We start from the raw sequence: 115,343 nt of genomic DNA, 5'->3' as shown, positions 1-115,343 counted from the left end.
CTCCCCTCCCACTTAAGCGTACATGCCTGCGGAATTTTAATCGCTGAAAAACCCATCCATTATTACTGTGGCACTTTTGTTCCACCTAAAAACTTTCCAACCACCCAATTCGATATGGAGGTAGCCGAAGACGTTGGGCTCCATAAATTCGACATACTTAGTCAGCGGGGATTAGGTAAAATATACGACGCGGTAAAGCTAGTTAAACAAAGGCATGGCGTTGAAATTGATGTACACAACACCCTCATGTTTCGGCAGGATAACAAAGTGAAAAAAATGCTCAAAACTGGGGAAACCATAGGTTGTTTCTATGTCGAGTCTCCGGCCATGAGAATGTTACTCACCAAACTAAAAGCCGATGACTACTTGCGCCTGGTAGCAGCTAGTTCCATTATTAGACCAGGAGTTGCTAAAAGTGGGATGATGCGGGAATATATCATCCGTTTTCGAGATAAAGCACGTCGGGAAAAAGCTAAAAAAGAACTTCCAGAACTCTATAACATCCTAGAGGAAACTTACGGAGTAATGGTTTACCAGGAGGATGTGATGAAAGTTGCAAGCCGCTTTGCCGAACTCAGCCTGGCCGAGGCAGATATATTAAGACGAGGAATGTCTTGGAACTTTAAAAAGCGAACCGAATTTGCCGAAGTAAGGGATAAGTTCTTCACCAATTGCCTCAAAAAAGGATATAGCAAAAAGGTGGTTTCAGAAATTTGGAGTCAGATTGAAACCTTTGCCAGTTTCGCTTTTGCCAAGGGACACTCGGCCAGCTATGCCGTCGAGAGTTTTCAGGCGCTCTACTTAAAAGCCCATTACCCCACTGAGTATATGGTGGCTTGCATTAACAATGGTGGTGGATTTTATTCTCGCTCCCTCTACCTCCACGAGGCCAAGAAATTTGGCGCTATAGTCGAAGCTCCATGCATTAATAGAAGCGATATTCTATGCAACATCCGGAGTTTAAACACCATTTTTATTGGTTTGGGAATGATACAGGGACTAGAGTTTAAAATAGTAGAGAAAATACTGTTAGAGAGAAATAGAAATGGTGCTTTTCTCGATTTCGATGACTTCTGCGACCGACTTTCAATAGGGATAGAACAAGTTACCCTGTTAATTCGGGTTGGAGCGTTTAGAGCATTTGAACCCGACAAGAAAAAACTTCTTTGGAGAGCTCACACCTTGTTGAGTACAGAAAGTTTAGCTGCTGAACCTACTGCCAAACTCTTTGCTCCTCCCACTAAAAACTATGCCTTACCCCAATTATGGCATCATCAACTACAAGATGCTTACGACGAAATAGAACTCCTCGGCTTCCCCTTACAATCGCCATGGGATTTATTAAAATTTCCCCCAAGCGAAAATTTAAAAGCTAGCGATTTACCCGACCTATTAAACAAAAATGTTACATTAGTTGCATATCTAGTTCACGTTAAACGAACCAAAACCAGTGATGGTAAAATCATGCATTTTGGAACTTGGCTAGATAGACAAGGACAATGGATAGATACCGTTCATTTTCCACCTGCCGCATCTGCATATCCCTTTCGAGGAAAAGGACACTATCGCATTTCAGGCAAAGTGGTTGAAGAATACGATTTCATAACCATTGAAGTTGCAAAACAAGAATTATTAGAAGTGCAAAACTTAGACGACCAAGCATAACCCTACCCTATGAAAACGATAGACCAAAATTTCCTCATCGAAGAACTCATTAAGCAAACACAAAACCACATTGCAGTGGCAGAAAGTCTACTCGAACTTCCAGAAGAAGCGCTGAATTACAGAAGTCGACCGGAAACCTGGAGTATTTTAGAGTGTATAGAACATTTAAATCTCTATGCAGAGTTCTACCACCCAGAATTCCACGCCTTAGTAGAGAAAAACGAAAACAAAAAAGGAAATGGTCTTTTTAAGCCTGGATATTGGGGGAATAAATTTGCCAAATCTATGCTGCCGGGAGAAAGCCGCCCCATGCGTTCCCCACGCGATAAAGACCCTATTTACTCCAAACTCTACCCCAAGATTATAAATGGGTTTATTGCCCATCAAAACCAACTTATTAAACTACTGGAACGCAGTAAAAATATCCCACTCGATAAAATTAAATGTCCGCTCAGCCTTAGCCAATTTGTAAAACTACGACTTGGCGATGTGTATCGTGTGGTAATCTTCCACAACACCCGACACTTAAGCCAAGCAAAAAATATTGCAGAAAATTTAGAGCTGGTCGCACAGCAGTAAACTTTTAAGAATCACACATTTACAGCTAAACTTTCTCTATTTATTTATCCAATCAGGAAGAAATAATTCTAGTTTAGCGAACCAAATCCTAGGCAATTGCGTAGAGATATTCGAGCTGATTAAAAAGTTACGTTATTACACCGAGCGAAAACATAAGCGAATCAACCGATAGGCAAAAGACCGCAGTTCTTTTGTTCTCTCGCCCAACCCATTTGGAGGCAGTTGCAAAACCCCTTTACGGAGACCAAAACGTAACCCTTAATAGGAAGATTTGGAGTGCGTTTAAAAATCACACCACCAAGGCTGTAGAACGCAGTGGATTAGACCTCATCCAATATACCTTACAAGAAGGTACCAGTTTCGGTGAAAAGATTGCCAACGCCGTACAAAGTACTTTTTCAGAAGGATACGAAAAGGTAATATTGTTAGGTGTTGACAATCCAAACTTACACCACAACACCATAAAATTTGTTGCCGACAAATTAGCGGACAACGATTGGGTTATCGAACCAAGTGAAGACGGTGGAGTTAATATTTTTGGTATCCACAAGGAACACTTCAACTTCGAAGAATTTCAATCGCTGCCGTGGCAAACAGAACAGCTGCTCAATGAATTTGTAGATACCTGTAGAGCTAAATTTCAAAACCTGTATTTACTCGCAGGTAGCCCCGATATCGATGCGAAAGAAACGCTTGAGGCTTGGCTGTTAAATCCTCAGAATAAACTTTTAGGCCTTGTAATTAAGGCGCTACTTTTCAAAGAAAAATTTGCTTCTCCAAATACTGGAGTTTCTAAAGCCTCAGAAAGTAAAACAGTAAATGAATTACTTAGGGCTCCACCTCAGTAGTTCCATTGATTCACTACCATCCATCCCACCCTTACATTAAAATTTAACTAAACCCAAAACCATCATGCAGAAGTGGTATCTTCTATGGTGTTTTGCATTGCTTACGTTTGGAGTAAATGCACAAGTCGCCATTTCCGGAATTGTAAAAGATTCCGAACTTAATTACAAAATTCCTGGTGTAACTATCGTTGAAAAAGGAATTTCTAATGGTACAACCACCAACGAAAACGGATCCTATACCTTAACCGTTGCAAAACTACCAACCACCTTAATATTCACCTATGTAGGTTACGAACCTCAAGCGGTGGAGATTACAGAGAAAAAGGCTTACGACATTTCCTTAGAGCCCGACCAGGTTAATTTGAATGAGGTAGTGGTAACTGCGCTTGGAACTAAACGATCTAAAAAATCACTGGGATATGCCGTTCAGGAATTAGAAAGCAAGGACATCACCGAAGTAAAAGCGCCTAATTTCTTAGATAACTTAAGTGGAAAGATAGCCGGTGTAACGGTTACTCAGGGAGCTACAGGTGTTGGATCAAGTTCCAAAATTAGCATACGAGGAGAGCAAAGTTTCACCAATAACAATCCGCTTTTTATTGTGGATGGAATCCCGGTGAACAACAACTCCATCATTAACTACACCAACGATGCCGCTGCTGGTTTTCAAGAAGTTGATTTTGGAAATGGTGCCATGGAAATTAACCCAGACGACATAGAGTCGGTTTCTGTATTAAAAGGACCAAGTGCCGCAGCGCTTTATGGAACCAGGGCTTCTAACGGGGTAATTGTTATCGAGACTAAAGATGGAAGCAAATCCGACGGTATCGGGGTTAGTTACTCCAATAGCACCTTCTTCGAAAGGCCATTTCAGCTTCCAAAGTTTCAAAATACATACGGACAAGGAAATTCAGGGCAGTTTGAATTTGTTGATGGTAGATTTGGTGTAAACGACAATATCAGCTACAGTTACGGTCCAAGGTTAGACCAAGGAACCCTTATCTCTCAGTACGACTCACCTGTTACCCTACCTGATGGTACCGTTGTTAGAGGTGGAGACGTTGCTGTACATAAAGGAGCTCCCATAACTCCAACCGAGTTCAAATCGCACCCAGATAATCTGAAAAACTTCTATGAAACTGGAGTAACAACTACCAACAACGTTGCTATTTCAACCAGCTCCAAAAACGGAAGTGCAAGATTGTCGTACACCGACTTGTACAGCAAAAGCATTATCCCAGGAGTAAATCTTAAGCGTAAAACCATCAGTGCCAACCTAAATTTTAATCCAACCGAACGCTTAAAAGTAGGTACTGCAATTAGCTACATCAATTCAAATAGCGACAATAGGCCTTCGAGTGGATATGGTTCTGAAAACGTTAATTATTCATTGGTAGCATGGGGACCAAGATCCCTAGATATTGCGCCCATGAAAGATTACTGGCAACCAGGATTGGAAAATATCCAACAGTATTCATTTAACTACACCTTCTTCGACAACCCTTATTTCATTCTTCTTGAAAACAGAAATGCCTTTAACAGAGACCGCGTTTTCGGGAATGTTAACGCGAGCTATAAAATTCTGGATAATCTAGAGCTCCAAGTGAGCAGTGGTATGGATTTATCTAACGAGCTGAGAACCTTTAGAAGGGCATTTAGTACCAATCGTTTTAAGAATGGTGGATATGCAGAACACGATGTTTTCTACCGCGAGGTGAATAGTAACATTGGTTTAAATTACAAGCGCATTTTTGGAGATTTCACGCTAGACGCTCTAGTTGGCGCCAACCGCATGGATCAGGAAGCGACCACTAATCAAATTCAATCTATTGAGTTAGCTCAACCTGGTATTTTCAATTTCTCCAATGCCGCCGTTCCTTTAGATGTTTTTGAGTTTGGAGCTAGAAAAAGAATTAATTCCATATACGGAATCGCGAAATTGGGTTACAAAGATTACTTGTTTGTAGACATTACCGGAAGAAACGATTGGTCTAGTTCCCTAGCAACCATAACGGGAACGGATAACGTATCTTTCTTCTACCCTTCTATTTCTTCATCTTTCATCCTTTCCAACGTAATTGAATTGCCAGAGCAAATAAGCTTTGCCCGATTACGTGCAAGTATTGCACAGGTTGGAAACGATACAGATCCATATCAAACTCAAGGTGTATTCCTTGCACAAACTCCATACAAAGGAGAAACTACTTTCTCGGATCAAAACATTATTCCAAACAGCAACCTACTTCCTGAAAAAACCAACAGCATTGAGTTGGGTGGTGAAGTGAGGTTTTACAACAACCTGTTCTATTTGGATTTCACCTACTTTAATGCAACTACCGAAAACCAAATTATTTCCTTGCCAGTTCCTGTTTCAAGCGGATACACACAGCAGGTTATAAACGGTGGTAGAGTAAACAGCACAGGATGGGAAATAATGGCAGGAGTTAATGCCATGAGAAAAGGTGATTTCCAATGGAGTAGCCAGATTAACTACAGCCGTTACAGAAATATTGTAGAGGAATTACCTAATGGTGTTGATCAACTTACCCTTGCTTACTCTAGAGTATACGATAACGTAAACCAATCTGTATTCTTTATTGTAGAAAAAGGTGGTCGCATTGGCGATATGTATGGTACAGGTTATTTAAAAAATGAAAATGGCGATTTCGTTATCGATGAAAACGGAAAATATATTGTAGATAACCGCCTTAAAAAACTAGGAAACGCAAACCCAGACTTTATAATTGGATTCAATAACCAATTTAAATACAAGCAGTTTTCTTTAAACCTATTAATGGACTGGAGACATGGTGGAGTTTTAGTATCTAGAACTCAAGCCCTAGCCGGTGTGGCGGGTCAATTAGAGGAAACTGAAAATCGCCCCGAAGGTGGTATAGTTGCAGAAGGTGTTCAGAATACCGGTACCGCAGAGAATCCAGTTTGGACGCCCAACTCAACTCCCGTTGATGCGGAGGATTACTACCGCCAATACTACGATAGAAACCACGAGGAGAACAATACCTACAATGCATCTTATCTTAAAATCAGAGAACTTTCTATTGGTTACACCTTTAGACCTGAAATTATAGATGGAACCTTCCTTCACAATTTTAAAAACATTAGAATTTCATTGGTAGGAAGAAACCTATTTGCATTTAGTGAGATTCCACACTTCGATCCTGAACAAATTGCGGTACAAGGAAACCAGTTCGTGAGTGGTGTAGAGGATATGTCCTACGCTTCTACCCGCAGTATTGGATTTAAAATTGGGTTTAACTTCTAAGCTATTATCATGAGAAAATTACTATACATAAATATCCTTTTTTCAGCGCTTGCATTTGTTGGCTGTACTAAGGATTTCGAGGATATAAATACCAACCAAAACGCTCCGGTTTCCGTTGAACCAGAATTCCTGTTAAGACAAGTATCATACGATTTTGCAGAGGAAATGAGTTACGAAGGATTCGTTGCAGGAAATCTACTAAGCCAACACTTTGCCATGGTAGATTTTAACCTTTTTGACCGACACAGTCTAAGTGAACCACAATTAGGAGGAAACCCCTGGCCATTTATATATACCAACTTAAGGGACAACGAGATTCTTTTAGCAAAATCTCAGGAAACCAGTGTTTACGATGTCTACGAGGGACCTGCATTGGTGCTTAAGGCCTACTTTGCTATGGCCCTTACCGATATTTATGGCGACGCTCCTTATTTCGAAGCTTTTAGAGCCAAAGAAGGAATAATTAACCCTAAATACAGTAGCCAGGAAAATATTTACATGGCAGAGGGTGGAATTTTAGATAACCTGAGAAAAGCATCCACCTTTTTTGAAAATTATACGGGTGGCAATAGCTTAGCTGGAGACATTATTTTTAATGGAGACCTAAGTCAGTGGGCCAAATTCGCTAACTCCCTTCGAATTAAAGCGCTAATGCGCATAAGTTCTAAAATGGATGTATCTACCGAATTAACTACTCTGGTAAACGCTGGAAATTACATTGCCGAAAATGCAGACAACGCCGTGGTAGATTTCACCGATGGAAAGCCTAATAATTTTAGAATGGCTAACCTAAGAGATGGAGATTTCAACCTTTACACCTTGTCGCTTACATCAGAAGAAATTCTTAATGACCTAGGCGACCCTAGAATTGCAACCTTTTACAGAACCGAAAACGACACATCGAGCCTGTACAGAGGAATTTTAAATGGAAGAAATGCATCTAACTCTATTTCTTTGGATTCCGTTTCCCTAACCGGTACCATTTTCAGAGAAAATGCTGGAGTTCTGGAAGCAAATTACCTAACGGCATGGGAAACCAACTTCCTTATTGCCGAAGCCATAGAAAGAGGATATGTTACCGGAAGCGCTAAATCTTTTTACGATAAAGCGGTGCAACAAGCATTTGATTATTGGAACACCACTATGCCTACAGATTACCTAACCACAGGAAATGCGGCCTATGGAGCAAATGGGGCAAACACCATAGAACAAATCATTACTCAAAAATGGATTGCTCAAATTATTAATGGTTACGAGGCATGGATAGAATGGCGTAGAACAGGATTTCCTGCTCTTAAAACCATTGAGGCAAGTTTAAATAACAACCTCATTCCTGTTCGTATGCCTTACCCTACGGATGAAGAGGCTCTCAATGCATTTAACTACCAACAAGCTGCAGCCAACACCGATGGAAATAGTGTTAATGCACCTGTTTGGTGGGATGAATAATTGATATTTGCCGTATGGACTTAATTTCCTGGCAATGGATCTTAATAATAGCATCAAGTTTGGTGCTATTTTTTATTTCACCTTGGTCTAAGACCACAGACCAATTCTTTAAAGCGAGGGGTATTAAAAATAATACCCCCTCCCTTTACACCCTAACGGCAAGTTTGGTTATCAGTTGGATATTTGCCAAAAGCATAACCAACGCAGCCGATTTGGGGAATAGTTACGGTTTTCCCGGAGGGTTCTTTTATGCTGCCTACTACCTTAGTTTTATCGTTTGTGGATGGATAATTTATCAACTTAGGAAACTTGGGTACAGCTCCATCCACCATTTTTTAAAAACGAAATTCGGACGTTCCGCCCTTGTATTTTTCTCCATTTTAATCTGTTTCCGCCTCTTTAATGAGGTTTGGAGCAACACCATGGTGATAGGATCTTACTTTGGAGATCAGGGAAGCACTGGCTATTATGCCTCTATTCTGGTTTTTACTGCCCTAACCCTAGCATACACCATCAAAGGAGGATTAAAAAGCTCCCTACTTACGGATGTTATTCAATTGGCACTATTTGCTGTTCTTTTGGCTATCATCCTCTTTAAGATATTTCCCGTTTACGAAAACCCCAGTAAGCTTTTCACCACGGGTACATGGCACTGGAGCAATGGACTAAACCTGTTAGGGGTCGTTTTTATTCAGATATTCTCCTACCCTTTTCACGATCCAGTTATGACGGATCGTGGTTTTGTTAGCGACGAAAAAGTAACCCTTAAGTCGTATTTCTTAGCCACTTTTATTGGAATCATTTGCATATCTCTATTTTCCCTGGTGGGCGTTCATGCAAAGCTCACCGGTTTAGAAAATCCTGCAGCCGTTAGTGTGGCAAAATACTTTGGACCCGGTCTTATGCTGGTGATGAATGTAATTATGGTAACCTCCGCAGCCAGTACTTTGGATTCTACCTTTTCCTCCTTTTCAAAATTGGCTATTCAGGATCTGAAACTCGGAAATTTCTCTGTAAAATCCGGACGCATTAGCATGCTAATACTAGGTATTGCGGGAACCGTTCCTATTCTATTTTCCCCAACCATCTTATCCGCAACCACCATAAGCGGAACCATGGTTCTAGGACTTGCTCCCGTGTTTTTACTAAAGAAAATGCATGCTCCCAAGTTGTCTTTTCATTTAAGTGTTGGAGCCGGAGTTTTGGTCGGAATGTTATTGGCTTTTGGAGTAATTAAAGGATCTTGGGCAGGATTAAATGGACCCTACGCAGACCTACTTTTCGCCAATATTTTAGGAACATTTTTAACTTTTTCTGGATACCTTTTGCCCGTTTTATGGAAAAAATCAAATCGATAAAAATTCCTGGAAATCGACTTCTTGTTTTTGGAGGTGTATACAGTAATTTAGAAGCTTTAAATGCCCTACAAGAATTTGCCGCTTTTAATGGTTTTAGCCCCAATGAAATAATTTGTACCGGTGACATTGTAGGCTATTGTGCCAACCCTAAAGAATCCTTGGAAACGGTTGCCAAATGGGGAATACACAGTATCGCTGGGAATGTGGAACTCCAATTAAAGAACAATGAGGACGACTGCGGCTGCGATTTTGATGAAAACTCCCGATGTGATGTATTCTCAAAACAATGGTACCCTTTTGCAAAGGAAAGAATTGGTGAAAACGAGTTAGAATTTATTGGGCAACTCCCCGAATTCCTGAAATTTGAGTTTGGTGGAATAAACTATGCAGTGGTGCACGGCTCCTACTTTAATACCTCAGAATTCATATTCAAATCTACCCCATGGACCGCGAAAGCACGAAACTTTGAGGCTTTAGAGGCGGATTGTATTTTATCGGGACATGGCGGTATTCCCTTTTATGATTTTAATGATAACAAAGCCTGGATTAACGCAGGAGTAATTGGTATGCCTGCAAATGATGGTACTACCAAAACCTGGTGCTGTGTTCTTGAAACAACCTACAAAGACCTAAGTGTTCAGTTTCACCAACTGAAATACGACAACGTCTTAGCCGCTGAAAAAATGCGCAAAGAAAAATTACCAGAAGCTTACGCAAAAACTCTGGAAACAGGAATTTGGGATAATTGTGATATTTTGCCTCCCGCAGAAACCGAACTGCAAGGAAAAAAGTTAGCATTCAATCCAGAAATTCATGAAAAGGTATAGCAGCCCCGAAGAATATATAGAAGCACACCCTCAGTGGAAGGATCAATTAGAACAGTTGAGAACTGTACTTAATTCTACTGGTATGGAGGAAAAAATGAAATGGGGAATTCCGGTGTACTGCGTGGATAACAAAAATGTTGTCGGATTGGGCGCATTTAAAGGCTTTTGCGGACTCTGGTTCTTCTATGGAGCTATTCTAGCCGATTCATTAAACATTTTGGAGCAAGCCCAAGAGGGCACCAAACATATGCGCCATTGGAAATTTTTTGAGGGAGATCAAGTGGAACCCGAAAAAATAAAGCCTTATTTAATAGAGGCTGCCGAAAAAGTAGACCTAGCCCCTAAACCAGAAAGAAGCAAGAAAACTGTGATTCCAGAACTGCTACAGGCCAAGCTGGATGAAAATGCGGAATTAAGCAAAAAGTTTAAGCAGCTAACGCCCTTTAAGCAAAGAGAATATTGCGAGCATATCGATTCGGCTAAACAGGAAAAAACCAAAATTTCGAGACTGGAAAAGGCCATACCCATGATTTTGGAAGGTAAGGGCTTGCATGATAAGTACAGGAGGTAATGGTTATTCCTTGGATAATAAAACCTCACCCAAGTAATTCCTTAGGTCTTCTTTATTATGCGGAAGGTTAGTATTTACAACATGACCATCTGGATCGATCAGAATATACCAAGGGTAACCAATAATTTTAAAATTCTGTTTAAACTTTTGATTACCATAATCTATTAACTGCAACCAATCTAATTCAGGGTTCTTATCCAAGAATTTCAAAGGATTTTCAGCATCCATTTCGACATTTACTCCTATTACTTCTAAATTTTCAAATTCATTGTGAAGTTCTATTAAATGAGGAAATGAATTAATGCAGGGCTTGCACCAAGTTGCCCAAAAGTCTAATAATCGAAACTTCCCAGAAGGTTTATTCAGATCAACGATTTCCAAAGAGCGTAGATTTTCCAGCGATGGTAACCTTTGATCTCCCTTAACCAAATTTCTCTCTTCAAAAGAATCTTGTAGAACCTTTATATACCTGGTAACAGATTTGTCATGCTCCTTTTGGATTATACTACCCAAAAGGTTATAATAATCCTCTTGCCTACCTGAAATAAGGTAATTTGATTCTGCGTATTCCAATAATGCCAATCTATCGTACGCTGATTTATGGTCGAGGTAAAAGGCAATTGTATCCCTGATACTTTGTGGATCCATTACTGCCAACTGTTCAACTAGTTTTAATCTAGCTTTCGCTAAATGAAAAAGAAATCTATAAATGGGTTGTAAGGAATCACTTGATACCATGGCACCTTTTTGAAGTAGACATAAATTTTTACGAAATAGAATATAGTCCAAGACATCCTGATTCCCTGAGTGCATGCTTATCAACTCCGAAAATATGCGATTGATTTTGCGATTGGAAGCCTTAAGTCTTACATCTTTAACAGATATAAGCTCTAGCTTAGTATTGGAAAACAAAACCGGTATGGCTAAACCATTTTCCTTTAGATGCTCCTCGATTTTCCATACAGCCGCCGCAATCCCATTTGAAAAGTTTGATTGCAATATGGCTGGAGAGTAAAATAATTTACCTGTGTTCAGAATCAGTTCATTTGGTTTTAAAGAATCCCTTTCGTTGTACCAATAATAGCCGTCCCGTTCCCACCTATTATCCTGTTTATAGGTAAACTTAATCAGCGCCAAACTACTTTGATCCCTTAAGAAATAGAAGTCTTCTTTGGAGTCAATTTTTATTGTAAATAAATCTTCACCCAAATCTGAGGACTGATATATAGCAATTGCCTCTACTACTGGATTTTTATCAGTATTAATAACAACAAACTCATACTGGCAAAACAGGGAGCTACAAAACAAAAAACTAACAGAAAATAGATAGAGATGCCTTATCATTAATTAAATTACAGGTGATCAAGGCAAATTAAAGGACAATTAGTTCTACACCTTGTTAAAAGTTTTAATTCCAAAAAAAAGGTATTCCAAGAGTTTAATATTTCACCTAAAAACAAGGAAGGGAGCCTAAGCTCCCTTCCTCTATCCTACCAGATGTCTGGCTCTCTATCGACCAGACTAAAAGTCTTTTAATACGACTGCTTGAACAGTTCTCGCGTCGTTTCATATCCTAATATAGCATTTGTAGAAATAAATACAAAGTGTCCTTCACTTTAATTAATCCCCGTGGTTAATTGTATTGATGAAACCTAATAATTTGTTCTGTTTTACCACATGTAAGAACCTTAGGCAAAGCGATAAAACAATCCTTATCTTTGCAGCCTCATGGGGCAACAGAACAGGGTAGCTTTTTACACATTGGGATGTAAACTGAATTTCGCGGAGACATCCACCATAGGCAGACAATTTACCGAAGCGGGTTACGCCAAAGTGAGTTTTTCTGAATCGGCTGATGTATATATAATTAATACCTGCTCGGTAACTGAAAATGCGGATAAAAAATGCCGCAATATTGTTAGAAAAGCCAATAAACTGAATCCCGATGCAACCGTTATTGTAATTGGTTGTTACGCCCAGCTTAAACCCAATGAAATAGCCAGCATTCCTGGAGTGGATGTTGTTTTAGGAGCCAACGAAAAGTTTAATGCTTTAGAATACGTTCACCGCAAAGAAGAACAGGCAATTATCGCCAGGGAAGCTATAAAAGAAACCAAAGAGTTTATTCCCGGATTCAGTGCGGGCGATAGAACCAGAACCTTTTTAAAAGTGCAAGATGGATGCGATTACTTCTGTTCCTTTTGCACCATTCCCCTAGCGCGAGGTAGAAGCAGATCGGCAGATATAGCCACTACCTTAAAATCGGCCAAAGAAGCAATAGACCAAGGTGCAAAGGAGATTGTACTTACAGGAGTTAACATTGGCGACTTTGGAGCGGGTACGCAAGAGTCTTTTTTAGAACTTATCATGCAGCTCGACGAGCTTCCCGGTATTGAACGCTACCGAATCTCAAGCATAGAACCCAACCTACTTTCAGACCAAATTATAGCCTTCGTAGCGCGCAGTAAAAAGTTTATGCCTCACTTTCATATCCCTCTACAATCGGGAAATGACGAGCTGTTGGCAGCCATGCGCAGAAGGTATGACACCTCACTTTATACGAATAGAATAAAGCGAATTAAGGAGTTAATGCCCCACGCTTGTATTGGTGTAGATGTTATAGTTGGTTTCCCTGGAGAAACCGAAGAGCATTTTAACGTAACGGTAAATTATCTTAAGGATTTAGACGTATCCTATCTTCACGTATTTACCTACTCCGAAAGAGCGAACACTACTGCATTGCGAAAGGATGGTATTGTACCTAAAAACATTCGATACGAGCGTACCAGACAGTTAAATATCCTATCGGACAAGCTTAAAAGAGCATTCTACGATACTCAGTTAGGTGCCACCCGTACCGTACTCTGGGAAAAGGATAACCACGATGGATTTATGCAGGGCTATACCGATAATTACGTAAGAGTAAGTGCGGCATATCAACCCGATAAAGCAAATAGCTGCGAATTTATCGCGCTAGAATCAATAGACAGCAATGGCAATGTAAATGCCATTCCCGTTGTAACCGAAAAAGCATAACTACATTGAAAATACAGGCTTTACACACCCTTTTAGGAAAGGTTGAATTTGTTGCCCAAAAAGCGGGAGAACTCATAGAGGACGCCGCAATAAACAGAGATTTTCTCATTGAAAGCAAGTCCTTCAACAACCTGGTAACGGAGGTGGATAAAAAAACCGAGGAGCGCTTGGTTTCACAATTAGGCAAACTTTTACCCGAAGCAGGGTTTATTGCCGAGGAAGAAAGTGTTGCGAAACAAAGTGCAGATTATCAATGGATTATAGACCCAATTGATGGCACTACCAACTTCGTTCACGGCCTGCCTTTGTATTGCATAAGCATAGCTTTAGCCTTTAAAAGTGAAATAATTTTAGGGGTGATCTACAACCCCATAAATAAAGAGTTATTTTCCGCTTATAAAGGCGGAGGCGCCTACCTTAACAATAGACCCATTCAGGTTTCCAAGGCGGAAAAAATGGAGCACTCCCTTTTTGCCACTGGTTTTCCTTATGACGATTTTGAGCGAGAAAAACAGTACATGGAAATCCTCAATAAACTGATGCACAATTCAAGAGGTTTGAGAAGATTGGGATCGGCGGCTATAGATCTTGCCTATGTTGCCTGTGGTAGATTTGATGCGTTTTATGAGTATGGCCTAAATCCCTGGGACGTTGCGGCTGGAATCATCATTGTTAAAGAAGCTGGTGGAAAAATTTCGGATTTTAAAGGCGGAAATGACTTTTTATTTGGAGAAGAAATCATAGCTTCGAACGGTACTATTCACAATGAACTTCAAAGCTTTATTCATAGCGGTTTTAAGTCTAAGTAGTATTCTCTGTATTTCCTGCAAAAAGGAACAAGAGGATATTACCGCTCCAATTATATCCTGGGAAAGGGAAAAGAGCTACTCCATAGTAGAAACGATCACGCAAATCCCCACCAATTGGCTCGCTAGTGATGCTGTGGACAGTGAACTCCCCTACCTACTTAAAATCACATATTACGACCCCACCAATGGGGCGGAAAACAAGGAGGTTTTTTCCTATGCCTTCAGTGATAAAGTAAATAATGAGATAAAACTAAGTAGAACAGCTTTAGAGGGAGCCCCTTTTGGATTTTATCTGCTTAAACTTTCGGTAGGTGATCTCTCGGGAAATGTAAGTTCCAAAGAACATCTGTTTTTATATAATCCCGAAGGGCTTTCACTTTCCGATTCCATTTTAGAACCCGTTGGTTACCAACACGCACAACCCAATTGGGAGTTAACCCTTAGAGATTCTATCATTCTAAAAAAGTATTACCTCATGGACCCCGACACCGTAAGCAGGTACAGCGTTTTACATCTTAGAAACAACTTCGACCAAGCTGCTCCAGTTTTCATGGGAACGTCAACCCCAGACAGCTTGGTAACACGTACCCGCCTCGATGCATTGGGGTATATTTTTACAAATAACACGGCTGGAGAGGGTGATATAGCCATTTGCCTCTTCAATACTAAGGGAATAAGTCGCATTTATTTGCACCCCGCCGTAATTAGATAATGTTTATTTTCGTCCGCAATATTTGAGAGAAACATGAAAAGAATTCTTGCCCTTACCCTATTAATAGCTACCCTAGTAGCATGCGAAAAGCACGATGGAATCCGCCCACGATTTGAATCTGCCACCGTAAACGGAACTGGTAACATCGCATATGTTAGATTGGGCGATGAATTTAGAGTGGATTTTAGCGCAGTAGATAATGGCGATTTAAACCGCGTTTTTGTAAGATCGGTAAAGGGATTGAAGAATGAGAAAAACATTACCAGAACCAATTTCGATTTGGCTTACGAAAACAATTTTTCACTAGAGGGATCTAATGGAACAGGTAGTGCAAGCGTTAATGCTGCAGGTGCAGCTAATGGTACCTACCGCTTTGTATTCGATGTATTCGATAAAAACGGTAACCAGGGAATTAGCCGCGTGGTGAATGTTATTTATCAAGACACCGCAAGAAACTCAAGACCTTTTTGGAATGTAAATAGTGTGAATCCTGATTTCCAACCTGGAACCATTACCATTAATGTTAACAGAGGAAATGAAATTGAGGTTGATGCAGTGGTTAATTCAAATACCGACCTGGAGCGTATTAAGATTGAGTTTATCGGAAGAGATCACAACATCTTCTCTTTCGAAAAAGAACTTCCAGGCAGCGCCGATTTTACTTTCTCAATTGTAGACGACTTATTGGACGAAAATGGAGAGCTAATTCCTCTACTTGTTCCTGTTACAGCAGCTGGAGGCGATACTCCTCTTTTATTCTCTGCGGTTGATGCCAATGGTAATACGGGTGTATTTTACATAAACGTTAACGTACTTTTCTAAGTAGATAACCGATAATTATTAGAAATTAGGCCTTGCGATTATTCGTAAGGCCTTTTTTTATGTTATCACTCCTACAAAACGAAATTCAACTGAGAATCTGTGAGGAATCCATCCCTAGGATTTTACACTGTTTGGATTTACTTTCTGATGAAGAAGTTTGGTTTAAACCCAACCAAAACTGTAATACCGTGGGAAATCTAATTCTCCACTTAAACGGAAATTGCCGACAATGGCTGCTATTCAACCTGCTGGAAATTAAATTTCAACGCAAACGACAGGACGAGTTCGAAAGCAGAACATATTCAAAAAAAGACTTGATAGAGATTTTGGAAGGATTGAGATCAGATATCTCAGCAAATTGCCACCGAGTTACCGAAAAAGATTTGGGATTGGAGTTCGAAATCCAAGGAATTAATACCACCGGGCTTGGAATAGTGGTACATGTAATTGAACATTTTTCCTACCACACGGGCCAGATTGCTCTACTTACCAAGTTAATAAAGAACCAAGATTTGGGCTTTTACGGGGACAATACGAAGTTAGACTGTCAATGAAAAATCTTGCTACACCATTTTCTTTGTACCTCCTCCTCTTTTTTAGCTCTTGCACCCAACCTAAAAAGATTAAAAATCAGGAAATATCAAACCTGAAAACATCTCATTTTGTAGATATAAGAGATGGGAAAAAATATAAAACTGTTTTAATTGGAAACCAGTGGTGGATGGCCGAAAACCTAGCTTTTAAAACTGAAGGCTCGGTCCAAGTTGATGGTCCCGATAATAGAAATTATGGTAGGCTTTACCATTGGAATGAAGCTCTTTTAGCATGCCCCAAGGGTTGGGCCCTTGCAAGCGATAGGGATTGGACAATTCTGGAAACTTTAATTTCAGACAACTTAAATGTATTTCCAGGATCAACCTGGCGAGGAAAACATGGCTACCTACTAAAATCTCTACATAATTGGAAATTGGACGGAAACGGAATAGATAAATATGGTTTCAATGTGCACCCGGCTGGTCACATTATAGATGATTCTCCACCAGAATTTGGATATACAGCGGGTTATTGGACAAGTTCCGGATCTGTAGAATCTGGAATAGCTTGGGTGCGTTTCTTTGCAGCTCCTAAAAATGGGGTCAATAGATTGGAAAGTGATATTAACACCACTTTGCTCTTCTGTAGATGCATCAAAGAATAATCACTTTTTTGATTCCCTATAGACTGAAATAGCTAAATTTAATTGAATTAGCAAAAAAAGATTACAGCCTTTGCTGCCACCTCATATCCAGCACCTTTAATGCAGCTATAAAAGAGAACAAAAAGGTAATTAGGGACAAACAAATTTGTATTGTTTTTTCACGGTCATATTTCATAGGTAGATTCTGAGAAAAAAAAAGAGCCAGGATTCTGGCTCTTTTTCTATTCTTATTTCGCTAGCGCTGGGTTTGCAGCTCTTTTTCTCTCATGCTCCTGAAGAAGAATTTTTCTGAGCCTTAATGAGCTTGGGGTTAATTCCACATACTCATCTGCCTGGATATATTCTAAAGCCTCTTCTAGTGAGAATTTAATTGCAGGTGCAATTCTGTTTTTCTCATCCGCTCCCGAAGAACGCATGTTATTTAACTGCTTACCCTTGGTAAGGTTAACTACCATATCTCCTGCTTTAGAGTTTTCTCCAACAACCTGCCCCATGTATATTTCCTCACCTGGATCGACAAAGAACTTACCTCTGTCTTGCAGTTTGTTTAGGGAGTATGGCAAAGCAGTTCCTGTTTCCATAGAAATTAAAGAACCATTTTGTCTACCTGGGATCTCTCCTTTGTATGGCTCAAATCCTTTAAAACGGTGTGCCATAATTACCTCACCGGCCGAAACAGTTAGTAGGTAATTTCTAAGTCCAATAATCCCTCTAGAAGGAATGGTGAACTCAAGCAGCATACGGTCTCCTTTTGGAGTCATAGAAGAAAGTTCTCCTTTTCTCAAGGTAACTGCTTCTACTGCTTTACCCGATACATTCTCAGGAATGTCAACAGTAAGCTCTTCTACTGGCTCACTTTTAACACCGTCTACCTCTTTAATAATTACCTGTGGCTGCCCAACTTGTAATTCGTAGCCTTCTCTACGCATGGTTTCAATTAAAACCGAAAGGTGAAGTACACCACGACCGAATACCATAAAAGAATCTGCCTTATCAGTTTCTTGAACTCTAAGTGCCAGGTTCTTTTCTAACTCCTTGGTTAAACGCTCTTTTACGTGTCTAGAGGTAACAAACTTTCCTTCTTTACCAAAAAACGGAGAATCGTTAATGGTAAAAAGCATGCTCATAGTTGGCTCGTCGATTGCCGTTGGTGGAAGTGGCTCTGGATTTTCAGCATCACAGATACTGTCTCCAATTTCAAATCCTTCTACACCTACAATGGCACAGATATCTCCTTTTTCAACCTCGCTAACCTTTGCTCTTTCCAATCCTTCGAAAACAAAAAGCTCTTTAATTCTAGATTTTACCTGCTTTCCATCTCTTTTAGAAAGGATAATAGGCTGCCCTTCCTTAAGTGTACCACGACGTAAACGTCCGATAGCAATTCTTCCTACGAAAGAACTATAATCCAAAGAGGTAATTAAAAGCTGTGTATTTCCTTCGTCTAGTTTTGGAGAAGGAATTTCCTCCACGATCATATCCAACAATGGGATAATAGAATCGGTTGGAGTGTTGTAATCAGGTCCCATCCAGCCATTTTTGGCTGAACCGTAGATTACTTTAAAATCTAACTGATCTTCAGTTGCTCCAAGGTGGAACATCAAATCAAATACCTTTTCGTATGCCAATTCTGGCTCACAGTTCGGCTTATCAACTTTATTTACAACTACAATTGGCTTAAGTCCAATTTCTAGTGCTTTCTGCAGTACAAAACGCGTTTGTGGCATAGGCCCTTCAAAGGCATCTACCAATAAAAGAACACCATCAGCCATGTTCAATACACGCTCTACCTCACCACCAAAGTCGGCGTGACCAGGGGTATCGATGATATTAATTTTTGTGTCTTTGTACCTTACCGAAACGTTCTTAGAAACGATGGTAATTCCTCTTTCGCGCTCCAATTCGTTGTTGTCGAGTAATAGGTCTTGACGATCTTGGTTATCACGAAAAATTTGACCTGCCTCGATTAAACGATCCACCAAGGTAGTTTTACCGTGGTCTACGTGGGCAATAATGGCAATGTTCTTTAACTTCAATTCTTTAACTTTAAGAGGCGGCAAAAGTACGTCTTTTGTGTGGATTTAATGCTTTAGAATTCCTTGACTTAACCAAAAATTCACATTTCACTTTTTAATAATTGATTTATTTGCAACATGTTGCAATTGTTTAACCACCAAATTCGCTTTGTACTCGCCGTTATTTTCGTGGTGTGTTTTGGTGGTTTTATATGGGGTTGGGTGGCTATTTCTACCTACATCCAAACAGGTTTTTTCGCAATTGCGATAGGCTTTTTATCGGGATTTGTAGCCTCGCTTTATTTTGAAAGACAGAATGCCTGGCTCTATTCTACCGTGGCAACCTCGTTCTCATTTATTGGTATTTTCATAGGGAAATACATCATATTCGCATACTACGAGCAGGATGTTCTTTTCGTTCAACCAGAATTTTCCAAGTTCAATTTGTCAATCAAAGCTTTAGCGGGAATTAATTTCACCAAATTGGCAGCCTATTTTCAATACACCATTAAGAATTACAATTTTCTAGATTTCTTTTGGTCTCTCCTTGCCATAGTTACTGCATTTGTAAATTCCAGAAGGGTTAGCAAGTATAAAAAGGCTTTATACCGTTTTAAACAAAGGCTTAGAGGTCGTTAGCCATGGCCTCAGCGGCAATAAAGGCTCCAGTCCAGGCATTCTGAAAATTGAATCCACCCGTTACTCCATCGATATTTAAAACTTCGCCGCAAGCATAAAAACCTGGAAGCTTTTTAAGTTCCATAGTTTTAAAATTTATCTCCCTTAAATGGATGCCACCCCCGGTTACAAACTCCTCTTTATAGGTGGTTTTACCATCCATACGGAGTTCACATTTACCCAACTCTTCGGCTAATTTTTTCAGATGTTTGGGTGCCAAAGACCCAAATATGGCCTCTTCATCCAAGCCTGCCTTAAAGACTAAATAACTCCATAAACGTTTTGGTAACACAGGAAAGCATCTAAGCTTGGCTAATTTCATTTTTGGATACTGCTTTTGGTCGTCTTCGAGCATCTCCAATATTTCTTCAACCAATAGCCCCACCCAATTGATGGTTATTTCTGTTTGATATCCAATTTCAGCCAATTTTTCGGCGCCAAATGCCGATAATTTTAATACCGCTGGACCTGAAATTCCCCAATGGGTAATCAAAAGCGGACCCGAAGCATTTAGCTTTAATCGAGGGATACCGACCTCGGCATTTGGCACTGCCAGACCCGACATCTTTTTCAATTTCGCATCGGCAATGTTCATGGAGAACAAGGATGGAAATCGGGGATCTAATTGTACACCCAGGTCAGCAAGTACCTTGTATGAACTTTCTGTCCCACCAGTAGCCCATAGCACATTTTTGGTGGACAACATTCCCGTTTTTGACTCCAAAATGTAGCCCTCTTCCCACGTTTTAATCGCTGTTATTTTACAACCAAGATTCAGGCGAATACCTTTATCCAAGGTATGTTTAATAAGACAATCGATAATGGTTTGGCTGGAATCGGAGATGGGAAACACCCTTCCATCTTCTTCTATTTTTAATTCCACTCCTCTATTGGAAAACCACTCCATGGTATCGCCGCAAGCAAAGCGATGAAAAGGTCCTAAAAGTTCTTTTTTGCCGCGGGGATAATTCAACACCAATTCTTTTGGCTCCCAACAAGCATGGGTTACATTACATCTTCCCCCTCCAGAAATCTTAACCTTACTGAGGATTTTTTGAGAAGACTCTACAATAAGAATTCTAGCATCGGGATGTTGTTCCAACAAATTTGCGGCACAAAAAAATCCTGCAGCTCCACCACCCACTACAACCAAATCCCATAAAAATCCAGAATCACGCTCCATTTGGCGACCAAATTACAAGCAAAACTTTATACTTTAGCCCGTTGTTGACAAGACACATCATGAGAAAACTGTTATTTATCCTTCCTGTTCTATTACTAAGTTCCTGTGGTATAAACTCTTACATACTTTTTAGAGATAGTGGAAAATTAGATATGGAGTTACCTGAGATAAATAACTCCGACAGTTATGTTTTATCTGCCAATGACGTTATTTCTATGCGGGTGTATAACCGCGAGGGGTTTGATATTATAGACCCTGAGAAGCAACAAGGGAATAACAACCAAATGATGTTGCAAAACAACAACAATGGAAGAGGTATCGGTTTCCCCTACAGAATAGAGCACGATGGGATGGTAAATATCCCTGCCCTGGGCCGTGTTAAACTAGCGGGACTTACCCTTAGAGAAGCTGAATTTAGATTGGAGGAGTTACTTAGTCAGTATTTGAAGGAACCATTTGTCCTGCTAAACATTACCAATAACCGTGTTATTGTATCTCCCGGGGCCGGTGGTAGTGCACAAGTAATCTACTTGCAAAACACCAACACCACCGTTCTGGAAGCGCTGGCTTTAGCTGGCGGTATTACGGAAAGAGGTAATGCAAAGAAGATTAAGCTTATCCGAAAGGTAGGTACAGAAAGGGAAGTGTATAGAATAGACTTATCAAGAATTAGCGGAATTAGCCATGCTGATATGATCGTACAGGCTAATGATATTATTTACGTTCAACCACGTAGAGATTTGGCTAGAGAGGTAGTGAAAGAACTGGCCCCTTATTTATCTATCCTATCGTCGTCGCTGGTGGTTTATTCTGTGTTTGTAAACGGGGTGAATTAACCCCAAACAACATCAACAATCCGTAATTGATCAGTCCATTTAGCAGCAGGAGCTCGTATCCTATTTGATAATTGGGTGCACTGGTTTCCAATCCTGCTTTTATAGCATAGGTTAAAAAGGGAGCCGCTATGGCCGCTACCCAAATCGCCCAAGGTTTATTTGCAAGATTTTTCTGAGACGTAAGGCAGAAAATAAACATCCCTAAAATTGGACCATAAGTGTATCCTGCCACCGTTAACAACTGATCAATCACACTGGAGTCCGCCAGTTTTTCGAAAATTACGATTACTAAAAATAGGGCGACAGAAATTCCTACATGGATAACCCGCCTTTTCTTTTTCGCTTGCACGGGAGTATCCTTTTTATCCTCTAAAAAATCTACATATAAGGATGTAGTTAAAGAAGTAAGGGCAGAATCTGCGGAAGAATAAGCCGCAGCAATTAGACCCAGAATAAAAAAGATGGCCACTGCCATTCCCAAATTACCAGAAAGCGCCAAGGCTGGAAAAATCTCATCGGACTTGCTCCATTGGTCGGCTCCAAAATTTCCCGCATCGATATACATAAACATCAAAGCTCCAAATCCAAGGAATAACAAGTTTACAAACACCAATACCCCAGCAAAACTGAGCATGTTCTTTTGGGCATCTCCAATGTTTTTACAGCTCAAATTCTTTTGCATCATATCTTGATCCATCCCTGTCATGGTAATAGTAATCAATGCTCCGCCTAAAAATTGTTTCCAGAAATTTTGTTTGGAATTGATATCATCAAAAACAAACGCATTGCTATAGTCGCTTTCAAAAATTGCCCCAACCGCTTCGAAAACACCAAAATTCATAGCACTACTCAACTGCCAAAATGCTAAGGCAATCGCCACTAACATAAACGCGGTTTGGAGGGTATCTGTCCAAATAATGGTTTTAATACCACCTTTATTGGTGTAGAGCCAGATTAGCGCGATGCTTATTAGCGCTATCACAGGAAATGGGATATTAAAATCTACCAATACAAAACTCTTAAGTACTAGGCATACTAGGTATAATCTAAATGCTGCCCCAAGAATCCTAGAAAATAGAAAAAACGACGCTCCAGCCTGATTTCCGGGCTTCCCCAAATTTTTTCCAAGAAAGGTGTAGATGGATGTTAAATTAAGTCGATAGTATAACGGCATTAGAATAAATGATATAAAAACATATCCCAATAAATACCCTAAAACCACCTGAAAATAGGTCATAGCACTACTTCCTACCCAACCGGGAACAGAAATAAAGGTTACCCCAGAAAGAGAAGCACCTATCATTCCAAAGGCAACTACATACCATTTAGAAGATTTATTCCCGATAAAAAAGGAAGCTTCGTCGGCATTTTTGGAGGTGATTTTAGCTATAAAAAGAAGCAGCAAAAAATAGGCTGCAATTAGAATAATAATAACGGTTGAGCTCATAATTCAGAAGGGCGAAAAGTAAGAATTATTTTATTGTTTTCTTTGCAGGCATGTCGGAGGACCACATACCATCTAAACACGTTTTAAAAGCAGTTGAGCAATTGTCTTCCCTCCCTTCGGTAGGAAGAAAATCTGCTTTGCGTCTCGTACTGCACATGTTAAAATGGGATGCGGATAGAATTGAGGCATTTGCCAACAGCATGAAAGATTTGGCAACTGAGGTTAAATACTGCGAACGCTGTTTCAATTTATCAGATAGTACTTTGTGTAATATCTGTGCTTCTCCCCACCGAAATCAGGAACTTATTTGCATTGTAGAAACCATAAAAGATGTAATGGCCATAGAGGCTACCAAACAATTTAATGGACTTTACCACGTTTTGGGTGGGGTAATTTCACCCTTAGAGGGTATTGGCCCTAGCGATGTTAACATAGACTCGCTTTTAAAACGGGTACAAGAAGAAGGAACAAAGGAGGTTATTTTAGCCTTAAATGCAACAATGGAAGGCGATACAACGGCATTTTACCTTCACAAAAAATTAAATCCGCTTTGCGCTGAGATCAGCACCTTAGCTAGAGGAATTAGTTTTGGGGATGAGTTGGAATATGCCGATGAAATCTCTTTGGGAAGATCCATCCAAAATAGAACCCCTTTTGATAAAGCCGATCGCTAAGCAATGGATTTAAGCGTAGTTGTAGTCAATTATAATGTAAAGCACTTCCTAGAACAGTGCCTTAAATCAGTTGAAATAGCTGCCAAAGGTCTCAACACCGAAGTTTTTGTTGTCGATAATAATTCCGTGGATGGCTCCCAAGCCATGGTTAAAAAGTTATTTCCTTGGGTTAAGCTTATTGAGTCTAAGGAAAATTTGGGCTTTAGTAGAGGTAACAATCTAGCTATACGGCAAGCCTCAGGAAAATATGTATTGCTTCTTAACCCAGACACGGTGGTACAAGAAGACACCTTTAAACTGTGCTTCGATCATTGCGAAGCAGACCCTAGTATTGGAGGGTTGGGGGTTAAAATGATTGATGGTTCAGGTAAGTATTTACCTGAATCTAAACGAGGACTTCCCGCGCCTTGGACCGCCTTCTATAAAATGGTGGGATTATGCTCTCTATTTCCCAAATCACAAAGATTTGCCCGCTATTACATGGGGCATTTATCTAAAGATGAAAACCACCCCATTGAAGTACTTTCTGGTGCCTACATGTGGATGCGCAAAGAATCTTTAGATAAAATCGGGCTGTTAGATGAATCCTTTTTTATGTATGGCGAAGACATCGACTTGTCTTTCCGTATTCTAAAAGGTGGATACAAGAACTTTTATCTGGCGAACACCAAAATCATTCACTACAAAGGAGAGAGTACCAAAAAGGGTAGCTTGAATTACGTAAGGGTGTTTTATCAGGCCATGATTTTATATGCTCAAAAGCATTTTAAAGGCCAGCATGCTAGGTTATTTATTGGTCTTATAAAGCTTGCCGTTTATTTCAAAGCCATATTCGCGCTTATTAAAAACGCTTTTTCGGCGCTTTGGAAACCGCTGATTGAATTTGCTTTATTGCTGATATTATTGAGTTTTTACCTCACTCAATATTCTGGATATTCCGAAAAGGTTTTCCCAGAACTTGTAAATCAATGGGCACCGTCGGTTATTGGTGCTTTGGTGGTATTTAACTTTCTAATTGTTGGATCCTACAAAAGGTCTGGCGGTTATGCTAAATTGGTAAAAGGAGTTGCCTTTAGTGTCTTAAGCCTCGGATTTATCTATAGTTTACTGCCAGAAACTATGCGTTTTTCGAGATTATTTGTGCTAAGCTCTCCTTTAGTAGGGTTCCTTCCAATTCTAATATTGAGATCGCTTACAGATCGTTTTGGAGTTACCCAATATTTTAAGCCCTGGAAAACCGTTACACTCGTTGTTGGTGATAAGGAAAACACCGAAAGTTTCATTCAAAAACTCCCAAAAGATTCACAATATGACAGATGCCTGTCATGGAACCCAAATTTGGAGGAAAAATCGCTAAAAACACTAGAGTTGGAACTAGCGGAATGGGTAAAAATCAATAGGATTGATGAGGTTATCTTTTTGAACAGTGATATCAAAAATGAAACCATTATTACCCTGATGTCGATGGAATTGCCGCGAACGGTGCATTTTAAAATTGTTCCTCGCGAAGCCGATTTTGTAATTGGTTCTGGATCTAAAGATCATCGAGGAGAATTACAATATATAGAACCTGAACCCCTGTTTAGCAGAAGCGCAAGATTAAAAAAGCGTTTGGTAGATTATGCTATCAGCTTAAATGTACTGGTATTGCTCCCCTACTTGGTTTTTAGAAACAACCCTTTAAAACTAGCAGTAAACCTGTTTTTAGTTATCAGAGGAAAGTACACTTGGATAGGATTGAACGAGGAATTTACTACGAACTTGATTCATCAAAAATCCTTTAAGGGTATCATCCCAGTGGCCAATCCGGCCCTCGAAAAGGAGCAAATTCTACTGTTAAATAGAAATTATTGCAAGAATTATCAATTAAATACAGATTTCAATCTATTTTGGCAAAACTTAGCGCAACTGGATAGCGCAATAGAAACTTAGCTTGTGAACACGGGCTAATCGTATAAATTTGCAGGCAATAGCGAATAACATGGGAAAGATAGAGATATTACTTCCGAAAATGGGAGAGAGTGTTGCAGAGGCAACCGTTACTGGAATTGTAGCAGAGGTTGGTGCTACTGTGGAGGCAGATGACCCAATAATTGAAATCGCTACAGATAAAGTAGATAGCGAGGTTCCTGCTCCAGAAGATGGGACAATAGTTGAAATTTTAGTTGCTGAAGGCGATGTTGTAGAGGTTGGAAAACCAATCGCCATTATGGAAGTTGAAGGTGCTGGCGATAGTGCTGGAGCTGCTCCAAGTGCACCAAAACAAGAGCCTGTTGCCGAAAAAGCTGCAGCGAAAATCGAAGAAGATATTCAGGCAGTTGAAGAAAATATAGGAAAAACAGGTCCTTCAGGTAAATTCTATAGCCCTCTTGTGCGCTCCATTGCGAAAGAGGAAAATATCAGCATGGCTGAGTTGGAACAAATAGAAGGTACTGGTGCTCAAGGAAGAGTTACCAAGGATGATATCTTAGCATATGTAGAAAACCGATCTAATGGTTCCGCTCCTGCTGCTGCACCAGCTCCAAGTAAACCAGCTGCATCGAGTGCACCAGCCAAGAAGGCTGCACCTAGCCCTGAAATAAAAGCTCCAGCTGTATCAGTTTCTGGTTCAGATGAAATTCAGGAAATGGGAAGAATGAGAAAGCTTATTGCAGACCACATGGTAATGTCTAAGCGAGTATCTCCTCACGTAACTTCATTCGTAGAGGCCGATGTTACTAACTTGGTGCAATGGAGAGATAGAGTTAAAAAAGATTTCCTTAAAAGAGAAGGAGAAAAAATCACCTTCACTCCTATTTTCATCGAGGCCATTGCAAATGCCATTAAGGAGTTTCCAGAAATCAATATTTCGGTTAAAGACGATAACAAAATCGTTTACCGCAAAAACATCAACGTTGGTATGGCCACAGCCCTTCCAAGTGGTGACTTAATCGTTCCGGTTATCAAAAATGCAGACCGCTATAACCTTGTTGGATTAACCAAAGAGGTAAACGATCTTGCCAACCGTGCTAGAATAAACAAATTGAAACCAGAAGAGATTCAAGATGGAACCTACACTGTAACCAATGTTGGGTCCTTTGGAAATGTTTTTGGCACTCCAATTATTAACCAGCCACAGGTTGCAATTATGGCGGTTGGAGCCATCAAGAAAAAACCTGCGGTTATCGAAACACCAAGTGGTGATATGATTGGTATTCGTCATTTTATGATGTTGTCACACTCATACGACCACAGGGTTGTGGACGGAGCCTTAGGAGGTAAATTTGTTAGAAGAGTTGCAGATTTACTGGAATCCTTCGACCCCAACAGAGAGATTTAAGACCCTAATCCCCGGATATGAATAAAGTTCTAGGCCTTGTAATTGCCTTTTGTATGTTTTCTTTCGCTGGGCACGCCCAGATTTTTTCCATCAATAAAGATGGAAAGAAAGATAAAAAGGACAGTAAGAAATCGAGTAAAACTGAGGAAAAGTCAGATGAAAACTCATCTTTGACCAATCCTAACATTGATGCAGCTGCAATAAGATTTCTTGACAGCCTAGGAGTTGAAATGTCTGGGGGTGACAAGTCGGATTCTTCCAAAAAGGGATTTACCCTATCTACTTTTAACCCCTTTAATTCTAAGGAACGAATTGAGGAAGGTGAATATACCTTTCCCGAACCTATTACTGTAGATGAAATTACGGCTGCAGAATATAGAGCTTACCTCATTAGAAAAAGTAAGGATATAAGGCAAGATAAACCGGGTATTCCTATTAAGGCCGCGGCGGATAGATACCAATTGCAAGCCATTAGAAATGCAAAAGGAAACGAGCTAATGTACCAAGGTTTTTACGACCATGCTTACTTCGTTTTCGATCAAATGTTATCGGTAAACCCTAATCTAAAAGGGGTTCAATTTAACGCTGGATATTGTGTACTAAATGGATACGGGGATCCAGCTCGTGCCCTTCCCTACCTTAAAAGTGCTGTATTAAATACAACCTATAAACCAACTGTCCCTTACTTTGAATACGCCCCAACTGAGGCCATTTATTGGTTAGGAGTGGCATATCATCGCTTGGGTGATTTAGAGGAAGCTGAAAGAAAGTATAAACTCTTTTTATCGGTAACTAAAAAAGGCGGAATTGGATACGACGATGCCGTTCTTTCCTTAGAACAACTCAATAGTGCCAAACAATACCTTGTAAATCCAGGTAACGGTAAGGTAATTAACGCCGAATCTATCAACACTCCATACGCCGAAATAGCTCCAAGGACCTATAATTTCAATGGAAACTTACTTTTTGCCTCTGCAAGAATTTCTCCTAATGAAATTAATGATACCACTTGGTTTAACAGCAAATTGGCTCGAGCAGATTTTGACATATACACGGCTGAACGAAACGTGTACTTAGAATGGGAAAATCCAAAGAAGAGCCGTATTTCTGGTCCTTACGATGATTATCCTGTTTTCGTAGATGAAAATGGCTCTAAAGTGGCATATTTCAATGGTAAGGACGCCAATAGTGACATTTTCCAAGCTAAAGGACAAAATAATGCCTGGAAAGAACCGGTAAGAGTTTTTACTAACCAACAATCTCAAGCTTGGTCACCTTTTGCTAGCATTTCTCCAGATGGAAAAATGGCAATCTTTTCCATGCGCGCTGAAGATGGTTATGGTGGACTAGACCTTTACTTCACTCGTAAAGACGATTACGGCCAGTGGTCGGATCCAGTTAACCTTGGTGAAAATATTAATTCGCCATACGACGAAACTACTCCTTCTTTTCATCCAAACGGAAAAGCATTCTTTTTCTCAAGTAATAGACCTGAGTCTATGGGTGGATACGATATCTTTAAGTCGACCATAAACGAGATGGGAATTTTCTCTTCTCCTACCAATATGAAGCCACCGGTTAATTCCTTCTTCGACGATCTTTACTTTTCGTTTAGTGCGGATGGAACTTATGGCTTTTTATCTAGAAATGGAGGGAAACAACACAAAGGAGATTTCGATATCTACGAGGTAAATTTCAAAGCCATTAACTTCTCTTTAAATCAATCTGAAGATAGATACAGAGGACTAGAAGATGCAAAAAGCAACTCGGTTGGAAACACCTATGTTCGGGTAAATAACTTATTAACTAAAACTGCAGAACGCATAAGCAAATCGGAGCGCACAGGTAAATATTACATCATTCTACAACCCTGTACAGGCTACCGATTGGAGTTTGTTGAAAACAACAAAGTTACTAAGCAGGAAACCTTTAGTACATCATGTAACCTTGGGTTAGACGATAGAAAATTAGAATTATCTCAAACCGATTTCGGAAATATCGAACTTACACTGAAGCAAAGAAGCTTGAGAAAGGATTTGGAATCTGAATATTCTAGAAGCGGCAGGAAATTAAAGTGGCAAGTATTTGTAGATAATGTCCCCTATGGCAAACCCAACATGGAAGTAAACCTTTTGGATAGGAATGGGAACATCATAAAGTCTTTCAGCACAGACCCCTATGGAAGGTTCGATTTTAACCTTATCCCAGAATCCACTGATTACATTTTTGAGGTACAGGTAGAAGACAACTCCATTTGCCACAGGCTAAAAGTGGTACTTAAAAGAGAAGATGTGATGTTACAGGATTATACTTATCCTGTGCATCAGTGCTTTAAATAATATGCAATTACAATTAGACCGTCCTTTGGCGGTATTCGATTTAGAAACTACGGGAATTAATCAAGCAGCCGATCGCATTGTAGAGATCGGAATTATAAAGCTACACCCCGATGGGAAACGGGAGCAGTTTTATAGTCTTGTAAACCCCGAAATGATTATTCCGGATCACGCCGCTAAAATCCACGGTATTACCAATAAAAAAGTAGCATTGGAACCAACTTTTGAAGCTTTGGCACCTAAAATTGCCGAGTTTTTAGAGGGATGTGATTTGGGTGGATTTAACTCCAATAAATTCGATATCCCCGTGCTTCACGAGGAGTTTAGTCGTGTTGGATTTCCCTTTACACTTGAGGGAAGAAGATTAATTGACGCTCAAGTAATCTTTCATCGTATGGAGGAAAGAACTTTGAGTGCGGCCTATAAGTTTTACTGCGATAAGGACCTCGAGAACGCGCATAGCGCCCTGGCAGACTCCGAAGCAACTTTGGATGTGCTATTAGCCCAGGTAGAACGCTACCAAGAATTGCCTAAATCCAGTGCCGAATTACACGAATTCTCAAGAGGAAAATCTAAAAAGCTAGATATGGCTGGCAGATTTGCTTTAAATGATGAAGACGTTCCGGTTTTTAATTTTGGCAAACATAGAGGTAAGCCAGTAGAGGACGTTCTTAAAGATGAACCAGGTTATTATGGGTGGATGTTAAATGCCGAATTCCCCCAAAATACCAAAGACGTTTTGAAAAAAATTAAGGAGCAAATAGACCAGAAAAACAGCACAAAATAATGAAGATCATCTGTGTTGGAAGAAACTATGCTGCACACGCCGCAGAGTTAAAAAATGAAGTTCCTACCGAACCTGTTTTATTTTGCAAACCCGATACGGCCTTACTACCAAAGAGCCACCCTTTCGTTTATCCAGATTTCACTAAAAACCTGCATTTTGAGGGAGAATTAGTGGTTAAAATCAATCGTTTAGGGAAAAACATAGACGAAAAATTCGCCCATCGCTACTATAGTGAGATAGGTTTGGGTATAGATTTTACAGCTCGCGATGTACAGCAGAAGTGCAAGGAAAAAGGTTTGCCTTGGGAAAAAGCCAAAGCCTTTGATTACTCCGCTCCGGTAAGTCAAAAATTTCTTCCTGTTGGAGATATAGAGAATACTCGATTTAAGATTTACAAGAATGGTGAGTTGGTTCAGGATGGAAACTCATCGCTAATGTTATTCGGCGTAAATAAGCTTATTTCCTACATTTCTCAATTCTTTACTCTAAAAATTGGAGATCTAATTTTTACTGGAACGCCAGCTGGTGTGGGTCCTGTTGAAATTGGAGATGAATTGGTCGGAGAATTAGAAGGTGAAAAAATTCTTCAGGTAAAGGTGTATTAGTTAAGATTCTACTTGAATTAATCTGCTAACGATATTCCCGTTTAAATCCGATAATATAACCACATAAAGTCCAGCTTCCACGTAGGCGGGAATTTCAATTTTAGCACCATCAGAAAGCTTGGAATCAAAGAGCAACCTTCCCCTGCTATCCAATATTTTCACCCCTTTAAATCCCGTAGTTGTTAAGGATAAATAACCGCCCGGTTTAACGGGATTTGGGTACAGTTGAATTTTCCCAAGCTCCTGTTTTTCAAGCAGTTGCTTAGCTTTATCAAAATTAGGAACTCCGTAACCATATTTTTCCAATGCATTGGGGTAATGCTGGGCTGACCTTAACATGGCCGACCAAATTTCTACCTTACTACTTTTTGGAAAAAAATTCAAAAGCTGTGCCGCAAAACCGGTTATTACTGGCGCGGAGAATGAGGTACCACTGGATGTTCCAAAGCCCCTTTCTGCATGGTAACAAAAACTGTGTTGCCCTACGGCCACAATCTCTGGCTTTACTCTTCCATCTACCGTGCTTCCGTAACTACTAAATTGAGTAATTACACCAGAGCTATCTATGGCTCCCACGGTTAAAATGGAGTCAGCATCTGCAGGAAACCCAATGTGGTTCCATGGATCGTTGGCGTAATTTCCAGATGAAGAAATCAAAAGAATGTCCTTGTTTAAAGCCCGTCTTGCAACCTTACTAATCAAGGCCGTTTTACCATCTAATTCCTCGTGGGTGTAATTTTGGGTAGAATCATCGAACTCGGTGTAGCTTAATGAGCTGTTGATAATGTCCACCCCAAGTGAGTCTGCCATTTCGAAAGCTTGTGCCCAGTAAGACTCTTCCTTTCTACTTTCTGTGAAAACATCTTCGGTCACAAACAGGTAATAATTTGCGCCGGGCGATGCGCCATAAAATAGACTATCATCACCCTCAATAATGGACAATACCTTTAGCCCATGATCCGAGTAGTTATAAACGCCTTCCTTCGGATTCACCAAATTATAGGTTCCTTTTAACCGGCCTTCACTTACAATTTTTTGAAACCAAGGAAAGCCTTCTGCCCCCTTAAAACCGGCATCAAAAATGGCAATATCTATACCAGACACCCTATTGGCGACAGGTATTTTAGTGAATTTTAAATTGTGAGGGCTTTGCCCAAATGTAGATATAACAAGCCCAAGACTACTTGCTAACCAAAGTGTCCATTTTATATTCTTCCACTTTTTTAAGGCTGCCATCTTCAAAGAAGTATTCGCATTTGCCATGCTTTTTACCATAAACGTAATTGCAACGCATTTTCAGGGTATGCCCTACCATTTTTCGGTATTTGTCTACGCTACCTGTTCTTGGATCTTGTTGATCTACATACTCCCAACGACCATTGTCGTAATAAAGTTCGTAGGTTCCATGTAGTTTACCGTCCTTGTAATTAGCGATCTCTCGAGGCATTTCACTGGCATAGTTTTCAGTAAATTCCCCATTCATAGGAATAATTAATTCAATCCCTCCCAAGGTGTCCTTATCTACCTTATTGCGAAGAATTCCTTGATCGTAGATTTCCCAAACGCCAATTTCTTTCCCGTTATCGTAAGTACCAACCAAAACGGGATTCCCTTTGATGTCGTACACCTTATAATTCCCATGGAATATCCCTTTTTTAAGATCGGTTTCGCTTTTTAACTTACCATTCTCGAAATAGGTTTTTTGGGTTCCTATCGCCACCCCATTTTCATATTTCTGTTGAAGTGAAGGATTGCCATTTTCAAAATAGTTTTCGGTTAAACCATTTTTCTCACCTAATCGATAAGTTTCGCGGCTCATTATCCTGCCCCGCTTATCGTAATATGTCCATACGCTGTCTTTCTTAGTTTCAACGTATATCCCCTCACTTTGCTTTACCCCATTTTCATACAGGTGAATAGCGTAAGCCACGCCTGGCTTCCTATAATTTAAAACGCTCTTTACTCGTTCCCCTGGATAGTAATAAATAAACTCCCCTACTGGCTTATCATCCTTAAATTGTCCGATGTATTTGGTGCTTCCATCCTGGTATTTCTTTTCCCAAATTCCTTGCTTTCTACCTTGATTATCGATGGTGTTTTTTTGTGAAAACCCTGCAATTGCAATTACAGAACAGACCAAAAACAGTAGGGCTCTTTTCATTTTTAACAATCCTTTTAGCTTGCAACGCAAGTAAATCAATTTTATTAAGCCAAACACCAACTGCTTATCCCTAAATTTGCACAATGAAACGTGTAGTAGTCGGATTATCTGGTGGAGTTGATTCTAGTGTTTGTGCCTACCTTCTAAAAGAGCAAGGTTATGAGGTAATTGGAATCTTTATGCGAAACTGGAATGATGATAGTGTTATTCTAGATGACGAGTGCCCTTGGGTAGAAGATAGTAACGATGCTTTACTGGTTGCAGAAAAGTTAGGTATTCCTTTTCAAGTAATAGATCTAAGCGAAATCTACAAAGAGCGTATAGTCGACTACATGTTTGCAGAATACGAAGCTGGAAGAACTCCAAACCCAGATGTATTGTGCAATAGAGAAATTAAGTTTGATGTATTTTTAGATACGGCCTTAAAACTAGGTGCCGACTTTGTAGCCACCGGACATTACTGCCAAAAAACCACCACGTTAGCGGGGAATAAAGAAATTCATCATCTAATTGCAGGAGCAGATAACAATAAAGACCAAAGTTATTTCCTATGCCAATTAAGTCAGGAACAACTTTCTAAAGCCTTATTTCCCATTGGACATTTGCAGAAATCTGAAGTTAGAAAAATTGCAACGGAACAAGGGCTGGTAACAGCCAATAAAAAAGATAGTCAAGGTCTTTGTTTTATTGGTAAGGTTAAGCTGCCTGATTTTTTACAGCAACAGCTAAAACCTAAAAAAGGTAAGGTTTTTGCCATTGATGCCAATAAATATGAGGAAAAGAAAGCGCAGCAAAATGGCATAAATCCAACCTTTGAAGCCATCCCGCTAAATGCAGAAATGGGTAAGGAAATAGGCGAACACCAAGGAGCTCATTACTATACCATTGGGCAAAGAAAAGGATTGGGAATAGGTGGATTTAAAGAACCCTTATTTGTAATAGGAACCAATACTAAAACCAATGAAATTTACACTGGCGAAGGTGAAGAGCATCCAGGGCTATATAGAGATGGGCTTATAGTACCCGAAAAAGACGTGCATTGGATTAATCCTACCTACCAAATACAAGAAGGGCAATCACTTAATTGTAAAGCAAGAATTAGATATCGTCAACCACTACAAGACGTGGTTATTGAGAATAAATCGGGTGACTTATACTACAAGTTTAGAGAGGCCCAGCGAGGAATCACCCCAGGCCAATTTGTTGCTTGTTATTTAAACGAAGAGCTTATCGGCTCAGGAGTTATTCAATAGTTTCACCTGAATACCAGTAAACTAGGCTACCAATTCATCAAGGTTTCTCCTCAGCTCTGATCGTTTCTCTGTATAGATAAACGTTCCTATCAGGCGCATTGCGTGAAACCAATTCACCTAAGAAACCAGCTAAGAAAAATTGTACCCCGATAATAGCAAGGGTTAGAGCAACGTAAAAAATGGGTTGGTCTGTAATTAGCCTAGCACTTTCTTTAACATAAAAAACGTAGTATAACTTCTGTATCCCCATCCACACGGTAACTAGGGAACCTAGAAGAAACATAAGGCTACCTATTAAACCAAAAAAGTGCATGGGTCGCTTTCCAAACTTGGATACAAAGGTTATTGTAAGCAAGTCTAAGAAACCATTCAAAAAACGCTCGAAACCAAATTTGGAGGTTCCATATTTACGCGCTTGATGCTGTACAACCTTCTCTCCTATCTTGGTGAAACCAGCCCTTTTCGATAATACTGGGATATAGCGATGCATTTCACCGTAAACCTCAATAGATTTAACTACATCGTTCTTATAGGCTTTTAATCCACAGTTAAAGTCGTGAAGGTAGATGCCGCTCATTTTACGAGTAGCGGCATTAAAAAGTTTGGTTGGAATGGTTTTAGAAAGTGGATCGTAGCGCTTTTTCTTCCATCCACTTACCAAATCATAACCATCCTCTACAATCATTTTAATCAGGTCGGGAATTTCCTCTGGACTATCCTGAAGATCAGCATCCATAGTAATAACCACATCACCTTCGGCAATGGCAAAGCCCTCGTTAAGGGCTGCCGATTTACCGTAATTTCTTCTAAATCTAATCCCTCTTACTTCTGTATGTTCTTCAGCGAGAGAAGAAACCACCTCCCAGCTTTTATCCTTAGAACCATCATCCACAAATATAACTTCGAAGCTGATTGATTCTCTGGTACATACTTTTTTTATCCAACTAAATAATTCTGGAAGCGACTCTTCCTCATTAAAAAGCGGTATAACTAGGGATAATTGTAGATTATTCTGCAAAATCTGGTTCCTTTTTCTTAAGAATAGCGGCCAAAATTAAGGAAAAGATTGTCCAAAGGATAAAACTTCCTAATAGTTGTTTCAAAGTATTACCCAAAGAGGTGTCAAAACCATCTTCCATTCGCTTAATTGTATCTTCGAATGACGCTTCCGGCATTTGATCTTTGTACTGATACATATTTTCTAATGCCATCTCTTTGGCCTGCTCCATCCATTCTGGGTCTATTACACCGTATAATAAATATCCAAACAAACTTCCGACCACTAACATTACCGCTACCATAACCAGAAGGTTAATAAACATCTTTTTAAAAGTAATAAGTCCACCTTCATCCTTTCTAATCCTAGCTCCAAGTATGCTAAGTACAATTATGGTGACAATTAGATTGATCCCCATAAAAATTATTCCTCCAAACATACCAGAACCTAAACTAGATGGACCTAACATGTACAGAATAATGGCAATAACAATGTTTACGAGAGCGGCAATAAAGCCGTACTTAAGGGTGTTTTGTGATATCATGGATTTTAGGTTTTTTCAAATATATATTAAAAGGAAAATCTTCGTGATTTTTCTATTGAATATTGAAAGGAAACCCCTACTTTTGCACGGGCAAGTCTCTTACGACCAGCTCCTGCTGAACTCCCCCAGGTGCGGAAGCAAGCAAGGGTAGGCGGTTGTAGCGGTGCGATAAGGGTCGCTTGCCCCTTTTTATTTCTTTTGCTTCATGCAACAAACAGCCCTCATTACAGGAGCCTCCTCCGGCTTAGGAGCTGAAACAGCAAGACAATTTCATTCACTAGGGTTTCAAATATTTGGAACCAGTAGAAAAGCTGAAACTGGAGCATTTAAAGAAAGTATTCATTGGATTCAACTCGATTTAACGTGCAATGAAAGCATTGCTACCTGCACAGATTATATTCAACAAAACATTTCTGGCCCCCTAACCATCGTACACAACGCTGGTATAGGAGCCCTGGGGGCAGCATTGGATTTTAATCGTGAACAATTCCAAAATATACTGGAAGCCAACTTATTAGGTGTTGTTCACTTCAATTCACTTCTAAAAAATTACATTGTTAAAAATCGGGTAAAACTTCTTTTTGTAAGCTCTTTAGCAGGGACTTACGGGTTGAATTATCGTGCACCTTATGCGGCCTCTAAACACGCTTTAGAAGGATATGTAAAATCCATGCGCATGGAGCTTATTCCATTCCATATTTATCCGAGTGTAATAGCTCCTGGTGATATATTAACCAACATTGCGGAATCTAGAACTGAAGTACAGCCGGATGAGAATGCCTTGTGGCAATCGAATTACAAAAGCACAGTGGACATTATAAATTCGGAGGTAAACCACGGAGTTGCTGCCGAAAAAGTGGCGAAAAAGATTATTTCCGTTGCCAACTTAGCTAAACCAAAAGCCAAATACATTGTGGGAAAACCTCTGCAAAGAATTTCCTACTTACTACATAAATTCCTTCCCTACTCGGTTTTCGAGAAACTATTGTTAAATCACTACAGCAAATAAATAAACACCATGAAGTTCTTTATCGACACAGCGAATCTAGAGCAAATTAAAGAGGCTAACGACCTTGGGATTTTAGACGGAGTAACTACCAACCCGTCGTTAATGGCTAAAGAGGGAATCAAGGGCGAGGAAGCCGTTAAAAATCACTACAAAGCGATATGCGAAGTAGTAGATGGAGACATTTCTGCCGAGGTTATTTCTACAGACTACGAAGGAATTATCAAAGAAGGAGAAGAATTAGCTGCATTACACCCTAACATTGTTGTAAAAGTTCCAATGATTAAAGACGGAGTAAAAGCGATAAAATACTTCTCTGATAAAGGAATTCGCACCAACTGTACTTTAATTTTCTCTGCTGGTCAAGCACTTTTAGCAGCTAAAGCTGGAGCTAGCTACGTTTCTCCTTTTATTGGAAGATTGGATGACATCTCAACAGATGGACTTCAACTGATAGAGCAAATTCGTGTGATTTTTGATAACTACGGATTCCAGACTGAGATTTTAGCCGCTTCTGTTCGTCACCCAATGCACATTATCGACTGTGCTCAAATTGGTGCCGATGTAATGACAGGTCCTCTTTCTGCAATTGTTGCGCTACTTAAGCACCCATTAACAGACATAGGATTAGAGAAGTTTTTAGAGGATCACAAGAAAAATAATGCTTAATTTTTAAGCATGTTTTTAAGCATTCACCCTGAAAATCCTGAGCCAAGAAAAATTGCTCAGGCCGTAGAGATTTTAAAGCAAGGTGGGGTTATTATTTATCCCACCGATGCGGTTTATGTTATTGGATGTAGCCTTTTCGATCACAAGGCCGTGCAAAAAGTTGCGCAATTAAAAGGTATCAAGCCCGAAAAGGCCAACTTCACTCTAATGTGTGAGGATTTAAGCCACATTTCGGAATACACCAAACCCATTTCTACCGCTACTTTTAGGGTGATGAAAGATAAACTTCCTGGGCCTTTTACTTTTATTCTTGAAGCTAACAACGAGGTTCCTCGAATCTTTAGAAGCAAGAAAAAAACGGTTGGGATAAGAGTTCCAGACAACAAGATTACTCAAACCCTAATCAGAGAATTAGGTAATCCTCTTATTTCTACTTCCGTTCATAACGAAGATGAAATCTTAGAGTACATAAGTGACCCAAGCTTAATAGCAGATGATTGGGAAGACCGGGTTGATTTGATTATTGATGGAGGAATGAGTGGTCTAGAAGCAACCACTATTATAGATTGTAGCGGAGCAGAACCCGAAGTAATTCGAGAGGGAAAGGGAAGTATCGACTAGAGTAAATCATACATTGAATAAAAGAAAAGCCCCGTTTCGGAAATCCGAAACGGGGCTTTTTAACATGTTATTCTAAATAATTCTTAGAAGTGGAACATCATAACAACTCTACCACCGCTTAGGTTAGTGTTTAAACCAAAAGAAGTAGACTTAGTTCCGATATCTCTTGTATCGTTGTTAGTAGCAGTACCACCAGCAACATCAAAAGACTCAGCTTCTCCAAATCCTTGAGTGGAAAGAGCAGCAGTTAAACCGTACTCAAGTCCTAAGCTCATTTTTGGAGCGAAGAAGTACTCAACACCCATAAAACCTCTTGCAGCAAGAGTAAACTCAGTACCTTGTCTTACATCAGTGTCGTAAGTACCATCAGTTAATCCATCTCTATCAGCGTAATCAGCTTCAGATCTAGAAGTTCCGATTCCAGCTAAACCTTCAACTCCCCAGTAACCTTGAACACGAGTATTTCCTCTTCTAAACTCGTGACCAAATCCTACCATTAGGTCGAAGTTTCTGTTTGTAAACTCATCTGGATTTTCCGTGCTGCTTCTGTAATCTTCAGTTTTAGACGTATTTGCAGACAACATTACTGTAAAACGACAAGCCGAGTTTTCTGAATCGAAACGCTTTCCGAAGAAAGTAAATTGAGAAACTGGAGATGCCGCTCCGATTGTAGCAGAAGCGTCGTTGAACTTTAAAGAATTAAATAAAGGTACAGCGTCAAATCCAACAGCATAATCTAGAGATTGTGGAAGGATAGGCTCTCCCTTTTTTGAAACAAGACTTTGTCCCATTACAGCAACTGAAGTTAGAGCAATCGCTGCACTTAGTAATACTTTTTTCATTTTTATTCTAGTTTAGAATTTTGGTTGCCGACAAATTTACCTTTACAGATCAATTGTGCAAGCTTATCGGACATAAGCTATTAACAATCGATTTTTAACCCATAGCTCGATTTGGCAACATTGGCACAAATCTGAATTTCCCAAATCGCTCCTCTTTGTACTGATTATCAGCGATTTTGGTGATTCTAGTCATTTCCTGCACCCCCTCTTCCTTATCAATTGGGATTACCATTTTACCGTTAATCTCTAACTGATTTAAAAGGCTTTTTGGTACTTCTGGGGCACCACAGGTAACAATAATCCCTTTGTAAGGGCCATATCCCGAGATCCCCTTATACCCATCTCCATAAGTTAAGTAGGCGTCGTACTTTAATTTAGAAAGTAGTTTCTTGGTTTTTAAGAAAAGACTACGCTGGCGCTCAACTGAATATACCTTAATCCCCATTGCACAGAGAATAGCCGTTTGGTATCCAGAACCCGTTCCAACTTCCAATACCTTATCCCCCCTTTCCACCTCTAACAAAGTACTCTGAACCGCCACGGTATATGGATGAGAAATCGTTTGGCCCGCTCCAATGGGAAAGGCTTTGTTGGTGTAGGCAAACTTTAAAAAAGCCGTATCCAAAAAGAAATGGCGAGGAACATCGCCTACCGCATTTAATACGGTTTCGTTGTTAATTCCCATCTCCATTAATTCTTCAACCAGTCTTTTTCGCAATCCTTTGGTACGGTAGCTATCTTCCATTAAAAACTCATTAAAATAAGGATGTGGAAAATAAATAAAAAGATTGCCGCGCTTTGCCACATATCGCTGTAACTTTATCCACAAATTTATTAGCCATGCGGATTGGAGTCTTGGGTTGTGGACATTTGGGTAAAATTCATATTCAACAAATACTAGAGTTAAAACAGTGGGAATTGGTTGGTTTTTACGACCCCAACCCAGAAGTAGCCAAAATAGTATCAGATAAATTCGGAGTTAAAAATTTCTCCAACATCGATGAGCTTGTAGATGCTTGCGATGCCATTGATATTGTAACTCCTACCCTTTCGCATTACGACTGTGCCAAAAAAGCCATTCGTAAATCCAAGCACGTATTTATTGAAAAACCTATTACAAACACAGTTTCCGAAGCAAAAGAGCTAATTGAACTCGCCAAGGAAGCTGGAGTTAAAGTACAAGTGGGTCATGTGGAAAGGTTTAACCCCGCGTTTAGAGCTGTGGTGGATAAAATTACCGCTCCCAAATTTATAGAAACACATCGCCTAGCCGAGTTTAACCCCCGCGGTACAGATGTTAGTGTAGTGCTCGATTTAATGATTCACGACCTGGACATTATATTAAGCGTAGTGAAATCTACCGTACGTAGGGTTTCTGCAAGTGGTGTAGCTGTATTAAGCGACTCTCCAGATATTGCAAATGCGAGAATAGAATTCAATAATGGCTGCGTAGCCAATGTTACCGCCTCAAGAATTTCCTTGAAAAACATGCGCAAATCAAGATTCTTTCAACAAGATGCCTACATATCGGTGGATTTCCTGGAAAAGAAAGCTGAATCGGTTTCTATGAAGGATATTGATGAAAACACTTCGGAGTTCTCTATCACCCTGGATCCAGGTGGAAACAAAAAACCTAAAGAAATTCTTTTCGATCAACCAGATGTGGAACCAAGAAACGCTATCAGAGATGAATTAGATAGCTTTTTCGAAGCTATTGCATCCAACAAGCGTCCTGTTGTTTCCATAGAAGATGGCACCAATGCTTTAGAATTAGCTCATACCATTTTAGAAAAGATGGATGCTAACGCAAAGATTATAGCCAACCAAGAATAATATTTCCAACCCCAAATCGTTTACCACAGGTAAACGAGATTAGGAGCTATCCTAATTCTTAATAAATTTGCCCCCGTTTTAACAATGAGGCCCATATATTATATACTTCTAATTATACTGAGCAGCACCGCTTTGGTATCCTGTAAGCTTGATAAGGAAGAACCTATTCCTGGCTTTATTAGAATAGACACCCTACAAAACGACCTAAACTATAGCAGCCAAGGAACTAACCGGCACAATTTCACCGAAGCTTGGGTATACATAGATGGAGGGTTATTAGGGGTCTACGATTTACCTGCTCTGTTCCCTGTATTAGAAACAGGTACCCGGGATGTAATGATAAGACCCGGAATTAAAAGAGATGGTATTTCGGCATCTAGAGTAAATCATCCTCATTTCGAAAATTGGGAGGTTGTAAACACCGAAATCAGAATTGGAGATACCCTAGAATTAGTTCCTCAATTGCAGTTGAGATCGGGAATTAATGTTTGGTTTGAAGACTTTGAAGAAGCGGGAATGAAATTTGAAAACGCAGGAACCGCAGATACTTCACTTACGCCTACCACCGATTCCTCAATGGTTTATGAAGGTAATGGATCTGGCTACGCTTTCTTGGATGGGGATAACGACCGCTTTGCAATTTTCACCAAGGAGAACTTTAATTTTAGATACGGAACACCCGTATTCTTAGAGTTCGACTACAAAATTGAAGGCTTCCTTCAAATTTCAATTTTAGTTCATACACCTGGGCAGCCGGATGTGGGAAAACTAGCCCTTTTTGTAGGGCCAAAATACAACGATAAAAACCAATTGGTTTGGAATAAGATATACGTTAACCTTTCGGATGAAATATCGAGCGAGCCCAATGCCTCCTCCTTTGATATTAGAATTGAAGGCTTTCCAAACTTCGATCAAACCAACACTAGCTACCTAATAGATAACGTTAAAGTGCTCTATCCAAACTAGCATGAATAGAAGCTTACAAATTACCAAGTACGTTGTAGCCGATATTCTAGCTGCTGGTCTTGCGTGGACCCTTTTTTTCCTATACAGAAAAACTAAAATTGAAGGGGTTTCCATTGACCATATTTCTAGCCTCACCGTAGATAAAAACTTCTTATTGGCCCTGGGCATTATCCCTGTTTTTTGGGTAGGATTGTACGCTGTAGCGGGGATGTACAATAAAATCTATCGAAGGCACCGTTTAAAAGAACTTTCACAGGTATTATGGTACAGTTTAATTGGGGTAACGATTTTGTTCTTCGTTTTTATTCTCGATGACCAAATTCCCAATTATAAATCCTACTACAAGTCCTACTTTTTCCTCCTTACCGCCCATTTTATTTGTAGTTTTTTACTTCGTTTTATCCTTACCAACCGAACGGTTAAGAAAATATTCAGCCGACAAATTGGATTTAACACCCTGGTAATTGGTGGTGGAAAAATTGCGTGGGAAACGATACAGGAAATAGAATCTATTAAAAACTACCCTGGATATATCTTTAAAGGATACATTTCGGTTAATGGTAAAGACAGAGCGCTTACAGAAAAGGGCATGCAGCACTTGGGCGAACTCGATGCCCTAAGAAGCACAATCGATGCCCTAAACATCGAAGAAGTTTTAATTGCCATTGAATCCTCCGAACACAAGAATATTGGTAAGATTCTTACAAAACTTGAGGATATAGATATCAACATTAAAATCATTCCCGACATGTACGATATTATGGCGGGATCGGTTAAAATGACTAGCATTTTCGGGACGCCCCTTATTGAGGTAAACCCCGAAATAATGTCGAGTTGGGAGTTTGCAGTAAAGCGTACTTTTGATATTGTGGTATCTGCCATTGCACTTATCCTGCTTTCTCCACTTTATCTAGCCCTGGCCGTACTTATAAAACTATCCTCTAAAGGCCCAATATTTTTTACTCAGGAGCGCATTGGAATACATAAAAAGCCTTTTCGCATTATTAAATACCGCACCATGTATACCGATGCGGAGAAAAAAGGCCCGCAGTTATCCAGTAAATACGACCCGAGAATTACCCCCATTGGTCGCTTATTAAGAAGGACACGCTTGGATGAAATACCTCAATTTTGGAACGTTTTAAAAGGTGAAATGTCCATAGTGGGCCCGAGACCAGAGCGCCAGTTTTACATAGACAAAATAACAGAAAGAGCGCCCCACTTTATGCACCTCTTAAAGGTGAAACCAGGCATTACCTCTTGGGGACAGGTAAAATATGGCTACGCAGAAAACGTAGACCAAATGATACAACGTCTTAAATACGATTTGCTATACATAGAAAACATGTCCTTAGCTTTGGACATTAAGATCTTATTTTATACAGTATTAATCATCCTAAAAGGAGCAGGTAAATAAATCAGATAATTATGAAGAATATCTCAGTAATTGGAGCAGGAACCATGGGAAATGGAATTGCTCACGTTTTTGCACAATTTGGGTTTGATGTTACCCTTGTAGACATTTCTGCTGAAGCTTTAGATAGAGCTATTCAGCGAATTGAAAAGAACATGGATCGCCAGGTAAGCAAAGGAATTCTTAGCGAAGAGGACAAGGCTCAAGCTATAGGACGAATTGCAAAATCTCAGAGCATTGCCGAAGGGGTTTCTAATGCCGATTTAGTAGTTGAGGCAGCTACAGAGAATTTAGATCTTAAACTTAAGATCTTTAAGGATATCGATTTAAATGCTCCCGACCATGCTATTCTTGCATCCAATACCTCATCTATCTCTATTACAAAAATTGCCTCGGTAACTACCCGCCCAGAGCAGGTAATTGGAATGCACTTTATGAATCCAGTACCCGTAATGAAGCTGGTTGAAGTAATACGTGGATACGCCACTACAGATGCTGTTACTGAAACCATCTTTAAATTATCTAAAGATCTTAAGAAAGTACCGGTTGAAGTAAATGACTACCCAGGATTTGTAGCCAACCGTATTTTAATGCCAATGATCAACGAAGCTATTTACTCTCTTTACGAAGGAGTTGCTGGTGTTGAGGAAATAGATACGGTAATGAAACTTGGTATGGCTCACCCTATGGGTCCACTACAACTTGCCGATTTTATTGGTTTAGATGTTTGCAAAAGTATCCTTGAAGTTCTTCACGATGGATTCGGAAACCCGAAATACGCCCCTTGTCCGCTACTTGTGAATATGGTTACAGCCGGAAAATTAGGAGCAAAATCTGGAGAAGGATTCTACAAATATACACCTGGATCGAAAGAACTAGTAGTAGCGCCTAAGTTTTCAAAACAAATTTCGGTAAATAGTTAAAATCGAAATATTTTATTTGTTGAGGGGATATATTTAAGGACAACCGAGGATATATCCCCTCGTCTTTTTATTAAGTTTATAGCATGAAAAGACACCACCTCCTTTTTTACTTTACCACCTTGCTACTGCTTGTTTTTGCGTGTGGAAAAAGCAAGGACAACGTAATTAAGAATAATACCATCCCGGCTTATTCAGAAGTTCCTACCATAGCCATAGAAAATTACGTAAATCGTCTTTTTATAGATTTAGTTGGAAGGGAGCCCGCCGATACAGAATTAACCAAATACGTTAATTACTTAAAATCAAACGATTTAAACGGGGCCTCAAGAGACTCACTAATTCATTTTATACAAGTTGATAGTACTCCACGTGCACTAGGAAAATACAACGAGGCCTATTGCATATGGCTGTATGAAAAAGCTAAAAACCGTTTTTTCTTAGAATTGGGTAATGATGCAGACTTCAGGGCTGCAATCAATACAATAGTAAGCGAAGACGGTGCACAAGACACTCTTGACTCTGCTCTTTCTGGCTTTGCCCGTATTGAGATTCGAAAATTAGCACGAGTTCTAAACTCCAAAGATCGTTTCTGCAAAGGAGAAATTGGCATTAACCACATGATGGGTTACATGATAAACAATGCCAACTACGATGAAATCAACATGCAGAATGTAAATTTTGTACGCGCTTGCTTTAACGATTTGTTTTACCGGATTATTAACGATGACGTTTTAAATAACTACGCTCAAGCTCTTAATAAAAATGAAGTAGCCTATGTTTTTAGTAAACCATTTTCCAACAAGGATGAATTTGTAAATAATCTTATTCATAGTTGGGAATTTTACGATGGCCTAGCTACTTGGCTTTACCTCACCTATCTGCAGCGAAAGCCCAGCTCCGAAGAGAGTTTCCAGGTTATTGAAATGCTCAACGGCAACAGCAAGAAGAAAAATTTCCAAAAAATTCAACGTAAACTCATGATTACCGATGAGTATGCGCAATTTAAATACCTAGGTCAATGAGAAACGCGGTTCTGATATCCTTTTTTGTCGCTTCTTTAATTGCAATTTCCTGTAATAAAGACCGCGATTTATATGAAATTAATCCCGTAACTGCCCTCCCTAGTGGTGTTTACGAGGAGGATGGCTCCATTTTCGGTGGAAAGAAAAAATTGAAAACCTCAGATCAATATATAGGGGTTTTATACTCTAATGTTTTCAAAAGAGGGATAACTGTTCCCGAGCTTATTGAAGCACGCGACGCCATTTACTCTGTAGGCGATCAGCAACTGGCCTATGAAATTCTTGTAGCCAACTATTTGCAAAGACCAGACACGGAGCTGCCTACTGACGAATTCGTCCAAAATTATCCGGATAGCTTTCTCACGGAAGTGTACAACACCTATTTCGTTCGAGAGATTTCGGAAGTAGAACGTACATTTTTGGTGAATTACATCAAACAAAATAAGCCTGAGGTGGGCGCGAAAGAAGTTATTGCTGCTGTAGCCCTATCTAACGAATTTAAAATCTACTAAGATGAAGAGAAGATCCTTTATAAAGAAAACGGGACTTGCAGCGGGTGGAGCCATTGCCGTTCCCTATATCCTTCCTTCGGGTAGATTATTCGCTCAATCGGGAAGTAGAATGGCCGACCACGTAATTCTTGCCATGTATGGTGGTGGAATACGACAACAAGAATCGATTCTTCAGCGATATTTAGATGATTCTCAAGGACTTGCTATCCCAGGGAACATAATGATTAACCTTTTTAACGGAGAACAGCCCGAGGATAAAATTGTATATGGCGACGATGGATTTCTTCCTGGTGACACCCCTAAACCCATGGTTCTTAACGATACCGTGCAAAATATGGGAACTACCTTCAGAGAAATGCGCGCTACCGCCGCAGGGCATTACAATGGTTTTATAACCATGTTGCTTGGAAATACCAATTTCTCTCAAGCCTTAAGAGAACGTCCCCTATCTCCAACCATTTTTGAATACCTAAGAAGACATGCTGGTGAAAAAGCCTCTAAAGTTTGGTTTGTAGGGGAATCTATTAGAAACTCCATTCCACTTATGAATGCCTCGTCGCATCGCGATTATGGTATAAGATATGGAGCCAATTTCTTTGCACCGCCTACCACATTCGGTACACCAGGGAAAAACACCTTTTCTCAAGAAAAGATTTTCCATCCAGAAGAAGAGATGTCGCACATCTATAAAATGAAATACTTTTTAGATGATTACTACAGAAACTTGGGAGGATTTATCCATGAATTGGGTAATGATGAGGATGAGAAATACCACATCAAGCAATTTATGCAGGAGCAATACGACCAAGAAAAAAGTCGTGACGTTATAAGTGCTACAAAAGCCATTCTGAGTGAATTTAAACCCACTTTACTGGCCTTTAATTTATCCTCAGGAGTAGACGCCTGTCATGGAAACTTTACACAATATTTAAGAGGAATTCACTCTGGAGATAATAAAGTTGCTCAAGTTTGGCAGCATGTTCAATCCATTCCAGAAATGGCTGGAAATACCATTATGATTATTTGTCCGGAGCACGGTAGAGATTTAAATCCCAACCCCGTATTCGACCAAAACGACTGGTATGGTTTCGATCACTCGGATGCCAACACCCGGAGGATTTTTGGCCAGATGATAGGGAAAGGAATTCCAGCTGGCTTGGAGGTTGGAGATGAAGCCAACCCCATTGGATTATCTGCGGATTGCTGCTTAACTATTGCAGACATTCTTGGAATTAAAAACGAGGTAAGAAACGTAGGACATGTAAGAGGAGACTCTCAGTCCTTATTAGACCGCATCTAATGAGAAAATTACTTTTTGCCGCCATACCGCTGTTTGCATTTTTAGCCTGTAAAAAGGATAAAAACCCTTTTGACGAAGCCCCTTCGGAACCTAGTAGAGTTACTAATCCTGTTCCAGATGCAGATCCAAACAGCTTTATTGCCATACATACCAATATCTTAAAGCCAACTTGTGCCAATTCGGGGTGCCACGATGGTACTAATGTAAACGATCCAGCCTTCCCCCCTTTGGACTTCACCACTCTGGAAAGCTCCTACAGTTCCCTAATTAAAGGACCGGTAAGGAAGAATAATGAATTCAATACGTTTACCTACATCGTAGACCCAGGTCGACCAGCTAATTCTGCCCTATTGGGACGCATTCTAGATGACAATCTTAATCCGGGTTCTCCCATGCCTTTAGAGGTAGACCCTGACTCGGATTGGCCGGTTAAAAGAGACCAATACATTCAAAACATTACCAACTGGATTGAAGCTGGTGCTCCAAATGTATTCGGCGTTCCTTATTCCGAGGGAAACGTTAAACCAAGCTTTGCAGGACTTTACGGGAGTACTCCAAGCGTACAAAAACTAGGAAGAGCTGGTGCCCAAACCGAAATACAAATTCCCTTTTCTGCAGATGAGGTTACTTTTTATTTTGCCTTTAAAGATGCCGAAACGGATCCTAAAAATTTCACCTACAATAAGGTTAAAATCTCTCTAGAAGTGGATGATTTTTCTGATGCAGAGGAATTTGATCTTCAAAAATTGGGGACTCCGATAATGGGAGAAGGAAGGACTCCTGGGTCAACCGTTGAGTATACTCATTCCTTTACCATTACGGATATCAAAACAAAATTCCAGGTAAACGAAATTTGGTATGTAAGAGCATATGTTCAAGATGAATTCGAAACTCCTACAGAAATTCCCAACAATGGGAACTCTCCTCAACTAATGGTTTACTACTCATTCGCTAGATTTAATGGATAAAAAGCTTCACTACATATTATCATTTGGCCTTTTTTTAAGCCTTGCAATTAGCTCTTGTAAAAAAGAGGATGAGGCTGGAAGCGCCCCTGAAATCGCGCTTCAGGGCATGACCAAAACAACCGTAGAGGAATTCAAAGACTCCGTTTTTGCAGTCATCGAATATTATGATGAACAGGGAGACATTGGCGATGAAAACCCGGATGTAAATAGCCTAGAAATGTGGGATGAACGCTATGAAAACCCAGAGCAATACAGGCTACCACCAGTAACCCCCAACGGAGAAAAACTACGTGTTCGCGGCACCATTAGAGTATATATCCCAACCCTTATTAGAAGAAGTACCGAGGAAGACCAAGAACAGACCTATTTACATTTTAGATTAAAAGATAGAGCCGGAAACTGGAGCAATACAGTGAGGTCTCCATTAATGACTATTACCCCGCGACAGAATTAATGAAGTTCGTTAAAAGCCTATTAAGTTGTCTTTTCTTATTTACCGCCGTGTTATTGTATGGTCAGCCTACATACAACATGGGGAACTTCACGGTTTCTGATTGTGAGGGAATTTTGCTGGATAGTGAAGTTGGAAATGCCGATAACCCAACTGGGTACGACCATAACGAAAATTACACCTTTACGATTTGTGTTCCAGGTGCCAGTAGTGTTACCATTACTTTTGAGCTTTTTGAGCTAGAAAAAGCATCCTCCGGTAATGTAAAACTCGATATTCTTAGTATTTATCAAGGTCCTGATAGAACGGGGCCACTTATTGGAGAATATACGGGTGACCAAAATCCAGGAACCATTACCATTACTGGAGAATGTGTAACCATCCATTTTGTTTCTGATGCCAGTGTAAATGCCGAAGGTTGGCGAATGCGTTGGGTTTTCGACCCGCCAGATCCGGTACCTCCTACCTTAGCACCGATTCCAAATGTCACCTGTGAAAGTACCTCGGTTACCCTACAATTCGATCGAGGAATCGTTTGTAACCAAATCAATACCCAAAACTTTAATTTATCTGGTCCCACGGGAAGCATAGCAAGCGTAACAGGCGTGGGTTGTTCCGCACCCGATGATACAACCAGTACAGTAATTGTGAATTTTGACCGACCCCTGGACGAATCGGGAAGATATACCGTAACCTGCGATGTCGTTTACTTCGATATGTGTGGTAGGCCCTTTCAATTTACCCTTTCGCAAACTTTCGATATTGTAGACTGTCCTCTAGATGTAGAAATTCTGGGAGACACCATTTTTTGCGAAGGTGATTGCGTAGATCTTTTCGCCGATGTTACTGGAGGAGACTTTAATAACTATCAATATACCTGGCAGCCCGCAGGCCCAAATAATGCTGTTAACCGCGTTTGCCCTACCGATAGCATAACTACATACATAGTAACGGTTACCGATGGAAACTCCATTCCAAGCTCGGACACTATTGTTATTACTCGTATACCTAGACCAACTATGCCCGCAAATTTTTCCATTTGCAGATTTGATGCCGATACATTTTTATCTGCCACCCCTACAGGCGGATTTTGGTCGGGACCAGGAATGAACGCCCAGGGAAGGTTTAGACCCCCAGCCGCTGGGGCTGGAACAAGAACGGTGGCCTACACAGCACCCAATGGTTGTCCAAATACCATGGACATTACCGTACACCCTATTCAAACGCCCTGGTTAGTTGCGGTATGTGTAAATACAGATTCTGTACTTATTAACGGTACTCCCGCAGGAGGAACATGGACAGGGGATCCTCAAATTACAAGCACAGGCTATTTTAGCTCAACAGCCGGTACTGGAGATTTTGTGGTTACCTACACCGAACCCAATTTTGGTTGTCAAAAAACAACAACGGTACGCGTTGTAGATAGTATTACTGTCCCAACACGAGACTCAATAATTGTGTGTGTAAACCAGGCTCCTTTCGATTTACAATTTGCTCCTGCTGGTGGTTATTGGCAAGGACCAGGAGTAAACTGGGGAGGAAGATTTAATCCCGGAAATGCAGGCCCTGGAAAACATGTTCTTTGGTATACGATTAATGGCTGTGTCGACACAACAACGGTTGAAGTTTTCGATATCAATGCCGGGGTCGACACCGTAATTTGCCCGTCGACCAACGCTTTTGCATTAACAGGAGGTAATCCAGCTAATGGAATTTGGTCTGGAACCGGTGTCACCGCAAACATAGATTCTTCGGTATTCACCTTTAACACCCCTCAGTTTGCAGGTAAAGACACCAATATCTTCATCTATTACACCCTTGGTGGATGTACCGATGCTCGCATTTTCTACCTACGAGAAACAAGAGTTGACAACAGTATAATATCGGTTTGTGATTACGACAGTATCGCCGTTATTCCTACAGCAAGTTTAAACCCCAGCCCAGCAAATGGAGTTTGGTTTGGAACGGATTTTTCAAATGACACCCTTGATATAAGAAACAAACCTACTGGAAGCTATTATGTGTATTACGAATTTCAGAATAACGGATGTTTAGATTCTGTGGAGGTGCAAATACGCCCTAAGCCTTCGGCCTCCACCCCTGCTGTTTACGACACCATTTGCCCAAGGGAAGTGGATTTTGACCTCACCGGAACACCCGCAGGAGGTGTTTGGAGAGGTATTGGTATTAAAGATCCTTCAGCGGGCACCTTTAGTCCTACCCAAATTGGGTTTAGCGGAGTTTTTGAATCCATTTACTCCCTGGGGGGCTGTGAGGACACAACACGGGTTGTAGTTAGGGTACCTGTCCTTAATATTTCTGGATTAGCCCCGGTTTATTGTTTTGAACAAGGGCGGGTGGTTAATTTAATTGGAACGCCCTCTCCAGGAACTTTCTACGGACCTGGGGTTAATCCAAGCAACAACACCTTTGAACCCGGTGTAGCCGGAAGTGGAGACCATTACATTAAATATGTATATGGATCGGGAGCTTGTGAGTATGTAGATTCTACTCTGGTTACTGTAGAGCCCCCTATCCAAATAGATTCTTTGGTTTATGCCGATAGTATTTGTTTCGGTGCTTCTACGTCAATTGAGGCCTTTGTTTCTGGAGGAAGAGGCCTTCAATCTACCTACAAACTAGACTGGGAGCCAACTGATTTTGGGGGAAGTTCTAGATTTAACATCAGAGTAACGCTCGAAGAAACTACTACCTACCGACTAATTGTAAGAGACAAAGCGTTAAACTACTGTTCTTACGCTGATACGGCTTACGCTACGATTACAGTAAATCCAAAAATAACATACGACGCCTACCCTGGCCCGACTGTTTGCTTTGGAGACACTAACACCATGGATTTATACGGAACCTCTGTTAATCCACTTTCGTTTACCTGGGCAAGAAGAAATCAAGATAGCGTTGCAACCGCCAATTTTAGAGGTCCAGCAGGCACATATGCCGTGCGGGTAAGAGACCTTGCTACAGGTTGCTATGTTGATTCGGTGCTATACCTACCTCAATACCCGTATTTAGAAGCTAATATCATCAAAGTTCCAAGTCAGGAATGTATTTCCATACTAGACCCTACCATCCACATTGTTAATGCAACGGTAGGGGCAACAGGAGGAAGTTGGGATATGGGAGACACATCGGGAGTTAAACCCTTTTTTGCTGGAGAAAACTTTTCGCATACCTATACCGATACGGGGGTTTATCAAATTAAACTCTATGTCTATAATGGTGGAGGATTATGTGTCGATTCTGCATCGGTTACTCAGTGCATTGAGAAAATTTCGAAAATCTTTCTCTCTAACACCTTTACTCCAAATGGAGATACCGATAATGATACATGGCCAACCGGAGGATATAATGAACATGGAAATTGGGTTCCCCTTGGCTACGACATTGTAGATTTTGAATACATGATTTTTGATCGTTGGGGAAGATTAGTCTTTAACTCAGAAGATACCCCTGGACCCTGGAATGGAAACTATCTAAACCGAACGGTAGACCCCGTAAAACCAGGTGTATACACCTACGTTGCTACGGTGCATTTTGATAAGTTCAACATTCAACAGATTACGGGAACGGTAACTCTGTTACGTTAAGCTAAATATCTAACTTGGAAATATCCAATTTAGTTTTTCTTTCGCGGGGGGCGACATAAATCTCTCCCCGTTCTATTCTTCTTACGATGTATTCCAACATTACATCGTCTCTATCTTTCTGAAATTCATCTTTCAGATTACTACCGAAAAGCTTGGCAACTCCTTGCCAAAGAAAGGCGCTAAACCCGCCTTTTAGGTTTTTGATAAGGTCGTAAGAGGTAACTCCTGTTTCGCGGTTTATCAGTTTGATCAAAATCCTACCTTGAGTAACGGTTAAATTCTTTAACTCATCCTCAAATTCGTCCTTTAAATCCTTCTCTACCTGCTTTAAAAACCTTTTGCGATCTCTTTTTCTATCAAAATGGTCGTAAATGGAATCGTATTCATTGATAATTTCCGAGGTTATCTTAGCGTAGGGATACACCTTTTTAACGTTGTATATCATTCTACCTAAATCGGTGTAAAACTCCTTTCGCTGCTGATCGCTTGGAATTTCCACCTCTCGTAAATCAACAGCCAAAATGGTATCACCCTGTTGAGACACTACTTTCTTTACCGCACGATTTTTACTGGGGGGGATATAATCTTTCTGCCCTTGAACACCAAGGACAGAAAGAATGAATATTGCGAACAACAGATTGCGTAACATATCCTAAAAACGTATGAATTTAGAATGGATTACACAATAAGCATTCCAAAATTTTAACGCTTTAATTTCCAAGTACTTACTCCCTCTCCTTTTGCAAGGTGGGCTCCTTCTTTTACTTTGGTTTTTTGATCCTCGAAAATGATTGGTGCCAACATGGACGCAACGGCCATTTCATCTTCGTTGTTTGCTTTAAGCACGTCTGGTGTAAAATGATGCTTTACAAAGTTGGTATCGAAATTTCCACTCCTAAATGCTTCGTGCTTTAAGGTGAAAGAGCAGAAAGGTAAAGTAGTTTCAATACCGGTAATTCTGTAGGCTTCAATAGCTCTTAACATTCTCGCAATGGCTTCGTCTCTTGTGTTTGCATGCACAATTAACTTGGCTATCATTGGATCGTAGTGAATAGGAATTTCCATTCCTTCCTCAAAACCATCATCTACACGAATTCCAGGTCCTTTCGGTATTCTGTAGGTTTCTAACTTACCTATATCTGGAAGGAAATTATTGGCTGGATCTTCGGCATAAACACGAACCTCGATCGAATGACCTTGAATACTTAGGTCTTCCTGAGAAAAAGACAATTTCTCGCCTCTTGCCACCTTAATTTGCTCTTGAACCAAGTCTACCCCAGTAATCATCTCTGTAACTGGGTGCTCAACCTGCAGACGGGTGTTCATTTCTAGGAAATAGAAATTCAGTTTTTCATCTACCAAGAACTCTACCGTTCCCGCTCCAATATAGTCACAAGCTTTAGCCACTTTTACTGCAGCCTCACCCATTTGCTTTCTTAATTCTGGGGTCAACACTGCACTGGGTGCTTCTTCTATAACTTTTTGGTGTCTTCTTTGAACCGAACATTCGCGCTCAAATAAGTACACACAATTTCCGTGCGTGTCGGCCAGCACCTGAATTTCGATGTGGCGTGGACTACCCACGAATTTCTCAATAAAGACTGCTCCGTCACCAAAGGCAGACTCAGCCTCACTAATTGCGCGTTCCATTCCGCTCTTCACCTCATCAACGGACTCAACAATACGCATTCCTTTTCCCCCCCCACCGGCAGAGGCTTTAACTAAAATGGGAAATCCAATTTCCTTGGCAATTTCTATTGCCTTATCCACGTCAGAAATGGCACCGTCCGAACCGGGAACTAATGGGATATTGTAATTCTTTACGGCATCTTTTGCAGCTAATTTACTTCCCATTACTTCCATAGACTTGGATTTAGGTCCAATGAAAGTAATTCCAGCTTCGGCTACTTTATCAGCGAAAACAGCATTCTCAGAAAGGAAACCATAGCCTGGGTGAATTCCGTCAACACCAGCTTTTTGAGCTACCTCTATAATCTTATCTATGTTTAAGTACGAATGTTTCGAGGGACTAGGACCAATATGGTAGGCCTCATCGGCAAAACGCACAAAAGGGGCATTTCTATCTGCATCAGAAAATACAGCTACCGTTTTAATATCCATATCCTTTGCACTACGCATAACTCTTAGTGCTATTTCTCCTCTATTTGCAACAAGTATTTTTTTCATGATCGTGTTTCTCGGAGGGCTAAAATAATAATTGTAATGAAGCCTTGAAGTTAAAGCTTACAAAGGCGGTTTAATTGGCTATATTTGCCCACTTAAATCTACAGGAACAGTTATGATTAAGGTTACCCTACCAGATGGTTCGGTTAGAGAATACGAAAGTGGCGTTACTGGATTAGACGTTGCTAAATCTATCAGTGAAGGACTGGCACGCAATGTATTAGCTGCTGAAATTAACGGTGAAGTTTGGGATGCAACCCGCCCAATAACCGAAGATGTAGACTTAAAACTACTCACTTGGAAGGATGATGGAGGGAAATATGCGTTTTGGCATTCCTCAGCCCACCTTATGGCCGAGGCTATTCAATTTTACTTTCCAGACGTGAAATTTGCTATCGGACCTCCTATTGAAAATGGATTTTATTACGATATAGACCTTGGTGAATACAAACTTTCTGAAAAAGATCTGGAGAAAATAGAACAGAAAATGTTGGAATTGGCTAAACAAGCCAATGCATTCATCAGAAAGGAAGTTCCAAAAGCTGAGGCCATTGAATACTTTAAAAAAGAAGGGGATCCGTATAAGTTAGAGTTAATCGAAGACCTCGAAGACGGAACCATTACCTTCTACGAACAAGGAAACTTTACTGACCTTTGTCGTGGACCTCATATTCCTGGAACACAACATATTAAAGCAGTAAAACTTCTTAATATCGCCGGCGCATACTGGCGTGGAGACGAAAAAAATAAGCAGCTAACTCGTGTATACGGAGTTACCTTCCCTAAAAAGAGTGAATTAAAAGAACATTTACACTTACTAGAAGAGGCTAAAAAGCGCGACCACAGAAAATTAGGGAAAGAATTAGACCTATTTACCTTTTCTGAAAAGGTTGGACAGGGTTTACCACTTTGGTTACCAAAAGGAGCTGAGCTAAGAGATCGATTAACTGATTTCATGAAAAATGCCCAGCGCAAAACGGGTTACCAGGGTGTTATTACCCCGCATATTGGTCATAAGGACCTTTACGTTTGTTCGGGACACTACGAAAAGTATGGTGCAGATTCTTTCCAACCTATCAACACTCCAAACGAAGGGGAAGAGTTCTTGTTAAAACCAATGAACTGCCCTCACCACTGCGAAATATTTGCCAGCAGACCGAGGTCGTACAAAGATTTGCCATTAAGACTTGCCGAGTTTGGAACGGTTTATCGTTACGAACAAAGTGGAGAGCTCCACGGATTAACCCGAGTTAGAGGATTTACCCAAGACGATGCCCATATTTTCTGTACACAAGATCAGGTAAAAGACGAGTTTAAGAAGGTGATTGACCTTGTAATGCACGTATTTAAAAGCCTTGGTTTCGAAGACTATACGGCTCAAATATCCTTAAGACACCAAACCGACAGAGAAAAGTACATTGGATCTGAAGAGAATTGGGAAAAAGCAGAGCAGGCAATTATAGAATCGGCTCAGGAAAAAGGATTAAACACCGTTGTAGAATACGATGAGGCGGCTTTCTACGGACCTAAACTAGACTTTATGGTTAAGGATGCGTTAGGAAGAAAGTGGCAATTGGGAACTATTCAGGTGGATTATAGCTTACCAGAGCGATTTGAATTGGAGTATGTTGGAAGCGACAACCAAAAGCACCGCCCGGTAATGATTCACCGTGCACCTTTTGGATCCTTAGAAAGATTTGTTGCGATTTTAATTGAGCATACGGAGGGGAAATTCCCATTATGGTTGGCTCCAGAACAGGCAATTATCCTTCCAATTAGCGAAAAAGTGAACGCTTACGCCGAGGAAGTTTCATTATTGTTAAATAATTCCGAAATTCGCGCCCAAATAGATTTACGCAACGAGAAGATTGGTAAGAAAATTAGGGATGCAGAAATCAGTCGTATTCCTTTTATGATTATCGTTGGGGAAAAAGAAGCAGAAAACCGTGTAATTTCGGTGCGCCAAAAAGGCGAAGGCGACTTAGGAACCATGAAAGTTGAAGACTTTGTTGCAAAAATTGAAGCAGAAGTAAAAGAAATAACGAGTTATAAAGCATAGAACATTAACCCAAAAAACACAATTTGAGGCCAAGAAGAAAACCATTTACTCCCCAGAAAAAGAGTAATCCACACAGAATTAACGAAGACATTCGCGTACCTAAAGTTAGACTTGTAGGAGATAACGTAGAAGTAGGTGTATACTCAGCTGAGGAGGCCAGAAAAATTGCTGAAGGACTAGAACTAGACCTTGTAGAGATCTCTCCTAATGCCGATCCGCCGGTATGTAAAGCGATAGATTACAAGAAGTTCTTGTACGAACAAAAGCGTAAGCAAAAAGAGCTTAAGCAAAAGCAAACTAAAGTTACTGTTAAGGAAATTAGATTCGGACCTAACACCGATGACCACGATTTTAACTTTAAGCTTAATCACGCTAGAAAGTTCTTGGAGGAAGGTTCTAAAGTAAAAGCATACGTATTCTTTAAAGGTAGAACCATTGTTTTTAAGGAACGTGGAGAAATTTTGCTTTTAAAGTTTGCCCAAGCATTAGAAGAAGTAGCAACGGTAGAAAGTATGCCGAAGCTTGAAGGTAAGCGGATGATAATGATGTTTACCCCAAAGACTAAGAAATAATTAACCGACTTATAGTAGCGAAGCATAAAATTGTGAATTATGCCAAAAATGAAAACCAACTCTAGTGCCAAGAAGCGTTTTAGCTTCACAGGTTCTGGAAAACTAAAAAGAAAGCACGCTTTCAAAAGCCACATCCTAACCAAAAAAGAAACTAAGCAAAAACGTCACTTAACTGCGACTGGTTTAGTTCATAAGGCGGATGAAACTAACGTTAAATTAATGCTTAGAGTTAAGTAAGCATTACAAGGTAAAAGTTAACAACCCGAGCTGATGTATTAAGCGCGAAAGCCGCGTTAGCTCAAAACAATTAAAGAAATGCCAAGATCAGTAAATCACGTAGCGTCGAAGGCGCGCAGAAAAAAAATCTTAAAGCAGGCTAAAGGATTCTTCGGAAGAAGAAAAAACGTTTGGACTGTATCTAAGAACGCCGTTGAAAAGAGTATGTTATATGCATACACTGGGCGTAAACAAAAGAAAAGAAACTTCAGAAGCTTATGGATTCAGCGTATTAACGCTGGAGCTCGTGAGCACGGATTATCTTATTCACAATTTATGGGGCTTTGCAAAAAGCAGGGTATCGATTTAAACCGTAAAGTTCTTGCTGATCTAGCAATGAACCACCCAGAAGCTTTTAAAGCAATTGTTGAAAAAGCAAAAGCCTAATTATTAATCGCAACGCTACTATTTGAGAGCCCCACCGTTAAGGTGGGGCTTTTTTGTTTTCATGCATTTGAAAGGTGATACCCCCCCTTTATTTCAAATCAAACAAGTTTACCCTTTAACTAGTATACCAGTTCACCGATAAACCCAAATCTAAAATCGGGAAACGCTATTCAGTAATCCACAACCACTAACCATTGACCACTGACTATCTACCATTGCCCCTTAACCCTTAACCCTTAACTCCTAACTCCCTATTCTACAAGCAATTTCGAAGTAGCTCTAGCTCCATTTTTGGTTTGTAATTGAAGGATATAGCTTCCCGGTGACAATCCAGAGACATTTATTTTCTGAACGCTAGACTGCACATCAAACCTTCCTTGCTGACTCACCTTTCCATCCACAGATATAATTTGATACGATAGAAGTCTCTTTTCTGCCTTTATGTTCACCATATCTGAAACCGGATTAGGATAAATAGCCAACATAAAATCTTTTTGATTTTCTAGGACTTTCGTGGGGCTTAATTGGTACCGGTAAACACCGTTTCCTTCTGTACCCACATAAAGCGTATTGCCATGTTTTTTTAACAGGGTAACCTTTGCTCCAATTGGTAGATTTTGAAAGTCATAGGTGTACCAATTTTCCAAATCAAAACTAAAGAAGTCTTCATCATTTTCATGATAAAACCATAAACCATTGCTATACTCCAATTCTTTCGGGTCGAAGTCTTTAGGAATGGACTTGTAAAACTCAAAAGCTCCCGCTTGGAAATTAAATTTCTCCACGATGGTTGCAACTGGGGTTGATGGATCTTTTCGGTAATAAATTAAAAGCACATCCCCCTCATCGGTTTGCACAAACTCACGGAAATAATCCCAGTCTGACCCCAGATTATTACGGGAATACTCAAGATCTGTCCAAGTATCTAAAGCAGACTTATATCTAATTGACCAATAAGTCTTATTTACAAAGGGATTCGCAGAAGAATAATCGATATCATAAACCAGCAAAAATTCGTAACCGTTTACCCGAGCTACAAGATCTACCATTCTGGTGGTATCCTCTCCCCAAGGTTCTGTTGAGAAAGAATTAGTATTGAAATCATAAACCCAATATTCAAAGGGATTAAAATATCCATAATCCCTGTAGTTCAATGCTCCATCTCCCGCACCTAAAAAATTGAAATATTTAGAATAATTTATCTCTGGATTTTGCCTCCTTCTCCATACCCCCTCTGGCATTTTAGAAAAAATGTTGACGAAATAATCCCTTAAAAACCATGAATGGAATTCCCTGTCAATACGATACGCCCAAATGTCATCTCCAGAATTTTTCAAATTGGATACCCTTTCATTCTCATCCAGTGTTGGAGTGGGTATGCTATCTCCATTATTGAGATTTCTACCCATGATTTTACCATTGTGAAGAATATAAAAATCATTATTCTGGATTGCCATCCCGTCAACATCACCGTTAAAAATGTTGGCCCCTTTTCTTTGTGTTGGACCAACAAGAACTGAATTTCCACTCATTAATTGATCCTTTGCACAATACAGGAATTCGCCGTTATTCAACCCTAAAATCTTATAATATTTAGGAGGAACAACCTGTTCATGTGGACCGGTTTCTACCCAAGTTTGCTGACCAAGGATATTATGTTGTTTATAAAGTTTAGCCGTTTTTACCCAGCCATTTAAACCATCTTTTCCATGGACAAATATGTCGCCCTGGAAACGAAATAGTTCCGTACCTGCAAATTCCTCTCCGCCTGGCCGTATGGTATCTACCTCACCATATTTATAGTGGAAAAAATTCTGGGTATAATCATCACTTAAAAAATAAAAGTCCAGCGTATTTCTACCGGCAACATCTTGAATATCATCCAATGTTGATAATCTAAATAACAACTCAAGAGAATCATTTTTATAACTAAATACGCTATACTCATCTATTAATATCAACCCGTCTGGAAATGGGTGAAAAATGTCAGTTCCTGCATTGAAATGGGCTGTATATTCAAAAGCATTATATAAGGTGTTATAGCTAAAATCTGGCCTAAATATCTCTGCCCTATAAAATCTCTGATTAGAACTATTGATTTCGGCTGCTGCTATGTACAATTGTCCGTTCCATTCCACAAAGTCAAACACTTCGTAATTTTGAAAATATGGACTCCAATAATCTTTATTACGTTTAAACAATACCCCGGAATCAGTAAGCAAGAAAAGCCCATGGGAAGTGTGCCAAATGTCCTTTATTGAATTGGTGGTTCTGTAATCATCAGTCCCTAATAATTGAAGTCCGTCGTTAATCAATTCCCAAGAATCTCCATTATTATCACTGAAGTACACTCCGCCCCCAGTCGCAGCCCAGAGGTCTCCAGAATCATCTTTTACAACCTCTCTTACATCCAGGAACTGCAATTCATTTACGCGCTGCAATTCAAAAGGCTGACCGTATACATTGTTGATGGAAAATAATATCGTAAGAATGAAAAATAATCGATTCATAATATAAAAGTATGCGCAGCAAGATACATATTTCAAAAAAATCCAGACTAATTAGTAAGCTTCGCTAACAGGCTAATTTATCAATGTAAAAGTGAACCAATGTAACAATGTGCTCGGCCCAGCTACAATCCCTAAGCCATTCACTATTGACTATTAACCATTGACCATTAACTATTGATCATTAACCACTGACCATTAACCACTGACTATTAACCATTGACTATTAACCACTGACCATTAACCACTGACCATTAACCATTGACCATTAACCACTGACCATTAACCACTGACCATTAACCATTGCCCCTTAACTCCTAACTCCTCCCCCTTCCTCCTCGCTAAATGAACAAAATTTGATTCCTTTGCATTTTTAAATCAATAGCTGATTTTTGCAGCCCTTTACGCGGTTTCACTATACAAAAAAGACCATCGATGAATATGCATACCAAACTCCTGGATTTTCTCAAGAAAGTAATTGCTAACTGTCCAAAAGACTGGGTAAATCTTACTACCCACAGACTGGATATCTACAACGAAAGTCTAGCTAAGACTGAATTTATCTTGGAGTTTGAAAAATTGTTTGAATCTGGCCAGGTGAGCAAGGAAATCCTAGCCGAATTACCCACAGCATACGATTATATCCGTTTGGGACATCCTCTCTCCTCCGTTCTAGAGTGGACCATCGCCAAACTCAACAACATAGCACCCGATCAGGTAATTACCTTCTCATCCAGAACTACCCCTCTATTGGCTGTGCTAAGAAAAAATCAAAGAGATAAAAAGGCCACAAGAGTTATTTATACTGGAGATTTACCAAGTGACTTCGACGCCGAGCTATTAAAGTCGGTTTACGGATACAATTTTTCTCTGCATTCATCTCAGGAAGAGCTGTCTAAAGCTTTTGATGGAAGCACCGTAATCTATACCAAAAAGGAGGATATTAACGCCTTTGATCTCGCTGAGAACATCGATTTCATCATCAACATTCATCAAGAACTTGGAAGCATTTTGGTAGTCAACAACCAGAATACAGAATATATTCCTGCGATTCAGCATGTGCGTAGACGCGAAACCATCGCAATGACTCCAATTAATTGTTTCTACGCATTGGAGCACCTGCTTGGAAAGGAGATTCCACTTGCCGATAAAAACCAAGTTGCGGAAAGCAAAACCAAGGTTCTTTCCACCATTGCCAAAATTACCGGATCAAAAACAGATGCCATTCTAGGATCTAGCGGCTTGTCAATACAGTACGCCATAATGATGGGGCTTATAGACAATGCCCAGCGCATGCACCCGAATAAGAAGGTGAAAATTGTCGTACCACCGAACTGTTACGGCGGAACCAACGACCAGGCAAGGCGTGTTGCCGCCTGCTTAAATCATGTAGACATCATGGATTTACCCGTTGATGGAGATAACAATATGGTGGATAGTACTAACCAGGTACTTGATCAAGTAGCTAAGGAGGATGCCGTTGCGCTTATTATCGCCGAAATACCAACCAATCCACGTGTAGAGGTCCCCAACCTAGATGATTTAAAGGCTGTACTTTCCAAACAAAGATCTACCCCGAGTGGTGAAATGGCCGTAGAACCCGTATTTATCTTGGACCAGACCTTTTGTCCTAACGTAAGGTTTGTGAGTGAGGACGGGATTTTATCTGCCGTAAAAACCATTTCATATGTGAGTGGATCTAAATTTCCTAGCGGTGGGAAATGTACGGCAGGATATTGTGTGGCAAACGACAAAGCAGCCGAATTAATGCCCGATATAGCCAAGCACATTAAGCTATGTGATAACGAGGCCACAGACCTCCAAATGCAAATACTGGCAGAACAAATGCCGAGTATGGTGCAGCGCATTGCCGATGCCTACAATAACACCAGAACCTTTGTAAATTTTATTGAAGAAACACTACCTCAGGCTAAAATTAATTTTGTCTCAGAAGAACTTGCAGCACAGGGCTTCACCCCTTCTGTCTTTTCTTTGGATTTACCAACCAAGGGAAATACCCCAGAAGAAAGAGAAATGTACAAGCGCGACCTAAACAATAAACTCATCACCCTGATGATTACGCAAATTCCAAACGAAAGTAAGTACTGCGTAAGCTACGGTCAGCTAAAAGGTTGTTATTGGACCATCCCAGCAACCAGTACCCAGGGAACTACCAAGGAGTCGGATAAAGACTACATCGCTCGCGTTTCGGTATCCCCAAATCTGGATTTAGATAAACACAAAGCAGTATTTAAAGAGTTTGTAGAGCAACACATTGGGTAATTAAATGGAACAATTTATCAATGTGAAAATGAAGCAATGAATTGGTAACCCAATTCAGAGAACCACTTCATCCATTTATCCTTTAATCCATTCATCTATTCACCATTGACCATTGACCATTGACCACTGACAATTCCACCCTTAACCCTTTAACTCATCAACCCTATAACCCTTCAACCCAGTTATCCTAAAATGCTTAACCTAAAGGACTACCACTTTACGCTGCCAGATAGTCGAATTGCGAAGCATCCACCAAAAGAGCGTGGAAATTCTAAATTACTGAGCTATAACAAGGGCATAATAGAACACTTAGCGTTTAGAGATTTAGTTGGGCAAATATCTTCTGACGCCACATTATTTTTTAACGATACCAAGGTAATTCCGGCACGCATTTTCTTAAGAAAACCCACAGGTGCCCTAATCGAAATATTTCTTCTGGAGCCATTAAAACCCTCCAAGGCACACGAGGAAGTAATGAGTACTACCAACACCTGTACTTGGAAATGTTTAATTGGAAATGCAAAAAAATGGGCCTTAAACACCAGTTTAAAGCACGAAAGCATAAATTTTACCAGCACGCGAACAGGAGATAACGAAGTTACATTTACTTGGGAAGGCTGTACGTTTAGTGAAATCCTAACCGAAATTGGAAAAATACCCCTCCCTCCTTATATCCAAAGAGAGGTAGAGGAAAACGACAAAAATCGATACCAGACCGTTTACTCCAAAATAGATGGCGCCGTTGCGGCTCCCACCGCTGGGCTTCATTTTACCGAAGAAATTCTAGAGGAATTAAAAGGGAAAGGCGTTAAAATAGAATACCTAACGCTGCACGTTTCGGCGGGAACTTTCCAACCCATAAAAACGGATGACATATCGGAGCATCCTATGCATAACGAGCAGGTTCTGATTTCTAAAAGCAGCATAGAAAATTTGCTGAATTCGAAGCAAATAATTGCTGTTGGAACCACTTCTATGCGTACCCTAGAAAGTTTGTACTGGTTTGGGGTAAAACTCCATAATGGGGAAAATGATTTTTTCATTAAAAAGGACGATCCATATCGTTTAAAACCCATATATAAAGAAGAGGCAATCAACAAGGTGTTAGCCTACATGGAAGAAAAGCAAATTGAGAAATTGACTGGGCAGACCGAAATCTTTCTATATCCAGGTTACAACTTTCACATTTGCGATGGATTGGTCACCAATTTCCACATGCCAGGCTCCACCCTCATTTTATTAGTAGCAGCCTTCATTGGAGAAGATTGGCGCAAGGTTTATCAAGAAGCCCTAGACCACGATTACCGTATGTTAAGCTATGGGGATAGCTCGCTTTTATTGCCTGGGTAGGGTTGTTTTTTGGTTAGTGGTTAGTAGTTAGTGGTTAATAGTCAGTAGTTGAGTGGTTTGGATTTCTCTAATCGGTTCTGTTCACTAAAGTGTGTCATTGGGTTTATTTTAGACCTAATCTCTCCCCATCCCTCTTCAACCCTTTAACCTTTAACCCTTATCCCCAACCACTTACAACTCAACCATTGACTATTAACCATTGTCTATTGACCATTGACCATTGACTATTGACCATTGACTATTCAACACTTCATCCATTCATCCATTCATCAAATCATCTAAATTCCGTAACTAACTTCCAGCTGCGACCTAACTCCTAGGTGCTAAAATATTTTACATACATTTGCCCTGTCCAAACGTGGACAACTATAATTTGAAATAATTGCTTATCAAGAAAGGTGGAGGGAACGGCCCTATGAAACCTTAGCAACCATCCTACGGGAAAAGGTGCTAATTCCTACTCTAAACCACGGTTTAGGGAAAGATAAGTCAGAAGATATCCGAGACCTCTTTTGACTGCAAGTTGAAAGAGGTTTTTTTATCTCCATCTCTTGATAAGCCCAAAAACGAACAAGAATGGAGATTAACATCGTAAAATCTACGGAGGGTGAATTTACCTTCCACGCTCAAAACGAAAACAGTACAATTACCCTTTGCGCCGGAGAAGAATTGTCTCCCGGAGTAGCAGCTTTTCGCCCCATGCAACTGGTTCTTGTTTCCCTGGGTTCATGCATGCTTATCGATGTACTTAACATCCTGCAAAAGCAAAAAATAATTCCCGAAGATTACGACGTACAAGTAACCGGTACCCGAGCACATGCTGTACCAAAAGTTTTTAAAAACATTACTATTCACTACAAGCTAAAAGGCAATATCCCTCCTAGAAAGGTAGAGCGTGCTATAGGGCTTAGTAGAGATAAATACTGTTCCGTATACAAAATGCTGTACCCAACCGTAGAAATCTTCACAAAATTCTCTATCAATGAGTAAATTCGAAACCCTAGCCATACGGGAACAATTAGCGCAAACCCAGCATAAAGAGCACAGTGCTCCCATCTTCCTTACCTCCTCCTTTACTTTCGATTCGGCTGAGGAAGGCGCTGGACTTTTTGAAGGCTCCCTTCCCGGGAATCTCTACTCAAGATTTTCTAACCCCAATACCGATGAGCTTGTCAGAAAATTGTGCCTTTTGGAGCAAACGGAAGCAGGATTGACTACCGCATCTGGAATGGCTGCCGTGTATACCAGCATGGCGGCACTATTACAACAAGGAGATCACATTCTCTCCGCCTCGGCAATTTTTGGAAACTCCCACCATATTATTTCCAATATTTTACCCAAAGCGGGAATTACGCACACCTACTGTGTAATTAACGACAATAGTTCGTGGGAGAAGGCTTTACAGCCCAATACCAAGATGCTTTTCCTGGAAACTCCGTCTAACCCAACGCTGAAACTGGCAGACCTTGAATTTTTGGGTAAACTCTGTAAAAAACACGGACTGTTATTCGTGGTAGACAATTGTTTTGCTACCCCTTACCTTCAGCAACCATCAAAATTTGGAGCCGATCTTATTTTGCATTCAGCTACCAAGTACCTGGATGGTCAAGGACGCGTTTTAGGAGGCGCCATAGTGGGAAAAGCAGATCCTGTAAAAACATGCTACGATTTTATTCGCAGGACGGGTGCCTCGCTCTCCCCTTTTAATGCATGGGTTATATCCAAAAGTATAGAAACACTAGCATTAAGGATGGATAGACATTGCGATAATGCTTTAGCAATTGGAGAATATCTACAGTCGCATCCAAAAATTGCTAAGGTGATCTATCCTCACCTACCCAATTTTGAGCAATACGATTTAGCCAAAAAACAAATGAAAAAAGGAGGCGGTTTGGTTGGATGCGAAATTATCGGTGGACAAAAGGCTGGAGCAAAATTTTTAAATGCGCTTAACATGCATAGTCTCACCGCCAATTTGGGCGATAGCCGAAGCATAGCCACCCATCCAGCTTCTACCACCCACTCTAAATTATCGGCAGAGGAATTGAAGTCCGAAGGAATTAACGAAGGTTACATCCGCTTTTCTGTTGGATTGGAACATGTTGATGACATTATTGCTGACATAGACCAGGCCTTAAAAAGCATTTAAAATGAATATTTACAAATACCACAGTCCGTTTAAGTTGGAAAACGGACAACAACTAGACGAATTAAAATTGGCTTACCACACCTATGGAAAGCTGAATAAGGATAAAAGCAATGTTGTATGGGCTTTCCACGCTTTAACGGCAAACAGTGATGTGCTAGATTGGTGGAAAGGATTGTTTGGTGAAGACTACCTGTTTAACCCTCAAGATTACTTTATTATTTGCGTTAATAGCATTGGCTCACCATACGGTAGCTCCAGCCCAAAAGACCTTAGTTTTCCGCAGTTTACAGTAAGAGATTTAGCGAATGCTTATCAATTACTGGCCAAGCAGTTGGAAATTAATCATATTAACTGCCTAATAGGAGGTTCTTTTGGAGGATATCAGGCCCTTGAATTCGCCTACAGTTTTACTGGGAAGGTTGACAATCTAATTCTTGTTGCAACCTCGGCTCGCGAATCGGCTTGGGGAATTGCCATCCACGAAGCCCAACGGTTGGCCTTAATGGCAGATGGGAGTTTTGGTAAGGAATCAGGAGGATGGTCTGGAATGCGTGCTGCTAGATCTGCTGCTTTGCTTAGCTACCGCACCATAGATAAGTTTATAGAGACCCAAACCGACGAAGAGGAAAAAATCGACGCATTTAAGGCGGCCTCGTACGTTCAATACCAAGGAGACAAATTTGTAAAGCGCTTTAAGCCGCTCTCCTACTATTATCTTTCCAAGTGTTTGGATAGTCACAATATTGGAAGAGGACGCGGAGGTGAAATTCATGCTTTGTCAAAAATTGATATCCCCACATTGGTTATTGGCATTTCCTCGGATGGATTAATTCCTACTCGTTTGCAAAAAGCATTGGCAAAAAACCTTCCAAATGCAACCTATCACGAAATAGAATCGGATTATGGCCACGATGGGTTCCTAACCGAAACTAAAAAGCTTTCACTAGCAATATCCAATTTCATCGCTATTGATAAAACCCCAAATCACAGCGAGTGGAAGGTGCTAAAATTTGGAGGGAAATCGCTAGCCAATGGACAACCCATCCAAGAGGTTATTCAAATCTTAAAGGACGAGACCAAAAGCTCAAAGGATAGCATTGCAGTAGTTGTATCTGCTCGTGGAAGCAGCACAAATAATCTATTAGATCTGATAGAAAAAGCCAAAGCTGGGATTTCATTTAAGGAGGATTTAGATGCCTTTTTTGACTACCAAACGGCACCTGTAAAAATTGAACTCGCTAAGGAGAAAAAAGAGCTAAAACAATTGCTAGAGGCTATAGCTATCCTTGGTACCGCAGATGATTTCACTACCGACTTAGTACTTTCTTACGGAGAACTAATTGCAGCAAAAACCATTGCAACTCTTCTTAATTCCAGTGGTGTAAAAAGTACTCCTCTAGATGCCCGAGAACTAATATTTACCCATAAACTATACGATGATTTTGAGGTAAACCTAAGCAAAAGTAAAGCGGCAACCCTGGCAGTTTTTGAAAACATTAAACCCAATCACATTCCGGTAGTAACAGGCTTTATAGGAAGTAGCGAAACGGGAAAAACTATTACCCTTGGTCGTAACGGAAGCAACTATTCCGCTACGCTCATTGCCAGTTTCTTAAATGCCAAAGAAATTGTGAATTGGACCGATGTGGATGGTGTTTATAGTGCGAGTCCAAAATTTGTAGATACGGCAGTTAGAATTTCGCATATGAGTTATAGGCAAGCGAATGAGCTTGCAAACTTTGGGGCCAACGTACTCCATCCAAAAACCATCTTGCCGCTAATGCAAGCCAATATTCCCCTTAGAATTAAGAGTACGTTTAATCCTAAATCTGAGGGTACCCTAATTACGAAAAAGGGAAGTGAGAAAGGAATTAAGGCTGTTTCGAGCCTGGATGATGTTGCTTTAATTGCCATTGAGGGTGATGGTTTACTTGGAAATGTAGGTATAGACGGACGGATTTTTTCCGTTTTAACCCAAGCTAAAATCAGTGTACGCCTTATTTCACAAGCTTCCTCAGAACGCGGAATTGGGTTTGTGGTAAATCAAGATGCCGCTAACCTGGCAGAATCTCTTTTGAGGAAGGAGTTTAAACAGGAAATTGAACTGGGAAGTATTGCCAGCATTCGAACCAATAAGGATGTAGCCATTGTTGCCATTGTGGGTAGGCATAATTATTCGCTAGAAAAAGCCATCCATGGACTGCGCAGAAATAAGATCTGGATGCATTTGATAAGCAATAGTATTTCTGGGGAGCATATTTCCCTAGTAATAGATAGGGTGAATCTTGCTAAGGCCGTAAATGTGGTTCATAACCAGGTTTTTGGAGCGAGCAAAACGCTTAATGTTTTTGCGTTTGGAAAGGGAAATGTTGGAGGAAAATTAATCGATCAAATTATTGAAACCGATTCTGCCACCGAGAAAAAACGAAACTTAAAAATTAAGGTAATAGGCGTTGCAGATAGTAATAATTACATCTTTAATAAAGGTGGGATTTCCAAAAACTGGAGAGAACTATTAGGCATAAGTAAATTGGCAAATAGTGTAGACGACATTCTTCGCGACATAAAGGAATCGGGATTAGAGAATGTAGTTATTGCTGATAATACCTCGGCCCAGGAAATTTCAAGCCAGTACCCCAGATTTATCCGGGAAGGATATGATTTAGTGGCTTCCAATAAAAAATTCAACTCTGGTCCTATTCAAGATTATTTGGAACTGCGTAAGGATTTGCGGAGAGGTGGTCGTGCATTTTTATACGAAACCAATGTTGGTGCAGGTTTACCTATTATCGACACTTTACGGCAAATGCATAATTCTGCGGACCGCATTACGCGAATTCGAGGGGTATTCAGTGGTAGTTTAAGTTACATCTTCAATACCTTCTCTTCTCAAGAATTGCCATTCTACGATGTTCTTCTGGAAGCTAAGAATAAAGGTTTAACCGAACCTGATCCTCGAGAAGACTTATGTGGCCTGGATGTGGCTCGAAAATTAATCATCCTAGCCCGCGAAGTAGGACTAGAAGTTGAACTCGGTGAAGTGGAAGTCAAATCCCTAATTCCTCCTAAATTAAATAACCTTGAGAGTGCAGAGGCCTTTTTGGATGCGAAGGAGGAGTTAAATAATTATTTCGGCAACTTAAAATCTAACCTTAAAACGGGTGAGGTACTCCGTTACGTTGGAGATTTGGATGTTGAACGAAAGACATTGAAGGTAGATTTGGTAAAAGCGGCACCAGACTCGGCATTAGCGCAAGTAAAAAATGCTGATTCCCTTTTTGAAATCTACTCCGAAAGTTATGGAGCTTATCCTATTGTTGTACAAGGTGCTGGTGCTGGTGCAGCAGTAACTGCGAGAGGAGTTTATTCCGATATAATCCGAATAGGTGCTAAAATCTAAAAAGAACTACGCGGTGGATCCACTGGATTCACCGCGCTTTTTACTTATTTTCAGAATATCTGAATCGAAGGGTTAATTAAAGAGCAATTTACTTTGTCATCTTTATCCAACGCCCATAAGTAATAGATCTCCATATCCATTCAACAGGTCCGTAACGGAAATATTTAAGCCAGATGCTGGTAAACACTATTTGAAAAGCAAAAACTACAATTACAAATAGATAGTTCTCCCATAGTTGGTACTGTCCCATTTTACCTAATCCAGCACCGTAAAAATAAAAGACACTGATAACGCTCTGAAAAAAATAATTGCTTAAAGCAGCCTTTCCGATAGGTTTAAAAATATTAAGGAATTGATTATTAGGATTCCACCAAAGAGCTATCAAAGCCGCAATTCCACAAGCAAGCGGAATTACCGCAAATGCATAAGCCAAAGCATACCATACATCTGCAGGGCCTGGAATATTTAAACTTCCCAAATTTATTTGGATTAGGGTAAAAAGTATGCCAATAATACCTCCCCAAATTCCAATGCGCGTCAACAAAGATCTATTGCTAAGCAGATCGGCATCCAGTATTTTTCTTCCCGCCCAGATTCCTATTAAAAAGCAGGCTAATATTTTAAATAACCGCCCCTCCAATAAAATAGAACCCCATCTATAAAGAGGATTCACCACATTAATACCTAATAATTCCCTAGTATCTGCATTTTTCAAGACCTCAAGCATATTAATGATCTCAACGGGGTCGGTCATACCGGGAACCACAATTTCTAGGGTTGGATAATTTTTACCAATTAAAATAGCATCGGCGGGTTTAAAAAATTCATAGGGGTAATAAGCATTCAAAATGTTCATAGCAATGTAATGCAACACCGGTAAAAAAGTGAGAACCACTGCCCAGCGTAATAAATTGCTATTGCCAATTCTTTTGAAAGGAATTAGAAAAAATCCCATTATGGCGTATAGGTGTACAATATCCCCGTACCACAAGTACAGATGTAACAAGCCTAAAAACAGTAAACCCAACATCCTCTTACTGAAAAACCAGTTAAAATTAACCCCAACTTTTTCAGCGTTACGTTGCTGAATAACAAAGCCTATTCCGAATAAAATGGAGAAAATAGAATAGAATTTTCCATCTACAAAAATGGAGGTAAAAGTCTGTAAAACTGAATTCAATTGGGGATGAGAAAACGCTTGAACCTCCTCTGGACTAATAAAAAATAACCCTGAAAAGCTAACGATGTTGGCAATAAAAATGAAGAAAATTGCTATTCCCCTGAGTACATCGAGATAATGAATTCTACCTTGTTCAGGTATAGGTGAAATTGTAGTACTCATAACGACGGGGTGTATTTTAAACCATCAATGTACATAATCACCAAATAAGTTATACTATATACAGGTTTTTACTTTAGAGAGATCTAGTAAGAAGACAAATATTTTCGCATATCGATTAGGTCAATAGTTGAGTGGTCAGTTGTCAGTGGTTAGTAGTTAGTAGTCAGTGGTTAGTGGTTAGTGGTTGGGATTTTTCTGAGTACCTATGCTACCAGTAAACCAGTTCTCTAGTACACTAGTATACCAGTAAAACAAAAAACGATCAACGCTATTCAGGGTTGTACACTCCCAAACTATTGACCACTGACCATTGACCACTGACCACTCACCCCCAAAAAAAAAGCCATGATAACAATCTGCTACCATGGCTTTCCGGATTCGGGTTTTGCTGCGAAAGCGTCTTTGGGTTTTTATTCCACTATCTTAAATGTTGTCCTTCTGTTTTCTTCGTGTTGCTCGTCTGTACAATCTACTCCGTTTACACACTCGTTAAGTATTTGAGTTTCACCGTAACCTTGATAAGACAAGCGATTTTTGTTAACTCCTTTTAAAATTAAGAAATTCATTACAGATTTCGCTCTTCTTTGGGATAAAATCATGTTGTACTCATCTGATCCACGAGCATCACAGTGAGAACCAATTTCAACCTTAAACCCTTTATTCGCAAGTAAAAGGTTAGCCAGCTGAATTAACTCAACCTCTGCACTCTTTCTTATTTTAGCTGAATTAAAATCAAAATAGATATTGTTGATGGTATACTCAGTACCTACAGCTATTTTTCTCAGGTTGAACGGTAGTGTAGCCTCATAGCCATATTGCTTGGGAAGATCTTTTTTAATTAGCATGGTATCCGAAACCTGCAGGTGATCGTAACTTAAATCTTGAGCCTCTTGAAAATATCCTGGCACATTAGCTTTTACTTCATAGTTCTCACCCTGTTCTACGATGTAATAACTGTTGCCATATACATCTACATATTGCTGAGCTATATCAGCTGGATTACCCTTTTTAAATATGGTAAACTGGGCATTTGTAGTTCCTGTAATTGGCTCTCCATTATTATATCCCTTAACATTAACCAGGAAGACTGGAGGAAGAGGGTCTATATAATTAAAGCTATAGATGTCGTCTTTTCCTCTGCCCTCAATACGGTTCGATGAAATGAATCCCTTTTTCCCTTCGGATCCAGGAGTTTGGAAGAAAGCAAAATCATCCTGTGGGCTATTAAAGGGTACCTGTAGGTTTTCTGGAGCAGACCATTCCCCCGCAATTTTTAGAGACTTATAAATATCCAAGCCTCCCATTCCCATCAATCCAGCAGATGAGAAATACAGGTAACCATTGCTAAATACCGGGTAAAATTCATCCTCTCTGGTATTAATTTTCATTCCCAGATTCTCTGGCCTCTGCCACAATCCGTCCTTTTTTTGACTCACATAAATATCAAAACCTCCCATTCCTCCTGGGATGTCACTTATAAAGTATAAGCTTTTCCCATCTTTGGTTAAAAATGGATGCCCAGTACTAAATGCCTCATTATTAAATGGAAATGGAATTGGGTTAGACCACTGGTTATCTACCTTAACGCTATAATAAATCTCAAGCTGGTTTAGTTTTTCCTTGCTTAATCTCTCCTTAGAAATAGGTGTTCTGGTGTAGAATACCGTATCGTAGTTGGCAGAGAAACTTGGAGTAGCAACGTGGTAAGGAAAGTTTTCTCCTACCCTATACTGGTACATCTGATCTGCCTTATTGATATCGTTTAAGCGCACCGCCAACATTTCAAAATAGGGATCCTTATTCTCATTAGCTAGTAAGAAATCTTCTGTTACCCTACCTGGTCGGTTAGTACTTAAAAGATAAATAGTTTCTCCATTTTCTTTTGCCTGCTGCATACCAAACTCGGAATATGGCGAATTGATATCGTCTCTATTCGCCAGTTCATAGTCTAATGGTTCCTCCATCCATTTCGCAGCCATGTTACATCCTTTAATTTGGAGATTGGCATACAAAGAATCTGTCGGCTGTACCTTTTTATAGGCATTAAAAAAGCTTATGGCCTCGTCGTACTTACCATTTGCTTTCAACATCATTGCATATTGATAAACCACCTCTGGATTTCTATTATCCATACTGTAGGCTTTTCCATACCACACCTCTGCCAATGGATAATCTCTAAGAATGCGGTAACATTCTGCCAATCCTTTCACCGCCTCTTTAGAAGGGTTATTTTCCACTGCTTTTTTGTAAAAAGTAATGGCGTCGGCATACTTATAGTCCTTTTGATAGTCTTGGGCAATGTATAGGTTTTGCTTGCTACACGAACCTATAACGAAGGCTGTCAGTAATAAACAAAGGGATATTCTTGAGGAAAATTTCATAGTTCTTTGCTTAATTATATAAGTATCTTGGGTTTTCAGTAAGTCGCTTATTCTGAATAATTCTATAAGCCACCATTATTTCATGCGAACCAGACGAATTGGTTCTCAAATCACTCGTCGCATAGTTAAAGGCATATCCAAATCTTAGGAATTCAGTTGGAAAGAACTCTGCCAATAATATCACATCGCTATTAGAGCTGTACGATAACCCTAGCCCTATCCTATTTTGGTACATCGCCCTTAAGTTGAAATCCACCTGCTCGTTTTGAGACTTTTCTGAGTATTTATACATCACCGATGGAATTAAATCAACATCGGAATTCACACGAAAGATTCTACCTGCTAGGAAATAATAGTGGCGCGACAATTCAGATACAACATTTCTCTGATTTCCAGTATAGTTTAGAACCGGTTCTAACACATTAAATACAGAAACACCTCCAAAATTTCTTTTGTCCTTGTAGTATACCCCGGCTCTCATATCAAAAACTCGTACTTGCTCATCCTGAGTAGGAATAGCAATTTCATTATCGTCTTCGAACTTAAGTTCCGTACCCCTTAGGGAGTTAACAAAGTAACCACCACTAATACCAAAAGAAAGGTAGCTTTCACTTGCCAAACGAACTCTTGCAGCCGCAGTTCCAACCGCACCGGTACTTTCATAAGCTCCGAGCTTTTCGTTTATCACCTGAAGGCCTAAACCAATTCTCTTTTGTAAAACCGATCCGTCAACAGATAGGAAGGAGCTTCTAGGGCTGCCTTCAAATCCTGCCCAATCTTTTCGGTATCCCGCCATAATTTCAATGTAATCATTGCTTCCGGCAGCACCAGGATTGAGAATTAGTTTATTGAATAGGTAATTACTGTGTCTTAACGACTGTTGAGCTTTAGATTCTGAATATCCACCCAGAATCAAAACGGCTAAAATTGAATATGCTAAATACTTTTTCATAATTCGAGGGTTAGCGGATAATCATTACATATCCTGTTTTCTTAATATTCTCAGATGGAATGGTAACGATGTAGAAATAAGCACCATCTTCTAACTGTTTTCCATTCTTACCAATTCCAGTAAAGACATTCTTGTCGTTGTCATATCCTGTAGTTTCAAAAATTTCTTGACCCCATCTATTGAATACAACAACTTTGTTGTCTTTAAAGTCTTCAATACCATCTTGGATATACCAGAAATCATTAACTCCATCTCCGTTTGGAGAGAATGCATTGTTTGGGTTTTCATCCTTAACAAACTTGCCAAAGAAACAAGCCATTTGGACCGATCTTGGTCCGAATTCTTCGGAACAAGGGGTTGGAGTTTGTCTCGCTCTAACAATTATGCTTGCAGATGTTTGTTCCTCGTTTGATCTTTGAATGGTATGAGAAAGCCCATCGCTCCCATTAGCAGCAACCCACGAAACACCATTATTAGTGCTTACTTGGTACGATTCCGCATTTGCAACCACGTTCCAAGTAAATGTAACCGAAGTAGGATTACCTGCACCTAAACAATTAACAACAGGTGCAGACAGGGTTTTAATCTCCAATACAGGAACGGCCACTCTTTGTCTAATAGATGGACAATCGCCATCAAAAGAACTTAAATAGAATACCGTATCACTGAAAAGTGGAGTAGTTGTGAGCGTAGTTCCTTCAAAAAATGGAACGATATCCGTTTGATTTTTGTACCACTTAAACGTGGTAAACCCTTTGTCGCTAATACCAGTAATTACTGCAGCATTTCCTTCACAAACAGGGGTGCTTTCTAATGCTCCAATTACGTCATCTCCATTAGTAGAAGTTGTAACAATTACCTCCTCAAGCTTAGAGAAACAGCCATTTGTATCTTCCACCTGAACAAAATAGTTCTCTTGAACCAGAGAGCCGTCGAAATTATAGCTTACTGGTGTGGTGTAATCCTGGCCGACAAAAATTGGGTTTTGGTCGGTTGCATTATCATACCAGTAATAGGTACCCTCCGGACCAAAATCAGAATCTGCAGATAAGGTAACATCGGATTCAGAGCAAATGGTTGGATCATCTGGTGTAACTGTTGGTGCATCACCAGCCCCTTGAACCGTAATGGTAAAGGCTGTTTTTGCACTAGTACATCCAGCTGAATCCACAGATTGGATATAATAGGTACGTACATCTGGATTACTACTATTATTTATCAAGTTGGTTAAAACAAGGGTATCACCTGTAAATATTGGGGTTTGAGAACTTGCATCATCAAACCAATTAAAGGTTTCTGTACTTGGATTAACACTTGAACCACCTACCACAGCATCTCCACCCGAACAAACAACCTGGTTGGCTGGATTAGCTGTTGGGGCATCTAAGAAAGGTTGAACAAATACTGTAGCCTGGCTTCTTTCACTCACACAACCGCTGCTATCTCTAAATTCCGCAAAGAAATTGTACGAAGCAGTTGCATTACCATTATTACTCAATTCTTCAGTAACCAGAGTATCACCGAATGCAATAACTGAATCTGAAGTTTGACTTTCGTACCAAAGAACAACACCAGTTACTCCATCTGGTCCGTTAGCTACAAAAGTTGCAGACTGACCATTACATATAGAAACCACTGGATTTTCGATAATAGGTGAATTTGGTGAACGAGTAATAATTACCGTTGCAGGAGTCCTTTGACTTTTACAGCCTAGGCCACTGGTATCTCTTTGCTCAACGTAATAGGTTCTTGACGCATCTGAATTGGTATTGTTAAACAGAACCTCAGTAACAAAGGTATCCCCTTGGAAAACAGGAGTGGTTTCATTAATTCCTGTGTACCAGAAGAAATCTGCATCTGTGCTTAAAGCTGAAGTAGCAACTATGGTGGCTCTGTTTCCACTACAAATTCTTTGTACAGCTGGATCCACAACCGGACCTACTAATCCTGGAGTAATAATTGCTTGTGCCACCGCACGAATAGATCTACAACCAGTTGTATCCTCTAATTCTACATAAAATCGTCGAGCAACATCAGCCGTTGAGCTGTTGTTAACAACCGTTCTAAAGGTATCCCCTACAAAAATTGGAGTACCTCCTATGGAGTCGGTATACCAAAAGTAATTGCTTGCCCCTGGTAAAAGTGAACTTGCTGCAAAAACAACTTCTCCACCAGAACAGATGGTATCCACAATTGGGTTTACCACTGGAGCATTTAATGCCGGTCTTATAATTACGGTTCCAAATGTCCTAATTGGGCTAACGCAGCCTAAGCTATCTACTGCCTCAACATAGAATAAGGTATCTAAATTGGTAGGATTGGTATTAAAGATTGGATCACTATTAAAAGTATCTCCTTGGAAGATTAAGTTTCCACCAATAAGCGAGTCATACCATCTATACTCCGCATCGAAAAGTGAGCTTGCTACCAGTTGAACCGACTCCCCTTGACAAATAATCGATAACGGGGGATTTACTACTGGAACGTCTATTGCAGGTCGAATAATTACTGTAACTGGGACACGAAGAGACCTACAACCAAGGGTATCCTCAAGCTCTACGAAATAACTTCTTGTTAAATCAGTAGTTCCTGCATTATTAATTGCCCCCGTATTAAAGGTGTCCCCCTCAAATATTTCGATCCCGCCAATTAAAGCATCGAACCAGTGAAAGGAACTTGCACTTCCTAATAAAGATGAAGCCACAAACTCCGCACTATCCCCATTACAAACTATCTGCAAGAGAGGGTCTACCAATGGCAAATCCAATGCAGGACGAATAGTAAGCGTAACTGGGAAACGAATTGATTTACATCCATTGGTATCTACAGCTTCCACAAAATAATTTTGAATGAAATCTGTCCCCGTGTTGTTTATAAATGGCGGAGTAACAAAAGTGTCCCCCTCAAATACCTCATTCCCTCCTATCAGGGCATCGTACCATTTAAATACAACAGGCTGACCGATTAGGTTACCCACCGAAGTGGCAACAAATGTTGCACGTTCACCATTACAAACAATTTGTGCAGGAGGTAATACCGCTGGAATATCCAAATTTGGTCTAATCACCGCTGTAACTGGTATACGAATACTTGTACAACCATTACTATCTACAGCTTCTACGAAGTAATTTCTAGCAATGTCTACACCTGAGGGGTTAGTTAAAGGCCCGGTTGAAAAAGTATCGCCTTGGAACAAAAGATTTCCCCCAAGCAAGGCATCATACCAATTGAAATTCGTAGCACCTAACAAACTGGACGCCACAAAAATTGCTTCCTCCCCGTCACAAACCACTTGCACAGGGTTATCAACCAGGGGCACATCAACGGCAGGTACAACCACAACAGTTGCAGGAGATCTAAGTGATCTACAACCCGCAGTATCTTCTAATTCTAAAAAGAAGGTTGCCGAAGCAGTTGCATTTCCTCCATTGCTTATTGGGCCTGTGGAGAAGGTATCCCCTTCGAATATTTCTGTTCCTCCTACTAACTGATTGTACCATCTGTAGGTAGCATTGGTACCTAGCAAACTAGTTCCTGTAAATACGGCTGAATCTCCAGAACATATCGTAGCAACTGGAGGGTTAGCAACCGGAACATCTAGGGCTGGTCTTACTACCACCGTTCCGCTAGAACGAAGAGATCTACATCCATTGGCATCCTCTAACTCAACCCAAAAGGTTTGAGCCACATTGGCACCAGAAGTGTTAGTGATAGGGCCGGTTTTAAAATCAGCTCCCATTCCTAATTGTGTTCCACCAAATTGTGAATCGAACCAATAAAAAGCTACCCCAGAACCTAAAAGGCTACTAGCAGAAAAAGAGGCACTATCTCCACTACAAACTATTGTTGTAATTGGGTCTACAATGGGCAAATCCAATGCTGGCCTTATGGTAACCGTAAAAGGTACCCTGGCGGTTCTACATCCGTTTTCATCCTCCCCTTCTAAAAAGAAAGTTTCAAATACATCTAGACTTGATGGATTTGTTAAAGGCCCCGTATTAAAGGTTTTGCCAGTAGCAATAGGAGTATCTGAATCTACGATATCGTACCAATAATAATTAGGTAATTCTGGAATACTAGAAGCGGTAAATTCAACTGAATCACCATTACAAATAACGGCGGCGGCTGGAGTAACCAAAGGAAGTGCTAAAGCAGGTAATATGATTGCAGTCGCTACATTTCTTGGAGAAACACAACCATTAGCATCTTCCACCTCAACAAAGAAATTCTGCGCAACATTACTTGGACCATTATTGGTTAGCGGTCCCGTGTTGAATTCAGCACCGGTGTGCAATAAATTACCACCGCTAGCTGCATCGTACCATCTAAAGGTTGTTCCACCCAAAAGGCTACTCGCAGTAAAAGTCGCCGAATCTCCATGACAAATGGTTTCTAAAGCAGGAGTAATTAAAGGAACGTCCACTGCAGGCGTAATAATTACGGTTGCAACCGCTCTTATGCTTTCGCATCCATTACCATCTTCTACAGAAACATAATAATTACGAGTTAGGTCGGCAGCTCCAGCATTATTAATGGTACCGGTATTAAAAGTTGCACCGGTATGAAGGAGGTTACCACCCGTGAATGCATCGTACCATTTAAATGTTACTCCTCCTAATAAGGAACTTGCAGTGAAAGTTGCCGACTCACCAGTACAAATAGTTTGGATTGGATCATCCACCAACGGAAGATCAACTGCAGGAAGTACCGTTACTATTACAGGAGTTCTCAAAGAAAGACAACCATCCGTATCCTCAAATTCAGCATAATAAGTAACCGGCAAATTAACATTACCTGTATTTACACTATCCAATAAAAAAGTGTCCCCAGTAAATACTGGAGAACCTCCTACCAAATTTTCGTACCAATTTACCTGATCATCTGGAGCTTTATTGGTTGTATATAATTTTGTGGTATCTCCGGAGCATATTATCAGAGGGTCTGCAGTAGCTATCGGTAAGCTAAGAGCAGGCAAAACAACAGGAGGCACAGCCAGGTAACGTGGACTTTCACATCCGTTGTTATCAATTCCACTGACGTATAAGGTTGGAGCGACTGTTAGGGCCCCGGGATTGTATGGGTTACCCTCAAACAACAAATTCCCACCTGTTGCAGCATCATACCACCTAAAGACCGTAGAACCCAAAGTTGGAACCGCCGTAAAATCCGTTGATGCTCCATTACACACCACAGCATCTGTTGGGGTTGCGGTAATTACGTCAGCATTGGAGTTCAATAAATCAACCGTAATAGTAAAATCGGTTTTGGCACTGGTTACCACATTCACAGTGTCCAAGGTTTCAACAGCGTAATCGCCACTAATAGCCAATGGACCAAAAACTATTGTATCCTGGGTTGCTAATAAGGTATAATTTCCGAGGATATCCTTGGAGTACCAGTTGAATGTAGTTCCAGGTGTATTGGTTGGATCATTAGCAGTTAACTGCGTCGATCCACCAACACAAACCGTAAGGTCTCCTACCACCGACGGCGGAGATGCGATTTGTGCGAAGACCGAAAGTGACCCAAACACCGTTAATAAACTAAGGGTGAACTTGAGGATGTTCTTTTTCATATGTATACGTATACTTTGAGGGTTCCTGCCAAAAGTATTATTCATGCCGTGAATGTGACTTTTTACTCTGTAAACCAACAGAAAACTTCGGTGAATGGAAAAATGTTCAGTTCACTGAGAAGAATATTACTTTTAAACAGCCAAATTCGCTTATTAAATTTAAAAATAGAAGACAATTTTAATGACAATTGTCAAAATTGCCTTAAAATGATTAGAAAAATTCGCCTTGTACATGCAATAACAATTTTATTCGCATTTATTTTTCTACAAAATATATGTTCGGCACAGGAAGGCGATTACTATAAATTGGGATTTACCTTAGATTTTATTGATGATTTTGAAACCGAAGATTCAACATATAAATATTGGATGAATAGGTTTCCATGGGGTAGACATGTTTCGGGACAACACTACTACAAAGATTCGGGAAATATCGAATTTGAGAATGGTATTTTAAACTTGATCGCCAAAAAGGAAAAATACAGCGGAGAAGTATTTGCCTGGGATTCAGCTGGAAATTTCACCCCCTATCATAAGGATTTTGAATATACCTCTGGAATGCTTTATCACAAGCATCCATACGACCATGGATACTTTGAATGCAAGTTTAAAGTCCCAGCCGTTCAAGGTACCAATGCTGCTTTTTGGCTTTACGGTGACGATGAGGCAGAAATAGATGTTTTCGAAATAGTTGGCAGCGAACCTGAAAAAGCCAAAATGACTTTGCATTGGAAAGGCAAAGACCCCATTACAAACGCAAGTCAATCGGGAACCGATGCATATATTGACACCCCGCTTTTTCATCAAGATTTCCATGTTATGTCAGTTGAATGGGATAGCACCGATGTTACCTGGTTTTTAGACGGTGAAAAACAGGTTGAAAATTTGTTCGTTGAATGGCAGCGAGACCGTCATATTCCTACTGTTCCCATGAACATAATACTAACCCTTGAATTGGGCACTTTGGATGGGGAGGTTAAAGACTCAAGCCTTTTCCCTTGTGCTTTTCAAATTGACTACGTGGCATCTTACCAAAAAAAATCAACCCCCTTCCCTCCCCTGGTTTTGAGTTCCCTTGCAGATACCGTATTTGGTGGCGATAGCAGTCAGGTTGATATGCAAAAATTAGATGTATTTTCCTATAAAGGTTACTACCCAATGGGGCATAAAATTTCACTCTTGCCTGGTGAGCATTACACGCTAATTGATTCTGGCTTTATCGCAAACCCCGATGCACCGCAAGAAATTTTCGTAAACCTAATAGTAGATAACGGAATCGATTCAAGTGCTGTTTTCCAACACAGCGTGGTGGTGAAGAAATCATCGGTAATAGCAAACCATTTCCCAGCGAAAAATCTATTTTACCCCAATCCTAGCAATGGCTCCATTCGATTTAACACTACTGTAAATGAATTTAAAATAATGGACTTAAGCGGGCGAGAAATATCCAGTTTCCGCAATGGTATTAAAAAGGGTGATTTAGTAATTTTAAAAGGAATAAATCCCGGCTTATACTTGCTTGTTATGCAAACAAAAAAGGGAGCCTTTAGCTCCCCTTTACAAGTTCATTAGGATAAATTCCTAGATCCAGACCTTAAATATCAAATACAACAACCCAACAGTAAATATTACTATTGATATCTTGTTGATTCCATGCATGGCTTTAATCTCCAGGGTAGATTTATCTTTCTTCGCTTTCGGATTAAACAGATTAATTAGGTACTGGAAAAAGGGCTTCATTATTTCACAATTTCTAATAGTTCTACCTCAAAAATTAGCGTAGAATATGGAGGGATTTGACCAGCAGCTCTACCACCATAGGCTAAATCTTGGGGGATGTATAGCATCCATTTATCTCCTACTTCCATCAGTTGAAGTGCCTCTACCCATCCTTTAATTACTGCGTTTACTGGGAAAGTAGCTGGTCTTCCACGTTCTACTGATGAATCAAACACAGTCCCATCAATTAATGTTCCGTGGTAGTGAACTTTAACGCGATCTGAAGCAACAGGTTTCTCACCAGAGTTGCTCTTTTTTAGGATTTTATATTGCAGCCCAGATGGAAGAGTGGTTACTCCTTCCTTCGTTTTATTTTCCTCCAAGAACTTTACCCCTGCAACTTTTGCCAATTCTGCTTTTTCCTCTTGTTTTTCTCTGATATAGTTAGAGTAATAAAGACGGGCATCATTGGTATTCATCAATTGTTTATCACCCTTTAAGCTTGATTTAATTGCTTTTAAAAAGGCCTCAACAGAAATACTATCAACATTTTGAGATTTCACTTCATCTGCAACCGATATTCCTAAAGCATAAGAAAGAGAATCGACGTCGTTATTAAGTTTAAAAACCTTTTTCTGATCTTCCTCCTTATCCTTTTTGAAGAATTGCGCGTTGGCAGAAAATCCTATTGAAAGAATACATACAATTGATAATACTAACTTCATAATTTTTAATTGTCGCGGGTAAATACCCACTTATTTTTGGAACTAAATTCGGGGTTAAATATATAGCCTTCAGATTTAAATGCCTTTAAATGCTCAGAATTTGTGATGTTGTTTTCAGCAATAAACCTCAACATCATTCCTCTTGCTTTCTTAGCATTAAAACCAATTGTTTTGTAGGAACCATCTGGCCTTTTATCCTGAAAATCGCATTCGATAACTGGAAAACTAAAGTTTTTAAGGTTAGCCGCCTTGGCGTATTCATTCGATGCTAGATTTACCAACACCTTTTCACCGGTAGAATTTTCTAATAAGGCCTCTAGTGCCTCGCAAATTTTATTGTCCCAATATTTATAAAGATTAGTCTTTTTGGGAGTTACCTTAAAAGACAATCCCATCTCCATGCGATAAGGCTGCATTAAATCTAAGGGTCTAAGGACACCATATAACCCACTTAGGATTGCCGCGTGCTTATTTAAAAAATTAATTTGTTCCTTATCCAGACTGTAAGCGTCTAATCCTTGATATACATCCCCTTTGAATGCATAAATTGCGGGCCGGGAATTATCTTGGTTAAAATCGGGTTCAAAAGTTTGAAAGCGATCGAAATTTAATTGTGCAATTTCTTCGCTAACATTCATTAATTTGGCGATCCGTTTAGCGCTGTATCCTGAGATTTTTTTTACCAGGTACAAAGCCTCTTCCTTAAATTGTGGTTCTACAGCAGAATTTACTTCGAATGGAGTGGTATAATCTAATGTCTTAGCTGGAGAAACTATGGCGAGCATAAGCTAATTTTCGGGCAAAAGTAGTTTTAATTATTTCTTAGCGAACAAGAATACATGGAGTTATCAAATTTTAAGGACCTAAAGGTAGTAGATGAGATTGTAGATGCATTAGGTTACATGGGGATTACAAAACCCACCAACATACAACAAGCGGCTATTCCCATTATCCTTGATAACAAAGATTTAATTGCCTGCTCTCAGACGGGAACGGGTAAAACAGCTTCTTTTCTAATCCCCATTATTCAAAACTGCATTAAAAAGGGAGAAAATGAGAACTACGCACTTGTAGTATGCCCTACTAGAGAACTTGCGTTGCAGATAGATCAGCAGTGTGATGGAATTTCCTATTTCACTGGAATCTCTTCTATTACACTTTATGGAGGAACTGGAGGCGATAAATTTGATAGCAATCGCAAAGCCCTACAGGAAGGTGTTAACTTAATAATTGGTACCCCCGGTAAAATTCTATCTCACCTCAATCTCCACCCTGAAATTGGAAAGCGCATAGAAGTTTTTGTATTAGATGAAGCCGATAGAATGTTAGATATGGGTTTTGTTGAAGACATTACACGTATTACCAAACTGTTGCCGAATAGAAAACAAAATCTTCTGTTCTCGGCCACCATGCCTCCGAGTATTAAGGATCTTGCCAGAGATATTCTAACCGACCCAGAGGAAATTTCCTTTCAGATCTCTAAACCAGCGGCAAAAATCAAACAAAGGGCCATCAGCTTAACCGAAGGCGACAAGGTTAATTATTTGGTGGACTGGGTAGAGAAAAATCAGGATCTAAAAAGCATCATAATTTTCTGCGGTACCAAAGCCGCTGCAAAATTTGTAAGCTTTAGTTTACAGTCTAGAAATTACTCAGCAAAAAGTCTTCATAGCGATAAAGAACAAAGTGCTAGGGAGGAAATAATGCGGGAGTTTAAATCGAAAAACTTAAAAATTTTAATTGCAACCGATATTGCATCCAGGGGTATAGATGTGGAGGATATTGATGTGGTTATAAACTACAATGTCCCAAATGATGCAGCTGATTATGTGCATAGAGTTGGAAGAACTGCTAGGGCGGAGAAATCTGGCGAAGCCATCACCTTTATTTCTCCAAATGATCAAAAGCGATTTATTAAAATCGAGCAACTTATTGAACGGGAATTGGAAATAGAAAACCCCGAGGGGTACAAATCGCCAATTTTTAATAGAGAGGAAGCGCTTAAGCGTAAATCTTATCCAAAGAGAAACAAAAAAGGCGGTCCTAGAAATAAGAACCACCAATATAAAAGACCAGCAAAAAAATAACGCTAGATCTTACCAATTTCTGATTTAAGCTTATTCAACTCCTCATCGAATCTAAATTTTAGATCCTCGAAATACTTGGAAACAGCAGCTTTATTCTTTTTTGGATAAGCACTTATGTCGTTGGTAAATTCATCTAAGACATCAGCCGTTTTATCCAGAAGCTCGTCTGCTTTTTTTCTAAGGTTTTTATCACCAGACATTAGTGGGCCATATAGATGGTCTGCTAATTGGTTAGACTGGTCACGAAAATATTTCTTTAAATCTCTTTTACTTGCCATGGGATTATTTATTTAATCATCATCTCTGTAGAGCAATAATATAGCAGAATGAGGTATTATGATAAATTTCTCACCATTAAATTCAATATCATAAGCACTTTTCTGCAAATAGACTGCCAAATCGCCCTTTTTAGGTTGCAAAGGAACATACTTTACCTCCTCTGCACTTTCTTTCCATGGCTGATCGACTTCTTGCAATGCAGGTATTGGGTATCCTGGGCCAACGTTTATCACGTATCCCCGTGCGATTTTATCCTTTTGCTGCACTCCTGGAGGTAAAAACAACCCACTATCCGTTTTTTCTACCGGTTTTAATGGTTTAATTAGCACCCTATCTCCAACAATTATTAGTTTATTCAACTGTGTTGCATCCATGACATCAATTTCTCCCATCTCAATACACGATTTTAACGACGCAAAACAAAGAATTTCTCCTTTTGTATCGGAAACTCCGCTAATAGAAATTGAAGCCCTTAACACCTATTTTAATGCTAACATTTTTCTTAAATGCGAACAGTTTCACCCCATTCGAGCCTTTAAAATGCGAGGTGCGTTCAATTTTTTGCTAAAAAACAAACAGACCCTAGCAGAGTCGGGAGTGATTACCCATTCATCTGGTAATCATGGTCAAGCATTGGCTTACGCTAGTTTCCAGTTGGGGATTAAATGCACCGTTGTAGTTCCTCAAGGAGCCCCACAGGTGAAAATTGAGGGGATGAAAAGATGGAATTGCAACATTGTGCGCTGCGAAAACAACATTGATGCACGTGAATCAATGTGCAGTGAAATCCAAGAAAGAGAAGGACAAACATTAGTTCCACCATACGATCATCTGGACATCATAGAAGGTCAAGGCACGGCGGCAATGGAAATTATAAAATTACAGCCCGGAATAGAGGAAATCTATTGCCCATTAGGAGGTGGAGGACTACTAGCTGGTAGCCTTCTTGCAGCTAGTCATTTTTCACCAGAGGTTTCAATATATGGATGTGAACCCGAAATGGCGCGGGACGGATTCCTTGGTTTTTCTTCGGGACAAAGAAACACATCATTCAAAGCAGACACTTGCGCCGATGGTCTAAGAACTACAGTAGGTGAAATTAATTTCCCCATCATTAAAAGCTATGCTCGCGACATTCTATTATGCAGCGAAGATTCCATAATGCACTGGGGAAGTAAAATGTTGAAAGAATACAATTTGCTTATTGAACCATCTTCTGCGGTTCCTTTAGCAATATTGGATACACGACGGAGTGAAATTGCTGGAAAGAACATCGCCGTGCTCATTTCAGGGGGTAACGTTAATCCTGAATATTACTCCTCCAATTAATTCCTTTTAAAACCTCATTTATTTGAGGTAATAAGGCTTTTGTACCGTCATTTAAGATTTCAAAATCACAATAGCCACGTCTTTCCTGGTCGCCCATTTGGTTTGCGATTCTTTCCTCCACATCCTTTCTTTGGGATTGGTCTCTATTTATTACTCTAGATATTCTCACCTCCGTATCGGCAGATATCATTAGAATTTTGTCGCAAGACTTGTAGGCTCCACTTTCAATGAGGATTGCAGCCTCCTTAATTATCCATGGAGAATTTCCATGATCGTTTATCCAATTTTCAAAATCTTGGGCAACGCGTGGATGTATAATTTCATTGAGCTGTTTAAGCTTGCTTGCATCGGTAAAAACAATAGATGCTAATTTAGCTCTGTCCACATCTCCATTTTCATGGAAGACTTCGGATCCAAAAAAAGACTTTAACTCTGATTTTACCTCGGAATGCTCTGCTAATATTTGTTTAGCCCTAAGATCAGAATTATAAACGGGGATACCCAAGTGATTGAATATCCCCGCTACAAAACTTTTACCAGCTCCAATGCCGCCAGTAATTCCTAGAATTTGGCTTTTAGCCATGATTATCCTTTTTGTGGCTCCATTTTCCCGCTTGGAGAAAGTGCAGACTTCTCTACGCGAAGTTTACCATTTTCAATCTCCAAAACCACGGTATCGGTATCTATATCCTTAATTTTACCGTGAATCCCGCTCATGGTTACCACCTTATCTCCTTGCTTTAAGCTTTCTCTAAATTTCTTAAGCTCCTTGTTTCTCTTCATTTGAGGACGAATCATAAAGAAATAGAAAACGATTATGATTCCAACCCATGGAATTAAGGATATAATTGGATTCTGCCCCTCTGCTGGAGGTGCCATTAGAAATACACTTAATAAATTCATTATTTACCTTTTGGTTTTACAACGTTTCCTGCCATTACCGCAATACTACTTGAGGGTATGGTATTAGCCGCTACTGTTATTCTTATATTCTGTTGTCCTTCTTTACCTTCACTATTAAACTGCGCTAGAAAAGAGCCTTTTTCGCCTGGTTGAATAGGGTCTTTAGTCCAGTTATCTACTACGGTACATCCACAAGAACCTTCAATGGCATTTATCACTAAAGGTGCAGTACCGGTATTGGTAAATTCAAAGGTATGTTCTATTCGTTCTCCCTGAGAAATTGTTCCAAACTCGAATCTTTGCTCGGTGAAGGTAAGCGCTGGAACCTCGGTTTCTTTCTCCGATGAACCTGATACTGGATTCTTGATGATATCTGGAGTTATTTTTCTATCCTCTCCCCCACATCCAAAAAGGAAAATTGGAAGGGCTATTGCTAAAACTATCTTTCTCATGTGTCTAGTAATCCTCTTCCCGTTTTATTGATTTTATCCTCTTCTCTTAGCTGTACGATTGCCTTGTCTAATATTCCGTTAACAAAGTTCTTACTCTTATTGGTACTATATTCCTTCGCAAGTTCTATGTACTCGTTAAGTGTAACCTTTACTGGAATTTCAGAAAAAGATGTAAGCTCAGCCATTGCCATGGACATAATAATACGATCCATAAGAGCAATACGATCTACATCCCAGTTTTTGGCAAGTTTCTCTATTCTCTCTTCCGATTCATCCCAATCCGACAAGGTGGCGTGGAATAACTTTTTCATAAATGAATTGTCATCCTCGAAGTCCTTGTACAAGGGAATTAACTGGAACTGATCTTCTTTTAAAGCCCTATCCAGCGTTTTTAAAACGTTCACCGCAACAATATCCAAGTCGTCATTCCAAAAAATACTTTTTTCTTCAAGCGTTTTTTGCAAAGCCTCGTTGTTTACCACATACTGCTTAAAAATTTTAACTACAACCTTACAATCGCGCTTTGGATCTCCGGCTCCCTCCTGGATGTAGTTTTTATAGTCTTCACTTCTTGCGAAGGTTCTAAAAACCTTATCCACTATCTCAGGGTCGTTTCTAAACCAGTTTATTTTTAAGGCGTGTACTTTGGCTTGAAGCTCAGAGGAAGAAACCAGTTTTCTCAGGATTACGTTTTCCGCAAAAATTTCTTCCGGAAGTTTCGCATCACCAAGGGTCTTTTTCTCAGCTTTTACCTCTGCTGCACGCTCTTCGGCTAGCTTCTTTAAATCGGCCAACAACTGAAGTAACATAATGTACATTTCGTACACCTTTTCGCAGCTAGCTTTCAAGTTCTTTACACCAACCGTAGGTCCGTTGTCATTTTGCAAATGTGCATACAACGCATGTAGGGATTTTAATCTTAAATGTCGCCTGTGGAGAATCCCCATTGTTTAGAAACTTCTTTTAACTTTTGCTATTGCGTCTATTCTGGCTTCGGCCATTTTGTTAGCAGCCAGGTATGTTGGAATATTTTCAAGCTCCGACTTGGTGAAAATATCTAAAGTAGTATTGTAAATATTTTCAGTTTGCTCCATGGCCATTTTCTCGTTATATCCAATAACCTCGGAATAACAATTAATAATACCACCAGCGTTAATTAGAAAATCTGGAGCGTAAAGCATTCCTTTTTCTATTAAGGCTTTACCGTGCTTCGCCTCATCAGCAAGTTGGTTATTCGCTGCACCTGCTACAATCTGACATTTTAGAACTTTAAGAGTCTCGTCGTTTATTGTTGCGCCCAAAGCACAAGGAGCATAAATATCCATTTCGGTATTGTACACCTCATTAACCGGAACAACAGTAACTCCACTGTGCTTGTCGGTTACCATTTTAATTGAATCCTCGTGGATATCAGAGATCTTAATAACTGCATTCTCCTTTGCAATGTAGTCGATAAGGTAGCGACCAACATTACCACATCCTTGCACTAGAACCGTTTTACCAGTAAGAGAATCAGTTCCGTAAGCCTTTTTTGCTGCGGCTTTCATTCCCATATATACACCATAAGCAGTAACAGGAGAAGGATCTCCACCTCCACCAAGGTGAGCTGGTTTACCAGAAACAAAATCTGTTTCCATGGCGATATACTCGATATCTCTGGTATTAATTCCTACATCCTCTGCGGTAATGTATTTTCCACCTAAATCGTTTACAAAACGCCCAAACCTGCGGAACATAGCCTCAGATTTATCTTTTCTAGAATCACCAATGATTACGGCCTTTCCACCACCTAGATTTAATCCAGAAATCGCCGATTTATATGTCATACCACGAGAAAGACGCAACACGTCGGTAATAGCCTCCATCTCGTTGTTGTATTTCCACATTCTGGTACCTCCTAATGCAGGACCTAACACGGTATTATGAACAGCAATAATGGCTTTTAAACCAGTTGCTTTGTCATTGCAAAAAAGTAACTCCTCGTGATTTAAAGCCGATAATTGGCTTAAAACCGGGTTATCTTGGAGTGAATTTTGGTTAATTTCTTCTACTTCAAACATAATTCGGGAAATAATCGTTGTGACTTTGTTTACCTTAGCCAGAGCTTTGTAAAGCCGTGCAAAAATAGACAAAAATCAATACCCATTTTGGGGAGCAATTGAATGAAAGAACTAGCCTATCTTAATAAGTATTTTTGGAAGTATAGAGTAAAATTTTTCCTTGGAATTCTCTTCATTGTATTCACCAATCTATTTGCCGTGTATTCGCCTCGCATAGTGCGATTTGCGTTTGATTTAGTGAAGGAAGCTACTCAACTTTACAAGGCTGGATCCTTTCCTTTTTACCCTAATATTTTGGCGGATTTTGAAAAAAATTGGGGATTAACCCTGAAAGAATCTTTAGACTTTTCGAGTAGTGAAGCCGCTCTAAAAACAGTTGGATTTTTGGCTGTTATCCTCGGCGCATCCTACTTTGTAGTGTATTTGGTAAAAGGTGTTTTCTTGTTCTTTACCCGACAGACCATTATCATCATGTCGAGAAACATAGAATACGATCTAAAGAATGAAATCTTCGACCAATACCAAAAATTAAGCCCCGCATTTTATAAAAGAAACAACACTGGAGACCTCATGAACAGAATTTCGGAGGATGTTTCACAAGTGAGAATGTATTTAGGACCTGGGGTAATGTACACCATCAACCTTATTTTTCTCTTCTTATTTACCATAACATTTATGCTTCAGGTAAATGTAGAATTGACCTTGTATGTGTTAGCCCCATTACCTATTATGTCGGTGCTTATTTACTATGTATCCACTATAATAAACCGTAAAACTAAGTACAAACAAGAACAACAAAGCTACCTCTCTACCTTAGTACAAGAGGCCTTTTCGGGAATAAGGGTTCTTAAGGCATATACTAGAGAACAAGTTTTTGCAGAAAACTTTAAGGGAGAATGTGAGGAATACAAGCGTAGATCCTTGGACTTGGTGAAGGTAGATGCCCTGTTTTTTCCCATTATCCTATTACTGATTGGATTAAGCACCATTATTACCGTTTACATAGGTGGAATGAAATCTTTCGCTGGTGAGGTAACGCTGGGGAACATTGCAGAATTCGTGATATACGTAAACATGCTAACTTGGCCTTTCGCCGCTGTGGGATGGGTTACAAGTCTTATTCAAAGAGCCTCGGCTAGCATGAGGAGAATTAAGGAATTCCTAAACACGGAACCAGAAATTGTAAATACGGTTGAAGAAGAACAGGAAATTGAAGGCAACATAAGCTTTAAAAATGTAAGCTTTACCTACCCAGAATCTGGAATAAACGCTCTTAAAAACGTATCGTTTGAAATTAATAGTGGTGAAGTACTAGCAGTTGTGGGCCGAACGGGAAGTGGGAAATCTACCCTAGCCAATTTAATAGGCCGACTTTTTGAACCTCAGGAAGGAAGCATAGAAATTGATGGATTGGATATTCGAAGTCATCATCTGTTCAATTTGCGCTCCCAGATTGGATACGTTCCCCAAGATGTGTTTCTCTTTAGTGATACCATTGCAAACAACATTTCCTTTGGGTTAAAGTATAAGGCCGAGAAAGAAGAGATCGAACAAGCCGCTAAAGACGCTCATATCCTAGAAAATATCCAAGGTTTCAAAAAAGGCTTTGACACTATATTAGGAGAAAGAGGAATCACCTTGTCCGGAGGACAAAAACAGAGGGTTTCCATTGCCAGAGCGATTATAAAAAAACCCAAGATTTTAATATTTGACGACAGTTTATCTGCAGTAGACACTGAAACAGAAGAGACTATATTATCCAATTTAAAACGGATAATGAAAGGACGCACATCTGTTTTAATCTCCCATAGAATAAGTACGGTAAAGCATGCAGATAAAATTATTGTTTTGGAAAATGGATCCATTGCAGAAATTGGAAACCACCAAAGCCTACTGAATAAGAATGGAATATATGCTGAAATGCATCAGCAACAGCTTTTAGAGGGAGTTAAGGAAGCTTCATAAGCAAGTACTACGGTAAAAAGTAGTACTTTTGTAATAAGGTTTCAGAATTTTAATAGAGTATCGGTACATGGCAGAAGGAAAGGAAAACCGTCAGGATATTTACTCCAAGTCGGTTAGAGCAGGGAAAAGGACCTACTTTTTTGATATTAAATCCACAAAAAGCAACGACTTATATCTTACCATAACAGAAAGCAAAAAGCGCTTTCAGGAAGATGGTAAGTTTTACTTTGAAAAGCATAAGCTTTTCCTTTACAAAGAGGATTTCGAAAAATTTGTGGGTGGATTAGAAGAAGCAATTGATAAAATTAAGTCGCTTCAGGAAAATCCAGATAATGAGTTTATGGCGGCAGATGAGCACGCATCTAGTGAAAAAACTACTGAAAACAATAAAGAAGAAGATGATCTTACGAAAAGCTCAAAAGCTATTTCAGATATCAACTTCGACGATTTAGGTTAGTATTTAACCACTTAAATTAAAAAAGGCTCCATTTGAATTTTCAAATGGAGCCTTTTTGTTTTTAATACGCTCTTTTATCTATTGACCCGTTAATCGGTTCAGTGCTTTAATTGCAATGGTATAATCTGGATTTATTCCAACTGCTGTTTCCATATCAGCAATGGCCTGCTTCTTATTTCCCATTTTTAAATGGGCCAATCCTCTATTATACCAAGCCGCGTAGTATTGGTCGTCTTGGATTAATACCTGATTGAAATAATATACTGCAGAATCAAATTTCAAGTTTTGCGTTAAATGGATAAAACCAGTGTTGTACCAAGGTCGCAAATCGGTTGCATCTATGGCCCTCATTCTGTTGTACGCTTGAGTAGCTTTAGCTGACTCCTCATTATTCTGGTAATACATCCCCATAAAATACAAAGCCTCAGTACTTGTTGGTTCTAATTCTAACGCCGTATTAAAGTACTGAACACAAAGAGGATGATTCGCATTGTAATACAATGAACCCAACATAATGTATCCATCGTAAAATTTAGGGTTAAGCTCTACCGAGGTCTGATATGAAGATGCTGCCAAAGCAGAATCCCCTTTTTCTTGGTAAATCCAGCCCTTTAGATAATAGGGGTAGTAATTTTGCTCATCAAGTCGCAATGCGTCATTTACATAGCCTATTGCCTTTTCGTAATTTTTTCTGAGTAAACTTATTTCAGCCAGTTTCTCGTAGCAAGGAACATACTTAGGATTATATTCCAGGCACTTTTCAAATGTTTTTTGAGATTCATAAAACTCCTCCAATGCGAATTGGCTTTCCCCCTTTAGAACAAGTGCTTCCGGATTTAGGGAATCTATTGTAAGGGCTCTATCCGCATCGCCCAATGCTCCTTGAAAGCGACTATCTTGAAACTTCAGGTTTCCCCGCTCTAAGTATGCATCTATGTTGTTAGGATCATTTCTTAAAACAAGATTTAATGAGTCTTCTTTGCTAGACTCCACCTTGTATTCTTGGTTATCGGCCGTGGTATTATCGCTGTAATTCTGTTCTGAACCACATGCCATTAAAAAAAGAAAAATTGAAAATAAAATACAGTTTCTCATAATAAAAAAGCCCCACTAAAATGTGTGGGGCTCAAATTTACATCGCTTTAATAAATTATTCCTGTTTAAGGGCCTCTTTAATTTGCTCTTCAAGCTCGGCCATTAATTCTGGGTTATCTTCTATTAAACTCTTAACACTATCTCTTCCCTGCCCTAGCTTGGTTTCACCATAAGAGAACCAAGAACCACTTTTCTTTACAACGTTGTGATCAACCGCCAAATCTAAAATTTCACCACTTCGTGAAATACCTTGGCCGTACATAATATCGAACTCAGCTTTTTGGAAAGGAGGAGCCACTTTATTCTTAACCACCTTAACTCTAGTTCTGGATCCAATTACGTTATCACCATCTTTAATCTGGGTAGATCTTCTGATATCTAAACGCACAGAGGAATAGAACTTAAGTGCATTACCACCAGTTGTAGTTTCGGGGTTACCGAACATTACACCAATTTTATCTCTTAACTGGTTGATAAAAATACAGCAACATCCAGTTTTGTTAAGTGCTCCAGTTAGCTTTCTAAGTGCTTTAGACATCAATCTAGCTTGAAGACCCATTTGCGAATCCCCCATTTCACCTTCAATTTCGGCTTTTGGAGTAAGTGCTGCAACAGAATCTACAACGATAAGGTCTATGGCTCCAGAACGGATTAAATTCTCAGCGATTTCAAGAGCTTGTTCTCCGTTATCAGGTTGAGAGATTAACAAATCATTGGTATCCACACCCAGCTTTTCAGCGTAGAATTTATCAAATGCGTGCTCGGCATCAATTATGGCAGCAATACCTCCTTTTTTCTGAACCTCCGCTATTGCATGAATTGCAAGGGTGGTTTTACCAGAAGATTCTGGACCATAAATTTCCACCACGCGCCCCTTTGGATATCCATATACCCCAAGGGCCATATCTAGGGTTAGTGATCCAGATGGTATAACTTCTACCGCCTGCACATTGCCATCTCCTAGGCGCATTACCGTTCCCTTTCCATAGGTTTTGTCAATGCGATCTAGGGTTATTTGGAGGGCCTTTAACTTTTCTTTGTTCTGCTCTTTAACAGCGTCTTTAACTTCTGCCATAATGATAGGTTTTAATTTTCTACCTCCTCAAGGATTTGCTCGGCATGAGAGGCGGTTTTTACTTTTTTAAATATGTGGGAAATCTTCCCTTCCTTACTTATAATATACGTTGTTCTGATGATACCTTCGTACTCTTTACCCATAAATTTTTTCAGTCCCCAGCAATCATAAGCCTTTATGATTTCCTTTTCGGTATCAGCTATTAAATCGAAAGGCAAATTGTATTTATCAATAAACTTTTGATGCTTTGCTGCAGTGTCGGCACTTACACCTAATATTTTGTACCCCTTCTCTAGCAGCTCTCCGTGAAAGTCTCTCAAACTACAACTCTCCTTTGTACAACCAGGAGTATCATCCTTAGGGTAGAAGTATAAAATTAGGTTAGACCCTTTATAGTCGGCCAGTTTAACGGTTTCTTCATTTTGATTTACTCCGGTAAAGTCTGGAGCTTTGTCTCCTACTTTTAACATCTGCAATAATTTTATGATTCAAAGGAAATACAAGTTTGCCCTCCTTCGTGTTCCATTGGAGACAAAATGTTAACAAATATCTGTGAAGGTGGTAAAAATCGTTTTTTGGTAACTCTAGAAACTACTGCCCTATAAACGCGTCCGTTTTTTAGCTCATTTAATAAAGTTGATGAAACATCTTTGGGTAACCATCCTAACTTAAAACCTTGATAGTAAACGGTAACAAAAATTTCTCCCTCGGCTACAAATTGCTTTAAAATAACCTCACTACCTACGCGCAACTGTCTAAAAATCAATGGGAGTTGAGCCTCTGATAATCTAAGAACAGGAATCTCTCTTTTAACGTGATAGTTTACCTCAAAAAGGTTTTTACTTTGGAAAAACGGGTTGTTTTGGATAAAAGCTTTCATGGTGCGATGTTTTTAATTACTCTACAAACAAAGCACCTCACCTCGTAAACTATTTACGGTTTAACTGACCCGTATAATTTTCCCATTTTTTTTATCTCCTCCTTGTGCCATTGCTGCAATTCCAGAGGACGCACTACCTTGCAATTATTTCCAAAACTTAAAATTTTCGCCTTCAATTCTGGAGTAATTAATACTTCCAACTCAATTTCTGCTTTTTCGCCTTTACCTTTTAAATGTTGAGATTTATGGAGAGGGTTCTCTTTTAAAAGCAAAGGAAAAATACCAGAAACCTCCAGTTTTATTTTTTCTGCTTTTAATTCATCTGGTACCGTAATTCCAAAAGCATGCGCAAAATAGGTTTCCGGATCAAAATCTGCTCCCAACTTAAGTGGTGAAGCCTCGGCAATCTCCAATTCGTGAATTCTTCCCAATTCGAAAGTTTGAATGCGCTTCTTTTCAAGATTGTAGGCGATTAAATACCACAAAGCCTCATATTCCCTTAGCAGAATAGGCTTTAAATGGTACTGTTTCCTCTTATTACTTGATAGCGAATAATAATCGATTTTTATGGATTTATAGTCGTTTATCGCATCCAAAATGGGCTTTAGATGTTGCTGCCCCTCTACTGTATTTACCTTTCTATCAAACCAAATTTTTGAATGCCCCTCTTTATCCGTGTCCAGTGTTAGGGTTTCAAAGATTTTTGAGATGGCCAATTCGAACTGGGAGAATATTTCAATGTTTTTATACCGTAACAAACTAGACGCAGCAAACTGCAGAGCCTCCATTTCTTCGGAGCTTAAAGGAATACTATCGAAGTTGTATGCTGGATCGGTATATTCATAACCCTTTTGCAGTCTGTTGTACACAATGGGCGCATCGTACTCCTCCTTCATTGCACGAATATCCTTTTCAATGGTGCTTTCGCTAATGTGATCGCCGTATTCCCCACCAAACAAATCTTCCTCACAAGCCTTTCTAATTTCATCCTTGGTTGGATATGGTGCTTGTTTATTACGCAGCATATTATTAATGATGCGATAACGGCGGCGCGCATTTTTAACAGCAGGCATAATTTTCTCTCCTATTTTTGAGGCAATGGAACCCTTTAAAAATTTCTTCTGCGAAAGTTATAAAAAGCAACTAACAGCTTTTATACCCAAGCACTTATTATCATCACCCTCTGGACAATACTTTTCTAGACCCTCTCCATTTAAAGAAGAAATTCCTTTTAGAAATCGAGTTAAGGAGATCGCTAAAAATTTGTTTCTTGTTCACAATCAATCTTTTAGAAGCTTTTACCAACATACGCTGCCACTTTTACAAGATGCCAAAAGGAGTTCAGAAAAAATAAACGGATTTTTCTGGGATCCCTTTTGCATGGTAGTACAACTTTATGGCCTAGACGATTATTCCGAGTCGTTTGAGTTAATGGAAATATTAACTCAATTGTTTACTGCAGAATTTGCAGTTAGGCCATTTATAGAAAAGGATCCCGACCAGGCTTTTTCTAAATTACTTGAATACACTAAATCTGATAACGAACACTTAAGACGCTGGGCAAGTGAAGGAACCAGACCCCGATTGCCATGGGGCTCTAATTTAACTCCGGTGATTAACAATCCCAATCTCACTCGACCCATTCTAGAAAACCTTAAGAATGACAGTTCTAAATACGTTCAAAAGAGTGTTGCCAACCACCTTAACGACTTCTCTTGGACGAATCCTGGCTTTTTCTATCAAATTATTGAGGCCTGGAATAGAAATAGTCCACCTGAAAATACCCAGTGGATTATTAAACACGCCTTACGCTCTGAAATAAAAAAAGGGAATGCTAAAGCCTTAAAACTAGTGGGGATTTCTTCCTTTCCGAACCGTGTAGATTTGAAACTTCCAAAAAAAATATACTTAGGAGATTCTCTAGAAATAATTTGCATCCTCCACTCAAAACAACACCAAACTGCAGACTACATTGCCGATTTAGAATTGGAGCTTCCTGGCAAAAAACAAAGTCGGAAAAAGGTATTCAAAGGATGGAGTGGAAAATTACAGGGGAATGAAAAAGTGGTATTAAAAAAGGTGCTCCCCATAAAAGACAACTCAGTTAGGAAATATTATCCTGGAAAGTACTGGGTAAAAATCCTTTTAAATGGTGAAGTTTGCGCACAAGAAACTTTTGATGTTGAATGAACTGGATTATTAAAGTAAAAGTTCGAGCAATTTCCCAACTGCCATTTTGGTTTTGGCATGGCCTTTCTAGTTTATTATATCCAGTAGTTTACTATCTGATTGGTTACCGAAAGAAGGTTGTTTTTAAAAACCTTCGGAAGAGCTTTCCAGAAAAAAATGAAAAAGAAATAAAAAGCATTGCAAAGCAGTTTTACAAACACTTTTGCGATGTGTTGTTGGAGAGTATCAAACTTATTACAGTATCCACCCGGCAGCTAGAAAAAAGAATATCCTTTAAAAATATAGATGTACTGGAAAAGTACGCAAGTCAGGGCAGGCATTTAATTATTGTATTGGGGCATTATGGCAACTGGGAATTTCTTCTTGGTTTACCTCTTGCAAACAAAATTCTAAAACATAAGATAAGATTTTCGGGGCTCTATAAAACACAGAGCAACAAGGCGGTAGATGACCTATTGTACAAATCGAGATCTAAACATGGGCTAAAATTAATTGCCTCTGAAAATGCCAAAAAGAGCCTTGCGAAACCCAAATCCAATTGCGAAGCCATCTTATTTTTAGGCGATCAATCCCCTGCAAATGCGAAAAGAGCGCATTGGACAAAATTCTTAAATCAGGATACTGGAATTTTAATGGGAACCGAACGATATTCGAAAATTTTTGACCGCTCGGTTGTATATATGGTTATCCATAAAAAATCCAGGGGATATTACGAGTTTCAATTTCATGATTTAATTGATGATCCCCTCAATACCGGAAAAGGTGAAATTTCAGAACTGCATCACCGAGCCTTAGAAAAGGACATTGTTGCAAATCCAGCCTACTGGTTATGGACGCACAAAAGGTGGAAACGCAAAAAGCCCAAAAACCATGGATAAACCACTGGCAGAAAGGTTACGACCTAAAAATCTTTCAGATTACGTAGGGCAAACCCACTTACTTGGTGATAAGGGACCGATAAATGGATTTGTTAAGGGCAAACGAATTCCATCCATTATTTTTTGGGGACCTCCCGGAGTAGGAAAAACCACCCTATCGCTTTTGTTAGCGAACGAATTACAGAGAACGTTCTATAACTTATCCGCAATTAACTCTGGAGTTAAAGAGGTTAGAGAAGTTATAGAAAGTGCTAAAAAAAATGCGGCCTTCGACCGGAATGCTCCCATCCTTTTTATTGACGAAATTCATCGCTTTTCAAAAAGTCAGCAAGATTCGCTTTTAGCTGCCGTGGAGCAAGGAATCGTAACCTTAATTGGTGCTACTACCGAAAACCCATCATTCGAAGTAATAAGCCCCCTACTCTCTCGCTGTCAGGTATTTATCTTAAAGGCTTTAGAGAAAAAGGAATTAGAGCAAATTGTGAATCACGCCTTTGAAAAGGATACATGGCTTGCAGAGAAGGGTATTACTAAGATAGAAACCGATGCACTAATAGCCTTTAGCGGTGGGGATGCCCGGAAATTATTAAACCTCATTGAAAATGTGGTTAGCCTGTTGCCAGATAAAGAGGCATTAACCAATGAACTGGTAAAGGAGGTAGTTAAGAGCAATCCGCTCATTTACGATAAGGATGGCGAGCAGCACTTCGATATCATTTCAGCCTTTATTAAATCCATTCGAGGTTCAGATCCGGATGCTGCCGTTTATTGGTTAGCAAGGATGATTTCGGGTGGAGAAGATCCAAAATTTATTGCACGACGCCTTATTATTTTGGCATCTGAGGATATTGGATTAGCCAATCCGAATGCGTTATTATTGGCAGACGCATGTTTTTCGGCAGTAGAAAAAATTGGTATGCCAGAGAGTCGAATTATTTTAAGTCAATGTGCGATTTACCTAGCAACTTCTCCAAAAAGTAATACCTCTTACGCCGCCATTAACAAAGCACAGCAATTGGTAAAAGAGACGGGGAATTTACCTGTACCCTTACACCTGCGAAATGCCCCTACCCAACTTATGAAAGACCTAGATTATGGGGTAGATTATAAATATCCTCACGACTACCCAAATAACTTTGTTAGTCAAAATTACATGCCCGAGGAGTTAAAGAATAAAGCAATCGTTAACTTTGCGGCGCAATCGAAGGAGCAGCAGTTAAAAAATGACTATCAGGCTAAATGGCCTAACAAAAAATAAAGTTCATGAGCATTTCAAGAATTCCAGGCATTAAACACACAGACAGTGGAAATTTCTTCATCCTTGCTGGGCCTTGTGCCATAGAAGGAAAAGATATTGCTATGGAGATAGCTGGTGAATTAAAGTTTCTTTGTGATAAGTACCAAATTCCTTTAATTTTTAAAGGCTCCTACAGAAAGGCAAACCGAAGTAGATTGGATAGCTTTACTGGGATTGGTGATGAAAAAGCGCTTAAAATTTTAAAAGAAGTAAGAGATTCATTTGACGTTCCTGTAGTTACCGACATTCACACAGCAGAGGAAGCAAAAATGGCTGCAGACTATGTGGATGTGATTCAAATTCCTGCTTTTTTATGTCGCCAAACCGATATTTTGGTGGCTGCCGCCGAGACTGGAAAGCACGTAAACATAAAAAAGGGACAATTCTTAAGTCCAGAAGCCATGCATTTTGCGGTAGATAAGGTACGTGAAACTGGTAACCCCAACGTTTTTGTAACAGACAGAGGAACTATGTTTGGGTATCATGACCTTATTGTGGACTTTAGGTCTATACCCGTAATGCAGAAATCTTGTTCTAGCCCAGTTGTTATTGATATTACACATTCCCAACAAAAACCTAATCAGAGCTCAGGAGTAACGGGAGGAGATCCCAACATGATTGAGACCATTGCAAAATGTTCGATTGCCGCCGGCGCTGACGGACTATTTCTGGAAACTCATCCAAGACCAGAAGAAGCAAAATCTGACGGAGCCAATATGCTAAAGCTTGAAAAACTGGAGCCCCTACTTAAAAAATTGACTGCAATTCGCAGTGCTATTATCTAGAACTTTCCTTTTTAAAGAGGATGTAATCAACAGAGAATTTACCAGGTCCCTTAAAGTAAATTAAGAGATACATAAGCAAGTAAAATAATCCCAGCTCCTTTTGGGCAAGTGGATCGTGGATATGAATAAAAAATACTGCCACGAGCATCACCGTAATTAATGGGATTACAGCAGCTCTGGTTAGGAATCCCAAAGCAACAAAAGAGGCACATATAACTTCGGCAAAAACAGTAAAGAACAGCGATAATTCCGGTCCAAATCCAAATGGATCTGCAAATTTCAGATTACCATCTATTAGCCTTTCAAATTTTGGAATACCATGCGTTAGCATGAATAACCCTGAAAATAATCTCAGGCTTAAAACGGTTAAATCGGCATAGTGTCTTTTGGGTAACCACTTAAATCTTTTGCTCATACTGCGGGGCTATGTGTTGCAAGTAAAATAATTATCCCCCCTGAGCAACTTGGGAATAAAACAGCTTTCCACAATATTAAGTGAATAAATGACCTATAGTACGGTGAATACTGTGCGCCTGTTTTTAGCCCTTCCCTCTTCCGTATCGTTCGAGGCAACAGGTTTGCTTTCACCGTAACCAATGTACTTTAATCTTTCTTTTGAAATTCCCTTGGCTACTAGGTAATCATAAACTGCTTTAGCACGATTTTCGGATAGCAATTGGTTATCGCTTTCCTCCCCTACATTATCGGTGTGTCCTTCGATGGCAATTCGTAAATCAGCATTTTTCCTCAAGAAATCGAACAATTTGTTTAGTTCCACTTCCGAAGATTTCTTTAAATCGTATTTCCCGCTTGAAAAGAAAATGTTGTTCAACACTACACTTTCTCCGGGTCTAACCGCTGACATTCCAATTTCTAGATATCTAGGCTCAGATCTATCTGGATTTTCAGCTAGAGAAAAGTTTTCCGAATAAAATAAATACCCATCCTTCTCTACCTCAAGGGCATAGTCTTTATTGGACGGAAGTGTAACCAAGAATTCTCCCTTGGCATCACTTTTAGACTCCACGATTAGATTTCCGCTTTCAAGGTCTAGCAGTTTAAAGTTTGCCTCAAGTGGCTTTTTGGTTTCCTCATCGTATACAAAACCTTTAGTAAAGCTTACAGGCACAGGTCGTAATCCTTCTGGCAACTTGAAACTATATAAATCTAAACCGCCATATCCCCCTTCTCTATTCGAGGCAAAATAAGCTACGTCTCCAGAACTGGAAACCAAAAGAGAATTTTCGTTTTTCGAGGTATTTATGGGGTATCCTAAATTCTCTGGTTCCGTCCACTCCCCATCGGGTCCAATGCGCGTAACAAACAAGTCTTCGCCTCCAAAACCAGGATGCCCAGTAGATGCAAAATAAAGCGTTTGCCCATCTGGATGAATAAGCACGGAACTTTCATTACCCGGAGTATTTATAGGGCTAGGCATAGGCACCGCTGAACTCCAGGTACCATCTTCCATCCGCACAGAAAACATAATTTCCATGTTCTCAACCGCTCTCCTACTATTCCTTTTCCCTCTAATAAAAAACAAAACCCTTCCATCAGCCGATAAACTAGGTTGTGTTTCCCAATGATTGGAGTTTATAGATTTACCTAGGTTAATAGGTTTGGTCCATGCCCCATTTTCGTTGTAGGATATAAAAAGATCACAAGAACCATAACCAACCCTATCCTCACCATAGTTAAGATCTCCATAAAGCTCGCAGGCCGTAAAAACCATAGTTTTTCCGTCTGCAGTTATGGTTGGAGCCCCTTCGTTATACTCGGTGTTAATGTGTCCATTTAAGTTAAAGGCCATATCCCATTCTTCTTGGGCACTTTTACGCTTAGCTAGAAAGAAATCTTCCTGCATCCCTGGGTTATTTCCAATCCCCCTAACTCTGGCATCTGGAATTTTTCTAGTGAAGAGTAACATTTCATCATCCGCCGTAAGTGCTGGGTAATATTCGTCGTGAACTGAATTAATTTTTGGTCCTAGGTTAATAGGGTTAAAATCTACCTTCTGTTTTATGGCCTCTCTTGCAAAAATTGCGTTACGTTGAATGATTTTGGCGGTCTCGTCAAGGGACTTCCTTCTGGACTCGTAACCAAAGTAGCTTTTAATTAATTGCGCTGCATAATCATACTCTTCCAGTTCCAAGGCATACTTAGCCATCTTAAAATAGGCAGTAGGATAAAAATGAGGATCTATACTTACCGCTTTTTCTAGGGCTTGTAACCCTTGTTTGTATTCACCAGTGGTTTCGTAGAAGTCTCCAAGAATTAGGTAAGGTTCAATAAAGGAGGGATCTTCCTCTATGGCTTCCTTTGCATAATTCGCAGCTTCATCCCATTTATTGGAATTAATTGCCCTAATGGATTCGTCGTAGTACTTAATCGCTTTTTTATCGCTCGATGTGTACTTTACTTGCCCGTATACACCGTTGAAACCTAACGCGACGATCCCCAATAAAACCAATAAAATTCTCATTCTATACCAATGTATTTATGCGTTTGCAAAGACAAACTCCATTCAGGATTCTTATGAATAAAATCAATAATAAGTGGAGTTACTTTATCTCGTTTACTCCACTCTGGTTGTAACAACAAGTGTACCGAATTTGGATTGGCTAATTTTTTCTGGTGTTCTACAGCCCAATTTAGGTCGGATTTATTGTACACCACAACCTTTAACTCATCACAGTGCTCGTAAATTTCTGGCAAAGGTGCCTTAAATTTTTTGGGGCTAAAGGTAATCCAGTCCCAATCGCCACTGATTTTATAAGCACCACTTGTTTCAATGTGACAACGCTTATTACGCTCTCTAAGTGTCTTGGTAAGTGTTTTGAGGTCATACATGAGCGGTTCTCCTCCTGTCACCACAACAATTTCACCCGTAGACTCTTCCTTTAACCAATTTGAAATGGTATTGTAACTTACCCATTGGTTTTCAGATACCTCCCAGCTTTCTTTCACATCGCACCAAACGCAACCAACGTCACATCCTGCAAGTCTTATAAAATAAGCGTTATACCCGCTATAACGGCCTTCACCCTGGAGGGTTAAAAAGCGTTCCATTACGGGGATATATTCTGAAATGGGTTTTAATGCGTGATTCACGCCACAAAAGAAATAAAAAACCCACATAGTCTGATTTCGAAGATGACTTCAAATTGACATTTTTAGAGTTTCCTTTTTGGATCTGACTTCCTTTGGACTTTCGTCTCCTTTCGGATAAGGCCTGTCATCCTCAAAATAGAGAAGGTCTCTAATCTAAATAATGTTAAGCATCTCGACCTCACTATGTGGGCAGTCTCTCGACCTCGCAACCAAAGACTAGTTCGTAACTAATTGTTGCTTATCACTAAGGTAAATAATTTTTCATCTCCCCTATTCAAAATCAGAAAAAATTATATTTCCCAAAACCGAATCGAAGTCATTTATACTTGATTCTCAATATCTTAGAAACAAAAAAAGGGAGCATGGCTCCCTTTTTTTTAATTATTTAATCAGCTCATTTTACTATTAGTCTTAACAAACTGGCCCTACCATCAGTACTTCTAACTTTTACCACGTATGCCCCCGGTGTTAAATCTGATTTAAACTCAATAGAATTACTTCCCATGATGGATTTAGACTCCAACAGTTTCCCATCTAAGCCCATAATTTCAAATTGATATCGTTCTCCTTCGATAAGACCAGAAATCCGGAAAACTCCATTGTTTGGATTGGGGTACATCATTAGATTTTTCAATTCGCCTTTGACGTTTATGCTCGTTGCAGCGTAATCAAATGGCTCTGACAATACGGAAGTACAACCGAATGGATTTCGTATAACCGCGGTATAGCTACCATTTTCACTTACAACTAAAGTATCTTGATCTACTCCACTTAAAACAATTTGCGCACCCCTTAACCAGAAGATTTCATCCCCAGGGTTGGCGTCGATGTATAAAAGGGTATCAGTATTAAGAATTACGGGTTTCTCTGGAACTGGATTAAACTCTATCACAGCGGTATCCGAAAGGCTTTTGCAACCAAATCTATTTTCCACGAAACCATAGTAAGATCCCGAATTAAAAATGGTTATGGACTTGGATGCGACCGATGGATTTATCCAAATCATATTATCTACACCGGTAATAACCACAGAATCTCTTCCCTCGCAAATGGGATTAGGAAGGTCAAAATCCAACGTAAGTGCATCAGGATTTGGATTAACGGTAACCTCCACCGTGTCTGAATTGAAAGTACAGTTACCTACTGTTGTAATATAAGAATAGAATCCCGATTCGCTAACCACCAGCTGAGTGGTAGTGCTCTGATTAGCATCGGACCAGATTACATTGGTATTTGCCGCTTCTAGTATTACCTCATCGCCTTCGCAGAACTCAAGCTTTCCCAAAACGGCAATGCTAGGCTCTGGATCGGGTTTAACCACTGTTAAGGACAAAGTATCTGAAGTTAAAATACATCCCGCAGCTGACGTAAACTGTACAAAAATTTCGTTGGAGTTACTTACACTGATAGTGTCTTGAGTGCTACCGGTAGACCATGTAAATCCTTCCGAATAATTGGAAACGGTTAATTCAAAATTTTCTCCAGAACATAGCTCTGTAGTTCCCGATATATTTTCTATTACTGGATTTGGTAGCTCTAACTCTTTTCGCAAGAAAACAACTGAACCGGTATCAACACAGCCATTGGCTATTGCTATGTTTCTAAGATAGATTGAATCCCCAGGTGCTATATCAACCAACAAAGTATCTGAACTTCCAATGAAATTAGGTTGATAAGAGCTCCAACTCATTTTATCGTTACTTTGTTCGTAGATATAACCGTTTTTAAAGGCCTTTACCTTTCCAGATTCATTGGAGCAAATAAACTCATCAGCCAAAACCATATTCTCTGCACTGGGTGGGTTTTTTACTGTAACCAATAAAGTATCAGGTACACTGGAACACTCTCGGTTATCAAATACCTTAACGATTAGCAGTTCATCTACACCTGGACTTTTATCCACTAAATTAGGAAGGTCGCTCTCCACATCATCTAATCTAATGGCCGCTTCCCCACTCCACCTATAATCATATGGGGCTTCTCCACCTGAAGCTGTTGCGGAAAAAACATAATCGGTATTGCTACAAATAGAAACCTCTGGAAGTGAAAAAGCTACCGTAGGGTTAGCCTTTCCAACCGTTAGATTAAAAGTATCGCAGGCAAAACTTTCACCGTTTGAATTTACCGCATTAACAGTCCAGAAGTATTGTTCTTGTGCTTTTAAACTATCCAGCACGTAGGTAGTGTCCGTTAAACCATCAGCAAATTCAAATTCGGCCCCTGAGGCTGTAACCACCTTTACTTTATAAGCGTCGGCACCTTCCACTGAAGTCCAAACTAAATTTACATTTTGACAAGTATTGGTACTACTATCAGCCGGAGCTAAAAGCACTGGACAATCGGGAAATGGATTTTGAGGATCGCGAATAAGAAAACCATAATCTTCTGTCTCGCCATCGGATGTTTCTCCACAAGGACCTTCCGTTCCAACCCCAAAAACAGGGTCATATCCTCGAACTCTTAGTCTAGAAAGTCCCGTTACAAAATTCTGTGGCCCAGGTGAAACACCAATAAAGCCACCAGCTTGATCATTTGCGCAGTTAATTACTTCTCCATCGTCGTCAAAATCACCGTCTATGTTCCAATCGATGTATATATCTACAACTTCGGTACCAATAGAACCGGGGATCTCTCCTGAAATGTTTATTTGATTACCCACATTGTACTCGATGATAATATCGGTAAAGTCTGAATAAATAAAATCCCCCTTAACCGCGTCACAGGCCTCTGATGAATTGCTAAAATCGTTGAAGTTAAAAAGTCGTACTTCGAAGAAATTATCCCCACAAGCAGGCCCACTTGCCTCACAATACTCTTCTCCACCACCGGTAGGAGGTTCGGGTGGAGGTAGTGGTTCGGTTGACCAAAGCATTTTAAAACCTGGACGTTCGGTTCCTCCATCGGTTACCATTCTTACTGTAAACGACGCGCCCGAAGTAGTAAGATCTGCAGGAGCATCTGTACCACAAAAACGCGTTGTATTAGTTTCATCGACCTGGTCACCATCAAAAATCTCAATGTAGTCGTATATACAAGCTGAAGAATTTCCAGCCTCGTTAGTTTCAATATCAAATTCTCTAAATGAGATATTTAATGGTTTTCCATTCGAAGAAGTTATGGTGAAAACGTATGTTCTTTCTGCAGAGTAATTCTGATCAGGGCCTCCATCATCATACAAAACCCCAATGGTATCGTTTACGGTTTGATTATCCATAAAGTACTCCGGTGAATTTTGAGCTACACTAGGTAAAGCAATCAGAGCACCTAAAAATGTCCATAAAATTCTCTTCATAGCTAGGTTCTTTAATGAAAAAACCGAAAACAAGGTTCTCGGTTTTTCCAATTTCACATTAATATATTAGTTTGACAAGCACCTGTCCATCATCTGTTTCCAGACTTAACAAATACATTCCTTTTTGATCTACAATTATCTTAATTAAGTTTTCAGGTTGATTATTTTTCAATACAACCTTTCCGTCTAGGGTATAAAGAACAAAAGATTTTAGGGCTAGATCCTCGTTTTCGATATTAAACACCCCATCCATGGATGGGTTAGGATAAACGGAAATTTCTTCGTTTTGGATTTGATCCTCAATACCCACTGGGGTAATAAATACGGCTTCAGACCTCTCACTTTCGCATCCTGCATTATTAAATACACTTAAACGATAATTTCCTGTTTTTCTGGCCTCAATGGTTCTCTTATTCTGGTTTAATGGAATACCATCTCTGGTCCATTCATAAACGGCCCCTGCAATACTAGAAGTAAGTAAATTTCCACTTACCTGAATTTCTGGTTTAGTAGGAATGTTTGCAAAGATTATTTCCACTTCTTCACTACTAACTGCACAACCATTTTCATCATTGGTTTCAACAAAATAGGTACCAGATTGATTTATATAAATGGAGTCATTCGTTTCACCCGTATTCCACAAGTTACCATTGGCAAACTCGGAAACCAATAAAACGGAGTCTCCAAAGCAATATGGCCCAGCTGGGTTGACCTGAACTTTGCTTTTGTCTCCAGAGTTATAGAACACAATACTAATGCTGTCCTCAGCCGACGTTTTACATCCCTTAGCAGTAATGGATGTATAAATGTAATTTCCAGTTTGGGTAACAAAAAGGGTGTCTGAGGCACTTCCCGTATTCCAAACTCCAGCTGTATCATAAGACGCTACCAACCTCACCACTGCGCCCGCACAAGCAGGGCTAGGATCTAATTGGGTAATCACTGGCTGAGGTGCTTTAGGTGAAAAGGAAACCGTAGTTGAAGTTGAACCTTCGCATCCGTTAACATCAACAACGTCAACATTATATGTTCCATCCATAACTACAGGTATGGTGAAACTTGTTGAATCACTCGTATTTATATTCCATTTAACACCCGCAAAACTTGCATCTACTGAAAGAAATAAAGTATCTCCTTCGCAAGCAGCTGGAGCCGATTTCATTATCTGAGGAGAAGGGTTAGCAAATACTCTAGCCTTTAAGGTATCAGATGTATTTACACATCCGTTCACTTCGTTAGTCACCACGAAGTCTCCGCTACCACTGGTATACAAGGTATCCGTTGAAGTGTTATTAACATCATTAAAATACATGGTAGAAACATAGTTAAGCACCTGCATACCCACCGTTCCACCTGCGCATTCCTTTCCATTGCTTCCATCAAAGAAAGTTACCTGAGGTTTAGTTGGAATGGAATTGAAGGTCAACATTTCTGGTCCTCTGAAAACATCACAATCTCCAAGCATTACAGATAACCTTAAAAAATGTACGCCATTGCTTAGTGATGGAGCATAGTACAAGCTGTCATTAAGCTGGATAATGTTTAAAGTTTGGTAGTTTGAGCCCGAAACTGAATCATCTACCTGCACTGTTCCTACTGCCCCCTTGATTACAAATAGTGCAGAATCTGCTTCACAAAGTACATTATCAACAAGGTAGAAGTCGTCTAATTGAGCACCATCCAAGGTCGTGATGGTTACTGAATCTGTTCCCCCACATCCTGCGCTGTTAACCGCATTGTAGTACAATTTCACGGATTCCTCATTGGGGTTATTGAACACCACCGCACCACTATTGATGTTATCTAAATAAGTTGCTCCAGAACCTGTCCAGGTATGCGTAATTGTGCCTGGGTATCCAACCACACCTTGAAGAGGTTGGTTAGATCCTTTACAAGTGATTATCGGGTCGTTAGATGGGGAAATTGCCACAACAGGGTCTGCGAATGGAGCCGTAGTAAAGGAAACCGTGTCGCAACCAAAGGCTTGAGTCCCTGCTTCATTTTCGGGAACAACAATCCAGTTATAGGTGGTATCTGGTATTAGTCCATTACCCGGTATAAAGAAAGTATCGGTTGTTTGGATATTGTATTGTGGAGTTGATGCTCCTCTTGGAGTAATTCTAACAGTATATTGAGCTGCATCCGCAACTGGAGACCACCTAAATATTTCTGACGTACAAACGTCGGTAGATCCATTAGATGGAATTTGTTGAGCAACACAGCTTGGTTCGCCACCTTGCAATGACCTTAAAACAATATGATAATCCTCTACTTCACCAATCGCCTGCGTTCCACATGGCTCCGGAGTATTTAACAATCCTGTTGTTCTTACCCTCATTCTATAAATTCCCGTAGGGTTTTCGGTAGGAAGGATATTCACAAACATGGAATCCCCTTCGTTAGCTGATAGTGGGTAAGTTTCTTCAGGTCCAAATACGGTATCCTTATTCCAGTCTATATAAACTGCTCCAACTACCGCTAGGTTTGCTTGGTTAACTGATACCGTAACACGGTATGCATTACCAACCGACCAATCAGATTTGATAAAAGTGTAATTTCCGTATTCATCGCAGTTAGTAACATTATTAAACCCACCATTATCGCCAGTTGCGGCTACTCTATCTATAAAGGTAAAAGTAGTATCGGTGGTGGTTCCATCGGTTGTAACCGAAGCACAATCTGCATCTCCCTGTGCGGCACAATAACCTGCTGAAGGTCCGCCTGTGGTTGGTACAGAGTCGGTTACATTCAGTATGAAATCAACATTTTGATACACAAGGTTACTTCCATAACATGCTTGTGGCGGCGTATTTAGTCCAGCTTCTACACTATTCCATAATTTCAACCTTACGGTATAATCACCCGCTCCTACACCGTCTGGAAGAGTTAGAACCCCAGTTTGGCCTACTGAAATATGTCCTGCAAATTGAAAGAACTCATCGTCATCGAATACCACGTTTTGGTTCCAATCTACCCATCCTGTTACCACTGCATCGGTATAGGTTGCATTCTGAGTTTCAATTAAGCCCCCATCGGTGGTAATATAAAGCGTATCGCCAGTGTTGTCTGTTACTGCGGGACAATCGTTTCCAGGGATAAATAGGTTATTCCCAATTTGAACAAAAAGTAGAGAATCAGAATTGGTTGCAGGTAAATCGATACATCTGCTTGATGCATCGCAATACTGGGCCTGCGAAACAACACCCCATGTTAAGGCAATTAAAAAAGTAAATAACTTCTTCATCTTCAGGTTTGTTTAGGTAAAGATTTGGTATTAAAGTGATACTATCTTAAGAATACGAACTTTATTATTAGAACGGATTTTAAGTAAAAAGTGGCCTTTAGATGGCACTTGGAATCCGGTTTCTTTGTTAAAACTGGTGAAATCAATCGCTTTCCCATCAATTGTAAACAACTCAAAGTCGAGATTTAACTGTTCTGCATTGGAGATATGGAAATAGCCAGTATTACTTGGGTTGGGATAAACACTTACCTGCTCCACCAAGTACGATTCTACAGAAACCACAGTAACTGGAACCGGATCACTTTTAACAGATCCACAACCAAATTTATTGTACGTTTTAACCGTATAGTTTCCGCTCTTTACTGCAGTAATGGTCCTTTGATTCTTGTTTAAAGGAATACCATCTCTAAACCATTCGTATACCTCGCCAATACTATCGCAGGTTAATACATTTCCACTTACTGTTATTGATGGCTTAGTAGGAATAGCTCCAAATTGAATGGCAACTCTTTCGCTTTCTACCTCACACCCATTATTATCGGTACTGCGAACCGCGTACATACCAGATTGCTTCACATATATACTATCATTAGTAGCCCCGTTGCTCCACAAGTTCCCATCGGCAAATTGAGAAATAAGTAGAACCGAATCTCCTGAACAATATGGCGCTTCTGGTTTCACGGTAATTTTAGATTTTTGTCCTTGCTCAAAGAAAGTTACTTCAATTACCTCATCGGCTTGGGTTTCACAACCTTCATTGGTGATAGATTTATAAGTAAAGGACCCTGAATTGGTAACCACCAGCGTATCAGAAGTGGCTCCAGTATTCCATCTACCCGCAACATCGTAGCTTGCTACTAATCTCACCGCAGTCCCCGCACATGCTGGATCGGGATCTAATTGAGTTACTACTGGTTTAGAGGCTTTTGCAAAGAAGGTAACTTGCTCAGAATTGCTTCCTTCGCAACCATTGGTATCTACAACATTAACTTGGTAATTACCATCTTGAAAAACAATAATAGCACGATCCAAAGAATCGGCTTTACCAGTATTCCATTTAACAGAGCTAAAACCTACAACCACAGATAATTCTAGCGAATCACCCTGACAGGCTGCATTTGGAAACTTAAATATTTCAGGTTGCGGATTAGGATGAACTTGAGCATTCAATACCTCGGACCTAGCAGTACAACCATTTTCGGTATAGGATGCAAAAAACTCACCCGAGCCACTTGTAAACAACTGAGCACTTGAAGTACTATTGGCGTCATTCCAGAACATCCCAGCTCTAAAGTTGGTTATTTCCATTCCTACTGTTCCCCCCTGGCATGCTTCGCCAATTCCGTTTACGAATTGGACAATAGGTCTTTCTGGTGCTGGATTTATGGTCAATCTAATGGAATCTCGCTGAACGTCACAATCGCCAAGTTCAACTCTTAATCTCACAAATCTTGTTGCATCCCAAAAAGGCAATTGATAAAGCGTGTCATTGATTTTTTCCGGACTGAAGGTAACATAGGATCTCCCAGCCACACTGTCTTCAAACACCAAGTTTCCTATTGCCCCTTTTACCACTGCAAAAACTGTATCATCTTGGCAAATTTCACTTTCCGTTAAGTAGTAGTCTTCTAATACCGCTCCGTCTAATGTTGTAATAACCACAGAGTCCTGACCGCCACATCCAAAGTCATTGGTAGCTGAGTAATAAAGTTTCAATGAGGTTTCTGCTGGATTATTATAAACCACTGTAGCAGCATTAGTACTATTTAGAAAGGCTGCTGCCGGACCAGACCATACGTGGTTGATATTTGAAGGGTATCCCATTACCCCGTTTAGAGGTTGGTTGGATGATTTACAAGTGAAAATAGTATCGCCCACCGGAGTTATTTGAACATTAGGATCTGCAAAAGGTACCACATCAAAATAGCTGGTATCGCAATTTGCAGAACTTATATCATCAGCATAGGCGTTAATTGTCCAACCAATATTGGCCCCAACAGCCCATCCATTTACTGGTGCATAGGTAGTGTCTTGAGTAAAAAAGGTATTTACCAGAGATCCATTTTCAAAAATCTTAACCTGAAATGAGTCGGCCACAACATTTGCAGGTTTTCCCCAAATAAGGCTGGTAGACTGACAAATATCCCTCGCATCATCAGCAGGAGATATTTTGGCCGGACAATCGGGAAATGGTTGAGAGGGATCTGATATAAAAAAGCTATAATCCTCAGTTTCACCATCACCTGTTGTTCCACAAGGGTTAGGTGTTTCGGCAAAAATCAACCCATAAGTACGAACTCTTAAGCGCGTTAAACCAACTTTAAAATCCCCACGAGGATCCTCTATAGTTCCAGAAAAATCAGCATTAATCGTTGTGGTATTTAAAACCATTTCATCAGATTCAAATACTTGGTTTTGATCCCAATCAATCCATACTGCAGCTTGATCTCCTAGAGGAGAATTAATTCTCCCTGAAAAATTAACTGGGGTCCCTATTTGATAAGGCAATATGATATCCGTATTGTCTCCGTATGCTGTATCACTGGGATCCATGTTCTTTTCACAACCTCTTTCGGTTGTGGTTATGGTACCGTATGTAAACTCTGTAATGGTTCCAAAACGGTTGTCATCACAAGGTCCACCATCTGCAGCACAATAACCGTCACCACCTCCTGTAGGGGGCTGGTTACCGGGATCATCTTCGGTACTAGGCATAAACAACCAAGCCCCTGTGAACGGATCATTCTTTAATCCACATTCTACAAAGTTTGCATAAGAGGCGTCTTCGTTTTCAACTCCTACCGTACCACCTATTTCAGAAAGGTTATTATAGAATACTATAATTTCAATATTATTAGTGGTTTCGTGAAGCTTTAATTGTGCCCTTACATAACCGTTGTAATCTGGAAATGCCTCACAGGGAACCAAATCTGCACTTAAAACAAAGTAATCCCAGGTAACAATGAATTCCCTATTTGGCGCTGTTCCTACTGTCCTGTAAGCTAGTTTAGGAGTTCCCCCATCAGTTGGTACACATAGTCCATCTAAAAATAAATCATCCCAATAAACCGCTATAAAATTATCTGGATTTGCAGCATCTTGCTCCCTAGCTGGATCGTATAAATCCTCTACTGGGTAACACAGTTTCTCCCTATTAAAATCTCTTCCTTGGTAGTTGCTACCAAAAGTCACATTTCCGTTAATGGAAGCAAAAAGCGTTTGATACTCGTTATTGAAAAATTTAAAAGTAAATGGAATGGCAAGTGGATATACTTCATCTTCACCAGCGGCAGCAATCACCTCCGTTGGTAATCCTCCATTCATATCTATAAAATCCATGGGGATTACAGAATCTCTGTAGGATAAAATGTCTTGACCGATGGCAGATATTGCCATACAAGTAAAAACTAGAGCGAATAAATTATTCATGTTGGGAATTTCGAACTTTGTGTGGCCCAAAGTTACCCAAATTATATTGGCCAGCTATAGCGTTTGACCAATAGCAAATAAAAACGCCCCTGATCAAGACCAGAGGCGTTTACGTAACTATTTGCTAGTTAACTATTTTGAAATAACGGGCAGCGCTTTTAAACCGCTTGCACTTTTTACCTTAACGATATAATAACCAGGGTTCTCTATGGTAATTTCGACATGTGTTTGAGTGATATATTTCACCGAAATTTGGTCGATTTGCTTGCCTTGAGCGTCGTAAATAACAACTCCCTCAATTACGTCCTCCCCTTCAATATTAAAGTACTTATCAAAAGGCATGGGGTAAATAGAAAACTCAGTAGAGTTAAACTCACCAACACTTGTTGTTTTGGAGGCATAGAATACTCCGTCACTTAAGGCCGAAGTACATCCCATATCCGATTTAGCCTGCACCGTATATACACCACTTTCATACACTTCAAGTTCAGGACTACCATCGCCATCAATTTCATTTGTTTCCTTAAACCATCGGTAGAACAAATCATTCTCGGCATTGGTAACCGAAATTAAATCCTCACCAAGCTCTATAATCGGTTTTACCGGATTATCATTAAATGTAACTTCCAATGCATCCGAAGCGGTAGTACACCCATTTTCACCTTCTGCAATGGCTACAAAACTTCCAGAATTAAGCACCTTTAGGATGGGCTTAGCAATACCTGTTGACCATTTAATAGTTCCCTGATGATCCGTAGAGAGCGTAACCTCATCTCCCTTACAATAAGGTCCTTCTGGACTTGCGGAAACGGTTGGTTTTTCTGGGTTAGAGCCAAAACTAAAATCAAAGGTTTCACTGACATTTTCACAACCATGCTCCTCAATGCTAGCAAACAACTCGAAATCGTCTTTGTAAATTAACATATCACCCTGGGCACCATTGCTCCAAGTTACAGGACGGCCAGTTTGATTTAATATCACCACAGAATCACCATCACACAATGGTGTTGGATAAACCGCGTGAATTAGCGGTTTTTGAGGTAAATTTTTAAACTCTATTCCTGCAGGAATGGATGTATTGGAACAACCATTAGGATGACGAGCTGTAATTAAATAATTACCAGATTTTGTAACACGAATCGTATCATCAATCTGCCCTGTACTCCATAACTTTTGTCCTTCGGCATCTGAGGTTAAAACAACCTCTGTCCCTTCACAAAATGGAGCCTGTGTTAATACTTGGATGTTGGGCTTAGCTGGGCTTTCTTTCAGGATAATTTCTATATCCGGACTCGTTCTAGAACAACCTTGCTGCGTGGTGTAGGTCACATTGAAAATTCCAGATTCGAAAAGCGGATGATTGGTTCCTTTTCTACCAGTATTCCACGTTAATCCAGTAGTATAATTTAACACTTGTAATTCATGCCCTTCACTTCTACAAAAGCTGTTGTAGCCTACGAAATTAGTTATAGGCATATCGGGAATAAGGAAGCTTTCAACTTTAATTTCGTTGGTATAATCCACACAACTTCCCATTTCGAATTTAATTCTATAAGTGTAATCTCCAATAGCAGCTGGAGTTAACCTAACCACCCCATTTGGTAAAATAACATCGGAAGTAGGGTTGTATTGCCCAGTTAAAGTATCCAGTAATTCAACCGTCATTTGAGCATTGGGTAATACATCTGGGTTAGCAGGGATAATTTTAGTTTCGAAATAATCACCCACGCAAACTTCTCCCTCGCTATCTTTGAGGTAAGAACCTGCCGCAGATTGCTCTATGTCTAGGTAAATTGTTTCTCTGGTAGAACAACCATAGCTATTGGTTAAAACAAAGTCAATAGTTCTGTTTCCTGCCTTCGTTGCTGTAAGGATGGGATCTAGAATATTGCTATTGTTCAACATATTATCCTGATCATCCCAGTAATAGGTATCTCCGGGTTTAAAAGGACTTACCGTAGCTGAAATCTGTAGCGATCGACCACGACACATTGCTACCAATGTATCTGGAGTAAAACGAATATCTCCAAAATCAGGAGCAGTAGTAAACCTACTTTTAATACAGTTTCTAGCTTTTCCGTTAGGGTTTATTGCCTCTGCAAGAATTTCGTAATTTTTGGATGTTTCCAATAATCCTCCTGGAATCACCACCATATTGGTACTAACTCGCTTGGTAAATAGTGGAGTAGATTGACCAAATGGGAACAAAGAAAAATCGTAATGCGTTGCCCCAGGGACTGCTCCCCAAGAAATAGTATCTAGGTCGGTGCAGTGCCCATTACTAAGGTGAGCAGGAACATAACTAGCACGCTGAACACAACCAGGAGGAGGGTTTTGAGTATTTGTTACTACAACGGTGTAATCCTCCCACTCTCCATAATTATCTGTTCCACATGATTTCGCCGTTTCTATCCATAGGGTGGAAAACACTCGCATCCTTCGGGAACCAGAAGGTATTCCTGTGGGAACAATTACTGTACAAGTCTGAGTTCCATTATTCAATCCAGCTTGAAAAGTTTCACCTGGATCATCAAAATCGTAATCATT

The 115,343-nt window shown here is 39.9% G+C and carries 93 protein-coding genes, 1 other RNA gene and 1 riboswitch (2 of these 95 running past the window's edge); of the genes, 55 read left to right on the top strand and 39 right to left on the bottom strand.

All coding sequences use genetic code 11. From position 1 onward, the window contains the following. The 8 genes from FRX97_RS03040 to FRX97_RS03005 all read left to right on the top strand — a co-directional run. Positions 1–1,665, top strand: partial view of a DNA polymerase III subunit alpha gene (locus tag FRX97_RS03040; protein ID WP_147013262.1) — the 3' portion only. 1,287 nt of this gene lie to the left of the window's left edge; 1,665 of the gene's 2,952 nt are visible here — the last part of the coding sequence; the start codon falls outside the window, past its left edge; its stop codon occupies positions 1,663–1,665. 9 nt (positions 1,666–1,674) lie between these two features. Continuing rightward, positions 1,675–2,244, top strand: coding sequence for a DinB family protein (locus FRX97_RS03035; protein ID WP_147013260.1), 570 nt, complete (start codon positions 1,675–1,677; stop codon positions 2,242–2,244). Positions 2,245–2,456: 212 nt separating this feature from the next. After that, positions 2,457–3,092, top strand: coding sequence for a DUF2064 domain-containing protein (locus FRX97_RS03030; RefSeq protein WP_170227002.1), 636 nt, complete (start codon positions 2,457–2,459; stop codon positions 3,090–3,092). Positions 3,093–3,156: 64 nt separating this feature from the next. Beyond that, positions 3,157–6,375 carry a SusC/RagA family TonB-linked outer membrane protein gene (locus FRX97_RS03025; protein ID WP_147013256.1) on the top strand — a complete coding sequence of 1,073 codons (3,219 nt, stop codon included), beginning with the start codon at positions 3,157–3,159 and terminating at the stop codon, positions 6,373–6,375. A gap of 9 nt (positions 6,376–6,384) precedes the next feature. Then, positions 6,385–7,824: a SusD/RagB family nutrient-binding outer membrane lipoprotein gene (locus tag FRX97_RS03020; RefSeq protein ID WP_147013254.1), complete on the top strand. Its 1,440-nt coding sequence runs from the start codon at positions 6,385–6,387 to the stop codon at positions 7,822–7,824. 14 nt (positions 7,825–7,838) lie between these two features. Beyond that, complete coding sequence (locus FRX97_RS03015) at positions 7,839–9,182, top strand: sodium:solute symporter family transporter (protein ID WP_147013252.1); 1,344 nt, start codon at positions 7,839–7,841, stop codon at positions 9,180–9,182. Next, entirely contained in the window at positions 9,161–10,009 is an 849-nt protein-coding gene (locus FRX97_RS03010; protein ID WP_147013250.1) for a metallophosphoesterase family protein, read from the top strand. Before FRX97_RS03015 ends, FRX97_RS03010 begins: the two co-directional genes overlap by 22 nt. After that, a complete protein-coding gene (locus FRX97_RS03005; protein ID WP_147013248.1) occupies positions 9,996–10,580 on the top strand; it encodes a YdeI/OmpD-associated family protein in 585 nt (194 codons plus the stop codon). The genes FRX97_RS03010 and FRX97_RS03005 overlap by 14 nt, the downstream gene beginning before the upstream one ends. 3 nt (positions 10,581–10,583) lie before the next feature. Here the strand turns inward: FRX97_RS03005 and FRX97_RS03000 are convergent, their stop codons facing one another. Continuing rightward, positions 10,584–11,924 carry a TlpA family protein disulfide reductase gene (locus FRX97_RS03000; RefSeq protein WP_147013246.1) on the bottom strand — a complete coding sequence of 447 codons (1,341 nt, stop codon included), beginning with the start codon at positions 11,922–11,924 and terminating at the stop codon, positions 10,584–10,586. 384 nt (positions 11,925–12,308) lie between these two features. On the opposite strand from FRX97_RS03000, the gene mtaB reads away from it, so the two are divergent. Genes mtaB through FRX97_RS02970 form a run of 6 tightly spaced genes read left to right on the top strand, consistent with a single transcriptional unit; the run spans position 12,309 to position 17,157 of the window. Beyond that, on the top strand, positions 12,309–13,616 hold the full coding sequence (gene mtaB, locus FRX97_RS02995; protein ID WP_147013244.1) for a tRNA (N(6)-L-threonylcarbamoyladenosine(37)-C(2))-methylthiotransferase MtaB: 1,308 nt from the start codon (positions 12,309–12,311) through the stop codon (positions 13,614–13,616). Positions 13,617–13,621: 5 nt separating this feature from the next. Next, complete coding sequence (locus FRX97_RS02990) at positions 13,622–14,425, top strand: inositol monophosphatase family protein (protein WP_223266547.1); 804 nt, start codon at positions 13,622–13,624, stop codon at positions 14,423–14,425. After that, positions 14,382–15,137, top strand: coding sequence for a hypothetical protein (locus tag FRX97_RS02985; RefSeq protein WP_147013242.1), 756 nt, complete (start codon positions 14,382–14,384; stop codon positions 15,135–15,137). The genes FRX97_RS02990 and FRX97_RS02985 overlap by 44 nt, the downstream gene beginning before the upstream one ends. Before the next feature lie 33 nt (positions 15,138–15,170). Then, positions 15,171–15,959 carry a hypothetical protein gene (locus tag FRX97_RS02980; protein WP_147013240.1) on the top strand — a complete coding sequence of 263 codons (789 nt, stop codon included), beginning with the start codon at positions 15,171–15,173 and terminating at the stop codon, positions 15,957–15,959. A gap of 59 nt (positions 15,960–16,018) precedes the next feature. Next, positions 16,019–16,513, top strand: a complete 495-nt coding sequence (locus FRX97_RS02975) for a DinB family protein (RefSeq protein ID WP_147013238.1) — start codon at positions 16,019–16,021, stop codon at positions 16,511–16,513. Beyond that, positions 16,510–17,157, top strand: coding sequence for an FISUMP domain-containing protein (locus FRX97_RS02970; RefSeq protein WP_147013236.1), 648 nt, complete (start codon positions 16,510–16,512; stop codon positions 17,155–17,157). Before FRX97_RS02975 ends, FRX97_RS02970 begins: the two co-directional genes overlap by 4 nt. A 227-nt stretch (positions 17,158–17,384) precedes the next feature. On the opposite strand, the gene typA is transcribed toward FRX97_RS02970, so the two are convergent. Then, on the bottom strand, positions 17,385–19,193 hold the full coding sequence (typA, locus tag FRX97_RS02965; protein WP_147013234.1) for a translational GTPase TypA: 1,809 nt from the start codon (positions 19,191–19,193) through the stop codon (positions 17,385–17,387). Positions 19,194–19,310: 117 nt separating this feature from the next. Between typA and FRX97_RS02960 the strand changes: the two genes are divergently transcribed. Next, positions 19,311–19,811, top strand: a complete 501-nt coding sequence (locus FRX97_RS02960; RefSeq protein ID WP_147013232.1) for a hypothetical protein — start codon at positions 19,311–19,313, stop codon at positions 19,809–19,811. Here the strand turns inward: FRX97_RS02960 and FRX97_RS02955 are convergent. Then, positions 19,798–21,033 (bottom strand): aminoacetone oxidase family FAD-binding enzyme, encoded by a 1,236-nt coding sequence (locus tag FRX97_RS02955; protein WP_147013231.1) that lies wholly within the window; start codon positions 21,031–21,033, stop codon positions 19,798–19,800. The genes FRX97_RS02960 and FRX97_RS02955 overlap by 14 nt on opposite strands. A gap of 59 nt (positions 21,034–21,092) precedes the next feature. On the opposite strand from FRX97_RS02955, the gene FRX97_RS02950 reads away from it, so the two are divergent. Next, positions 21,093–21,869, top strand: coding sequence for a polysaccharide biosynthesis/export family protein (locus FRX97_RS02950; protein WP_147013228.1), 777 nt, complete (start codon positions 21,093–21,095; stop codon positions 21,867–21,869). Here the strand turns inward: FRX97_RS02950 and FRX97_RS02945 are convergent. Next, the gene (locus tag FRX97_RS02945; protein ID WP_147013226.1) at positions 21,814–23,316 is read right to left on the bottom strand and encodes a sodium:solute symporter; all 1,503 of its coding nucleotides are present in this window, start codon (positions 23,314–23,316) and stop codon (positions 21,814–21,816) included. The two genes, FRX97_RS02950 and FRX97_RS02945, sit on opposite strands and share 56 nt — an antisense overlap. A gap of 50 nt (positions 23,317–23,366) precedes the next feature. On the opposite strand from FRX97_RS02945, the gene recR reads away from it, so the two are divergent. Genes recR through FRX97_RS02915 form a run of 6 tightly spaced genes read left to right on the top strand, consistent with a single transcriptional unit; the run spans position 23,367 to position 31,037 of the window. Further along, positions 23,367–23,990, top strand: coding sequence for a recombination mediator RecR (gene recR, locus FRX97_RS02940; protein ID WP_147013224.1), 624 nt, complete (start codon positions 23,367–23,369; stop codon positions 23,988–23,990). A 3-nt stretch (positions 23,991–23,993) separates the two neighbouring features. Beyond that, the gene (locus FRX97_RS02935; protein ID WP_147013222.1) at positions 23,994–25,922 is read left to right on the top strand and encodes a glycosyltransferase family 2 protein; all 1,929 of its coding nucleotides are present in this window, start codon (positions 23,994–23,996) and stop codon (positions 25,920–25,922) included. 49 nt (positions 25,923–25,971) lie between these two features. Further along, positions 25,972–27,309, top strand: a complete 1,338-nt coding sequence (locus FRX97_RS02930; RefSeq protein WP_147013220.1) for a dihydrolipoamide acetyltransferase family protein — start codon at positions 25,972–25,974, stop codon at positions 27,307–27,309. Between the two features lie 17 nt (positions 27,310–27,326). Then, positions 27,327–29,648 carry a PD40 domain-containing protein gene (locus tag FRX97_RS02925; protein ID WP_147013218.1) on the top strand — a complete coding sequence of 774 codons (2,322 nt, stop codon included), beginning with the start codon at positions 27,327–27,329 and terminating at the stop codon, positions 29,646–29,648. Between the two features lies 1 nt (position 29,649). Next, positions 29,650–30,432 carry a 3'-5' exonuclease gene (locus FRX97_RS02920; RefSeq protein WP_147013216.1) on the top strand — a complete coding sequence of 261 codons (783 nt, stop codon included), beginning with the start codon at positions 29,650–29,652 and terminating at the stop codon, positions 30,430–30,432. Beyond that, on the top strand, positions 30,432–31,037 hold the full coding sequence (locus tag FRX97_RS02915) for a fumarylacetoacetate hydrolase family protein (protein WP_147013214.1): 606 nt from the start codon (positions 30,432–30,434) through the stop codon (positions 31,035–31,037). The genes FRX97_RS02920 and FRX97_RS02915 overlap by 1 nt, the downstream gene beginning before the upstream one ends. Here the strand turns inward: FRX97_RS02915 and FRX97_RS02910 are convergent, their stop codons facing one another. Beyond that, entirely contained in the window at positions 31,038–32,273 is a 1,236-nt protein-coding gene (locus FRX97_RS02910; RefSeq protein WP_170227001.1) for a S8 family peptidase, read from the bottom strand. It lies immediately after the preceding gene. Beyond that, on the bottom strand, positions 32,218–33,198 hold the full coding sequence (locus FRX97_RS02905; protein WP_147013210.1) for a toxin-antitoxin system YwqK family antitoxin: 981 nt from the start codon (positions 33,196–33,198) through the stop codon (positions 32,218–32,220). The genes FRX97_RS02910 and FRX97_RS02905 overlap by 56 nt, the downstream gene beginning before the upstream one ends. Before the next feature lie 83 nt (positions 33,199–33,281). Between FRX97_RS02905 and mnmA the strand changes: the two genes are divergently transcribed. Next, on the top strand, positions 33,282–34,451 hold the full coding sequence (gene mnmA / locus FRX97_RS02900) for a tRNA 2-thiouridine(34) synthase MnmA (protein WP_147013208.1): 1,170 nt from the start codon (positions 33,282–33,284) through the stop codon (positions 34,449–34,451). Between the two features lie 37 nt (positions 34,452–34,488). Here the strand turns inward: mnmA and FRX97_RS02895 are convergent, their stop codons facing one another. Continuing rightward, positions 34,489–35,469 (bottom strand): glycosyltransferase family 2 protein, encoded by a 981-nt coding sequence (locus FRX97_RS02895; protein WP_147013206.1) that lies wholly within the window; start codon positions 35,467–35,469, stop codon positions 34,489–34,491. Then, entirely contained in the window at positions 35,459–35,992 is a 534-nt protein-coding gene (locus tag FRX97_RS02890; RefSeq protein WP_147013204.1) for a DUF4199 domain-containing protein, read from the bottom strand. Before FRX97_RS02890 ends, FRX97_RS02895 begins: the two co-directional genes overlap by 11 nt. An 88-nt stretch (positions 35,993–36,080) precedes the next feature. On the opposite strand from FRX97_RS02890, the gene ffs reads away from it, so the two are divergent. The 4 genes from ffs to FRX97_RS02870 all read left to right on the top strand — a co-directional run bounded on the left by ffs (position 36,081) and on the right by FRX97_RS02870 (position 38,288). Further along, positions 36,081–36,180, top strand: an RNA gene (gene ffs, locus FRX97_RS02885) — signal recognition particle sRNA small type. 17 nt (positions 36,181–36,197) lie between these two features. Beyond that, positions 36,198–37,001: an SDR family NAD(P)-dependent oxidoreductase gene (locus FRX97_RS02880; RefSeq protein WP_147013202.1), complete on the top strand. Its 804-nt coding sequence runs from the start codon at positions 36,198–36,200 to the stop codon at positions 36,999–37,001. Positions 37,002–37,010: 9 nt separating this feature from the next. Further along, positions 37,011–37,667, top strand: coding sequence for a fructose-6-phosphate aldolase (gene fsa, locus FRX97_RS02875; protein ID WP_147013200.1), 657 nt, complete (start codon positions 37,011–37,013; stop codon positions 37,665–37,667). Between the two features lie 9 nt (positions 37,668–37,676). After that, positions 37,677–38,288: an L-threonylcarbamoyladenylate synthase gene (locus FRX97_RS02870; protein WP_147013198.1), complete on the top strand. Its 612-nt coding sequence runs from the start codon at positions 37,677–37,679 to the stop codon at positions 38,286–38,288. An 83-nt stretch (positions 38,289–38,371) separates the two neighbouring features. Here FRX97_RS02870 and FRX97_RS02865 read toward each other — a convergent pair whose 3' ends face one another. Then, positions 38,372–39,130 (bottom strand): outer membrane beta-barrel protein, encoded by a 759-nt coding sequence (locus tag FRX97_RS02865; protein ID WP_147013196.1) that lies wholly within the window; start codon positions 39,128–39,130, stop codon positions 38,372–38,374. 94 nt (positions 39,131–39,224) lie between these two features. Continuing rightward, the gene (locus tag FRX97_RS02860) at positions 39,225–39,875 is read right to left on the bottom strand and encodes a protein-L-isoaspartate(D-aspartate) O-methyltransferase (RefSeq protein ID WP_147013194.1); all 651 of its coding nucleotides are present in this window, start codon (positions 39,873–39,875) and stop codon (positions 39,225–39,227) included. A gap of 95 nt (positions 39,876–39,970) precedes the next feature. Here FRX97_RS02860 and FRX97_RS02855 point away from each other — a divergent pair, with 95 nt between their 5' ends. From FRX97_RS02855 to FRX97_RS02810, 10 genes are all read left to right on the top strand, one after another. Continuing rightward, positions 39,971–40,963, top strand: coding sequence for a Gfo/Idh/MocA family protein (locus FRX97_RS02855; RefSeq protein WP_147013192.1), 993 nt, complete (start codon positions 39,971–39,973; stop codon positions 40,961–40,963). Positions 40,964–41,047: 84 nt separating this feature from the next. Further along, positions 41,048–41,929: a hypothetical protein gene (locus tag FRX97_RS02850; protein WP_147013190.1), complete on the top strand. Its 882-nt coding sequence runs from the start codon at positions 41,048–41,050 to the stop codon at positions 41,927–41,929. Between the two features lies 1 nt (position 41,930). Continuing rightward, positions 41,931–43,346: a sugar transferase gene (locus FRX97_RS02845; RefSeq protein WP_147013188.1), complete on the top strand. Its 1,416-nt coding sequence runs from the start codon at positions 41,931–41,933 to the stop codon at positions 43,344–43,346. Between the two features lie 11 nt (positions 43,347–43,357). Continuing rightward, a complete protein-coding gene (locus FRX97_RS02840) occupies positions 43,358–44,266 on the top strand; it encodes a 3-hydroxyacyl-CoA dehydrogenase family protein (RefSeq protein ID WP_147013186.1) in 909 nt (302 codons plus the stop codon). 83 nt (positions 44,267–44,349) lie between these two features. After that, positions 44,350–45,288 (top strand): hypothetical protein, encoded by a 939-nt coding sequence (locus FRX97_RS02835; RefSeq protein WP_147013184.1) that lies wholly within the window; start codon positions 44,350–44,352, stop codon positions 45,286–45,288. After that, entirely contained in the window at positions 45,285–45,800 is a 516-nt protein-coding gene (locus FRX97_RS02830; RefSeq protein ID WP_147013182.1) for a hypothetical protein, read from the top strand. Before FRX97_RS02835 ends, FRX97_RS02830 begins: the two co-directional genes overlap by 4 nt. Position 45,801: 1 nt before the next feature. Continuing rightward, positions 45,802–47,100 (top strand): hypothetical protein, encoded by a 1,299-nt coding sequence (locus tag FRX97_RS02825; RefSeq protein WP_147013180.1) that lies wholly within the window; start codon positions 45,802–45,804, stop codon positions 47,098–47,100. Continuing rightward, positions 47,100–48,068, top strand: a complete 969-nt coding sequence (locus FRX97_RS02820; protein ID WP_147013178.1) for a hypothetical protein — start codon at positions 47,100–47,102, stop codon at positions 48,066–48,068. The genes FRX97_RS02825 and FRX97_RS02820 overlap by 1 nt, the downstream gene beginning before the upstream one ends. Beyond that, positions 48,061–48,522 (top strand): hypothetical protein, encoded by a 462-nt coding sequence (locus FRX97_RS02815; protein ID WP_147013176.1) that lies wholly within the window; start codon positions 48,061–48,063, stop codon positions 48,520–48,522. The genes FRX97_RS02820 and FRX97_RS02815 overlap by 8 nt, the downstream gene beginning before the upstream one ends. After that, positions 48,522–52,127 carry a CUB domain-containing protein gene (locus FRX97_RS02810; RefSeq protein ID WP_147013174.1) on the top strand — a complete coding sequence of 1,202 codons (3,606 nt, stop codon included), beginning with the start codon at positions 48,522–48,524 and terminating at the stop codon, positions 52,125–52,127. The genes FRX97_RS02815 and FRX97_RS02810 overlap by 1 nt, the downstream gene beginning before the upstream one ends. A gap of 1 nt (position 52,128) precedes the next feature. Here FRX97_RS02810 and FRX97_RS02805 read toward each other — a convergent pair whose 3' ends face one another. Together FRX97_RS02805 and accC are read right to left on the bottom strand one after the other, a co-directional pair. Then, positions 52,129–52,776 carry a DUF4294 domain-containing protein gene (locus tag FRX97_RS02805; RefSeq protein ID WP_147013172.1) on the bottom strand — a complete coding sequence of 216 codons (648 nt, stop codon included), beginning with the start codon at positions 52,774–52,776 and terminating at the stop codon, positions 52,129–52,131. A gap of 53 nt (positions 52,777–52,829) precedes the next feature. Continuing rightward, the gene (accC, locus tag FRX97_RS02800) at positions 52,830–54,314 is read right to left on the bottom strand and encodes an acetyl-CoA carboxylase biotin carboxylase subunit (protein WP_147013170.1); all 1,485 of its coding nucleotides are present in this window, start codon (positions 54,312–54,314) and stop codon (positions 52,830–52,832) included. Positions 54,315–54,426: 112 nt separating this feature from the next. Here accC and thrS point away from each other — a divergent pair, with 112 nt between their 5' ends. The 4 genes from thrS to rplT all read left to right on the top strand — a co-directional run bounded on the left by thrS (position 54,427) and on the right by rplT (position 57,605). Then, positions 54,427–56,370 carry a threonine--tRNA ligase gene (gene thrS, locus FRX97_RS02795; protein ID WP_147013167.1) on the top strand — a complete coding sequence of 648 codons (1,944 nt, stop codon included), beginning with the start codon at positions 54,427–54,429 and terminating at the stop codon, positions 56,368–56,370. 23 nt (positions 56,371–56,393) lie between these two features. Further along, positions 56,394–56,942, top strand: a complete 549-nt coding sequence (gene infC / locus FRX97_RS02790; RefSeq protein WP_147013165.1) for a translation initiation factor IF-3 — start codon at positions 56,394–56,396, stop codon at positions 56,940–56,942. A 39-nt stretch (positions 56,943–56,981) separates the two neighbouring features. After that, positions 56,982–57,179, top strand: coding sequence for a 50S ribosomal protein L35 (gene rpmI / locus FRX97_RS02785; protein ID WP_147013163.1), 198 nt, complete (start codon positions 56,982–56,984; stop codon positions 57,177–57,179). A gap of 78 nt (positions 57,180–57,257) precedes the next feature. Further along, positions 57,258–57,605: a 50S ribosomal protein L20 gene (gene rplT, locus FRX97_RS02780; RefSeq protein ID WP_147013160.1), complete on the top strand. Its 348-nt coding sequence runs from the start codon at positions 57,258–57,260 to the stop codon at positions 57,603–57,605. 251 nt (positions 57,606–57,856) lie between these two features. Here rplT and FRX97_RS02775 read toward each other — a convergent pair whose 3' ends face one another. Next, positions 57,857–60,115 (bottom strand): T9SS type A sorting domain-containing protein, encoded by a 2,259-nt coding sequence (locus FRX97_RS02775; RefSeq protein WP_147013158.1) that lies wholly within the window; start codon positions 60,113–60,115, stop codon positions 57,857–57,859. Positions 60,116–60,547: 432 nt separating this feature from the next. Between FRX97_RS02775 and FRX97_RS02770 the strand changes: the two genes are divergently transcribed. From FRX97_RS02770 to thrA, 5 genes are all read left to right on the top strand, one after another. Then, positions 60,548–62,395 (top strand): PLP-dependent aminotransferase family protein, encoded by a 1,848-nt coding sequence (locus FRX97_RS02770; RefSeq protein ID WP_147013156.1) that lies wholly within the window; start codon positions 60,548–60,550, stop codon positions 62,393–62,395. A 192-nt stretch (positions 62,396–62,587) separates the two neighbouring features. Further along, positions 62,588–63,745, top strand: a complete 1,158-nt coding sequence (locus FRX97_RS02765) for an S-adenosylmethionine:tRNA ribosyltransferase-isomerase (RefSeq protein ID WP_147013154.1) — start codon at positions 62,588–62,590, stop codon at positions 63,743–63,745. Positions 63,746–64,128: 383 nt separating this feature from the next. Continuing rightward, positions 64,129–64,236: riboswitch (SAM riboswitch) on the top strand. An 85-nt stretch (positions 64,237–64,321) separates the two neighbouring features. After that, a complete protein-coding gene (locus FRX97_RS02760; RefSeq protein WP_147013152.1) occupies positions 64,322–64,735 on the top strand; it encodes an OsmC family protein in 414 nt (137 codons plus the stop codon). Further along, positions 64,728–65,894 (top strand): trans-sulfuration enzyme family protein, encoded by a 1,167-nt coding sequence (locus FRX97_RS02755; RefSeq protein ID WP_147013150.1) that lies wholly within the window; start codon positions 64,728–64,730, stop codon positions 65,892–65,894. The genes FRX97_RS02760 and FRX97_RS02755 overlap by 8 nt, the downstream gene beginning before the upstream one ends. A gap of 1 nt (position 65,895) precedes the next feature. Then, a complete protein-coding gene (gene thrA / locus FRX97_RS02750) occupies positions 65,896–69,294 on the top strand; it encodes a bifunctional aspartate kinase/homoserine dehydrogenase I (RefSeq protein WP_147013148.1) in 3,399 nt (1,132 codons plus the stop codon). Between the two features lie 88 nt (positions 69,295–69,382). Here the strand turns inward: thrA and FRX97_RS02745 are convergent, their stop codons facing one another. The 4 genes from FRX97_RS02745 to FRX97_RS02730 form a co-directional block, all read right to left on the bottom strand. Next, positions 69,383–70,636: a DUF418 domain-containing protein gene (locus FRX97_RS02745; protein ID WP_147013146.1), complete on the bottom strand. Its 1,254-nt coding sequence runs from the start codon at positions 70,634–70,636 to the stop codon at positions 69,383–69,385. Positions 70,637–71,046: 410 nt separating this feature from the next. Further along, a complete protein-coding gene (locus tag FRX97_RS02740) occupies positions 71,047–73,017 on the bottom strand; it encodes an OmpA family protein (RefSeq protein WP_147013144.1) in 1,971 nt (656 codons plus the stop codon). Positions 73,018–73,027: 10 nt separating this feature from the next. Continuing rightward, positions 73,028–73,969, bottom strand: coding sequence for a PorP/SprF family type IX secretion system membrane protein (locus FRX97_RS02735; RefSeq protein ID WP_147013142.1), 942 nt, complete (start codon positions 73,967–73,969; stop codon positions 73,028–73,030). A gap of 10 nt (positions 73,970–73,979) precedes the next feature. Then, a complete protein-coding gene (locus FRX97_RS02730) occupies positions 73,980–79,544 on the bottom strand; it encodes a gliding motility-associated C-terminal domain-containing protein (protein WP_170227000.1) in 5,565 nt (1,854 codons plus the stop codon). A 207-nt stretch (positions 79,545–79,751) separates the two neighbouring features. Here FRX97_RS02730 and FRX97_RS02725 point away from each other — a divergent pair, with 207 nt between their 5' ends. Beyond that, on the top strand, positions 79,752–81,116 hold the full coding sequence (locus FRX97_RS02725; protein ID WP_170226999.1) for a family 16 glycosylhydrolase: 1,365 nt from the start codon (positions 79,752–79,754) through the stop codon (positions 81,114–81,116). A gap of 9 nt (positions 81,117–81,125) precedes the next feature. Here the strand turns inward: FRX97_RS02725 and FRX97_RS12475 are convergent, their stop codons facing one another. The 3 genes from FRX97_RS12475 to yaaA are packed head-to-tail and all read right to left on the bottom strand — an operon-like array spanning position 81,126 to position 82,773. Then, positions 81,126–81,284 (bottom strand): DUF6728 family protein, encoded by a 159-nt coding sequence (locus tag FRX97_RS12475; protein WP_394348724.1) that lies wholly within the window; start codon positions 81,282–81,284, stop codon positions 81,126–81,128. Next, positions 81,284–81,988, bottom strand: coding sequence for an FKBP-type peptidyl-prolyl cis-trans isomerase (locus tag FRX97_RS02720; RefSeq protein WP_147013136.1), 705 nt, complete (start codon positions 81,986–81,988; stop codon positions 81,284–81,286). The genes FRX97_RS12475 and FRX97_RS02720 overlap by 1 nt, the downstream gene beginning before the upstream one ends. Before the next feature lie 5 nt (positions 81,989–81,993). Continuing rightward, complete coding sequence (yaaA, locus tag FRX97_RS02715; RefSeq protein WP_147013134.1) at positions 81,994–82,773, bottom strand: peroxide stress protein YaaA; 780 nt, start codon at positions 82,771–82,773, stop codon at positions 81,994–81,996. A 54-nt stretch (positions 82,774–82,827) separates the two neighbouring features. On the opposite strand from yaaA, the gene FRX97_RS02710 reads away from it, so the two are divergent. Beyond that, a complete protein-coding gene (locus FRX97_RS02710) occupies positions 82,828–84,075 on the top strand; it encodes a DEAD/DEAH box helicase (RefSeq protein WP_147013132.1) in 1,248 nt (415 codons plus the stop codon). 2 nt (positions 84,076–84,077) lie between these two features. Here the strand turns inward: FRX97_RS02710 and FRX97_RS02705 are convergent, their stop codons facing one another. Continuing rightward, positions 84,078–84,353 carry a hypothetical protein gene (locus FRX97_RS02705; protein ID WP_147013130.1) on the bottom strand — a complete coding sequence of 92 codons (276 nt, stop codon included), beginning with the start codon at positions 84,351–84,353 and terminating at the stop codon, positions 84,078–84,080. A 12-nt stretch (positions 84,354–84,365) separates the two neighbouring features. Further along, complete coding sequence (locus FRX97_RS02700; RefSeq protein WP_223266545.1) at positions 84,366–84,746, bottom strand: co-chaperone GroES; 381 nt, start codon at positions 84,744–84,746, stop codon at positions 84,366–84,368. On the opposite strand from FRX97_RS02700, the gene FRX97_RS02695 reads away from it, so the two are divergent. After that, entirely contained in the window at positions 84,727–85,683 is a 957-nt protein-coding gene (locus FRX97_RS02695; protein ID WP_147013128.1) for a threonine ammonia-lyase, read from the top strand. The genes FRX97_RS02700 and FRX97_RS02695 overlap by 20 nt on opposite strands. On the opposite strand, the gene coaE is transcribed toward FRX97_RS02695, so the two are convergent. Genes coaE through FRX97_RS02670 form a run of 5 tightly spaced genes read right to left on the bottom strand, consistent with a single transcriptional unit; the run spans position 85,655 to position 89,098 of the window. Continuing rightward, positions 85,655–86,266 carry a dephospho-CoA kinase gene (gene coaE, locus FRX97_RS02690; protein WP_147013126.1) on the bottom strand — a complete coding sequence of 204 codons (612 nt, stop codon included), beginning with the start codon at positions 86,264–86,266 and terminating at the stop codon, positions 85,655–85,657. The two genes, FRX97_RS02695 and coaE, sit on opposite strands and share 29 nt — an antisense overlap. Before the next feature lie 2 nt (positions 86,267–86,268). Further along, a complete protein-coding gene (yajC, locus tag FRX97_RS02685) occupies positions 86,269–86,586 on the bottom strand; it encodes a preprotein translocase subunit YajC (RefSeq protein ID WP_147013124.1) in 318 nt (105 codons plus the stop codon). After that, on the bottom strand, positions 86,586–87,038 hold the full coding sequence (locus FRX97_RS02680; RefSeq protein ID WP_147013121.1) for a DUF1573 domain-containing protein: 453 nt from the start codon (positions 87,036–87,038) through the stop codon (positions 86,586–86,588). Before FRX97_RS02680 ends, yajC begins: the two co-directional genes overlap by 1 nt. Beyond that, the gene (gene nusB, locus FRX97_RS02675) at positions 87,035–87,985 is read right to left on the bottom strand and encodes a transcription antitermination factor NusB (RefSeq protein ID WP_147013119.1); all 951 of its coding nucleotides are present in this window, start codon (positions 87,983–87,985) and stop codon (positions 87,035–87,037) included. The genes FRX97_RS02680 and nusB overlap by 4 nt, the downstream gene beginning before the upstream one ends. 3 nt (positions 87,986–87,988) lie before the next feature. Next, positions 87,989–89,098 (bottom strand): Glu/Leu/Phe/Val family dehydrogenase, encoded by a 1,110-nt coding sequence (locus FRX97_RS02670; protein WP_147013117.1) that lies wholly within the window; start codon positions 89,096–89,098, stop codon positions 87,989–87,991. Positions 89,099–89,200: 102 nt separating this feature from the next. Here FRX97_RS02670 and FRX97_RS02665 point away from each other — a divergent pair, with 102 nt between their 5' ends. Together FRX97_RS02665 and FRX97_RS02660 are read left to right on the top strand one after the other, a co-directional pair. Continuing rightward, entirely contained in the window at positions 89,201–91,063 is a 1,863-nt protein-coding gene (locus FRX97_RS02665) for an ABC transporter ATP-binding protein (RefSeq protein WP_147013115.1), read from the top strand. Positions 91,064–91,130: 67 nt separating this feature from the next. Then, a complete protein-coding gene (locus FRX97_RS02660) occupies positions 91,131–91,520 on the top strand; it encodes a DUF3276 family protein (protein ID WP_147013113.1) in 390 nt (129 codons plus the stop codon). Between the two features lie 78 nt (positions 91,521–91,598). On the opposite strand, the gene FRX97_RS02655 is transcribed toward FRX97_RS02660, so the two are convergent. The 5 genes from FRX97_RS02655 to FRX97_RS02635 form a co-directional block, all read right to left on the bottom strand. Then, complete coding sequence (locus FRX97_RS02655) at positions 91,599–92,576, bottom strand: tetratricopeptide repeat protein (RefSeq protein WP_170226998.1); 978 nt, start codon at positions 92,574–92,576, stop codon at positions 91,599–91,601. Positions 92,577–92,670: 94 nt separating this feature from the next. Continuing rightward, the gene (gene recA, locus FRX97_RS02650; RefSeq protein WP_147013108.1) at positions 92,671–93,690 is read right to left on the bottom strand and encodes a recombinase RecA; all 1,020 of its coding nucleotides are present in this window, start codon (positions 93,688–93,690) and stop codon (positions 92,671–92,673) included. A gap of 11 nt (positions 93,691–93,701) precedes the next feature. Further along, entirely contained in the window at positions 93,702–94,166 is a 465-nt protein-coding gene (bcp, locus tag FRX97_RS02645) for a thioredoxin-dependent thiol peroxidase (protein WP_191284419.1), read from the bottom strand. Between the two features lie 5 nt (positions 94,167–94,171). Then, positions 94,172–94,570 carry a hypothetical protein gene (locus FRX97_RS02640; protein ID WP_147013104.1) on the bottom strand — a complete coding sequence of 133 codons (399 nt, stop codon included), beginning with the start codon at positions 94,568–94,570 and terminating at the stop codon, positions 94,172–94,174. A gap of 53 nt (positions 94,571–94,623) precedes the next feature. Further along, positions 94,624–95,643: a helix-turn-helix transcriptional regulator gene (locus FRX97_RS02635; RefSeq protein WP_147013102.1), complete on the bottom strand. Its 1,020-nt coding sequence runs from the start codon at positions 95,641–95,643 to the stop codon at positions 94,624–94,626. 25 nt (positions 95,644–95,668) lie between these two features. On the opposite strand from FRX97_RS02635, the gene FRX97_RS02630 reads away from it, so the two are divergent. Genes FRX97_RS02630 through kdsA form a run of 4 tightly spaced genes read left to right on the top strand, consistent with a single transcriptional unit; the run spans position 95,669 to position 99,720 of the window. Next, positions 95,669–96,760, top strand: coding sequence for a DNA alkylation repair protein (locus FRX97_RS02630; protein ID WP_147013100.1), 1,092 nt, complete (start codon positions 95,669–95,671; stop codon positions 96,758–96,760). Then, complete coding sequence (locus tag FRX97_RS02625) at positions 96,757–97,638, top strand: lysophospholipid acyltransferase family protein (protein WP_147013098.1); 882 nt, start codon at positions 96,757–96,759, stop codon at positions 97,636–97,638. The genes FRX97_RS02630 and FRX97_RS02625 overlap by 4 nt, the downstream gene beginning before the upstream one ends. After that, the gene (locus FRX97_RS02620) at positions 97,631–98,896 is read left to right on the top strand and encodes a replication-associated recombination protein A (protein WP_147013095.1); all 1,266 of its coding nucleotides are present in this window, start codon (positions 97,631–97,633) and stop codon (positions 98,894–98,896) included. Before FRX97_RS02625 ends, FRX97_RS02620 begins: the two co-directional genes overlap by 8 nt. Positions 98,897–98,901: 5 nt before the next feature. After that, positions 98,902–99,720: a 3-deoxy-8-phosphooctulonate synthase gene (gene kdsA, locus FRX97_RS02615; RefSeq protein WP_147013093.1), complete on the top strand. Its 819-nt coding sequence runs from the start codon at positions 98,902–98,904 to the stop codon at positions 99,718–99,720. On the opposite strand, the gene FRX97_RS02610 is transcribed toward kdsA, so the two are convergent. The 7 genes from FRX97_RS02610 to FRX97_RS02580 all read right to left on the bottom strand — a co-directional run. Further along, on the bottom strand, positions 99,713–100,135 hold the full coding sequence (locus tag FRX97_RS02610) for a DoxX family protein (protein ID WP_147013091.1): 423 nt from the start codon (positions 100,133–100,135) through the stop codon (positions 99,713–99,715). The genes kdsA and FRX97_RS02610 overlap by 8 nt on opposite strands. A gap of 93 nt (positions 100,136–100,228) precedes the next feature. After that, on the bottom strand, positions 100,229–102,202 hold the full coding sequence (locus FRX97_RS02605; RefSeq protein ID WP_147013089.1) for an OmpA family protein: 1,974 nt from the start codon (positions 102,200–102,202) through the stop codon (positions 100,229–100,231). Next, positions 102,199–102,789 (bottom strand): 7-carboxy-7-deazaguanine synthase QueE, encoded by a 591-nt coding sequence (locus FRX97_RS02600; RefSeq protein ID WP_147013448.1) that lies wholly within the window; start codon positions 102,787–102,789, stop codon positions 102,199–102,201. Before FRX97_RS02600 ends, FRX97_RS02605 begins: the two co-directional genes overlap by 4 nt. Before the next feature lie 436 nt (positions 102,790–103,225). Then, complete coding sequence (locus FRX97_RS02595) at positions 103,226–106,123, bottom strand: CUB domain-containing protein (RefSeq protein ID WP_147013087.1); 2,898 nt, start codon at positions 106,121–106,123, stop codon at positions 103,226–103,228. A gap of 58 nt (positions 106,124–106,181) precedes the next feature. Next, positions 106,182–109,367, bottom strand: coding sequence for a T9SS type A sorting domain-containing protein (locus FRX97_RS02590; RefSeq protein ID WP_147013085.1), 3,186 nt, complete (start codon positions 109,365–109,367; stop codon positions 106,182–106,184). A 30-nt stretch (positions 109,368–109,397) separates the two neighbouring features. After that, a complete protein-coding gene (locus FRX97_RS02585; protein WP_147013083.1) occupies positions 109,398–112,796 on the bottom strand; it encodes a GEVED domain-containing protein in 3,399 nt (1,132 codons plus the stop codon). Positions 112,797–112,928: 132 nt separating this feature from the next. Next, positions 112,929–115,343: the 3' portion of a GEVED domain-containing protein gene (locus tag FRX97_RS02580; RefSeq protein WP_147013081.1), read on the bottom strand. 762 nt of this gene lie beyond the right edge of the window; the window shows 2,415 of its 3,177 coding nt (coding positions 763–3,177); the start codon falls outside the window, past its right edge; its stop codon occupies positions 112,929–112,931.

This window comes from Luteibaculum oceani, from assembly GCF_007995015.1.
In the GTDB taxonomy this organism is placed as follows: domain Bacteria; phylum Bacteroidota; class Bacteroidia; order Flavobacteriales_D; family Luteibaculaceae; genus Luteibaculum; species Luteibaculum oceani.
Note: the sequence above shows the minus strand (reverse complement) of the source record. Positions and strands in the feature narration are given on the sequence as shown.

What these genes read in the sequence shown, in the direction of transcription:
- FRX97_RS02830 (WP_147013182.1), top strand. Translation starts at nt 45,285, where the DNA reads ATGAGAAACGCGGTTCTGATATCCTTTTTTGTCGCTTCTTTAATTGCA.
- FRX97_RS02595 (WP_147013087.1), bottom strand. Translation starts at nt 106,123, where the DNA reads ATGAAGAGAATTTTATGGACATTTTTAGGTGCTCTGATTGCTTTACCT.
- FRX97_RS02975 (WP_147013238.1), top strand. Translation starts at nt 16,019, where the DNA reads ATGTTATCACTCCTACAAAACGAAATTCAACTGAGAATCTGTGAGGAA.
- FRX97_RS02915 (WP_147013214.1), top strand. Translation starts at nt 30,432, where the DNA reads ATGAAGATCATCTGTGTTGGAAGAAACTATGCTGCACACGCCGCAGAG.
- FRX97_RS03015 (WP_147013252.1), top strand. Translation starts at nt 7,839, where the DNA reads ATGGACTTAATTTCCTGGCAATGGATCTTAATAATAGCATCAAGTTTG.
- FRX97_RS02960 (WP_147013232.1), top strand. Translation starts at nt 19,311, where the DNA reads ATGTTGCAATTGTTTAACCACCAAATTCGCTTTGTACTCGCCGTTATT.
- FRX97_RS02985 (WP_147013242.1), top strand. Translation starts at nt 14,382, where the DNA reads ATGAACTTCAAAGCTTTATTCATAGCGGTTTTAAGTCTAAGTAGTATT.
- FRX97_RS02695 (WP_147013128.1), top strand. Translation starts at nt 84,727, where the DNA reads ATGACATCAATTTCTCCCATCTCAATACACGATTTTAACGACGCAAAA.
- FRX97_RS02890 (WP_147013204.1), bottom strand. Translation starts at nt 35,992, where the DNA reads ATGATATCACAAAACACCCTTAAGTACGGCTTTATTGCCGCTCTCGTA.
- FRX97_RS02640 (WP_147013104.1), bottom strand. Translation starts at nt 94,570, where the DNA reads ATGAAAGCTTTTATCCAAAACAACCCGTTTTTCCAAAGTAAAAACCTT.
- FRX97_RS02835 (WP_147013184.1), top strand. Translation starts at nt 44,350, where the DNA reads ATGAAAAGACACCACCTCCTTTTTTACTTTACCACCTTGCTACTGCTT.
- FRX97_RS02810 (WP_147013174.1), top strand. Translation starts at nt 48,522, where the DNA reads ATGAAGTTCGTTAAAAGCCTATTAAGTTGTCTTTTCTTATTTACCGCC.
- FRX97_RS02840 (WP_147013186.1), top strand. Translation starts at nt 43,358, where the DNA reads ATGAAGAATATCTCAGTAATTGGAGCAGGAACCATGGGAAATGGAATT.
- FRX97_RS02850 (WP_147013190.1), top strand. Translation starts at nt 41,048, where the DNA reads ATGAGGCCCATATATTATATACTTCTAATTATACTGAGCAGCACCGCT.
- FRX97_RS02855 (WP_147013192.1), top strand. Translation starts at nt 39,971, where the DNA reads ATGCGGATTGGAGTCTTGGGTTGTGGACATTTGGGTAAAATTCATATT.
- FRX97_RS02660 (WP_147013113.1), top strand. Translation starts at nt 91,131, where the DNA reads ATGGCAGAAGGAAAGGAAAACCGTCAGGATATTTACTCCAAGTCGGTT.
- FRX97_RS02845 (WP_147013188.1), top strand. Translation starts at nt 41,931, where the DNA reads ATGAATAGAAGCTTACAAATTACCAAGTACGTTGTAGCCGATATTCTA.
- FRX97_RS02880 (WP_147013202.1), top strand. Translation starts at nt 36,198, where the DNA reads ATGCAACAAACAGCCCTCATTACAGGAGCCTCCTCCGGCTTAGGAGCT.
- FRX97_RS02755 (WP_147013150.1), top strand. Translation starts at nt 64,728, where the DNA reads ATGAGTAAATTCGAAACCCTAGCCATACGGGAACAATTAGCGCAAACC.
- FRX97_RS02705 (WP_147013130.1), bottom strand. Translation starts at nt 84,353, where the DNA reads ATGGCAAGTAAAAGAGATTTAAAGAAATATTTTCGTGACCAGTCTAAC.
- accC (WP_147013170.1), bottom strand. Translation starts at nt 54,314, where the DNA reads ATGAAAAAAATACTTGTTGCAAATAGAGGAGAAATAGCACTAAGAGTT.
- FRX97_RS02585 (WP_147013083.1), bottom strand. Translation starts at nt 112,796, where the DNA reads ATGAATAATTTATTCGCTCTAGTTTTTACTTGTATGGCAATATCTGCC.
- FRX97_RS02945 (WP_147013226.1), bottom strand. Translation starts at nt 23,316, where the DNA reads ATGAGCTCAACCGTTATTATTATTCTAATTGCAGCCTATTTTTTGCTG.
- FRX97_RS02610 (WP_147013091.1), bottom strand. Translation starts at nt 100,135, where the DNA reads ATGAGCAAAAGATTTAAGTGGTTACCCAAAAGACACTATGCCGATTTA.
- FRX97_RS03000 (WP_147013246.1), bottom strand. Translation starts at nt 11,924, where the DNA reads ATGATAAGGCATCTCTATCTATTTTCTGTTAGTTTTTTGTTTTGTAGC.
- coaE (WP_147013126.1), bottom strand. Translation starts at nt 86,266, where the DNA reads ATGGCTAAAAGCCAAATTCTAGGAATTACTGGCGGCATTGGAGCTGGT.
- FRX97_RS02655 (WP_170226998.1), bottom strand. Translation starts at nt 92,576, where the DNA reads ATGGCATGTGGTTCAGAACAGAATTACAGCGATAATACCACGGCCGAT.
- thrS (WP_147013167.1), top strand. Translation starts at nt 54,427, where the DNA reads ATGATTAAGGTTACCCTACCAGATGGTTCGGTTAGAGAATACGAAAGT.
- FRX97_RS02670 (WP_147013117.1), bottom strand. Translation starts at nt 89,098, where the DNA reads ATGTTTGAAGTAGAAGAAATTAACCAAAATTCACTCCAAGATAACCCG.
- FRX97_RS02760 (WP_147013152.1), top strand. Translation starts at nt 64,322, where the DNA reads ATGGAGATTAACATCGTAAAATCTACGGAGGGTGAATTTACCTTCCAC.
- FRX97_RS02680 (WP_147013121.1), bottom strand. Translation starts at nt 87,038, where the DNA reads ATGAGAAAGATAGTTTTAGCAATAGCCCTTCCAATTTTCCTTTTTGGA.
- recR (WP_147013224.1), top strand. Translation starts at nt 23,367, where the DNA reads ATGTCGGAGGACCACATACCATCTAAACACGTTTTAAAAGCAGTTGAG.
- FRX97_RS02730 (WP_170227000.1), bottom strand. Translation starts at nt 79,544, where the DNA reads ATGAAAAAGAACATCCTCAAGTTCACCCTTAGTTTATTAACGGTGTTT.
- FRX97_RS02770 (WP_147013156.1), top strand. Translation starts at nt 60,548, where the DNA reads ATGAATATGCATACCAAACTCCTGGATTTTCTCAAGAAAGTAATTGCT.
- fsa (WP_147013200.1), top strand. Translation starts at nt 37,011, where the DNA reads ATGAAGTTCTTTATCGACACAGCGAATCTAGAGCAAATTAAAGAGGCT.
- rpmI (WP_147013163.1), top strand. Translation starts at nt 56,982, where the DNA reads ATGCCAAAAATGAAAACCAACTCTAGTGCCAAGAAGCGTTTTAGCTTC.
- FRX97_RS03005 (WP_147013248.1), top strand. Translation starts at nt 9,996, where the DNA reads ATGAAAAGGTATAGCAGCCCCGAAGAATATATAGAAGCACACCCTCAG.
- FRX97_RS02605 (WP_147013089.1), bottom strand. Translation starts at nt 102,202, where the DNA reads ATGAGAATTTTATTGGTTTTATTGGGGATCGTCGCGTTAGGTTTCAAC.
- FRX97_RS02980 (WP_147013240.1), top strand. Translation starts at nt 15,171, where the DNA reads ATGAAAAGAATTCTTGCCCTTACCCTATTAATAGCTACCCTAGTAGCA.
- FRX97_RS02765 (WP_147013154.1), top strand. Translation starts at nt 62,588, where the DNA reads ATGCTTAACCTAAAGGACTACCACTTTACGCTGCCAGATAGTCGAATT.
- mtaB (WP_147013244.1), top strand. Translation starts at nt 12,309, where the DNA reads ATGGGGCAACAGAACAGGGTAGCTTTTTACACATTGGGATGTAAACTG.
- thrA (WP_147013148.1), top strand. Translation starts at nt 65,896, where the DNA reads ATGAATATTTACAAATACCACAGTCCGTTTAAGTTGGAAAACGGACAA.
- yajC (WP_147013124.1), bottom strand. Translation starts at nt 86,586, where the DNA reads ATGAATTTATTAAGTGTATTTCTAATGGCACCTCCAGCAGAGGGGCAG.
- FRX97_RS02910 (WP_170227001.1), bottom strand. Translation starts at nt 32,273, where the DNA reads ATGGCAGCCTTAAAAAAGTGGAAGAATATAAAATGGACACTTTGGTTA.
- FRX97_RS02625 (WP_147013098.1), top strand. Translation starts at nt 96,757, where the DNA reads ATGAACTGGATTATTAAAGTAAAAGTTCGAGCAATTTCCCAACTGCCA.
- FRX97_RS02955 (WP_147013231.1), bottom strand. Translation starts at nt 21,033, where the DNA reads ATGGAGCGTGATTCTGGATTTTTATGGGATTTGGTTGTAGTGGGTGGT.
- FRX97_RS03020 (WP_147013254.1), top strand. Translation starts at nt 6,385, where the DNA reads ATGAGAAAATTACTATACATAAATATCCTTTTTTCAGCGCTTGCATTT.
- FRX97_RS02740 (WP_147013144.1), bottom strand. Translation starts at nt 73,017, where the DNA reads ATGAAATTTTCCTCAAGAATATCCCTTTGTTTATTACTGACAGCCTTC.
- rplT (WP_147013160.1), top strand. Translation starts at nt 57,258, where the DNA reads ATGCCAAGATCAGTAAATCACGTAGCGTCGAAGGCGCGCAGAAAAAAA.
- FRX97_RS02700 (WP_223266545.1), bottom strand. Translation starts at nt 84,746, where the DNA reads ATGGGAGAAATTGATGTCATGGATGCAACACAGTTGAATAAACTAATA.
- FRX97_RS02860 (WP_147013194.1), bottom strand. Translation starts at nt 39,875, where the DNA reads ATGGAAGATAGCTACCGTACCAAAGGATTGCGAAAAAGACTGGTTGAA.
- FRX97_RS03025 (WP_147013256.1), top strand. Translation starts at nt 3,157, where the DNA reads ATGCAGAAGTGGTATCTTCTATGGTGTTTTGCATTGCTTACGTTTGGA.
- FRX97_RS12475 (WP_394348724.1), bottom strand. Translation starts at nt 81,284, where the DNA reads ATGAAGCCCTTTTTCCAGTACCTAATTAATCTGTTTAATCCGAAAGCG.
- FRX97_RS02950 (WP_147013228.1), top strand. Translation starts at nt 21,093, where the DNA reads ATGAGAAAACTGTTATTTATCCTTCCTGTTCTATTACTAAGTTCCTGT.
- FRX97_RS02930 (WP_147013220.1), top strand. Translation starts at nt 25,972, where the DNA reads ATGGGAAAGATAGAGATATTACTTCCGAAAATGGGAGAGAGTGTTGCA.
- FRX97_RS02735 (WP_147013142.1), bottom strand. Translation starts at nt 73,969, where the DNA reads ATGAAAAAGTATTTAGCATATTCAATTTTAGCCGTTTTGATTCTGGGT.
- FRX97_RS02725 (WP_170226999.1), top strand. Translation starts at nt 79,752, where the DNA reads ATGATTAGAAAAATTCGCCTTGTACATGCAATAACAATTTTATTCGCA.
- mnmA (WP_147013208.1), top strand. Translation starts at nt 33,282, where the DNA reads ATGAAACGTGTAGTAGTCGGATTATCTGGTGGAGTTGATTCTAGTGTT.
- FRX97_RS02935 (WP_147013222.1), top strand. Translation starts at nt 23,994, where the DNA reads ATGGATTTAAGCGTAGTTGTAGTCAATTATAATGTAAAGCACTTCCTA.
- yaaA (WP_147013134.1), bottom strand. Translation starts at nt 82,773, where the DNA reads ATGCTCGCCATAGTTTCTCCAGCTAAGACATTAGATTATACCACTCCA.
- FRX97_RS02710 (WP_147013132.1), top strand. Translation starts at nt 82,828, where the DNA reads ATGGAGTTATCAAATTTTAAGGACCTAAAGGTAGTAGATGAGATTGTA.
- FRX97_RS02825 (WP_147013180.1), top strand. Translation starts at nt 45,802, where the DNA reads ATGAAGAGAAGATCCTTTATAAAGAAAACGGGACTTGCAGCGGGTGGA.
- FRX97_RS02630 (WP_147013100.1), top strand. Translation starts at nt 95,669, where the DNA reads ATGGAACCCTTTAAAAATTTCTTCTGCGAAAGTTATAAAAAGCAACTA.
- FRX97_RS02870 (WP_147013198.1), top strand. Translation starts at nt 37,677, where the DNA reads ATGTTTTTAAGCATTCACCCTGAAAATCCTGAGCCAAGAAAAATTGCT.
- nusB (WP_147013119.1), bottom strand. Translation starts at nt 87,985, where the DNA reads ATGGGGATTCTCCACAGGCGACATTTAAGATTAAAATCCCTACATGCG.
- FRX97_RS02600 (WP_147013448.1), bottom strand. Translation starts at nt 102,789, where the DNA reads ATGGAACGCTTTTTAACCCTCCAGGGTGAAGGCCGTTATAGCGGGTAT.
- FRX97_RS02745 (WP_147013146.1), bottom strand. Translation starts at nt 70,636, where the DNA reads ATGAGTACTACAATTTCACCTATACCTGAACAAGGTAGAATTCATTAT.
- FRX97_RS03010 (WP_147013250.1), top strand. Translation starts at nt 9,161, where the DNA reads ATGGAAAAAATCAAATCGATAAAAATTCCTGGAAATCGACTTCTTGTT.
- FRX97_RS02865 (WP_147013196.1), bottom strand. Translation starts at nt 39,130, where the DNA reads ATGAAAAAAGTATTACTAAGTGCAGCGATTGCTCTAACTTCAGTTGCT.
- FRX97_RS02905 (WP_147013210.1), bottom strand. Translation starts at nt 33,198, where the DNA reads ATGAAAAGAGCCCTACTGTTTTTGGTCTGTTCTGTAATTGCAATTGCA.
- FRX97_RS02620 (WP_147013095.1), top strand. Translation starts at nt 97,631, where the DNA reads ATGGATAAACCACTGGCAGAAAGGTTACGACCTAAAAATCTTTCAGAT.
- FRX97_RS02815 (WP_147013176.1), top strand. Translation starts at nt 48,061, where the DNA reads ATGGATAAAAAGCTTCACTACATATTATCATTTGGCCTTTTTTTAAGC.
- FRX97_RS02635 (WP_147013102.1), bottom strand. Translation starts at nt 95,643, where the DNA reads ATGCCTGCTGTTAAAAATGCGCGCCGCCGTTATCGCATCATTAATAAT.
- FRX97_RS02970 (WP_147013236.1), top strand. Translation starts at nt 16,510, where the DNA reads ATGAAAAATCTTGCTACACCATTTTCTTTGTACCTCCTCCTCTTTTTT.
- FRX97_RS02720 (WP_147013136.1), bottom strand. Translation starts at nt 81,988, where the DNA reads ATGAAGTTAGTATTATCAATTGTATGTATTCTTTCAATAGGATTTTCT.
- recA (WP_147013108.1), bottom strand. Translation starts at nt 93,690, where the DNA reads ATGGCAGAAGTTAAAGACGCTGTTAAAGAGCAGAACAAAGAAAAGTTA.
- FRX97_RS02925 (WP_147013218.1), top strand. Translation starts at nt 27,327, where the DNA reads ATGAATAAAGTTCTAGGCCTTGTAATTGCCTTTTGTATGTTTTCTTTC.
- FRX97_RS02590 (WP_147013085.1), bottom strand. Translation starts at nt 109,367, where the DNA reads ATGAAGAAGTTATTTACTTTTTTAATTGCCTTAACATGGGGTGTTGTT.
- FRX97_RS02920 (WP_147013216.1), top strand. Translation starts at nt 29,650, where the DNA reads ATGCAATTACAATTAGACCGTCCTTTGGCGGTATTCGATTTAGAAACT.
- FRX97_RS02665 (WP_147013115.1), top strand. Translation starts at nt 89,201, where the DNA reads ATGAAAGAACTAGCCTATCTTAATAAGTATTTTTGGAAGTATAGAGTA.
- kdsA (WP_147013093.1), top strand. Translation starts at nt 98,902, where the DNA reads ATGAGCATTTCAAGAATTCCAGGCATTAAACACACAGACAGTGGAAAT.
- FRX97_RS02820 (WP_147013178.1), top strand. Translation starts at nt 47,100, where the DNA reads ATGAGAAAATTACTTTTTGCCGCCATACCGCTGTTTGCATTTTTAGCC.
- FRX97_RS02775 (WP_147013158.1), bottom strand. Translation starts at nt 60,115, where the DNA reads ATGAATCGATTATTTTTCATTCTTACGATATTATTTTCCATCAACAAT.
- FRX97_RS02805 (WP_147013172.1), bottom strand. Translation starts at nt 52,776, where the DNA reads ATGTTACGCAATCTGTTGTTCGCAATATTCATTCTTTCTGTCCTTGGT.
- FRX97_RS03035 (WP_147013260.1), top strand. Translation starts at nt 1,675, where the DNA reads ATGAAAACGATAGACCAAAATTTCCTCATCGAAGAACTCATTAAGCAA.